Below are 112570 nucleotides of genomic sequence, written 5' to 3'. Positions count from 1 at the left end.
TACCGTGCTCGACAGCGGCGAAATCGGCACCCCCTTTTTCGGACGGATCTCGTTCCGCTCTGCCTATGACGTGTTTTCCGGCCAGCCTTATCTGGCGACGGGAAAGCGCTTCATCATCGAGGATCTGGGTATCCACATCCTCGATATCGCCCGCTTCCTGCTGGGCGACGTCTCGACCGTCACTGCGCGAACGGCGCGCATCAATCCCGGCATTGCCGGCGAGGACGTTGCGACGATGCTGATGGACCACACGGGCGGCGCCACTTCCGTGGTCGACTGCAGCTACGCGAGCAAGCTCGCTACCGAGCCGTTTCCGGAGACGCTGATCGAGATCGACGGCAGCGACGGCACGATCCGGCTGGCGCAGGGCTACCGGCTCACCGTCACCGGCAGGAGCGGGACAGCTGTGAGCGACGTCTCGCCACCGCTGCTGGCCTGGGCATCACGGCCGTGGCACAACATCCAGGAAAGCGTCGTCGCCATTCAAAAGCATTGGGTCGACTGCCTGACCAAGGGAACCGAGCCCGCGACCTCGGGCGCGGACAACCTCAAGACATTAGCGCTGGTCGAGGCTGCGTACGCTGGCGCCGCAAGCCGGGAGCCGGTGCAACTCGACGCCTTGCTGAAATGACAGCCGACGCCTTCCTCCTCTACGGCACACGTGCCGTTGAAGCCGAACCGGTCAGGCTGCGCGCCGGCGCGCTGACGGCGGACTTCGTCAACGGCAATCTGCGCACCATCCGGCATGGCGGCACCGAGGTTCTGCGCGCCGTCGCCTTCATCGTCAGGGATCGCGACTGGGGCACCTACGAGCCGGCGCTCACCGATTTAATCATCGACCAGGGCGATGACGCTTTCTTCGTCAGCTATTCGGCAGGTTGCTTCGGACCAGAGGGAAGCCGGCTCGACTTCCGTGCGACCATCAAGGGCTCGGCCGATGGCCAGCTGATCTTCGACGTGAGCGCTCTTCCCGACAACGATTTCGAGACCAATCGCTGCGGCTTCTGCATCCTGCATCCAATTGCCGGGCTGGCCGGCAGCCCGGTCACGGTCGAGCATACCGATGGCAGCGTTGTCGCGACGCGGCTTCCAGAGCTGATCGATCCCTGGCAGCCTTTCAAGGATCTGCGGGCGATCACCCATGAGGTCCGGCCGGGCGTCACCGCCGAATGCCGGATGCAAGGCGACATTTTCGAGATGGAGGACCAGCGCAACTGGTCGGATGCCTCCTACAAGACCTATGTCCGGCCGCTCGCGCTGCCATGGCCCTATGTGCTGCCTGCCGGCAAGACCTTCAGCCAGACCACTAGTTTGCGGATAGAGGGTCGCGGGAAAGTGCCGACCGCTGCGGCAATCGCGGACCCAGTTCGCGTCACGCTCGGCCAAGCCGGACCGGCGCTGCCGGATGTTGGCGTGATCATCTACCCGGATGAGGTCGAGGCGGCGCTGGGCAAGCTACCGATGCTGTGCGAGCTTGGTCCGCAGCAATTGATGTTCCACTACGACCCGACGCGTGGCCATGGGCTCGACGCCTTGCGATCCTACGCCCGGCTCGCCGCCGCCTATCCGGTCCGGACAACGCTCGAATGTGTCATTGCCGGCGACGGCGATCTCGACGCCGAGCTTTCAGGCGTCGCCGACAGGGTGCGCCAGGCCGGGCTCAAGCTTTCGGCCATTGCCGTCTCGCCCTCGGTCGACCGGCAGTCGACGCCGCCGGGCAGCGCATGGCCGCAATGCCCGCCGCTCGAAGACGTCTACGCCGCGACGCGGCGCGCCTTTCCCGACAGCCGCCTCGGCGGCGGCATGTTCAGCTATTTCACCGAACTCAATCGCAAGCGTGTGCCGGCCGACCCGCTCGATTTCGTCACGCATTGCACCTGCCCGATCGTGCACGCCGCCGACGATCTCAGCGTCATGCAATCGCTGGAGGCGTTACCTTTCATCACGGCGTCAGTACGAACGATCTTCGGAACAATACCTTATCGGATCGGGCCGTCGACCATTGCCATGCGCCAGAACCCTTATGGCGGCGCGACCAAGGCTAATCCCGACGGTCAGCGCATTGCCATGGCCAACCGCGACCCTCGCCATGCCGGGCTGTTCGGGGCCGCATGGACGATCGGCTATGCCGCGCGCGTTGCGCCGGCCGGGCTTGAAATGCTGACGCTCTGCAGCTTCACCGGACCATTCGGCGTGCTGGCCTCGTCGGGCGAACCTGTCAAAGAAGGTACACCCCGGCCGATTTTCCACGCGGTGAAAGGACTTTGCGATCTGGCCGGCCATGCGCATGTGGCGGCGACAACGATCGATGAGACGCGGGTGCTGGCACTGGCCGGCCACTCCCAGACAGGCAAGATCATCGTCTGGCTGGCGAACCTTACTCCGGACGACCTTCCAGTCGATGTTTCCGGGCTCGGTTCCGATCAGGGTTTTCTGAATATCTGGGATGGACGAACGTCACGCCAGATTCAGCGCGACGCGTCGGGCCGAGACCGTCTTGTCATGACGCCCTACGCAATCGTCCGGATTGGCTGAAGTTACGCCGGGGTTCATGAATCGCCGCAGTTCCGCAGCGGTTGCCCGTAGCCGCAGCACTTCCGCTGCCGACTTGTCACCGGACTTGCTTTCGAAACTCGCCAGGCGCCATTCCAGTTGTCTTGGAAAAAAGACGGCTGAACGAAGCGACGTCCTGATATCCCACCCGATAGCAGATTTCTGAGACGCTCAGTTTCGTTTCCTCAAGCATGGACCTTGCCAACTCCAGCCGCCTTTCCTGGATCCATTTTCCCGGCGTTGTCTGGAGTTCGTCGAAAAACCTGCGAGACAGGGTTCGCGAAGACATCGCCAATTCGGTTGCAAGAAATTTCAAATCGATTTCTGACATCTTGTCGTTCGAGAGCTCGCGCAGCTTGTTCTCGAATGGGCTGGCGTCGTTCGAAATTTTGTCGAGAGGAAATTCGTAGGGACTCTGGAATTTGCGCGGCGGAGGAAGAACCAGAAGTTTTCGAATGATCCGCTCTTCCTTCTCGAAGCCCAGATCGATCAGCAAAGCCCTGGCGAGTTCGAGTCCGGAAAACCCGCCTCCACATGTGTAAAGGCGGTCCTGGCGAATGAGCAGGCGGGAAGCGTCCCATCGCACTTGCGGAAACCGGCGGCTTGCCTCGTTCTTCAGCCACCAGGATATCGTTGCGCGCTTGCCGTCCAACAATCCCGAAGTGGCGAGCAGATAACACGCGCCGCAATGTGCTGCGATGATTGCGTCCTGCTGCTGCGCGAGCGCGATCAGCGGTTTTGAATGCTCACTCTCCTCGTCGAGCGAGCGCAGAAGCTCCGGAATCTCGACACCCGGCATGGCAATGAGAATCAGGACATCCATTTTCCGGGATGGTTGAGCCTTTGTCGGGAAGGAAATTCCTGTGCTCGATGCCGACGGCGCGCTCCTTGAAACGAACTCACAGGAGAGAACCTGCGAACGGCAGACGTCATTCACAAGCTGAAACATTTCCACGAGCGTCGAGACGACGGCCGAATAGAAATTCGACGGCAGCCAGATCACAACGTGGAGGCCCCTGTCAGCCATTGCGGTACTCCAGTGTCGTTCTCGGGTGGCAAGCCTAGCATAGTCTTTGCAAGAATTGCCAATCCCAGAACAAGCGCGGCGCCTCCAGGAGGGCCTATGCGGGCTTGCTGACGAAAGCGGGCCGCGGAAATCCATGGCTGGGAAGATGCAAATGCTGAAATCGTTGAATGAAAACAACGCGGCACATACACCGGATTCAGACGGCAACATAAAACTGCGTCGGTCCGGGCTCAGGCTGATCTGTGGTCAGCCAGTAGGCCGAGAAGGTCCGACCGCGACGCCGGTCGGGACCTGCACTTGATTTTCAGTTGCCGGAATTCATCACGTAGAGCGCGCGCGAGCGTTCGAGGTGCTTGATCATCGCCTTCTCGGCGCCATCCGCATCCTTGGCTTCGATGCGTCCGACGATCTCTTCGTGCTCGGTCAGCGTGAACTTTTCCTTGCCGGTCCAGATCAGCATTTCGGTGTGGTATTCCTTTAGCCAGCCTAGCATTGCCTCGCTGACGGCGACATAGATCGGGTTACCGGATATTGCCGCGATCTGTGTGTGGAATTTCATGTCGGCGGATATGAAGGCTTCCGAGTTGCCACGATGGCTGCGCTGCTCGGCGACCGTTTCCCGCAGCCGCTGCACGTCCTCGGCTGTGGCCTTTTCTGCAGCTTCCTTGACCATGCCGCGCTCGAAGAAGATGCGTGCGTTCTTGAGGTGCTCGAGCGTGTCCTTCGACGACGACAGGATGATCTTGGCGGCGCCGTCGACCTGTTTGATGATCGACTTGGCGGTCAGCTGCAGCACTTTCGCCCGCTCGCCATGCGAGATCGCGACGAGGCCCATATTGCTCAACGCCTGCATTGCCTCGCGGATCGCCGGCCTGCCGACCTCGAAGCGCTCCATCAATTCGCGCTCCGATGGCATGTCGTCACCCGGCAGCAATTCGCCGCCGGTGATCAGGCGCTTCAGTCTCAAGAATACTTCGTCGGAAAGCTTGCGCCGGACGATCGGCTCCGAACGGTTCATCGTCGCGAATCACTCCTTTGACCGGCCCCTATCTAGCATTTCCGCCGTGAATTCCGGAACGCCTGCTGCCGGCTCGCCCTTACCGCCAAGCCGGATAGGGCTTGCAATGCTTATGTACTCATTATACCAGATTTCGAGGGCCAAGGAACCTTTTTCGAAACCTCCCCGGCAGGCCGCGCGAATATGATTGTTCTTACCTATCGCATCGAAACGCCCGGCAATATCGAGGCGCTGGCGGCCAAGATTGCAAGCGACCAGTCGACCGGAACCTTCGTCGCGCTGGCCGGCGAGACCGAAGAGCTCAAGGCCAGGGTCGCAGCGCGAGTCCTGGCGATACGGCATCTGCCGGACGCGGACCGGCCGTCCCTTCCCGAAACCGGTTCCGGAGCAAGCCCCGAAGCACGCAACGGCCCGGTCAAGCGCGCCGACATCGATATCGCCTTTCCGCTGGACGCCATCGGCACCGACCTGTCGGCGCTGATGACCATCGCCATCGGCGGCACCTTTTCGATCAAGGGCCTGTCCGGCATCCGTGTCGTCGACATGAAGCTACCCGAGGAGTACCGGGGCGCGCATCCGGGCCCGCAATTCGGCGTCACGGGCAGCCGCAGGCTGACCGGTGTCGCAGATCGTCCGATCATCGGGACCATCGTCAAGCCGGCGCTGGGACTCCGCCCGTACGAGACGGCCGCAATGGTGCAAGAGCTGATTGCGGCCGGCGTCGACTTCATCAAGGACGACGAGAAGCTGATGAGCCCGGCCTATTCGCCGCTGTCGGAGCGGGTGAGGGCAATCATGCCGCTGATCCTCGACCACGAGCAGAAGACCGGTAAGAAGGTCATGTATGCCTTCGGCATTTCACATGCCGATCCCGACGAGATGATGCGAAACCACGATCTGGTGGCAAAGGCCGGCGGCAATTGCGCCGTGGTCAACATCAATTCGATCGGCTTTGGTGGCATGGCTTACCTCCGAAAACGCTCCAGCCTTGTGCTCCATGCCCACCGCAATGGCTGGGACATTCTCACCCGTCATCCCGGCCTTGGCATGGATTTCAAGGTCTGGCAGCAGTTCTGGCGCCTGCTCGGCGTCGACCAGTTCCAGATCAACGGCATCGCCTCAAAATACTGGGAACCCGACTGGTCCTTCGTCGAATCCTTCAAGGCGGTGACCACGCCGATCTTTTCGCCGGCCGATTGCGCATTGCCGGTCGCCGGCTCCGGCCAGTGGGGCGGGCAGGCGCCTGAAACCTTCCAGCGAACCGGCCGGACGGTCGATCTTCTCTATCTCTGCGGCGGTGGCATCGTCAGCCACCCGGACGGGCCGGGCGCCGGCCTGCGCGCCGTGCAGCAGGCCTGGCAGGCGGCGGTCCAGGACATTTCGTTGGCGGATTATGCCTTGAGCCATGTCGAGTTGGCGAGGTCGATCGAGAAGTTCGGCGGCGGCGAGGCGGCCTGACGCCATGCAAAACCTGCTTCTGAGTTACTATGGCGACGACCTGACCGGCTCGACCGACGTTATGGAGGCGCTCGAGCTCGGCGGCGTGCCGACCGTCCTGTTCATGCGCCAGCCGGACGAGGCGCTGCTTTCGCAATTTGCGCATTGCCGCGCCCTTGGGCTGGCCGGCACCAGCCGCAGCGAGACGCCGCAGTGGATGGACACGCATCTGCGAGATGCCTTCGCCTGGCTGAAGACCGTCAACGCCGAGATCTGCCACTACAAGGTCTGCTCGACCTTCGATTCCAGCCCGGCAATCGGCAGCATCGGCCGGGCGATCGAAATCGGCCGCTCGGTTTTCCGGCAAGAGGGCGTGCCGCTGGTGGTCGGCGCGCCGCAGCTGAAGCGCTACACCGCCTTCGGTCATCTGTTCGCGGCCTATCGCGAAAAATATTTCCGCATCGACCGCCATCCCGTGATGAGCCGCCATCCGACCACGCCGATGGACGAATCCGACCTGCTGATCCATCTGTCGCGCCAGACCAGCCTCGCCTCGGGCCTGGTCGACCTGGCGACGCTGCAGTCTGCGTCGCGGTCGAAAGCATTCGACCGGCTTGTGGAGAATGGCTCAGGTATTGTGCTTGTCGATGTCGATAGCCTGGAAACCCAGGCACTTGCCGGCAAGGAGATTTGGCGCGCTCGCAAGCCGGGCGGTTATTTCGTCGTCGGCTCTTCAGGCATCGAATATGCCTTGCTGGTCGAATGGGCAGCGAGCCGGATCGTGGATACCAAATCCGCCTTTTCGCCGCCGGGCGCTGCCGACAGGATCGCCGTGGTCTCGGGGAGCTGCTCGCCGACGACGGAACGACAGATCCGTCATGCTCTGGCCGACGGCTTCGACGGGATCGAGCTCGACCCAGTCGAACTGGTTTCTGAGGCTTCGAACGACGCGATTGCGCGCGCGGTGGCAACCGGCCGCTCCAGCCTACGGGCCGGGCGCAGCGTCATCCTCTACACCGCGCTCGGGCCTGCGGCCGACCGCGGTGCAGAAATCGATCTCCGGGAAGGCGCCCGCCATAAGCTCGGCCACGGCCTTGGCGAGGTTCTCCGCGAACTGACGCTTCAAGAGAAGCTACTGCGCGTGGTCATCGCCGGCGGCGACACGTCGAGCCATGCACTTGGCCAGATGGGCGTCGACGCGCTGACTGTGCGAATGCCGCTGCCGGCATCGCCGGGCTCGCCACTTTGTGTGGCGCATTCAAGCATTAAGGCGATCGATGGGCTGGAAATTGCCCTCAAGGGCGGGCAAGTCGGAACCGACCGCTATTTCTCCACTATTCGCGATGGGGTCGGCGGTTGACAGCGGGGAATGTCAGGTCAAATCGGTGATGCTCGATCGGGATCGAGGATACTAGCCGGCAAACCAGAAATCTCAGGCGTTCAGATCAGCGGCAATGCCACTCATCACGCTATCTGCCCATTGTCCTGCCTGGATGATACTGACGGGCGTAGGCGACACAGGCGTCTACAGTGCTGACACAGAGCGCATCGCGGTTGTTCGGCAGGTTGTTGTCGCCGGCGTAGGCAACCTTGGCAACATGACCGTCAACCATTCGAATTTGCGTGTTGCAATAGCCGCCGGGGGCGACGTTGACGGAACCCCCCAGCGCCGGGACGGGGCCAATGGCCACGGTCGGAACGACAATGTTGAGATTGCCGCGTTGAACGACGCGCTGATAGGTCCAGATCTGGCCGGATTTGCCGACATCGGCAGTGGCGGTAGGAAAGCCGGCGCACATTCGAACGTCCGCCTCGCTAAGGCCGACCATCTCCCTGCGGGCTGCCGCCGCCGTGGCGTCTTCCTTCGCAGTGCTCGACGTGTCGTCGGGCATGACGCAGGAAGACAGGATGGCGGCGCTTGCCGATAGAAGGAGAAGGGCAAGCTTTCGGGTGTGGAAAGATGTCATACCAACTTCGGATTGCACGGGAGCCCCGAATGCCAACCTAGGAAGTGGGCCAATCGAGTCAACCGGCAGAAAATTCACGAAGTCGTTGGTCCGCCATTCCGCCGCACGCATCTGCTGGAAGAGGTTAGGCTGCCGCCGTGACCCTCGCGCCCTATCTTCCGCCTGGGCATCGGATTTCCAAATCCGACCCCTTCTTGTCAGATGTACTGGCGCACGGTGCTGTGACTTTGGTTCGGCCGACGGTGTGCTAGTTTCCAGCCAAATTGCTCCCGGAGACGTCATGCCTATCAAGCTGCAAGAAATCGCCCTCGCTCTTCTGCTGTTGGTTGCCGGAACTGGGGTCGGTCATGCGGAGACGGCCCAGCGGCCGCCGCCCACAGGCGGGGTTCTCTCGCTCCTGCCACCGCCGCAGACTTCCGATCATTCGATCGTCATTGCCGGACGCACGCTCGATTACGAGGCCAAGGCCGGCACGCTGTCATTGCCGTCCGGCAAAGGCGATATCACCGCCGAGATTTTCTATGTCGCCTATGCTCTGCACGCAGGGAAAGAAACGGGACCGGATCCGCGTCGCCCGATCACCTTCGTGTTCAATGGCGGTCCGGGAGCAGCTTCCGCCTATCTCCATCTCGGCGCGCTCGGTCCGCGGGTTCTGGCGACAGCGGCCGATGGAAGTTTCCTGCCGTCGCCGCAGAGGCTGTTCGATAACCCCGACACCTGGCTCGACATGACCGACCTGGTCTTTGTGGACCCTGTCGGAACCGGTTACAGCCGTGAAGCGCCCGGCACGGAAGCACACAGCTTCTGGGGCATCAGCCAGGACGCCGCGTCGATAGGCGCGTTTATCCGGCTCTATCTGGCGCAGACGAACCGTATGGCATCGCCTGTCTTCCTGGCTGGCGAAAGCTATGGCGGCTTTCGAGCAGCATTGCTCGCCAGGAAGCTTCAGGAAGACATCGGCATCAGCCCGAGTGGCGTCGTGCTGATTTCGCCGGCGCTCGAATTCACGCTGGTGCGCCCGGACGAGTTCCAGCCGCTCCACTGGGCGCTGGAACTGCCGTCGCTGGCGGCAGTGCGCCTACACAGCGAAGGTGTTTCCGGCCCCGCCCTGCAGGAGCGGCTGGCGGAAGTCGAACGCTATGCGCTCGGCGATTATCTGGCCGCGCTGGCCGGTGGGCTGGAGCAGGGTGGACGCCTGGCGAGCCAGCGTGTCGCCGCAATCACCGGTCTGCCGCTCGATCTCGTCCAGCGGCACTTTGCACGCATTCCCATAGGGCTGTTCGCCAAGGAGTTTGCACGGGCAAAGGGCAATGTTCTCAGCGCCTATGACGGCAACATCGCGACTGCGGACGTGGCGCCAGAGAGCCTGGGAGTCGAGGGTCCCGATCCGGTGCTCGACCGAAGCGTGCCGGCGCTCACCTCCGCTTTCGTCGGCTATGTGCGTGATGAATTGAACTTCCGCACGGATATCAGCTATCGGCTTCTCAACCGTGAAGTCAGCGGCAATTGGGACTATGGGACGAGCGCGACGCGTCAGGGCTATGCGGGTGTCATGGACGACCTTCAACAAGCGCGCGTGCTAAACCCCAGCCTCGGCGTGCTGATCGTCAACGGCTACAGCGACCTGGTGACGCCGTACATGGGCTCGCGCTACCTGCTTGGTCAAATTCCTTCGCTTGCCGGCGCAAAGCCCATTCGCACCGAGGTGCTGGAGGGCGGGCACATGATGTATCTGAGGCCGGATGGACGGGCGGCACTGAAGCAGGCCGCGTCCGAGCTTTACCGAACGACGCAATGAGACGGTTTGCCCAAAAAAGCGCCGGATACGCTGTTCGCCCTCTCATCAGGCCCTAGTTCCATCGCGATTGATCGGTTACACACCTAGGATGGCGTCTTTCAGCGACGTTCGACAACGGATTAGCCGGCTCTCCAGAATCGCGCCACTGGTGCGGCGTGCTGCCGAGCGGGCCATTCGGAACACCAAGCCACACAGGCTGACAAGCCTTGTTGACCGTTGGAACGCGCTGTCGCTGGCAACGCAGTTCCTGCTCGCGGGCGGTCTATTTTCCCTGTCAGCCATGGTGGTGGTGGGGATTTCCGTCACGAACCATATAGAAACCGTGGTCACGCAGAATTCGGCTTCCGCGACGGCTCTTTACGTGGACAGCGTTATCGCGCCGCTGCTTCCGGATATGCGCAAGAGCGAAGTGCTCGACGAGAGCGTCGCCCACGCGCTCGATGAAACGCTGGGACAAGGGGCACTCGGCACAAGGCTCGAATCCTTCAAGCTCTGGCGTCGCGACGGAACCATCCTGTATTCGACCGACAAGACATTGATCGGCAAGCGCTTTGAACCCAGCGACAATCTCCGGGCGGCATTCGCAGGCCAAATGGTCTCGGAGTTCGACAAGCTGGACGATTCGGACAGCGAGGCCGAAAGGGCCAGCGGCTTGCATCTTCTCGAGATCTACAATCCGGTGCTGCAGCCATGGTCAGGGGAAGTGGTGGCCGTTTCAGAATTCTACGAGGTCGCCACTGATTTTGAAAGAAACCTGCATCAGGCACTCATTCGAACCTGGCTGGACGTTGCCGCCGTCACAGCGGCCTTCTTTCTCGGGCTGTCGGCAATCGTGTTCCGTGGCAGCCGCATGATCAGTTCGCAGAGCCGCTCGTTGAAGCAGCGCATTGCCGAGCTTTCCGATCTGCTTGCGCAAAACAGACTGTTGAGGCTGCGGGTGCAGCGTGCCTCGCAGCGTGCCACCGCACTTAACGAACGCTATCTCAGGCGCATCGGTGCGGACTTGCACGATGGCCCGGCGCAATTGGTTGCTCTCGCGGCGCTGGGGATCGACAGCCCCGTCATTGCCGATCCCGCTACGCCGCAATCGAAGCGTGCACAGGAATTGCTGGCCATCAAAGCACATCTGGACGATGCCATGCGCGAGATCAGGAGCATCAGCAAGGGCCTTGTCCTGCCGCATATCGAGCATGCCGAACTGGGTGAAATTCTCCAGCTTGCCGTACGGGCGCACGAAGAACGAACCGGCGTCAAAGTGATGCTATCGATGACCGGCGGCCATGCGCCATTGTCGCCGGCGGCCAAGATCTGCATCTTCCGCTTCGTCCAGGAGGCGCTGAACAATGGATTCCGTCATGCCGGAGGTGAAGGTCAGTCGGTCGAGAAACATTTCGACGGCGAGCGCGTTTGTATCGAAGTGGCCGACGCCGGCGCCGGCTTTGACCCGCAAATCGTGCGTCCCGAGAGGCTGGGACTCGTAGGGCTGCGCGAGCGTGTGGAAAGCCTCGGGGGCCAGTTTACCGTGACTTCCTCACAGAGTGGCACAGTCGTAAGAATGGCCCTCAACATCGTTGAAATGGGGCAGACATGACAGTAGCCATCAAGCTCGCCATCGTCGACGACCACCCGCTGTTCAGGGAAGGCGTTGTGCGCACGCTCGATCAGATCGGCGGGTTCGAGATCGTCGGTGAAGGAAGCAGCAGAGACGATGCCCTGCGGATAATCGAAGACCAGCGGCCCGACATTCTGCTGATGGACATCTCGGTTCCTGGAGGTGGCCTTGGCGTGATCGGACCGGCCCTTGAGCGGCATCCGGCACTGAAAATTGTGATGCTGACCGTTTCGGAAGAAAACCAGCACGTGATGACCGCGTTGCAGAGCGGGGCCAGGGGCTATGTTCTGAAGGGGGTCGGGTCGAGGACGTTGGCTGCGATCCTGCGCACGGTAGCGTCGGGCGAACGATATGTCTGTCCACAATTGTCGGCGCGCCTGTTGGCCGATCTGTCAGCTCAATCAAAAGAGCCGGCGAAAGCTGACGGACTTGCCGACCTCACCAGCCGTGAAAGGGAGATCCTGACGCTGGTTGCCGCGGGACTGAGCAACAAACGGATCGGGCTTCGGCTGAACCTGCATGAAAAGACGATAAAGCACCACATGACGCGAATCCTGGCCAAGCTCAACGTCAGCAACAGGACCGAAGCCGCCATGACCTTGCGCGATGCGACTGAGCACCGGCATCCGCCTGTTCGCGATCATGCTTGAGCCGAAATTGCCGCACGGCGCGGCCATGTGAACTGGCCCTCAGTCGATCATTTCAAGCAACCTGTCCCGATCGGAACGCGTCGCCAGGCGCCGAATGATGGTGCGGCCCTTGGCGTCCCGCATTTCGTATTGGCCCCTGTCGATGCGTTCGCTGAGTCCATTCGAATGCACCACGCCAATGCTCGGGCCGCTCACCTCGACCCGGTCTCCTGTGGATGCGTTGACAAAGAGTTTTGGCTTGCTATCGGGGTTTACCGTAGGGGCGGGATCAGGGGGATTGTCGTCCTGCGACTTTGCTTTGCCCTTGCCGGCACCAGCATTCGAGTTCGAATTGCCGGAGTTTCCACCCGAATTGCCCGAATTGCCGTTCCCATTCCCGTTCCCGCCATTGCCGTTGCCGTTCCCGCCATCTTTGGCCCAGACAGCCTGCGGGCCGAGCGGCTGCGATGATCCATCGAACAAGACGCGATAGGGGCTTACGACGAGAATGAAGGTCAAGACGACTACAGAAATGCCGACACGACGTCCTCGTGAAGATCCGGTCCTTCGTTTCCGGGTCGTCATCAATGAACTTGTCAGTCGCATGTCGGAACTCCCCTTAATCATACGGCTCTGTCGTACTGCCTCCTGTTCGAAATTCGTGTGATGCTTAAAACAATGGTTTGCGTCCGGAACGTCAAGACCCACCAGTCCCACGATGGTAACTGGTGGGTCTCGCTAGCGCAGGAAGGGACTATTTACTGCGCAAGTCTTTTGCCTTCCTTTGGTTGCGTCTCTCCGCGGTAGCGCAGACTTCCACCGTCAGCCAACAATAAATCCAATGGCCGCGACCCCGAAACACAGGCCAAATAACGGAAAAAGCAGCCAACGTGCCTGGTGAATGCTCGGGTCCATGGCGGCCTCCTGTAACAGTCGGCATCGCAACGGGGCTCCTCGGAACTCAGTTCCTGAAACTCTCGCATTTCGGGCTTTTGCGATAGCAGCCTCGGACCAAAGTTTGGCTGTGCGGGTCCTTGGTCGATAGGCTTACAGACTGAAGTCCCTATGCCAGGAGCCCGCCCTGCATTCGCCGACCTTTGTGTCCAACTGGCAGCTGCGATCCACCGCCCCTTCGAATGCTTTGCGTTTCTGGCTCTATGGCAGCAACGCCGTTGGTCTACTGCCGCATCGTTGAAACGCCACCAATGCAGACCCATATGCGAATTGCGTCGGATGTCTCCTCCCATTGCGTCCGGCGCGTTCCCCTCTGGAGGTTATAGACCTTCACACTTGGCCGGGCTTAACAACCCGGCCTTTTCTTTTGGCATTTGTATAATCGCCTGATGGCCCTAATTTGCGAGACATCGGTAAAATCGATTTGCAAATGCATTCAAGTGCCCATAGCCTGTCACCATGAGCACGATTTCCAAAGTTGCCACGCGAGCGGGCGTGTCGCGCACGACCGTGTCGCATGTCATCAACCATGCGGACCGGGTATCGAAATCGCTGCGTGAGCGCGTACAAGCGGCGATCGACGAACTCGGCTACACCCCGAACCCGCAGGCGCAGAGCCTGCGCACCGGCCGTACCAACATTATCGCGATGCTGATCCCGGACATCCGCAACCCGTTCTATCCGGAGCTGGTGAAAACGGCGCAGTCGACGCTCGAAGTGGTCGGCCTCGACATGCTGATCTTCAACACCGACGTGCCGGGCGGACATTCACAGGATCACGGCCGCGAGTATTTGCGCCAGATCGGGCGCAAGCGGGTCGACGGCGTCATCGTTGCCGACTTCGCGCTGCACGGCATGCACAGCGAACTGCTCAGCCTCGATCTGCCCGCCGTCTTCATCGGCCATCTGCCGAACCATGCTGTCGACAGCGTCCAGCTGGACGATTTCGGCGGCGGCTATCTGATGGGCGAGTATCTGGCGAAGAGGGGCCATCGCCGCATCGCCCATGTCACCGGGCCATCCTTTTTCAAGGAGGCGATGGCGCGTGCCGCCGGTTTCGAAAAAGGGCTCGCCGACAATGGCGTGCCAATCTCCGCCGATCTGCGGTTTGAGGGAAGCTATCTTGCCCCGTCAGGGCGGGAAGCGGTCACCTGGCTCAGGGAGAAGCACGGCGGACACCTGCCGTCGGCGATGTTCTTCGCCAATTATCTGATGGCCTCCGGTGCGCTGACCGAATTCTACGACCATGGGATCAATATCCCTCAGGATATCGCCATCGCAGTCTTCGATGACCTGCCTCAACTGGAATATGTCAGGCCGAAGCTGACCTGTGTCGGCAACAGTCCGACAATGCTTGCCAAGCGCGCCACGGAAATGCTGCTCGAACGGCTGGGTGGCAAAGTCGAGGGCGCGCCGCGCACCGAAGTGATCCCATGCGCGTTGAGCCCATTCGACAGCGCGTGACGCCAGATGCCGGCAAAGGGAACGGAGGTCCCTTCGCCAACGTTCGACCGAACAACATCCAAGGGAGGAATTGATGACTGACAAAACGACCCGCGACCGGCCATTGGCCAGCCTGAATCGCCGTCGGCTGATCCAGGGCGGCGCCACTTTCGCTGCCGCCGGCCTCACAGGCTTCCCGTTCATCAACAGGATGGCCGTGCGCGCTCAGGAAGCGCCGCTGAAATTCTGGCAGTTCTATGCGCCTCGCGGAGACGTGAAGCCGCAGGTCCAGTGGTTCGAAAAGCTGGTGGCCGACTGGAACGACGGCCACGACCAGAAGGTCGAGCTCGAATATGTCGTCAACAGCGAATACATCTCCGGTTCCAAGCTGGCAACGGCCTTCGCGTCGGGCGAGGGTCCTGACATCTTCCTCATCAGCCCCGGCGATTTCCTGCGTTATTACAATGGCGGCGTGCTTGCCGACCTGACGCCGCATATCGAGGATGGCGCCAAAGCCGATTTCCCGGAAAGCGTCATCGCCAACCGCATGGTGGACGGCAAGATCTACGGTGTGCCGATGGAAGTCGAGCCGATGGCCTTCTACTATTCGGTCAAAGCGTTCGAGGATGCAAAGCTCAACGAGAACGACGTGCCGAAGACCTGGGACGAGCTGTTGGCGGTCGCCAAAAAGCTGACGACGCCCAGCCGCTACGGCGTGCTGTTCGAAACGACTCCCGGCTATTACCAGAACTTCACCTGGTATCCGTTCCTGTGGCAGGGCGGCGGCGAATTCCAGGGCAAGGACGGCAAGAGCGCCTTCGATTCGCCGGCCACCGTCCAGGCGCTGAAACTCTGGCAGGATGCCATCAATACCGGCGTGGCGCCGCGTCAAGTGGTCGGCGGTGGTTTCGACATAGTCGCCAATCTCGGGGCAGGGCTGTGCGCCATGCAGAACTGCGGCATCTGGGGCATTTCGGCGATGGACAACAACGCCAAGGATGTGCCCTACGGCATCTTCAAATTGCCGACGCCGGCCAATGGCAAATACGTCACTGTCGGCGGCGGCTGGGCCTTCGTCGCCAATGCCGGGGGCAAGAACCCAGATGCCTCCGCCCAGTTCTGCGCCTGGGCGCTGGCCTCGATGGACCAGGCCTCGATCGACCGTGTCGTCAACTGGTGCACGGTCGCCAAGAGCGACATGCCGCCGCGCAACAGCGCGCTGAAGGCCGGCGCCGATGTCTTCAGCACGGGCAAGTTCGGCACCTTCGCCAAGGAGATCCACCCGGGAACGCGTGCCGAGCCGCGGGTTCCGCCGGAGGCGTACAAGATCATCTCCGACGCCATCCAGTCGGCACAGCTTGGCGGGGTTGATGCCCAGCAGGCGGCGACGACGGCCAGTCAGCAACTCGATGCGTTCCTCGCTTCCTATTCCGGCGCGCCGATCCTTTAGGCCCTTTCCAGCATGGATCAGTTGAAACCGCCAGCCGCGGGCGCGAATTCCGCCCGCGGCCTCACCGCCAAGCAAAGGGAGCGCTGCGCCGCATGGCTGTTCGTCCTGCCCGATGCGGTTGGCCTGCTGGTGTTCGTCGGCGTGCCGATGCTGCTGTCGCTCGCCGTCGGGTTCTTCGAGGTCAACGGCTTCGGCGGCTACAGGTTCGTCGGGTTCGGCAATTACAGGCGCATGTGGGGCGACCCGCTGTTCTGGTCGTCCGTGAAGGTGACGGTAGCCTATGCCGTCATGCTGGTGCCGGCGCTCTACGCCGCCGGACTGGGACTGGCGCTTCTGGTGCAGAAGACCAACCGCTTCAACGCGGTCATGCGCTCGATGTTCTTTGCGCCGCAGATGGTCAGCCTGGTCGTGGTGGCGCTCGTGTGGCAGCTCATGCTGGTCGAAAAGGTCGGCATCGTCAGCCGGCTGGCGCCGCTCGTCGGCCTCGGCGGAATTTCGCTGCTCGGCGATCCAAATCTGGCGCTGTTCACGCTGGTGCTGGTCAGCGTCTGGTTCCTGATGGGTTTCTACATGCTGATCTTCCTCGGCGGGCTCCAGGACATCCCGGCAGAGTACTACGAAGCCGCAAAGATCGACGGTGCCGGGCCGGTGACAAGCTTCTGGTACATTACTTTGCCCCTGCTCAAGCCGACCAGCTTCTTCGTCCTCCTGGTCTCGCTCGTCGCGGCTGTCGCCGGCGGCCAGGTCTTCGACCTGATCTATGTGATGACCAAAGGCGGTCCGGTCAATTCGACCTCGGTGCTGATCATCTACATCTACAAGCAGGCATTCCAGTTCGGCGCGTTCGGCTATGCATCGGCAATGGCATCGCTGCTGGTGCTGGCGCTGATGCTGGTCACGGTCTTCTTCTTCGTGCTGACGCGCGGCGGACGTTTCGAGCATGACTGACGGCCGAACTCATTCCGGCCGTTCGCAGATACGAGCGGCGAGGCTTGCCTGGATGCTGGCGACCGCAGCGCTTGGCCTGATGACGGTGTTCCCGCTTGTCTGGATGCTGGTCATCTCGCTCAAGCCGGCGAGCGACGTCTTCACGCCGAGCCTCATTCCGGAACGGCCGACGCTCGGCAATTTCCTCTATGTGCTGACCGAGGTGCCGTTCCTGCGCTATCTCTTCAATTCGTTCTTTGTGTCGGCCACAGTAACCGTCGCTGCGCTGTTCTTCCATTCGATGGCCGGCTATTCGCTCGCACGGCTGCGTTTTCCGGGCCGCGACACGCTGTTCCTCGCCATGTTCTCGACCTTTCTGGTGTCGCTGCCGGTAATCATCGTGCCGCTGTTCATCCTGACGCGGATGCTGCACATGCTGGACAGCTATGCCGGGCTGATCATTCCGGCGATCTTCAACGCGTTCGGCATCTTTCTGCTCAGGCAATACTACCTGTCGCTGCCCAGGGAACTGGAAGAAGCGGCGATCATGGATGGTGCCGGCTACTGGCGCATCTATTGGAGCATCATCCTGCCGCTCAGCCGGCCGATCCTGTCGGCACTGGCGATCCTGTTCTTCCTCGCCAACTGGAACGCTTTCCTGTGGCCGTTGACGATCACATCGGACCTCAACCTCTGGGTGGTGCAGGTAGCCATTGCGAACTTCAAGAGCCAGTACGCCGCCGCCTGGAATTATGTCATGGCCGCCTCGACCATCGTCGCCGTGCCGATGCTGGTCCTCTTCGTGATCTTCCAGCGCCAGATCATGGAATCCATCAAGACAAGCGGCCTGAAATAACCGCTGAAGCAAGAGGAGAAACACATGGATAATGCCGGCCTGTCGCCGCTTCGCGGGCTCGCCAAATTGCGCGACGCCAAAACCCGCCGGTTCTCAAGCTACGACCGCACCGGCGGCAATGACGACCGGCTGCACATTGAACCCGGCCAGACGGTGGTGATTGCCGAGCATGACGGTGCCGGCATCGTCACGCATATCTGGGCGACGCTCGCCTGCGAGAGCGAGGCGTTCCTGCGCAAGATCGTATTGCGCGCCTATTGGGATGGTGAGGCACATCCGAGCATCGAAACGCCGATCGGCGATTTCTTCGGCATGGGCCATGCCCGCACCCGCAATTTTGCCAGCCTGCCGGTGCAGGCAAGTCCAGAGGATGGCAAGGCCTTCAACTGCTACTTTCCGATGCCGTTTGCCAGCCACATGCGCTTCACCGTCACCAATGAGGCTGAGGACGACCTGCTTTTCTATTACTATGTCGATCTCGAACTGCATGAGGAACTCGAGGAAGGCCTGGGCCGCTTCCACGTCCAATACAGGCAGCAGCGACCTGACGGCATAGACGAGACGGGGCTGGCCAACGAGCAGGTCCTGTTTGGCGGGGAAAACACCGACGGGAACGGCAACTACACCATCCTGGAGGCGGAAGGTCATGGCCACTATGTCGGCGTACTCTATTCCGTCTATTCGCGGCGGCGTTCCGCACTATGGGACTGGTATGGCGAGGGCGACGACATGATCTTCGTCGATGGCGAGCCGGGCATTTCCGTGCCGGATACAGTGCGCAAGCCCGATCCGCGCATCGGACCGAAGGCCGAACTGATCGACGATCGCGGCGAGACCGGCCCCGGCGCCAACGATGCCTGGCCGCCGACGCTGCACGGCACCGGCACGGAAGATTATTTCAATACGGCATGGTGCCCGACACAGGACTACAGCGCGCCCTATCACGGCATCATCGCCGCCGGCGGGCCGAACTGGACCGAGCCGGTTACGCTCTATCGCTGGCACATAGAGGACCCGGTCATCTTCCACAAACGCATCCGGGTGACCATCGAGCACGGTCACGCCAATCGCCGCTCGGACGACATTTCGTCGGTCGCCTTCTGGTATCAGGCCGAACCGCACAAACCGTTCGAAGCGCTTGTCGATGTCGAGGACCGCATCCCCACCTATCGCGCGCCTTATCACAATTGGAATGCCGCCTTCGACGAGAAGAGGCGTTAGGCCGGGATGCGTTCGAATTGAACCGTGCATCCCGCGCTATCTGTGTCGGGGCACGACCCTGCCGCAGCGTGCCGTCTCAGCTGCGAGGTGGAAGTTGCTGGACAGACCAGGTGTTGCCGTCGGGATCCTCAAAGAAGACAAATCTGCCCCAGGGAAAATCCTTGATATCGCTGACCTCGATACCTTGAGCGGCCAGGTACCGGTGAGCCTCATCGATATCGGGCACGACGAGTTGCAGGCCCCTTATGGATCCCGGGGGGCTGTCGACGAGGCCCTTGCCCATGGCAATCGAACAGGCCGAACCGGGCGGCGTCAATTGCACGAAACGTATCTCGTCGCTTACGGTGTGGTCGTGATCGAGATGAAAGCCGACCTTCCCAACATAAAAGGCAATTGCTCTATCGACGTCCGATACGGGGACCGGGACCAGCTCCAGCTTCCAATCCATGACAGCCCTTTCGCAGCTTGATCGCCAAGTGGTGCCGAACACCGTGGGCGCCATCCCGCCATCTTCCCAATGCCATTGTCGGCGCGGGCCGCTCAGTCAGTCAAGAGATACCCGGGCTCGGGCAACGTGAGGACTGGTCTCATTGCTGAGACGGCGTTCGGAACCGATGAGCACAAGCTCAGTTAGGCGGAGGACAACCACCTTTCGGATCAGCAAGGCCGACTTTAATGATCGGAACGCAGGCGCCGAATACAACTGTGGGAAGGTTGAACGGGCGTCGTTGACGCGCGAAGGGATTGCTTGGAAGCGACGCTCGCCGAAGCTGGCGAGATCGTCGGACGGCGAAGCCGAAGCGCAATTATGCCGTGAATGCCTACGATTCGGCCTGCCTTCTCCTTGCCGCGATCAAAGACGCCAGCACTGTATCCAAGGGGACATCCGAGCCGGCGCGACGTTCTGGCGGCGGTGCACAATATCCGTTTCAAGGGAATCGCTTATCGCGAGCCCGTTCGGTGGGATGAAAAGGGTGACAATCTGGCCGCTGTGACTGCACTCAACGGGGTGGAAAACGGCCGCTTCCGACAGACCGCCGAAATCCAGCAGATGCAGAGTGTCGAGCAGACCTGACGCCGACAGGCTCTCCGACCGAACCGGTTTCCGCCGCTTTGCCAGGACGATTTTCACAGGACCACGAAACAATAATCTCCGGTCGCCGTTTCGCCCGCAGAACCTTTCGAGGAGGCGACGATGAGCGCAACCGGCTTGGACGTTTTCGACAAAACGCTGCAAATAACAAACATCTGGCTTGACGAGATCATGGCGGATCTTGGTCCGGATCGACACGTCGCCTGGCATACATTGGGCGCCGTTCTGCGAACCCTTCGCGACAGGCTGCAGATCGGACTGGCGGCCAAATTGGGAGCGGAACTGCCGCTGCTCGTGCGCGGCGCCTACTATGATCGCTATCGGCCCGCCGACATGCCCGACAAGACACGCTCGCTCGAGAAATTCCTGCAACACATCGCCGATGAATTGAAATCGACCCGTCCTGTCGATCCCGAGGATGCGGCACGCTCTGTGCTGCGTGTGCTTGCACGGCATATCGACCTTGGCCAGTCGGCAAAGGTGCGGGATGCGCTGCCAAAGGAAATCCAGGTCCTCTGGCCTGAAAGCGTGGGCGTCAAATAGCGGCGATCCTGCTCATGCGGACGCGCGACGGACCAACTGCCACGAAACGCTGAAAAGGGTAGGTATTGCGCCCGGTGTTGCCGAGATCAATGAGATCAGATGATCGGCAAGATGGTCGTAGTGGGCAGTTTCGGGGCCGATTGTCGTCAATGCCGGATGACTGAATTCGCCCTCGTCGATATTGCCGCAGCCGATGACTGCAATGTCGCCGGGCACGGAGAGGCCGGCCTCCTCGAATGCGTGCAGGGCGGTCACGGCGGCAAGATCGGATTCGACGAAAAGCGCGGTCGGCCGATCCTTGCGGGCGGCCAGCGCCGTAGCATTGGCAAATGCAGCCTTGCGCGCCTCTGCACCGCCGATCACCAGGTCGTCTCGCAGCGGAAGGCCGCGTGCTTGCAGGAAGCTGCGATAGGCGGCGAGACGGCTCCCGTCCACCGCTTGCTCATGCACCATATAGGCGATGCAGCGATGGCCAGCTCGGTAGAGGTAGTCGAGTGCCTCGAAGACGGCCCTGCCGGTATGCTGGCGCACAACCGAAAAGCCTGCCGGCTCGATGGTCGGATGGAAGATCACCGCTGGCCGGCCCGCGGCCGCCAGGCGCGCGGCCAAGAGCATCACCTCGGGCTCGGAGAGATGCTGCCAGTCGGCGATAATGCCGTCTGCCAGCCCGCTCTCGATTTCCCTCACGATCCGGTCGGTTCGCTCCAAGGTGTCTCCCGCGGTGATAATTGTCGAAAATCCCCTCAGCGCCGCTGCAGATTGGATATCCTGCGCGATCCGGTCGCTGAACGGCACGCCGAGACGAGGCAGTACAAGGCAGATTCGCTCGGCCTGCTGGCGGCGCAGCTGCCGCGCGGTGCGGTTTTGCACGTAGTTGAGCTCAGCGACGGCCTCGAGGATGCGCTGCCGCGCCTCCTTGCCGACGAACTTCAGGCGCGTGCTGTCGCCGCTGAGCAGGTACGACACGGCAGCGGTCGATACATTGGCGCGCCGGGCGACATCGGCCATGGTCGGCGCCTTTCTGCGATCGGAACTTCTCTCGTGCATTGTTGGATCCGCTACGCGACGTGACATGATCAACTGTCGCTCAGCCGGATTTCATTCCAGCTTCCATGCCCGGCGGCAAGGATCTCGGGCCTTGCCTCGCCGGCCTCCTCCATCAGGGCAACGATGCGGCCTCGCAGCCATGCACGCGTCTCTGCGTGATCGGGCGAAGCTATGAGATTGGTTAGTTCGTTTGGATCGGCATCGAGGTCGTAGAGCCTCGCCTCGACATAGAAATCGCTGCCGGAATCCCGCCAGCCGTCTTTTCCCGGCGCCTCGACCTCATATTTCCACCGTCTGGTGCGCAACGCGCGGCCGACATGGTGCTCGCTGATTTGAATGAATATCTCGTCGCGCGGCGGCCGTTCGCCCTGCAGTGCGTCGAGCAGCGAGACGCCCTGCATTGAATTGGGCACTTTCAGGCCGGCCGCGGCGAGCAGGGTCGGCGCGAGATCGACGAGGCTGACCAGGCCTTCATATGTGCCGATGCGCTGGAAGCCGGGGCCGTGGAATAGCGTCGGCACGCGGATCGACGCCTCATGACAGGAACGCTTGTATTCGTTGTTGCGAGTCTTGAAGTGACATCCGTGGTCGGAGGTGAAGAGGATGATCGTGTCGTCAAGCCGGCCAAGGCTGTAGAGCGCCTCGATCAGCCGTCCAAACGCCTCGTCGAGGCGTGCGACCATGCCCAGATAGCCGGGGAAATGTTCCGCTGTCGTGCCGCCAAGTGCGGCGAGATCGCCGGGAATGGCGAGCTTCTTGCGGATCCTGTCCTCGTATCCGAGCGGGGCAGGGTAGTTGTCCGTCTGGTTCTGGTGATGCGGCTCGAGGAAGGACAGGAATAGAAAGAACGGCTCGTCTTCCCTCGATGCGACATAGCGGATTGCAGCGTCGGTTAGGGCATCGACGCGGTATCCCGGCAGCTTCACCGCCTTGCCGTCATTGTCGTGGACGACGGTGTCGAAGGGGCCGGAAGTGAACTCCAGGATGTTGGAGGCCAGCCAGTAGCGATAGCCGCCGCGTTGTTCCTGGGTGACCGGCTCGGCGGAGCCCAGGTGCCACTTGCCGATGTAGGCGGTGTCATAACCTGCCGCGGTGAAATGATGCGCGAGCGTGCGCTCGCTCTTCGGCAGTGGGATGTCGTTGCGGTAGCAGCCGGTGATGGTCGGGTACCGCCCCGTCTGGAATACGGAGCGGGCGGGTCCGCAAACGGGCTGGCAGGTAAACGAATTCGCCACGAACGTGCCGGTCCCGGCGAGGCGGTCGAAATTTGGCGTAAGCTCGAGCGGATTGCCATGGACGCCAACGGTGTCCCAACGCTGCTGGTCGGTGAAGAAGACGATTACGTTCGGTCGGCGGGACGTCATAGGGTGCAATGGCTCCGAATGGTCATTTCATGCCTGCCAGCATCACGCTGCGGACGAAGTAGCGCTGCGTGAAGAGGAACAGCAGCAGGCTCGGGATGAAGAGAATGATCCCGCCCGTCGCCGTCAGGTTCCACTGGGTGAAGAATTCCTGGTTGAAAAGCGTCAGTCCCGTCGTGATCGGCCGCATTTCGGTGGTGTTGACGGCGACCAGCGGCCAGAGGAATTCGTTCCACTGGAACACGAAGGTGAGGAGGGCCAGCGTCGCCAGTGCCGGACGGACCTGCGGCAGCACGATGCGCCAGTAAAGGCCGAGTTCCGAGCAGCCGTCCATCCGTGCAGCGTCAAGCAACTCGTCGGGAATTGGACGGATGAACTGCCGCATCAGGAAGATTCCGTAGGCGCTCATGGCGAATGGAAGGATAAGGCCCTGATAGGTGTTGAGCCATCCCATCCGCGCGGTGAGCACATAGAGCGGGATCATGCGGATGAAGAATGGGATCATCAGCGTCGACAGCACCGCGACAAACATGACGCGCTTACCGGCGAATTCCATCTTGGCGAAGACGTAGCCGATCAACGGATCGAAGATCAGATGGAGGAAGGTAATCCCGCCGGCGATGATGAAGCTGTTGAGCGTGAAACGCGCGAACGGCGCCTTCTGCCAGATGTCGATGTAATTCGTGAATTGCCACGTCTCGGGGATCAGAATCGGAATGCCGCTGAAGACGTCGGCATCGCTCTGCAGCGACAGCGAAAGCATGTAGAGGAACGGAAAGATCGACAGCGCCACGCAGAAGAGCAGCAGTAGGTAGGACGGGAGCGTTTTTGCCAATGTCATGCCAACCTCAATAGGTGGTTTCGCGGTTGAGCAGGCGGAACTGAACGAAGGTGATGGCCAGGATCAGCAGGAACATCAGGAAAGACAGCGCCGAGGCGTAGCCGATGTTGAGCTCGAAGAAGGCTGCCTCGAACACGTGCAGGCTGAAGAACCGCGTCGCGTCGGCCGGTCCGCCCTTGGTTATCAGGTAGGCCGGCGCCAGCTCCTGCAGTTGGCTGATCGTGCTGACGACCGCGATGAACAGCGTGGTCGGCGTCAACAACGGCCAGGTCAGATAGCGGAATTGCTGCGTCGGCGTGGCGCCGTCGATGGATGCGGCATCATAGAAGTCGGACGGGATCGACTGCAACGCGGAGAGGTAGATCAGCATGGCATAGCCGACATCCTTCCAGACCGTGATGGCGATGAGGGTCGGCAGCGCGGTCGAGGTGTCGCCGAGCCAATTCTGGGTCGGCAGCCCAAGCTCGGCAAGGAAGCTGTTCAAGATGCCAGTGTAGGGATCGAGAATTGCCTGCCACATCAACGCGACGATCACGAAGGAGGTGATGTAGGGAAAGAAGATGATTGCGCGGATCAGAGTGCGCCCCGGGATCGGCCGGTTGAGCACGACTGCCAGTCCGAGGCCAATGGCGATGCTGGCCGCGGTGACGCCTATCGCGAAGGCCAGCGTCACGAAGAGCGACTGCCGAACGCGCGCGTCGCCGAGCGCAGCAACGTAGTTGTCCAATCCGGCGAATCGGCTCTCGCCGATCAGCGGCTGGCCGCTGTACAGGCTCGCCCAAAACTCTAGTCCGATCGGATAGAAGAAATAGACCGAGAAATAGAGGATTGCTGGCGACAGCAGCAGGTAAGCGAGAAGCGTTTGCCGGGTGCGCCGGCTGAAGCGGCCAGTTCGCCGGGTCGGCATCGCGCCGACGCGAATGTCCGTATCGGCCGTATCGGTGCTGCCGCTGATAAACATCGGCCTAGTTGTTGGCCAGGATGACGTTGGCCTCGGCCGCGAATTTCGGCATGATCTCGGCTGCTGGCTTCTGATTGTAGATGATATCCTCGAGCGCGCTTTGCAGGAGCTTCTCGATTCGCGCGTGCTTGCCGGTGAGGCGCAGCTCGGCGGTGACGTCTTGCGCGTAAGGCAGGCATTTGCTGAAGCTGCCGATGACCGGATCGGCCTGAACCTCGGCGTTGTTGGCCCAGGATTTGCGCGGCATCGTCATGCCCGCTTCCTTGGTAGCCGCCAGTTCCGTGTCGAGCGCGACGAGCCGCTTCAACAACTCCCAGGCCTCTTTCGGGTGCTTGGCGTCCTTAGGGATCATCACGCTGACGCCGCCCGCGAACGTCGCCTGCACCTTGTGCTTGAGTGATGGCGCAACCGCCCAGTTGAGCTTCGGGCTGCCCGAGCGGATCGGCTTCACGTCCCACGGACCGGTTATGATCATGGCGACCCGGTTGGCCGTGAACAGCTTTTGCGGACCCTCATAGTCAGCACCCGCCGCCGGCTTGGTCGCTGCTTTTTCCTTGTGGATCAGGTCGGCGAGGAACTGGATCGCTTCGATCGCCTCAGGACTGTCGAGATTGACCTTGTTTGTCTTGGGATCGTAATAGCTTACGCCGTTCTGCAGCAGCCACGACGAATAATATCCGATGCTCGGGTTGGGAGCGAAGCCGAAGCGGGCGCCGGTCGTCGTCGCCTTGGCAACCTTCAGGAACTCCTCCCAGGTCGCAGGCGGCGCGTCGAAGCCCGCCTGCTTCAGCATATCGACGTTGTAGACGAGGGTGGCGCAGGTGAGGTGGATCTGGATGCCATAGTACTGGCCGCCGAGTTTGTTGCGCTCCACGGAATAGGCTTGCCAGTCGTCGGGATAGCCGATCGCCTTGCCGTCTTGTTCGATGAAGTCGTTCAGCGGCCGCAGCAGATTCCGCTGGCCGAATTCCTGCACCCAGCCGCCGGGTTCGGCGACGAGATCGGGCGGGCTCTTCGCAGCAAAATCCGCCACCAGCTTGGTGCGCATATCCGGCCACTGGAATTTCTCCCACTGCACCGACCATCCGGGATGATCGGCCTCGAACTTTGCTATTGCGTCGGCATAAGCTTGATACGCGTGGCCGGCGTTCCAATAGAGCGTCAGGGTCTCGGCATGGGCTGCACTCGCGGTCGTCAGGGCCACGCCTAAAACCACACCGTGCAGGAACCCGACTGACTTGTAGCGGCGCATCTTGGTCTCCTCCAGGTTTGCCACCGCCTTCCTCACAATGGATGGCGACATATTATTCGATTAATATACCCGCTATACCGCCGTTTTTGTCAAGCTCCGACTGTAATGCAGTGCATAGTTCTGGCCGAACTCGGGCGGAGCTATCTACAGCGCGCGATGCCGAAGTTGCTGGTCTGGACGATCGCGGCCTAACCTGGAAAGATCGTGAAACCGCCATCGACGCGGATTACCTGCCCGTTGATGAAGCGCGCGCGCGGACCGGCGAGGATGGCAACCGCTTCGGCGATCTCTTCAGGCTCCGCATACCGGTTCAGCGATTTCTTGCTCGAATCCATGCGCTGTGGATCGACCACGCGGCTCGCCTGGAACCGTGCGGTCTTGGTGGCGCCGGGGCTCACCGCATTGACGCGTACGCCATCGTCGATCAGTTCCTTGGCGAGGCAGCGCGTATAATGGACGACAGCCGCCTTGAGCGTCGAGTAGACCACCTCGGGCGAGCAGCCGATATGCGCTGCCGCCGAGGCGATGTTGATCACCGAGCCCGAGCCACGCTTGACCATCGGCGGAACGAACGCCTGGCAGACCAGCATCGTGCCGATGAGGTTGTTCTCGGTTAGAACCTTGATGTCTTCGTAGTCGATGTCCAGTGCGTTGTTGGGATTGGGCTTTACGCCCTTGGCGCCGATGTCGCCGCCGGCGCAGTTTACCAAGACGTGCACGTCGCCGAGCTCCGCCTCGATCTTCCTCTTCATTTCCGCGACAGCTTGCTTGTCGCCGATGTTGCCGGTGACCGCGGTGATGCGCGTCCCGTGCTTCTCCAAGCCCCTGGCAGAGTCGCCGAGGTCCGCGAATTCGCCATATTGAGATGGCCGGGCCCAATCGAGGTCGTGGACCGCGACGTTTGCGCCAAGTTCGGCCAAGCGGTCGGCCATCACGCGGCCGAGGCCGCGTCCCGAGCCGGTGACGAAGGCGGTCAGGCCGCTGAGTTCTCGGGCAGTCATGCTGATTTCTCCATTGCAATGAAACCGAATTTCATCATGTTGGCGGCGCTGCGCCGGATCATGTCGAGCTCGTACGAAACGAGCGCACCGTCATCATTGCGCTCCCATGGCGTGCGGTAGTCGGCGTCGTCCGCAAGGCGGTTCAGGCGCGCGGCACTCAGGCAGGCCGCGAATTCGCGGGCGGTCTTCGGCGCATATCCGTTCCACCAGTCGTCGGTGAGACAGCGAACGTGACGAGCCTCCAGCGCGCCGGGCTCAAGCACCGCCGTCAGCGTGTCGTGGTGCCCGCCAAGGATGGCTGCCAGTTCGGCGAAAGGCACGGCGCCGTCGCCGATCGCGCAGCGGACCAGGCGATAGCCCTCATCCGTGAACTGGACGCGATAGTCCTTGAGGTGAACGTGGCGGACATGGGGCGCGATCCGGCGCGTGAAGGCAAGCGGCGCCTCGCCGACAGGAAAGGTGTTGCCGGTGTCGTAGGTGATGCCGACACCCGGCCCGCCAAGTTCGCAGAACGCAGCCAGTTCGTCGCTGCCGAAGTCCTGATGGTTCTCGATGCCGAGCACGCGTCCCTCGGCCGCCGCACGCGGCCCCCATTCCGTCAAGGCAGCGCGAATCGTTGCGTTGAACTCGCTCCATTTCGGACCCCACGCATTGCGGTCGCCGCACAGGACAGGCGTCAGTGCGATACGGATCGTCGTCGCCTCGAGCAGGCGCGCAGCCCGGAAGGCGTTGTCCAGCGGACCTGCCACCAGCAGTCCGCCGCTCACCACCGGGACGATGTCTAGCGCGGCAAGACGCCTGCGCAGGGCGACGATTTCGGCGTCAGTCAAGTCGGTCAACCAGGGTTCGTAGATCTCGAGCGTGCGTGCGCCCAGTTCCTGCGCCAGCGTGATGAAGCCTTCCAGCCCCACGCCGTCCGGATTGTGCCGCGGCGTGCCGCGGCCCTGCAGGCCGAGATAGTAGGTCAGTCCGTAGGGGTTGAGGCCGAGACGAAGCATCAGCTTGGCGATTCCAATGGAGAGCGGAGAGGCGTCACTAGCGCAGACCGGCATCGACGGTTATGGACTGTTTGGTGATCATGCGACTGTCGTCGGCCGCCAGGAAGAGCACGGTGCGTGCAATCTCCTCGCCCAGCAGGACGCGGCGGATCAATTGCCGCTGCACCGTCTGGTCGACTGCCTCCTGCGTCTTGAACCACAGCTCGCGCTGCCGCTCGGTCATGACGGCGCCGGGTTCGATCGCATTGACGCGGATGTTATCCGGTCCGAACGACCGCGCCAACGCACGCGTCAGCGCCACCACGGCCCCCTTGGCGGTGGCATAGGCCACCATCTGGTCCGCTCCGAACCGCCAGGCAATGGAGGAGAAGTTTATGATCGAGCCGAAGCCGAGTTCCTTCATATGCGGATGCACTGCCTGCGCGGCGAAGAAGTGATGCCTCAGATTGACATCGAAGCTGCGGTCCCAATAGTCGGCCGTTACCGCGTCGATGGGATGGCGCTGATCATTGGCTGCGTTATTCACCAGGACGGCGACCGGACCAAGCCGCGCGCGCACGCCTGCTACCGACGCCTTTAGCGCATCGACGTCGGTCACATCGCAATGGAGATATAACGGAGCCTGCCCGGCGGCACCAGCGAGCTCGCGCACCAACGCCTCCGCTGGTTCGTCCTGCACATCGAGAAAGGCTATCCGGGCGCCGTTCGCCACGAAGGCGCGGACCATATCGGCGCCAATGCCGGAGGCGCCGCCGGAGATCAGCACGACCCGACCGGTCAAGCTCGGATAAGTCGCGAATTGTACGGACATCAAACTACAGAAGCGCCTTGGTTGTTGGATCGAACAGACAGGCGCGCGACATGTCGATGCCGAGCGTTATCGTCTCGCCCATGACGGGAGCGTCATCCGGCTCGAAACGGCCGGTGATCTCCAGGTCACCCAGCCTGAGCACGGCAAGCGTCTCGGCCCCGGTAGGCTCGACCAATTCGACCGGCGCCTGCATGGACGCCACAGCAGGTTTGCGCGACTTCAGATCGGTCGTGAAACGGTAGATGTGTTCCGGCCGGATACCGAGCACGACGTCCTTTGGCGCACCGGCGGGCATCGGCGCGGCAAGGGCGAGGCTGGCGTCGCTGCCGTCAGCGGCGCGTACCGAGATGCTGGTCGAGCCCGTAAGCCGGGCGGGAATGAAATTCATCGCCGGCGATCCCATGAAACCGGCAACGAACATGTTGGTCGGCCGGTCGTAGATCCGTTTCGGCGTGTCGAACTGCTGTACCGAGCCCTGGTTCATCACCGCAATGCGGGATGCAAGCGTCATCGCCTCGACCTGATCGTGGGTGACATACACCGTGGTCTTGCCGACGCGATGGTGAAGCTTCTTGATTTCGGTACGCATGTCGACGCGCAGCTTGGCGTCGAGGTTGGACAAGGGCTCGTCGAACAGAAACAGCTTCGGGTCGCGCACGAGGGCACGCCCCATCGCAACGCGCTGCCGCTGGCCTCCCGAGAGCTGGCCGGGCTTGCGTTTAAGCAGTTGTTCGATCTGCAGGAGTGCGGCAACCCGCTGGACAGCTTCCGCCTGCGCTGCTTTTGGCACGCCGCGGCTCTCCATGCCGAAGGTGATGTTCTGGCGCACCGTCATGGTGGGATAGAGGGCGTATGACTGGAACACCATCGCAATATCGCGGTCCTTGGGTTGCACCGAGTTCACCAGCCGGTCGCCGATCCATATCTCGCCCGACGTGACGGTTTCCAGTCCGGCGATCATGGCGAGCAAGGTTGACTTGCCGCAACCCGACGGGCCGACAAGGGCGACGAATTCTCCGGTCTTAGCCTCGAGATCGATGCCGGCAAGAATCTCGAGCGAGCCGTAGCTCTTGTGAAGGTTGCGGATCATCAACGCGGACATGGGCGACGCCTCATTTGATGGCGCCCTGGGTGAGGCCGCGCACGAAGTATTTTCCACCGAACAGATAGATGAGCAGCGGAGGCAACGCGCCGATCAGCACGGCTGCGCTCATCACATCGTAAGCACGCGCGGTCGTGCCGCCGGCCGTGAGCGCGACCAGTGCCGCTGTGATCGGCTGCTGCTGGCCCGATGTGAAGACGACGCCGAACAGATACTCGTTCCAGATGCCGGTGAACTGCCAGATGACGGTGACGATCAGGATGGGCGGCGACAGGGGCAGGATGATCTTGCGGAAGATCCGCCAGAACCCGGCGCCGTCGATGCGTGCCGCCTTGATCAGGTCGTCCGGTATGCTGACGTAGAAATTGCGGCAGAACAGGGTGGTGAACGAGATGCCCTGGACGACATGGATCAGCACCAGCCCATATGTGGAATTGGTCAGGCCGAGCTTGCCGAGCAGGAACGCCCACGGCATCAGCGAAATCTGGCCGGGCATGAATACGCCGAGCAGCATCAGATTGAAAATCAGTTCAGAGCCCCTGAAGCGCCATTTGGAGAGGATGTAGCCGTTCATGGCGCCGAGAATGGTCGAGATGATGGTGGCGGGGATCGTCATCGCCAGGGAGTTGAAGAAATTGCGCTTCATTCCCTCGCAGGTACCGCTGACGCAGTAGGATCCCCAGGCCTGCGCCCACGCATCGAACCGGAAGCTGCGCGGTACGGAGATGAGGCCGTTGCGGGCAATCTCCGACTGCTCGCGCAATGAGTTGAAGATCACCACCAGCAGCGGCACGAGATAGACGACCGCGAAAAGCGTCAGCACGGCATAGACAAGGAAGCGGCTCCAGAAATGCCGGCGCGTGGCAGCGGCTTCTTCCGGATCAAAACGGGCATTAGGGGCAATTTCAGCCATTGCGGCCCTCCGCTCGCCGGCGCCAGACGATCCACAAGGAATACGGCACCAGCACAACCGCGACCGCAGCGAGCATCATCATCGCCGCGGCGGCACCTTCGCCGATTTGGCCGCGCTGGAACATCAGGTCGTAGACATAGATGGCGGGGAAGGTGGTGGACACACCTGGGCCGCCTCGCGTCAACGCCGCCACCAGGTCGAAGGTCTTGATGGCGAATTGTATCTGAATGACCGCCACCGCCAGGAATATCGGGGCGATGGTTGGCAGGATGACCCTCCGATAGGTCCGGAAAACCGACGCGCCGTCGATTTGCGCGGCCTTGACGAGATCTGGATCGACCGACCGCAGACCGGCCAGGAAAAGTGCCATTGCGAAGCCGGACGACTGCCAGATACCGGTTATGATCACCGCATAGATCGCAGTGTTGCGGTTGGCCGTCAGGGCGAAGCTGAAGTCGGTCCAGCCAAGCCCGCGAACGAAGGCCTGGATACCGTCGACAGGATTATAGAGCCAACTCCACACCGTACCGGTGACGATGAAGGACACCGCCAACGGATAGAGGAAGATGGTGCGCCAAACCGCCTCGCCGCGGACGCGCTGGTCGATCGCGATCGCGAGCAGCAGGCCAACGGCCATCGAGCCAACGATATAGAAGCCGCTGAACAGGAAGAGATTGGTATAGGCGATGTTCCAGCGCCGGTTTGCCCAGAGCGAAGCGTAATTGTCCAGGCCGACGAACCCATAGGTCGGCAACAGCGACGAATTGGACAGCGAGATGTAGAGCGTCCAGAGCGTGAAGACGAAAACATAGATGAAACTCGCCGCTATCGACGGCGCCAGCACCAGAATGGGCACCATCGTGCCCAGGCGCTCGCGCCACGGACGGGCCGCGGCAGCTGCGGCTGGTACAATCAGATCATGGGTGGACATCGGGCTGCTCCGGCGAGGTCTGGCCGGGAGCTTCACCCCCGGCCATCATCGGCAGCGTCACTTCTGCGCTTCGGCCGCATCCGCCATCGCATTGGCCGCGTCCTGCGCACTCATATCCGGCGTTGCTACAAACTCCGTGATGCTATCCATTATTGCGCCGCGGACCTTTTGCGGAACCGTCATGTTGTGCGCCATCGAACGCACGAGCGTGCCGGCGGCGATCGAGGCTTGCAAATCCTTTTGCGAGAGTTGCTGGCAGGGATTGAAGCCGTTCGAAAGATCGACATCGAGGCGCGCCGGAATGGACCCTTTGGTCTGATTGAAAATGGTCTGGAATTCGGGCGACAGGATGATGCTGGCAAGCAGCTTCTGTCCCTCGATATAGTCCGGGTCCTTCTGCTTGAAGAACACGACCGAATCTGAATTCAGGATGAAGCCCGGCTTGCCCCAATCGGTCGGCGCCTGGGCGCAGACATAGTCGGTGCCCTCCTTGAAGCCGCCGGCCGTCAGCAGGCCGATCGTCCAGTCGCCCATGATGTGAAAGGCGGCCTCGCCGCGGCCGACCAGATGCGACATGGTATCCCAGTCACGCCCGTTCATGCCGGGATCCATGTACTTCGAGGTCATGGTGCGGAACTGCTCGAAGGCCTTGACCATGCCGTCACTGCGCATGGCGTCGACGTCGCCCTCGACGAAGGCTTTCTTGTAGAGATCGAGGTCCTGACCGTACACGACCACTTCGAAGACGGTCGAGTCGGTCCAGTCGGCGGTCGAGTGCGAAATGCAGATCTTGCCGCTGGCCACGATCTTGTCGCAGGCGGCATTGAATTCCGCCCATGTCTTCGGCATCTCGGTGACGCCCGCGTCCTTCATGACCTTCGGCGATGCCCACAGCCAGTTGATGCGGTGGATGTTCATCGGCGCGGCCACCCAATTCCCGGTCGGCTTCATCACCGGCAGCAATTCGGGAGCGACGACCTTCTCCCAATTTTCCGCTTTCGCCAGGTCGTCGAGATTGGCTGTCATGCCCGTCTCGTTCCATTCGGCGATCTCGGGGCCCTTTAGCTGCACAGCGGGAGGGGCGTTGCCGGCGATCACATCGGCACGCAGTTTGGCCAGGGTATTGGCCGTATGGCCCGCGATGGAGGTCTGCTGCCAGGTGCCACCCTTGGCGGTAAACATCTCGCCGAGCTTGGCGATAGCCTGGGCGTCCGATCCGGTGGCCCATTGATGCAAGAGGTTGGTCTTCGGCTCCGCGAGGGCTGTTCCGGTAATCAAGGTGAGGGCGGTAGCGGCCGCAAAGGCCGTCCTCAGGTATTTCATCGTTTCACTCCCATATATGATGCACGGTTCGTATCGACCGCTTGTGGCCCGCGATTTGAAGTCGTGGCCGGCGAGATGCAGTAATCTCCGTTCTTTCCAAGATGACATATCTGGGCTATCAGTCAACGTGCTTTGTGCCCATCATGAACAAACCTTCGCTTAGAAATTGGCTAATCGACAGGCCGTCCGCGTCGCCGGAGAGCCTGATCGTCCGATGCCTGCGCGAGCGCGGCGTGCTTTCTGCGTCGCAAATTACCCGCATTACCGGTTTGGCGCGGTCGACGGTTTCAACCGCGCTCAATGGCTTGAGAAAGTCGGGGATGGTAATCGAATCCCCGGCCCATCATGACGCGGCGAGGGGTATTGGCAGGCCTGCCACGACATTGACGCTCAATCCCGCTGCGGGCACCTGCGTCGGCATCCATCTGGGCCTCGACGAGATGCGGTGTGTCGTCGCTGACGTCTCGCATTCTTTCGTTGCCGAACAAACCATCCCCATGGGTCTGGACTACCAGCCGCAACAAGCGGCCCAGCTCGCCAAGTCAGTAATTGCCCGATGCTATGAAGAGAACGGTCTGCCGATGGCGGGGCTCCTGGGGGTTGGGGTCTCCGTCTCGGGCCCAGTCAGCCGCGAAGGAGTGGTGCTGCGCGCGAGTATCGTTCCGACCTGGGCCGGGGTCAACATCCGCGATGTGTTCGGGCCGGTCCTCGAACAGCCGATCTTCGCCGACAATGAGAGCAACTGCTCGGCCATTGCGGAGCTGATGTGGGGTGCGGCCGTCGGCCAGGACGACTTCGTGCTGTTCAAGGTCGATCTGGGCGTCGGCGGGGCCATTGTCCAGCACGGTCGGCTGGTGAGCGGCATCGCCGGCGGCGCCGGCGAATTCGGGCACATCAGCATCGATCCCAGCGGCGACCTTTGCCGGTGCGGTAATCGAGGATGCCTGGAGCTCTATGCCAGCTTTGCCCGACCGCTCGAGCAGATTTCGCGCATCCTGCGGCGGCCGGTCACGATGGACGACGTGATCATGATGGCCGAGCAGGGCGACGTGAGGGCGCTGCGGATGATCGAGGACACCGCCGAGTTCGCCGGCCGTGGCCTTGGCCTGATCGGTTCGGTTCTCAATCCGCCGCTCATCATCATCGGCGGCCGCATGGCCTTGGCGGGCGACATTCTCCTGGCGCCACTGATCGCATCATATGAACGCCACACGCTCATCAAGTCCCGCGATGTGGCGCCTGCGCTGCGCACGCGGATAATCGTTGGCAAGCACACGGAGAACGACGCATTGCTCGGCGCGGTCGGCCTCGTGCTGCGTCACAACAGCCGACTTCAGTGACCCGGCTTGCTTCGGGTGGCGCTCTGATTTTGCGAGCTGCTCGCCGAAGCAGCGGAACTGATGTTTGCCTACGCGACACGCACCGTGCGCTGTCTCGGCTTGATCGCGGTGGCGAGCAGCAGGCCGGCGATGATGAAGGCGGCGCCGGCGAGATCGTAGTCGTGCAAGCTTTCGCCAAGGACCAGATAAGCGAGAACGGCGACGAAGGCGGTCTGGAGATAGAGCAGCATGCTGGCGCGCCCCGCACCAAGCGTCTCGACGCTACGGTTGTAGAGATAGTACATCAGAGCACCGCCGGGGCCGGCAACATAGGCGAGAGCCAGAAGGCCGTTCGCATGCAGCGCCGAACGATCCCCGGAAAACAGTTCCCAGAGATAGAAGGGCAGTGCGGCCAGCGCGCCGGCTCCCAGCAGCAGGACCACCATCGGCAGAAGCTCGATAGCGAATTTGGCGCGACGCAGCAGCACGGTGTAGAGGCCCCAACAAAACGCGCTGCCGACGATCCACAACTCGCCGGAATTGAACTGCAGCTGCATCAGCGCGGCAAGGTCGCCGCGCGCCACGATCACCACCATCCCAGCCAGAGCGACCAGCGCTCCAAGCGCTTTCCAGACACCAAGGGGCTCGCCGAGCGCGAAGCGGGCAAGCACCATGGTCATGATCGGCGACAGCGCCATGATGATGCCGGCGGTCGTCGCGTTGGTGTAGTTGAGGCCCGTGTAGATCATGCCCTGACACAAGGTTAGCCCGATAGTGCCGATGACCAGCACCTCGATCACCCGGGATTGGATCAGCACGAGCATCGCCCCGTGATGACGATGGACGATCGGCAGCAGGATCGCGCACGCGAGCGTCAGCCGCCAGAAGCAGAGCGCCCAAGGCGGCATCTCGGGGGCAACCCACTTGGCGGCGATATAGACGCCGGCCGACAGGAGCCAGCAGAGCGTCGCGAGGGAATAGGCGAGCGAAAGTGATGCTCCGGGTGTCGCCTTCGCTACACTTGGATGTGCTATCGGCAGCGATTGGATATCCGTCTCCTCCCACCGCAGACTTTAGCAGATTGGCAGCGTCTTGCTAAGCAGCAACAACAGCTGTTTCACCAGATGGCGCAATCGGTGGGTCATTGTGGGTCCCGCCGTTCACGGTCTCCTTCCATTCGAACGCATGTTGGCCCATGAGCAACTCGATACCGAACAGCGCAAGCCGTATCGATTTCGCGCGACACGAATGTGAGATTCATATCGCGCGACAGATATTCGCGCGGTTGCCACAATCTTCTCGCGCCATATTTCTACCGAGAGCAGATCTGTCGCGAATTCCTGGTTCCTAGGATCACGAGCGCCGCTGTTTCGAAGCAATTGGAAGAATAAGCCACTGACTTCCGTTTACACAAAGAGCGCGACACAGATCCATGCGGAGGACGTCCGATGCATGCCGGCTTCCGAGGAAGCGTACTCGTAGCGGTGTTGGGCACCGTCATGGCAAGCTGCGCTGGCATTCCGGCGCAAAAAACCAGGGCAATAACCGGCTATGGCCCCAACCCCACTTTACCGAAACCAAGACCGACGCTGATCCCGACTGTTAACATCGCCGAGGCGAAAGGCTGGCAGAAAGAAGGTATGCCGACCCCGGCGAAGGGGCTGACGGTGAACGCCTTCGCCATCGGCCTCGACCATCCGCGCTGGCTACATGTGCTTCCGAACGGCGACGTGCTGGTTGCTGAAACCAATGCCCCTGCCAAGCATGATGAAGGCTTCAGTCTTAGAAAGGTCTTCATGGACCTGGCTATGAAGCGGGCTGGCGCCGCGACCAAAAGCGCCAACCGCATCACGCTCCTGCGCGACACCGATGGCGACGGCATTGCGGATGTGCGCACGACGTTCGCGGAAGGCCTCAATTCGCCCTTCGGCATGACGCTGTCCAAAGGCAAACTCTTTGTCGCGAATACCGACGCGCTCGTCGCTTTCCCCTACTCCAATGGCCAGACCCGAGTCAGCACGTCGCCGGAAAAGATCATCGACTTGCCGGCCGGGGACCTCAACCATCATTGGACCAAGGACGTGATCGCAACTCCGGATGGACGCAAGCTCTATGTCACCGTTGGTTCCAACAGCAACGTTGGAGAAAACGGCATAGCCGCCGAGAAGAACCGCGCCGCTGTCCTTGAAGTGGATCGGTCTACCCGCCGCACTCGGGTCTTCGCCTCGGGCCTGCGCAACCCGAACGGGCTCTCCTGGAATCCTGAGACTGGCCAGCTTTGGGTCGCCGTGAACGAGCGTGACGAGATCGGCGACGACCTTGTGCCGGATTACATGACCTCGGTTCGTGACGGCGCTTTCTACGGTTGGCCCTACAGCTACTACGGACAGAACGTCGACGAACGCGTCAAGCCGCAGCCCCCCGATCTCGTGGCGGCAGCGATCAAGCCCGATTACGCCCTGGGCTCTCATACCGCCTCGCTGGGACTGACCTTCTCCAAAGGCGCGCGGCTCGGTCCGGCCTACGGCAACGGCGCCTTCGTCGGCCAGCACGGCTCGTGGAATAGAAGCGTGCATAGCGGCTACAAGGTCATCTTCGTGCCGTTCCATGGTGGCAAACCGAGCGGTCCTCCGGAAGATGTGCTCACTGGCTTCATCGGGCGTAATGACGAGGCGATGGGCAGGCCGGTCGGCGTCGCTATCGATCAGACTGGCGCACTGCTCGTCGCCGACGACGTCGGTAATGTCATCTGGCGGGTCCGCCGGGCGAATGGCCGTTGAGCGCAGGTGGCCTTTCTGATTCCGATCTCACCAGCCTTCGGCTACATTCGGCGGAGGCGGATATCCTAAACAATTAGCTAGCAGCACGCCCGAAGATAGTCGTGTCAAACATGCTTGCGCCCGCCTGCCTCGCGGAACCAGCTGTCAGGATAGGGATACCACCAGCCCTGAATCTCCGGTCTGTGGTCGATGATGACCATCTTCGAGCGGCGGAATGCATCCAGACCCTGGCGGCCGAGCTCGCGGCCGAGGCCCGAAGCCTTCCAGCCCCCGAACGGCAACGCGTCATTGTCTATCAGCGGATTGTTGACCCAGACCATGCCGGCCTCGAGCCGCTCCGCGGCCTCATGCGCTTCGGCTAGATCGGTGGTGAAGACCGAGGCGCCGAGACCGAAGGGGCTGTCGTTGGCAAGCTCTATCGCCTGGTTGAAATCCTTGACCCGGCAGATTGCGGCGACCGGCCCGAAACACTCTTCGCGCACGATTGCCATATCGGCGGTGATGCCGGTCAGGATGGTCGGCTCGTAGAACCAGCCTACATTATGTGCCGGCGGAATGCGTCCGCCGGTGATCGCTTTGGCACCGCTGCGGATTGCATCGTCGACCAGCCGGATGACCTTCGCACGCGCGGCCTCGCTGACCAGCGGTCCGATCTCGGTTTTGTCGAGGCCGTTGCCGATACGCAGCGCGCGCGTTTTCTCGGCAAACAGATCGACGAAGCGGTCGTGAACGGCATCAACCACGAAGAACCGTTCGGCCGAAGTGCAGACCTGGCCAGTGAGATGGAAGGCAGCCGTGACGCTGCCGGCAGCCGCCACGTCCAGTGGGGCGTGTTGGCTGATGATCAGGGGATCGCTGCCGCCGGCCTCGATAACGCAAGGCTTCATGCGCTCTGCACATGCGACGGCGACAGCCTTGCCGGCGGCGACCGAACCGGTGAAAGCAACCGCATGCGTGCGGTCCGAGGCGATCAGCGCCTGCGCCGTTGCTGCTCCGCCTGGCATGCAGGAAACCAGGCCCTTCGGCAGGGAGCGGAACACGGTCATGTAATCCAGCGTCGACAATGTTGTCGCTTCGGCGGGCTTGATCACGCAGGCATTGCCGGCGGCAAGCGAGGCGGCGACGGTCCAGCACATCAACAGGATCGGAAAATTGTAAGGCATGATGTGCACCGACGTGCCGTAGGGCTCGTAGCGGGCATACTGGAACGAACCGGCCTGCGTCGTGCCGGCGATCTTGCCGGCGTCGTCACGCGCCATTTCGGCGTAATAGCGGAAGATCGGCGCGCAATTGGCGATCTCGCCGATCGCCTCCGGATAGGGTTTGCCCATCTCGCGCACCATCAGCTCGGCGCAGTGCGTGAAGTCGGCCGCCTCGATGGCGTTGGCGACGGCGTGCAGATGCCGGGCACGGCTCTTGGCGTCGAGCTTTTTCCAGGCCGTTTGCGCCTTGGTCGCTGCGGTGAGCACGGCGTCGATCTCGCCGTCGCTGGCTGCGGTGATCGCGCCGACGGTTTCGAGCGTCGCCGGATCGATCACCGGTTTTGCCGCACCGGTCATTGGCCGATAATCCGGATTGACGAAGAAGGTCGGCCGGTCAGGTGAAAAGTCCATTCTGTCCTCCCGTGTGCACGGAACCTTTTTGAGAATTCACCCTGCCGAGACAGGCGGCGTGGTTTTCGAGAACCGAAGCGGAGCGGAGATTAAAGTCCATGAGCATCGGAAGCGGAGAAAACGGCGTCACGTGTCCGGTAGGGTAGAATTATCGTGAAGGTTCAGCGGATCATGTAGACTTTCTTGATGGTCTCGTGGACGGTGCAGACGCCTTTCCAGTCCTGCGGAAAGAACGCTGCGGTGTCCGGTTCGATCTCGATCACCTCGCCGGATTCGTGGACATAGGTGCAGCGTCCCTCGAGGAAATGGCAGAACTCATCGCGGGTGACGTGGCAGTGCCATTTGCCCGGCGTGCAGACCCACAGTCCGCATTCGGAGCGGCCCTCCGGCCCCTTGTGCAGCAGCTTGCCGGAACTGCGGGATTCGCCGTCGATCAGGGTGGGGATGACGCCCCAGTCGACCAGGTCGGTGAGGGCGAGCGGCGATTTCATGATCGGTGTCGGCATGTCGGGAGCTCCAGTGGCCGGCTTTAGGCCAGCATGTAAACGTTGCGGATGGTCTCGTGGACGGTGCATTCGCCGGTCCAACCGGCCGGGAACATGACAACCGTGGCGGCGGATACCTCGATCACCTCGCCGTCGACCGATCTGTAGGTCGCACGGCCGGCAACGAAATGGCACAATTCGTCGCGCGGAATCGCCAGCCGCCAGCGACCGGGCGTGCAGACCCAGATGCCGGATTCCGGCTGGTTGTTCGGCCCTTTGTGCACCAGCCTGCCGGTGGAGTGCGAAGCGCCTTCCAGCGCGTCGGGCTGGGTGCCCCAGTCGACGAGGTCGGTGCGGGTCGAGGCTTGGTGGAGGTGTGGGGCAGAGATCACAGCAATTTCTCCAGCAAAGCAGCCGCTTTCTCCGGGCCGTTCTGCGACTGCATCTGGGCCGACGTCTTGGCCAGCTTGGCCCTGATTGCCGGGTCGGTCAGGCAGGTTTCGATCCTGGCGATGAGCTCGGCGTCGCTCCAGTCGTAGCGCGGCATGCCGAAGCCGTGGCCGGTCTCCTCGACCCGCGTCGCATTGTCGTGGCCGTCCCAGACGTAGGGCATGATGATCGCCGGCTTGCCGAAATACAGGCACTCGGTGAACGAATTGTTGCCGCCATGATGGATCATCGCATCGACCTGCGGGATGACCGATGGCTGCGGGAACCAGCTCTCGACGATGACGTTTTCGGGCACTTGCGCGTACTGCTCCTTGTAGCCGCCGACATTGACCAGCGCCCGGTAGCGCGTCTTGCCCAACGTTGCGACGATGCGCTTCAGCAGATCGACATCGCCGGCGCCAAGGCTGCCGAAGGAAACATAGAGCAGCGGCCCGTCATTATTCTTCGCAAAAACCGGCACGATGTAGGGCTTCTCCTGCCGCACGCAGCCTTCCAGATATTGGAATTTTGCCGGGTCGAGCGGATAGCGGCGCTTGAACTTCGCCGCCTCGGGATAGAGCAGCAGATTGAGGTACGGCGAGGCCTCGAAGAACTGGCCGATCGGATACGGCGCTTCGTTGTTCGCTTTCAAAAACGCATTGAAGTCGTCATGGATCGGCTTGATGACGGCGTTGAAATGGTCGCGGTAACGCCGATGGCAGGCGTGGTCGTTCTCGCCGCAGCCGGACAGATGTGGCGGGATGTCCTCGTCCTCGATCTCGTTTTCCGAGCAGGAGATGACGCGCACCCAGGGCTTGCCATACTGCTTGATTGCCGGGAACAGGATGACGTTGTCGACGCAGATGACATCAGGCTTGATCGTCGCAAGCACGCCAGGCAGATCCTTCTCAGCCCATTTGGCGCTGTCGACGATCGCCGTCCAGCAATCCTTCACGTAATTGTCGACCTGGTCGTAGGGCGATTTGCGGAAGTTCGGGATGTGGCCGTTGATGAAGTCTTCCCAGAACTTGGCCATCTGTTCCGGCGGCATCGGCTCGGACAGGTTCACCGGATGAGCCTCGAAGCCGTAGCCCTTGTAGACGTCGACGAAACCGGGGTCCGACAGGAACACCGCTCTGTGGCCGCGCGCCTCGATCGCCTGGGCTATGCCGACGGAATTGAGCGCGGGGCCATAGGCGGCCTCCGGAAAGAACGCGATCGTCTTCTGCGCCATGAGAGGTTCTCCTTCGATCAATCCGCGAAAATTCTGACGTCAGCCGCATCCCAGCCGAGCTCGACTGTATCGCCCGACGAGACCGGGCGGCGGTCGGCGGCGTCGGCGGTGACGCGCACCAGGAACGGCTTTGGCGACAGGGCGGTGCGGACGTGCAGCTGCAGATCGAGTCCCTGATAGGCCAGCGCCTCGACCGCGCCGAAGATACGGTTGGCCGTTTCTGCCGACGGGAACAGCCGGATGCGTTCGGGCCGCACTGAAGCTACCGCCGCAGCGCCGGGCGAAATTGTTGCGGGAACATCGCCGGCGATCCGCACGCCGTTGCTTGCCAGCACGCCGTCGCCGGCGGCTTTGCCCGGTACGAAATTCATGACGCCGATGAAGTCGGCGACGAAACGGTCCCCCGGGTGCTCGTAGACCGCATGGGGTGTATCGCATTGCAGCAGCTTGCCGTCCCTGAGCACTGCCATACGGTCGGCCATGACGAGCGATTCCTCCTGATCGTGGGTGACGATGACGAAGGTGATGCCGACCTCGTGCTGCAGCCGCTTCAGCTCCAGTTGCATGGCCCCGCGCAATTTCTTGTCGAGCGCGCCAAGAGGTTCGTCGAGCAGAAGCAGCCGTGGTCGCTTGACCAGCGCTCGGGCAAGCGCGACGCGCTGCTTCTGCCCGCCGGACAATTGCTCCGGCTTGCGGTCGGCGAAGGCAACGAGTTCGGTCGTCGCCAAAATGGCGTCGACAAGGGAGCGGATTTCCTTTGCAGGCAAGCGTTCCATTTCGAGGCCGTAGGAAACATTGGCCCTGACGCTCATATGCGGAAACAGCGCATAGGACTGGAACATCAGATTGACCGGCCGCTTATTGGGCGGGGTCCTGCCGATGTCGCGGCCGTCGAGCAGGATGCGCCCGTCATTGGGCGTCTCAAAGCCGGCCAGCATGCGCAGCAGCGTTGTCTTGCCGCAGCCCGAAGGTCCAAGCAAGGCGAAGAATTCGTTCTCGCGGATATCCAGCGAAATGCCGTCGACCGCCGTCACCCGGCCGAACTTCTTCGACACGTTGTCGATCGCCAGCAGCGTGCGGGGCTCGTTCATTGGCCGATCACCCCACGGTTGAGCCGCTGCGACAGGGTCAGCGCGGTGATTGAGACCGCCATGACGATAGTCGCCAAGGCATTGATCTCCGGCGTGATGCCGAAGCGAATCATCGAATAGATCTGCATCGGCAGCGTGGTCGAGGCGCGGCCGGCGCCGGCGGTGAAGAAGGCGATGATGAATTCGTCGACCGAAAGGGTGAAGGCGAGCAGCGCGCCGGCGACGACGGCAGGCAGGATCACCGGCAACGTCACCCGCCGAAATGTCGTGAGCGCGGAAGCACCGAGATCGGCAGAGGCCTCGACGATCGACCAGTCGAAGCTTTTCAGCCGCGCGCGCACCACGGAGCAGACGAAGGCGAGATTGAAGACGACATGGGCCAGGATGATGGTGTGCAGGCCCAAGGTGAGATCAAGCATCGAGAAGAAGCTGAGCAGCGCGATCGCCAGCACGATGTCGGGAATGATCATCGGCGCAAAGATCAGCGCCTCGAGACCTTTGCCGTATTGCCGGCGTATTTCGACGCCGATCGCCAGCAGCGTGCCGAGCAGCGTGGCGATGGCGGTCGAGACAAGCGCCACGATCAATGTGTTGAGCGCGGCAGAAAGGATTGCGGCGTTTCCGATTAGCGAGACATACCATTTCAGCGAAAAGCCCGACCAGACGGTCGGCAGCCCGCCTTGGTTGAAGGACAGCGCCACCAGCACGGCGATCGGGATGTAGAGGAAGGCCAGGACCAGTGAAAGCACGAGCCAGAGCGCGCGCCTCGTGGCGAGGGAGCGCTCAGCCATCGGCGCCTCCTCTCGCTTCGGCGGTACGGCCCGAGGCGCGATCAGCAGCCAGGGCCTGCGCCGTCAGCACCAGCAGCATGATGGCGATCAGCACCATTGCCAGTGCCGCACCGAAGGGCCAGTCATTGGCGGTCAGGAACTGCTCGTAGACGACATTGCCGATCATCTGGAAGCGCCCACCGCCGAGCAGAGCAGGGGTCACGAAATTGCCGATCGACAGCACGAAGACGAAAACAGCACCGGCGGCGATACCCGGCACGGTCACTGGCAGGATGACCCGGCGAAATGTGGTCACGGCCGACGCGCCGAGATCGCGCGAGGCCTCTGCGAGCTCCGGATTGAGCCGCGACAGCGGCGCGTAGCAGGCCAGGATGACGAAGGGCAGATAGTTGTAGACCAGACCGGCGATGACGGCGCCTTCGGTATAAAGCATCGACGGCGGCTCGCCGGTGTAGCCGAACCAGCGCAGCAGTTGTGTGATCAGCCCTTCGCGGTTGAGCAGCACGATCCAGGCATAGGTACGGATCAGGTAGTTGGACCAGAAGGGCAAGACGGCAAAGAACAGAAACACCGGCTGCCGTTGCCGGGGTGCTGCCGCGATCGCATAGGCGGCGGCATAACCGATCACCACCGCGACCAGGGTTGCCGTGCCGGCAATGCGCGCCGAATTGAGGAAGATGCCGGCATAGAGCGGGTCGAACACCAGCCCGAAATTCTCCAGCGTGAAAGTGTAATCGATGCCGCCATAGATGCCGCGCCGAAAGAAGGCGAGCGCCAGCACCAGCGCGCATGGCACGACCATCAAGGCGGTGAGCCAGGCCAGCGCCGGCGTCATCAGCAAGAATGAGCGAAGTCTTGTTTGGGACAAGATTGCGGTACCGCATTCAACGGTCGGCGGCGAAAACCCCGCCGTCGACCGGGATTTCTGATTTTGATGTCGGTTATTGCGCGGCCTTGATTTCGCTGACGATCTTCGAGTAGTCGCGTTGGGCATCGCCGACATCGCGCAACTGCTCGAACTTGACCAACGCTGCCACCGGCATGCTCATATTGGGAAATTTGGCGAGAAAATCCGCCGGCAGGCTTTCCATGGCCGGCTTGTTCGGTACCTTGTAGTCGATGTTCTGGGCCGCCCAGGCGTGGTTCTTGGCGTCCAGCATGAAGTTGATGAACTGGAAGGCGGCGTCCTTGTTGGCCGATGCCTTCATCACGACCATCGTATCGACCCAGAGATCCGAGCCTTCTTTCGGTATGGTGTATTTAATTTGTGGATTCTCGGCGATCCCGTAATTGCACCAGCCATCCCAGGCCTGAACCATCAGCGCCTCGCCCGAGACCAGCTTTGAATAAAAGGTCGTGTCGTCATAGGCCAGCAAGGTCTTCTTGGCCGAGATCAGCAAGTCCTTGACTTCGCCGAGCTTTGCCGGATCGGTCTCGTTCACCGAATAGCCCTTGGCGAGTTGGCCGGCGGCAAGCAGCCAGCGGTCGGTCGCCAGCATCGTCGTCTTGCCCTTGAGCGCATCGGACGGGGCGAGAAGGTCGTTCCAGCTGACCGGCTCCGCCTTCACCAGATCCGAACGGTAGCAAAGGCCGGTGGTGCCCCAAGTGTAGGGCACGGAAAAATTGTTGCCGGCGTCGTGCGGCAGCTTCGCCGCCTCGGGATAGAGATTAGCGAGGTTAGGGATCTTGGCATGGTCGATCGCCTCGATCAGGCCGAGCTTGTTCAGCACTTCGGCGAAGGGCGAGGAGACGAAGACCACGTCATAGCCCTTGCCGCCGGACGCGACGAGCTTGCCCATGATCTCCTCGTTAGTGGCGTGAACCACGACTTCACCGGAGACACCGGTCGCCGCCTTGAAAGCTTTCATGGCATCCGGCGCCATGTAGCCGTCCCAGTTGGAGATAACGAGGTCGGAGGCAGCCGCCGGCGCTGACAGCGCCAGGCCAAGGCCAAGTGCGATCAAGGACTTCCTTAACGGACGGTGCCGCAGGTGGGTGGTGGTCATGACAGACTCCCATTCTGGTTGATCATCGAACTAGTCGTCGGACCAGCGCCTGCAGCCGTAGCCGCTTTGATCCTGTTCCCCGGTCTTTTATTGCCGATTGATCTCACAGTACTATTGCAGAAAAAAGTACGTCAATCCATAATTTGTCAAACTACGGTGAATCCCGGCCGATCGCATCCGCAAGGGCAATCGGCCAAATCTCAGCCGCCAAATCCTTCACGAGAATTGCCATGCAAGTTGCAGCTCGACGTCCCCGTACCAACCATCTCGACCTTGCACAGCGCATTCTCGATGTGGCCCGGAAACGCGGCTTTGAACCCGGCGCTCATCTCCCGGAGCAGCAGATCGCTTCGCTCTGCAACGTATCCCGAACTCCGGTGCGGGCCGCGCTGCGTCTGCTCACTGAAAAAGGCGTGGTTCGATGGGAGGCTGAGTCCGGCTATCGCTTGGCGGTAGACCTCACGAGCCAGGCGACCGTCGCCGCCGACCTGCCGAGCGCCGAGGAGGATGAACTTGCCGACATGATCCTGCGAGACCGCTCGGCGCGCCGACTGGACCAGACGGTCACCGTCGGCGCGCTGATGCGACGGTATAATGCCGAGCGCAGGACGGTACTAAAATCGCTGAAGAAACTGGCCGAGGAAAATCTTCTGGACCGCGCGCCGGGGCAGTCCTGGCTTTTCAGGAGAGCGCCGGACGATCTTGGCGCACAAGGGGAGAGCTATGAATTCCGGCTGTTGCTGGAACCCGCCGCCCTTCTGGCGCCTGGATTCCGGCTGGATGGGACGCGCGCGGCAGCCTTGCGACAGGGCATGGAAATGCTGCTGGCTCTGCCCGACGCGGCATTCGATTCCAGAGAGTTCCAACGGCTGGACATCGATTTTCACGGGATGATCGCCGGTGGCTCCGCCAACCGCTTCGTCGCCGAGGCGTTGGCCGATCATCTCAGGCTGCGCCGGCTGCCGGGAACGTATGCCGGCGTCAATGTCTTCCGGCTGAAGCAATCATTGCGCGAGCATCTGACCATACTCGACCATCTGGAGAGCCAGCAGTACGAGGTTGCAGCCGATCTGCTTCGGGTCCATCTGCGGCTTTCACGCAGCCAGCGACCGCAGGCGGCTAGTCGCGGGGCGCCCGCGCTGTTCGGCATGATCAGCCGGCCGGAATAACGAGGATCATGCGCAAAGGCAGCCCGACCATCGCACTGTTTCCGGAAGCGAGCTTCGGCGCTGCGCTGAATTGCGTTGGCATAGCGCAGGCCCTGCGCGCTCGTGGCGCCCGTCCGGTGTTCATCTGCCATGCCGGCTTTTCTGGCGTGTTCGCCGACTATGGGTTTCAGGAATACCAGTTGCCGACTGACGATCCGTTGACCGACAGCGAACGCCAGAGCTACTGGCAGGCCTTCGTGCGCCGTCATCTGCCGCATTTCAGGCTGAGCCCCATCGATCAGCTCGAAACCTACGTTGCCCCGACCTGGCAAGCAATCGTAGACACTGCGGTCAACGCCGAGGCGCCGCTGCGCCAATTGCTGGCGCGGCTGAAGCCGGACGCCGTGGTGCTCGACAACGTCGTCATGTTCCCGGCATTGGCGACAGCCGGCTGCCCGTGGGTGCGCGTCGTCTCCTGCGCCGAAACCGAGCTTCCCGATGCCAATGTGCCACCCTATCTGTCCGGTCTCGCCGCCGACGACCCGAGCCGCGCGGCGTTCGAGGCGCGCTACCTGGCAGCGGTCGCTCCGGCCCATGACCGCTTCAATCGGCTTCGGACCGACGCCGGTCTTGCGCCCTTGCCGACGGGTCTTTTTCTGGAACCTTCGCCCGCCCTCAATCTGCTGCTGACCCCAACGATTGTGCGAAGGCAGCGCGCCGAGCCGCTCGACCCTGCCAGCTTCGTCTATCTCGAAGGCTGCGTTCGCTCGGAAGGGCCGTTCGACGTGCCGGTTTTTCCGCGCGATGGCGGACCGCTGGTTTATGTCAGTTTCGGTAGTCTTGGCGCCATGGATGTCGGCCTGATCCAGCGGATGCTCGCCGTTTTCGACAGGCTGCCGGCCCGCTTCATTGTCAATGCCGGAGGTCTGCGCGACAGCTATCGCGCCGTTCCGGACAATGTCTATCTCGATGCCTGGTTTCCACAGCCTTCGGTCGTGGCGAAATGCGACCTCTTCATTCATCATGGTGGCAACAACAGCTTTTGCGAAGCACTGCGTTTCGGTGTGCCGTCGCTGGTCATGCCCTATTGCTGGGACGGGCATGACAATGCGCAACGTGCCGAGGAAACCGGCGTCGGGCGCCACATCAGCCGCGATGGCTGGACGGAAGACGAATTGGAGCGAAGCATTCTTGGCCTGATGGCCGATGCTGCAATGCGCGCACGCCTCCGGGAGAATGCAGTGCATATGGCGCTGACACCCGGAACGGACGTGGCTGCCGAAGCCATTCTCGCTCTTGCAAGGACCCGACCTGATGCTTGACACCACAACAACGGATGCCTCGACCATGAACGGCACCAACGACCCGAAAGACTGGTTGGCCGCTCACGCTGTCAGCGAGGTCGAGTGCCTGGTGCCCGACATGAACGGCGTGCTGCGCGGCAAGGCCCTGCCAGCGGCCAAGTTCCTCAAGGCGATCGAGGACCGAGCACTCTATCTGCCGAGCAGCGCGTTCCTGGTCAGCATCGACGGCCGCTATTCCGGTTCCGTCGACGAGGGGTTCGCCTACCAGGACCCCGACATGCGGATGGTGCCGGATGTCGCAACACTCTGTCTGGCGCCCGGTGGCGGGCCAGGCAAGGCCTATGTCTTCGCCGATGCGTTCCACATGGACGACCGGCCGTGGATGGCTTCGCCGCGGCACGTGTTGCGGGCCGTGCTCGATCTATATCGCCAGCGCGGCTGGCGGGCGGTGGTGGCGCCGGAGCTTGAATTTTATCTCACCGCGCCCAATCCCGATCCCGACAGGCCGGTGACGGCGCCGGTCGGGCGCAATGGCCGCTCCGAAAGCGTGCAGCATCCCTATGACATGGCGGCACTGGAGCAATTCGAGCCGGTGATCCGGCGCCTCTATGACTATGCTGCGGCAGCCGGACTGCCGCTCGACACGCTCATCCATGAATCGGGCACGGCCCAACTGGAGATCAATTTCCTGCATGGCGACGCGCTGCCGCTGGCAGACAAGGTGTTGCTGTTCAAGCGAATGACGCGCCAGGCCGCGCAGGAATGTGGCATGCAGGCGACCTTCATGGCCAAACCGATAGCTGCACAAGCCGGCAGCTCAATGCATCTCCACATGTCTGTCGTCGACGAGGCCGCCAACACGCTGTTTGCCGGGCGTGACGGCGCCGACACCGAGATGTTCCGGCATTTCATCGGCGGCCTGCAGAAATACATTCCCAAGGTGATGCCGCTGTTTGCGCCGAACGTGAATTCGTTCCGCCGCATCCGGCCGAACCACAGTGCACCCGCCAACATCGAGTGGTCGCACGACAACCGCTCCTGCGGCCTGCGTGTGCCGGCCGGCGGGCGCACCGCGCGGCGCGTGGAAAATCGGCTGCCCGGCGCCGATGCCAATCCCTATCTGGCGATAGCCGGCTCGCTGCTTTGCGGTTATCTCGGCGTCGAGGAGAAGATCGCTCGTTCGACGGAAGCGTCGGGCAATGCCTATCGCAGCAGGAGCACGCTGCCCAAAACCATGGAAGAGGCGCTCGACCGCTTCGCTGCGTGCGATCCGGTTCGGGCGGTGCTCGGCGAGGATTTCTTCCAGACCTATTTGCGCGTCAAGAGCGTTGAGCTCGACCTGTTCCAGAGCGTCGTCACCTCTTGGGAACGCGACCATCTGCTGCTCAAGGTGTGATGATGGGCTTCAATTCTGGGGGCTTCAACTCCGGCCTGGATATCGGCAAATCCTACTATGTCGCGACGGCCAATCCGGCTCCGGACCATCCGGCGCTGCAGGGCGACGTCGACGCCGATCTGGTGGTGGTCGGCGGCGGTTGTACCGGCCTCTCCGCAGCCTTTCATGCAGCCGAACGCGGCCTGAAGGTGGTGCTGCTCGAAGGCGGCAAGATCGGCTGGGGGGCGTCGGGGCGCAATGGCGGCCAGATGATCCCCGGCCTGCGCAAGGGCGCCAAGGGGCTGGTCAAGCTATATGGGCCGGAACGGGGGAGGGCGCTGTTCGATCTCGCCTTCGAGGCGCGGGCCCTCGTGCTCGGTCTGATCGAGCGCCATGCCATCGATTGCGACCTCAGGCTCACCGGCCATCTGGCTGGTGCGGTCAACGGTTCCGACCTGCGCGACCTCGAAGAAGAGGCCGAGTGCCTTTCTACGGTGATGAACTTTCATGATGTCGAGATGCTGTCGGCAGCGCAGGCGCGCGGAATGGTGAACACACCTTATCACGGCGCGATGTACGAGAAGCTCGGTGGCCATATGCATCCGCTGAACTACACGCTCGGTCTTGCTCGCGCCGCGGCTGCGGCGGGCGTCACCATCCACGAGAATTCGGTGGCGCTGCGGCTGGAGCGGGAAGCTTCCCCCCGGGTTTCGACGGCCAAAGGCTCGGTCCGGGCCAGGCATGTCGTACTGGCCGGCGATGCGCTGCTCCACGGGCTTGAGCCGCGCGTCAACAGCCGCATCATGCCGGTCGGCAACTACATCATCGCCACCGAGCCGCTGGGCGACACGAGCGACGTCATCCCAAGCAATGTGGCCGTCTCCGACACGCGCTTCGTCGTCAATTACTACCGGCTGTCGGCGGATGGACGCCTGCTGTTCGGCGGCGGCGAGCGCTATACGCCGTCGCCGCCCGCCGACATTGCCGGCTTCGTGCGGCCGCACATGGAAAACACCTTTCCGCAATTGCGCGGCCGCCGCATCGATCACGCCTGGGGCGGGCTGGTCTCGGTGACGACATCGCGCCTGCCGCATGTCGGTCGCTATGGCGACGTCTATTTTGCGCATGGCTATTCGGGCAAGGGGGTGATCCTGTCGACGCTGTCGGGCAAGCTGCTCGCTGAGGCGATCACCGGTGATGCTTCGCGGCTCGATCTGTTTTCGACCCTAAGCCCGCTGCCGTTCCCCGGCGGCACGGCGCTGCGCGGCCCGCTCTATGTGCTCGGCATGCTTTGGTACGCAATGCGTGACCGCATCAAACATTGAGCGCAGGCATGCGCAATGAGGCCGAGCGCCGCCACCAAGCGATTAACGGCTGATTTCGCGGCGGCGTCCGACTTGATCGATGCTTGAACATGGTCCGCAGGCAATGGTCGCGAGTCGGTTCGTGCCCTGCTCCCGAAGCCTGAGCGCCGATAGACCTGCCTGCTATTTCCTCAGCTAATAGATCGATATGATTGCAGGATTAACTGTTTCATAGCCCAGGCGCGGCTCCGATTTGTCTTTCGAAATCGCGCTGGAGACAGTTCCGGTTGAACTGCAATCCAATTTTGTTTCCCTGTTTTTCTTGATCGTGCTGCCCGACAGGTCGGCGCCGGCCGACGTTACTTCTGTACTGACCACTCTCTTTTTCTCGTGCGCAATGGCGGCGGTGGATACGGCCATCACAATTGCCGCGCAAACAATCGTCAATCTCATTGTTTCCCCCTTAGAGCACCGCAAAAATGTGGTCGACTGCCTTGAGACGCCGGCGAAGACGGTACTCGCGCTTAGCCGGCCCATGCAGCTTCCGACTGCACAAGATTGTAACTACATTAGCTGCAGCGCAAGTAACCATTTCGGACTAGGGAACGGGTTCCCTTCAATCGAAAGCGTTGGGCTGCCGGCGAAAAAGCAGGCGTTTTAGCCGTTCTCGCCGCCGAGCGCCTTCCAATTTTGGGACAGAGGTTGGCTGATGCCCCTAAACTCACGGCTACGCATTGGTTGGATCTATGCAGCGACAAGGCCAACCTTGGCAAAGCCTCTACATGGTCACCTTCGGGCAGCACCAGTCTTGGAATTCACGCCCTCAAGCAAGGCGAGCAGGCCTTTCAGAATTTCGATTGGCGGCGGCGGACAACCTGGAATGTGCAGATCGACAGGCAAGGCCTCGGACACTCCGCACACCACCGCATAGCTGCTGGAGAAACAGCCGCCATTGCCTGCGCAATCTCCCAGTGCGACCACCCATTTTGGGTTGGGGGTTGCGTCGTAGGTCAGCTTCAATGCCTCGCGCATGTTTTTTGTGACCGGCCCGGTGACGAGCAGTACATCGGCATGGCGCGGTGATGCGACGAACCGGATCCCAAAACGCTCGATGTCATAGAAGGCGTTGTTCAGCGCGTGCATCTCAAGTTCGCAGCCGTTGCAGGAACCGGCATCGACCGCCCGGATCGACAGGCTTCGCCCCAATCGTTTGTGAGCAGCCCCATCGAGCGCGCGTGCGAGTTCGTCGACTGCCGCGCTGCTTGCCAACGGCGGACGCTCGGTGAGAGGGGGGCGTATCAGGCTTTCAAAAAGAAGCTTGCGCATGACAGCGTGCCTTCAGAGATCATGGCCCGAATAAGAGCAGTTGAACGATTTGTTGCACAGCGGAAAGTCGGCAACGATGTTTCCTTCGATCGCCGCTTCAAGGAGCGGCCACTGAAACCATGACGGATCACGGAGGTGACAGCGCTCGACCAAGCCGCCCTTGCCAATGCGCAGCCAGGCCAGAATGTCGCCGCGAAAACCTTCGACGAGCGCCATGCCTTCATGCGATCGGTTTGTCTGCGCGAAATCGACGCGGATCGGTCCGTCTGGCAGTTGTCGCAGGACTTGTTCGATCAGGGACAGGCTCTGTTCGACCTCGTGGATACGAATCCATACACGGGCGTTCACATCGCCTTCCTGGAGGAGAGGTACATCGAAGGCGAGTTCGCCATAGGGTGGATAAGCGAGATTGCGTCGGGCATCGAAGTCCCGACCGGAGGCCCGGCCAACGTAGCCTCCGGCGCGATATTGACGAGCGAGTTCCACCTTCAGCCGGCCAGTTGCGACAGTCCGATCCTGCAGCGACGCCGTGTTGTCGTAGAGCTCGACCAGCGCGGGAAACCGCTGCCTGATCTCTGCGATCAGGGACCTGAGCGCTGTCGTGCCCTCATCGCTCAGGAAGCTTGCCACGCCTCCGGGCACGATGCAGTCGCGCATCAAACGGTGACCGAAGGCAGCATCGCTTGCCCGCAATACGCGCTCACGCAGCACCCCACAGTGGGCATGCATGAGCGCGAAGGCGGCATCATTGCAGATTGCGCCGATGTCGCCCAGATGATTGGCCAGGCGCTCCAACTCGGCCATGAGCGCTCGCAGCCAGACCGCGCGTGGGGGAACCTGGACACCCAGCGCCGCCTCGACCGCGCGGGCAAAAGCGAGGGAGTATGCCACGGTACTGTCGCCAGAGGTTCTGCCCGCCAATTTGGCTGCACGGTCGATGTCGGACCCCGCCATCAGGCCTTCTATACCCTTGTGCGCGTATCCGAGGCGCTGCTCCAGCCGGACGACCGTTTCACCGCTCGCCGTGAACCGGAAATGGCCCGGCTCGATGATGCCGGCATGCACGGGCCCGACTGGGATCTGATGCAGGCTCTCCCCCTCGGCAGGCAGGAAACTGTACGGGAAGGCAGTCGCAGCAGACGTCCGGACGCGGGTACTCAACGGATAGCTGACACCCCAGTGGCCATGATCAAGCCACCGTCTCATATCAGGCGCGCCTTGTGGCAGGAGCCCGAACAGGTCAGCAGCCGCACGTTCGAGCCGCAATGCGGGCGGATGCAGCCGGCCGACCGATGGGTAGCGGCCACTGGGGCATTCCAGGCTGACGACGCCGATGTCCCCGGCGCTTTCATCGAGAAGTGCCATGTGGACGGCGCCTGGCTCACCCCATAGGCCGAGCAAGCTCCAGTGGCCCTCGGCCAGTTGCTCGACGGCAAAGCCCCATTTTTTCGGAGTCACCACGGCGCGCGACCACGGGAAATGATTTTCGACACGTTGGCCAGCAAGGATGAGGTCGATCAGCGCGGGCATGCTCTTTCTCTCCTCTGCTCACCCCAGGATACTTGCGACGTGCTGGAACCATGTGACCAGCGGTGGCGGCAGATAGATGCCGGCGGCAAACACCAACGCCAAGTGGGAATACATCGGAATGTAGGACGCCTCGGCGGGTGCAGTGCTGCCGCGCGGTTCGCCGAAAGCGACGCCGGTCAGTCGAAGCAGCAGGGCGCCGAAAGCGAGCAGAATCCCGAAAACCAAGGGCATCGCCAAAAGAGGGTGTCTTGCAAATGTCGAACTCACGACCAGGAATTCGCTCATGAAGATACCGAGCGGAGGGAGGCCGGCAATGGCAACGACGCCGATGACGAGCGCCCAGCCAAGGGCAGGATGTGTTTCCGTCAGTCCCCGGATTTCGGCGATGTTCTGTGTCCCCTTGACCTGGGCAATGTGGCCGACCGTGAAAAAGATCGCCGACTTGGTCAGGCTGTGCATGACCATGTGCAGCAGCCCGGCAAAATTGGCGAGCGGGCCTCCTATGCCGAAGGCGAACACGATGATGCCCATGTGCTCGATCGAGGAGTACGCGAACAGGCGTTTGATGTCGCGGCGGCGGTAGAGCATGAAGGCCGCGAAGACAAGCGACGTCAGTCCCATCGTGATCATCAATGGCCCAGGTGCGATCGCTTCCGGGCTTGCCGCGAGCAATAGCTTGAAGCGCAGCACGGCATAGAGTGCGACGTTTAACAGCAAGCCCGACAGCACTGCGGAAATCGGCGTTGGACCCTCAGCATGCGCGTCTGGCAGCCAGGCATGTAAGGGCGCAAGGCCGACCTTCGTCCCGTAGCCGAGCAGCAGAAAGATGAAGGCGACATTGAGCAGAGCCGGATCGAAGCGCGCGGCGTGAGCGATGAGCACCGTCCAGACCATCGCATTCGTCCCCTCGCCAACAACCGGCTGTGCAGCCATGTAGACGAGGATGGTGCCGAACAGTGCGAGCGCGATGCCGACGCTGCCCAGAATGAAATATTTCCAGGCTGCCTCCAGCGCTTCGTGCGTGCGGTAGATGCCGACCATGAGCACGGTGGTCAGCGTGGCAAGCTCCACCGCCACCCACATCAAGCCAATATTGTTGGACACGAACGCCAGGTTCATGCCGAACATCATGACCTGGTACATTGCGTGATAAAACCGCAAGTTCGGGACTGTCAGCCGCCCGGTCTCCAGTTCGTGGGCAATGTAGGAAGCGCTGAAGACGCTGGTGGTGAAGCCGACGAATGTGTTGAGCACGATGAAGACGATATTGAGATCGTCGACGAGCAGATACTGCCCAGGCTGCGGGCGGTCGGTGACAAGAAGCGACAGTGCGGCGAGCAAGGTCAGCAAGCTCGCAGCGACATTGACGCCCGCCGATATCCGGTATTTCGGCAGCGCCGCCAGAAGTGCGGCCGCGAAGACCGGTATCAGCAAAATGGCGGCCACCGCATCGAGGGAAAACGCGGTCAACGGTGTTCTCCCCTGTAGTCGTCGAGCGCGCCGACATCCACCGAGTCGAACCTCTCGCGGATGCGGAACAGGAAGACTCCGATGACGATGAAGGCGATAAGGATCGAGAAGGCGACACTGATCTCGACGACCAGAGGCATGCCCTTGGCCCCCGTGGCGGCGAGGACCAGACCGTTCTCGAGCGACATGAATCCGACAACTTGGCTGACGGCGTTGCGGCGGGTGACCATCACCAGCAGCCCCAGCAAAATGATGGACAGCGCGAAAGCCAGGTCCTCGCGGGCGAGGGGATCAGCCTCGGGAGTGACGCGCAGCATCAGGACCATGGACAGGGTCACCAGGCCTATCCCCGCAAGCATCGTCGTACCGATGCCGACGGCGGTCTCGACGTCACGATGGATGCCGAGCCGCTGAATGATGCGATGAAGCCCGACAGGAATGACGATCGCCTTGAAGACGAGGGCGATTGCCGCCGTGACGTAGAGATGATGCGCGTCCTGAATGTATGCCTGCCAAGCTACGGACAGGGCCAGCACGATTGCATGAAGCGCAAAAACGTTGATCAGAGCAAAGAGGCGATCCTGATACAGCATCATGAAACTGACCAGCACCAGGCCGCCGGCGAGCAGGTGAGCGATGTCGAAGGTGAGGCCGTTCATCAGAGGCTCCGTGAGACGAACAGCAGGAGCGTGCCGAGCAGGGCCAGCATCAGCGCTGCCCCGAGGAAATCCGGGACGCGGAAGACGCGCATCTTGGCGATGGCAGTCTCAAACACGGCGAGGAGAACGCCACAGACGGCAAGCTTGCCGACATAGGCGACGACACCCGGAGCAAGGGATTCCAGTCCTGCACCGGCGCTCGCCAGTCCCCAAGGTAGGAAGACGCAGGAAATCAGCGACACATAGAGCAGAAGCTTGAGGAAGGCGGCAAACTCGATCATCGCCAGATGGCGACCGGAATATTCCAGCACCATCGCCTCATGAACCATGGTGAGTTCCAGATGGGTCGATGGGTTGTCCACGGGTATGCGGGCGTTTTCGGCGATCGCCACCATCACGAGGGCGATGAGCGACATCCCGAGCGACACCCGCAAGCCAACCTCCGGTGACCCCATGAAGGCGGCGACCGTTGAGAGTTGCGTAGCACCCGCGACGAGCGCCAGGCTGAACACGATGAGCAGCATGGCGGGTTCGGCCAGCGAAGCGATCATCACCTCGCGGCTCGAGCCGATGCCGCCGAAGCTCGTGCCGACGTCCATGCCTGCCAGCGCCAGGAAGAACCGGGCGCTTCCCAGCAGTGCGACAATGGCTATGAGATCGGCGGTCCAACTGAATGTGAGGCCGGCGGCGAATGTCGGGATGAGCGCCGCGCCGACCCAGGTGGTGGCAAAGATCAGATAGGGCGTCACGCGAAACAGCCAGGATGCGTTGTCCGCCAGAACGACTTCCTTGCGCATCAGCCGCAAGAGATCGCGGTAAGGTTGGATCAGGGAAGGACCCTGGCGGCGCAAGAGCCGTGCCTTCACCTTGCGCACGAATCCGGTCAGGAGCGGCGCCAGCAAAAGCACCAGCGCCATCTGCGCGCCTTGAACGGCCAACTCGAGAATCACGGCCATAGTGCGAGCACCAGGAGCAGGACAATGAGAAAGAGAAAGACGAGGGTCAGGTAGCGCCTGATCGTCAGGAACTGCAGATGGTTGAGGTGGTCGGTCGCAAAGTCGAGGGCCCGGCCGATAGGCAGGTACAGCGTCTCCCAGATCACATCATGCATTTCGACATTCAGACGAGCCGGACCGGTCTCGCCAGGTGCCGGCATTTCGACGGTTTCCCTTGCACGGAATACGAACGTGCCGAAGACGCGGCGGATAGGCTGCGCGAAGCTGACGGCCGTGTACTGCGAGCTCGGGACCACATCCGGGAAGCCACAACCCCAGGCGGGACCCCGACGGAGTGCATGTGATGCAAAGCGATGGATCACATATGCCGCAGCGGATGCGGAAAAGGCGATGAACAGGAACACCAACAGGCCGTTGTAGGAACTGCGGCTCGCTGCAATCGGCACGATAGACAGCCAGGGCTGGGCCACCTGCACAGGCATCCGACTGCCGATCAGTGGCAGTGTCACCGATGAGAGGCCGTCTATCACAAGACCGGGCAGAATGCCGGCCAGGAGACAAAGGGCAGCGAGAATGAACATTGCCGCCAGCGAGTAGCGGTCGACCTCATGCGCCAGTTCCACCGCGGCCGAGCGTGGCCGGCCGAGGAATGCAATCCCGAACGCCTTTACAAAGCAGGCCGCGGCCAGTGCCGCTGACAGCGCCAGCAGACCGCCAACGGCGGGCACCATGACCTTCAGTCCCCATTGTGGCAGATCGGGGCTCTGCAATATGGCCTGAAAGGCCAGCCATTCGGAGACGAAGCCGTTGAAGGGTGGAAGTGCCGAGATCGCGACGCAACCGACGAGAAAGGCAAAACTTGTAAAGGGCATGCGGTGGATGAGACCGCCCAGCTTCTCCATATCCCGCTCTCCGGTTGCCGTCAGCACGGCGCCCGCGCCGAAAAACAGCAGGCTCTTGAAAAAGGAATGGTTGAGGACGTGGAACAGCGCGGCGGTGAGCGCCAGCGCTGCAGCCGATGGCATGGCGTTCGCCTTGAAAGCGAGCGCGAGACCAAGGCTTACGAAGATGACGCCGATGTTTTCAATGGTGCTATAGGCAAGCAGTCGCTTCAGGTCCTTTTCCATCAGCGCGTAGAGGATGCCGAGAACCGCCGTCAGCCCGCCAAGGAAAAGCACGGCAACGCCCGACCACCATGCCGGCTCACCGAGCAGATCGAAAATAACGCGTATGAAGCCATAGACTGCGACCTTGGTCATCACGCCGCTCATGAGAGCCGAGACGTGGCTTGGCGCGGCCGGATGGGCGAGTGGCAGCCAGACGTGCAGCGGGACGAGTCCGGCCTTGGAGCCGGCGCCCAGCAGCATGAGAACCAGGACGAAAGCAGCGGCGAACGGGGTGGGATCGGCGGCTCGCATCGCGTCGAATGTGTAGGTTCCATCGGATCCGGCGAGCAGGCCGAACGCAAGCAGCAGCGCGAGTGTGCCGAAGCTCGCCATCACGAGATAGATGTAGCCCGCCCGCGCATTGTCCTGCTTGCGATGGTGCGCCATGACGAGCGCCCAGGAGGCGAGCGACATGAATTCCCAGGAAAGCAGGAAAGTGAAGGCGTCGTCGGCCACCACGACAAGGTTCATTCCGGCTAGGAAAGCCGGGAAGAACGGCAGCACCCGATGCGGCGCAGACTCATGCCTGCCGTAGCCGAGGCCATAAAGACTGGCCATGGAGCCGCCGAAGTTGACGACGATGAGGAAGAAAGTCGACAGCGCATCCAAACGGAAATGAGCGCCAATCCATGGCAATCCAAGAGGCAACGCCACAGTCGACGGGGTGACGGGATTGTCGGCGATGCGGCTCGCGAGAACCATGAGCACGGCCGCCGATATACCTAGCGTCAAGCCGTAGATCAGGCGTGTTCCCAAGTCGGATCTGCGGCTTTCCGCAATCGCAAGCACCGCAGTCCCCAGGAGCGCAGCGACGCCCCACAGGAGGACCGCGGCCCCCGAAATCACGCCACGCTCCTCACGGGGAGTTTGGCATCCGTATCGACTCCGCCAAGGATTTTGGCGGGGTCAAAATCCGCTTTCAGTCGCACGCCGCGCCCGCCGATTTGGCTGGAGGCGCCTTCAGCGATCAATTCCACGCCGGCGAGGTCAAGTGCCCCGATCAGCTTCATGAGAGAATCGACGTTACCCCGAATAATCGACTCGCTGGCTTCCATGCGTTGAATTGTCGGCACGGAAAGACCGGACAATTCGGCAAGCCTGCGCTGGTCGATGCCAAGGAGCGCCCTCGCGGCACGCAACTGTGGAGCAGTTATCACGGTCGCATCCCCCTTTTTGATCAGCTTTGAGATATTATCTCTACGTCTTGCAGCATATATTAAAATGCGGCGCATTCAATTAGTGATGCGTGACGCATCTGTATTGAGGCTGTAGAAAACCGGGCGATACGCCCTGCCTCGAACCAAAGCCATGCGGCCATTCCCGTCACGGCCAGTCTTGTCGCCAGCCATCTCGGATTTGCGCGTGATGGGGCTGGCAATGGGCCCTTATCTCGGCCGGCCACTCGATTGGAGCCGCCGCGGGCGCGTCGGCTATCTCTTCGACCTCACTCTACGCTATGAGTGGGTATGGCTGAGTTCGCTTGCTCTTGTCGTTGGGCCGATCTCATCGTGTTCGTGCTTCAGGATCGGCCAAAACAGATAGCTGCCGAAATCCAGGAACAGCGCCTTCGCGAATGTGCTGCCAAATCTGGCATGCGGCAAAGCTCTGCAGCGCTACTGCCAAAGCCGCCTCATGCGAACGGAGACGTCCTCCAGGACTGGCATGGAGGCCAGCACGAGGAGAATGGCCGCCAGAAACAACGTCGCCGCGAAGCCGACATGCTTGAAACCCACAGCGCCGACGACGCCGCCGAGAAAGAACAATGCTGGTCGTCACGCTCTCGCTTTATGCCATCCAGAACGCGCTGCTCAGCCGCAGCGGCGCCGGTCTGCGCTAGGAGGCCCGGATGTCCTCCCCGCGATCAACCACCACCAGCCGGCTTGGCCGCTTCGGCCTCGGGCTGACGGCCATGATGGTGCTGGCTTTCCTCATGGCGCCGCTGATCATCATCGTGCTGTTCTCGTTCAAGAGCAGCGGCGATTTCACCTTTCCCATCACCGGCTGGTCGCTGAAATGGTACCGCGAGTTCTTCTCGATGCAGACCTGGATGGATGCCCTGCGCAACAGCCTGGTTCTGGCTGTCTCGACGACACTTTTGGCGACGCCGCTAGGCACCATGGCCGCGCTCGGCCTCGCGGCGCCTAATCTGCCAGGTCGGCGCACGATCTCCGCCTTGCTGCTGGTGCCGATGATCGCGCCGGTGGTCATCGTCGGCGTCGGCATGTATTTCGTCTTCTCGATGGCCGGCCTGACCGCGACCCTTCCCGGCCTCATCCTCGGCCATACCTCGCTCGCCGTTCCCTTCGTCGTGGTGACCGTCTCGGCCGTTCTCACCGGTCTCGACAGGCGGCTGCTCTGGGCGGCCGCCAGCATGGGGGCGCCACCCTTCCTCACCTTCCGCAAAGTCACGCTTCCGGTCATTCTGCCGGGCATCGCGTCGGGCGCGCTGTTTGCCTTCGCCACCTCGCTCGACGAAGTCGTGGTGACGATGTTCCTCGCCGGTCCCGGACAACGCACCTTGCCGCGCGAGATGTTCACCATCGCGCGCGACACGCTGACGCCGACCATCGCGGCTGCTGCCACAGTGCTGATCGCCGCCTCGATCGTTTTGCTGATTGCGTCCACAGCGCTCGGCCGCTCGAATCGATAGCGCCGGCCGTCCCGACAAGGAACCCCTCGGCTTCTGGCCACGGGTTTGTCGATCAAACGCATGTTGCCCAAAACTGCACAGCGGCTCGGGACAGCGGCTCGGATTGAAACAGGAGCGCAAAAGCGCGTCAGCGGATCGTGGTCTATCGCGTAATAAAGCCTTTCAGGAACGCGGCCAGCGATGGAAGTCGAGTTAATCCTGATCGTCCAGCAAAGCGATGGCATCGAACGGTTGTTCGCGCGGCACCCGGATTTCGGCGCCGATACTTTGAAGGCTGGCAAGGAGTGCCGACACCCTTTCGGGCTCTTCCGGGTTCTGTTTCAGCACGCCGCCGGCAAGTCGGGTCAGCGGGCTATGGAGGAATTGCCGCTAGCGGGCAAAGGTGATGCGGATCGCTCCATAGGGTCCGAAATCGGCAGCGATAGTGTCACTGTGGCGACACTCCACGGGCCGGATGAACGAGCCCGACAGCACGACCTGTCCGGCGGATATCTGCATGCCGTACTGATGCAGCCGGTTGGCCAGCCAGGCGATGCCCTTCGCCGGATGATCGAGCACCCCGGCGCCGAGCCCGGTCTCTTCGACCTCGCCATTGCGCGACAGGATGGCGCCGATCCAGCGCAGGTCGGCCTCGCGCGGTCCGGCACGACGGCCGCCGACGACGACGCCGGCATTGGCGGCATTGTCGGAGATGGTGTCGAAGAAGGTCCGTATCCTGCCGCTCTCCTTGTTGACGCGCTCGATACGGGTGTCGAGGATCTCCAGCGCCGGCGTGATGTAGTCGGTGGCGTCGAGCACGTCGTCGATCGACACGTCCGGACCGGCCAGCGACGCCTTCATGACGAAGGCGATCTCGGCCTCGATGCGCGGCTGGATGAAGCGGCCGGCTGGAACGGTGCCGCCGTCATCGAAGAACATGTCGTCGAACAGCACACCGGAATCCGGAATGTCGATGGCGAGCGCCGACTGCATCGCCTTGGAGGTCAGGCCGATCTTCCAGCCTTTGATCGTCAGGCCCGAGGCCACTTTTCGTTTCACCAGCGCCGCCTGGACGAGATAGGCGTCATCCATCGTCGCCCCGGGGAAATCGAGGCTGAGCAGCCTGATCTGGCGGCGGTCGCGCTCGGCCTCGAACAGCCTCGCGGCCGCGTCGTCGACCTGTTCCGGCGTCATCATCGACCGGTCCCTTCGTCGACGACGCCGTTGCTGAGCAAGCCAATGCCGTCGGCCTCGACCTCGATCACATCGCCCGGCTTCAGCCAGATTGGCGGGTCGAACCGGGCGCCGGCGCCGGTCGGCGTGCCGGTGACGATGATGTCGCCCGGCGCCAGCGTGGTGAAGGTCGAGATGTAGTTGATGATCTTGCGGAAGGAAAAGATCATGCGGCCGGTGCGGTCCTGCTGGCGAACCTCGCCATTGACGCGCGTGGTCAGCGCGATGTCGGCGATCTGTGCCTCGTCGGTGAACGGCACCAGCCAGGGGCCGATAGAGCCGGTCAGGTCGAAGTTCTTGCCCTGGGTGACATTGAACTTGGCGTGGCGCACCCAGTCGCGGATGGTGCCCTCGTTGCAGAGCGAAAGTGCTGCGATATGGCCCAGCGCATCCGCCTCGGCGATCCTGCGGCCGCCCTTGCCGATGACGATGACGATCTCGCCCTCATAATCGAGCTGCGGCGATTCCGACGGCCGCACGAGGGGCCTGCCATGGCCGACGAAGGAGCGCGGGAAGCGGATGAACAGCGACGGGTTCGAGGGTGCGGCCTGTCCGTCCTTGTACTCCTCGTTGCGGTCCGGATAGTTGACGCCGACGCAGATGATCTTTTCGGGCGAGGGGACGGGTATCTCGTAGGCGATGGCGTCGAGCGGGAAATCGGCGGCGAAAGCGTCCGCCTCTTCCGTCAGCCGTCGCAGTGCGCCGGCCTCTATCACCTCGCGCAAACTCGGCCACTGTGCGTGTCGCGCCGACAGGTCGACGCCGCCCTTGTCGGTGATTGCGCCGTAGCGCGTTTTGCCGCCAACGGTGAAGGTGGCGAGACGTGCCGCGCTCATTTGTTTCCCCTGCAGTTAGCCGACGTCACGGCGCGACGATCGGCGAGGCCGCCAGATCGGACTTGCGCGGCTCGACGCCGGCAAAAGTGCTGCCTTCCTCGAACCAGCTCTTCGGCGCCGGTGCGCCCCACAGCGTCTGGCGCTGCGGGTCCTTGAGGTCCCATTTGATCGGCTCTAGGTCGGGATCTACCGTCTGGTAGTCCGAGCAATAGATCTCGATGCGGTGATTGTCGGGATCACGGATATAGAGGAAGAAGGCGTTGGAGATGCCGTGCCGGCCGGGGCCGCGCTCGATGTTCGGCAGCCAGCCGGTGGTGGCCATCAGGTCGAGCAGATCGATGATGTTGAGCGGTGTCGGCACCCAGAAGGCGACGTGGTGCAGGCGTGGGCCAATGCCGTTGGTGAAGGCGATGTCGTGGACACCGCCCTTGCGGTGCGTCCATGCCGCCCAAAGTCTTCCGGTCGCGGCATCCTCCGTGTACTCGGTCACGCGGAAGCCGAGCTCGTTGTAGAACGCCACCGATTCATCGACATTGGGCGAGAAGCAGTTGAAGTGGTCGATGCGCAGCGGCTTGACGCCTTTGTACAGCGCATACTTCTGATGGATCGGCGGCAGCCGCTCCATTCTGGAATAGAATTCGAGCGGAATGCCGTGCGGGTCGCGGGTGCGGAAGGTACGCGACTGGTAGGGCCGCTCGACCCATTTCACAGGCAGACCCCTGGCTTTGAAGAAGTGCTCGGCCTTGTCGAGATCGTCGTCGGAAAACAGCTTGAAGCCGAGGTCGCGGGCTTCCGGCGCGGCACCTTTCCTGAGCACGATGCAATGGTGGCCGCGCTCTTCCATGGCGCGCAGATAGATGGCGTCCTTGGTCTCGTCGGTCACCTGCAGGCCGAGCGTGTCGACATAGAACGCGCGCGACTTACCGAGGTCCGTAACAGCCAGCTCGACGTGGCTGAGCCGCACGATGTTGAATGCCGGGTAGAGATTGGGTGTGGGCAAGGGCATCGTTGGGGTCTCCGGTCAGCCGCCGAGCTTCTGGATGGAATGCGGCGCCGTGGCGAACGCGATGTTCTTGGTTTCCATGTAGAAATCGAACGACCAGTCGCCGCCGTCGCGGCCGATGCCTGAGTTCTTGGCGCCGCCGAACGGCGTCGGCAGGTGGCGCACATTCTCCGAATTGACCCAGATCATGCCGGCGTCGAGCGCGTCGGTGAAGCGGAAGGCGCGGGTGACGTCCGAGGTCCAGAGATAGCCGGTCAGGCCGTATTGCGTGTCGTTGGCCAGCGCCAGCGCCTCGGCCTCGTCCTTGAACGAGATGGCGGTCAGCACGGGTCCGAATATCTCTTCCTGGGCGATGCGCATCTTGTTGGTGGCGCCGACGAACAGCGTCGGGCTGACATAGCAGCCGCCGCCCGGACCGGCGAACTTGCCGCCGCCGGCGGTGACGACAGCGCCTTCCGACTTGCCGATCTCGATATAGGACAGCACCTTTTCCTCATGCACCGGATGGATCAGTGGGCCAACCACGGTTTCGGGGTCGAGCGGATGGCCTATCCTGATGCGCTTGGCCTTCTCCGCCACCAGCGCGGTGAACTTGTCGTAGATGCTTTCCTCGACCAGCAGGCGTGAGGACGAGGTGCAGCGCTCGCCGTTCAGCGAATAGATCATGAAGACGGCAGCGTCGGCCGCCCGCTCCAGATCGGCATCGGCAAAGACGATGACCGGGTTCTTGCCGCCGAGTTCGAAATGCACGCGCTTCAGCGTGTCGGCACCCTGCTTCATGATCATCGAGCCGGTGCGGCTTTCGCCGACGAAGCCGATCGCCTTGATGTCGGGGTGTTCGGTCAGCGCTCTGCCGGCGTCCTCGCCAAAGCCGTTGACGAGGTTCCACACGCCCTTCGGCAGGCCGGCCTCCTCGGCGATCTCGACCAAAAGCCGCGCGGTCAGCGGCGAGAACTCGGCTGGCTTGTGGACGATCGTACAGCCGGCGGCGAGCGCCGGCGCGATCTTCCAGGTCGACAGCATGAAAGGTGTGTTCCACGGCGTGATCACGCCGACCGGGCCGACCGGCACGCGCGTCGTCATGTTGACCTGGTTCGGTGCGCGGATCGTGTGGCCGTCGCGGGCCTCCGGCGCGCGGTCGGCGTAGAAGCGGAAGTTCTCCGCGCCGCGCAGCGCTGCTTTGGCCATGAACTTCAATGACTGGCCGGTGTCCATGCATTCGACGAAAGCGATTTCCTCGGCCCGCGCGACGATGGCGTCGGCTATTTTGTGCAACTGCTTCTTGCGGGCGTCGCCTGATATCGCCGCCCAGTCGCGGAAGGCAGCCTTCGCCGCCTTGGCGGCGCGGTCGATGTCGGCGGCCTTGCCGCGTGCCACCTTGGCGATCGGCTTCAGGTCGATTGGCGACAGCGTCTCGTATGTCGAGCCGTCGGCGGCCGGCACGGTTTCGCCGCCGATCTGGTTGAGCACGCCAGCGCTTCTGAAGCGCTCGAGATAGGCCTCGGCCTTTCTCAGATTGTCGTCCAATGCCGCCATGATATGGGTTCCTGTCACTTGCCGCGCAGGCGCGGGTGGATGGCATTCTTCTTCCAGCTTAGTTCGGCATCGATCTCGCGGATCTCCAGCGACAGCGCGAAATGCGGCGTCGTGAACAGAGATGCGAGATGATCCGAAACAGTAGTGAAGATCGCCTCGCCGGTGCGTTTCTTTTCCTCGGCGCTGCGGCCCTTGCCGATGCGGAAGTTCATGTCGATGAACCCGTTCTCCGGGAGGCGATCGGCGATCGCGTATGCCTCGGCGCGAAAAGCGCGTACCCTCACCGCGCCATGTTCGAACAGGCCGGTTTCGAGGATGGTGCGAGCGACCAGCGTGCAAAGCGCGCTGATGTCGACCTTGGCGTCGAGATTCGCCGAATATTCGATCGCCATATGTGGCAAGGTTTCCTCCACCTTGTAATTAACATGTGAATTACATCTTGACGGCGGAATGTCAAGTGTCGTTCTCTATGCAGATACAGCTCTCGATGGTGGGATTGCCGCCCCCGGCGAAATCGCGGATATAGCTGCGATCCGAGTCTCATTGTGTGGTGCGAGTCGTACCGGAATTGGAATTTTTTGGAGACCTGACCTTGCTACCGCCCAGCACCCGCCGCTCCCTGCCCATGGCTCTGCTTCGCGCCCGCGAAGTGATCATGGCGCATTTCCGGCCGATGCTTGCCCGCCACGACATCACTGAGCAGCAGTGGCGCGTGCTGCGTGTGCTTGCCGAAGCCGGGCCGCTCGAGGCAACCGAACTTGCCCATCGCGCCTCGATCCTTCCGCCCAGCCTGACCCGCATCATCAAGGCGATGGAGGAACGGCAGTTCATCACCCGCAACAAGGTCAAGGATGACGGTCGCCGGGCGCTGCTCGCAATCAGCCCGGCCGGGCTGGCGCTGATCGAGGATTTGTCGCCCGAGCGCATCGCCATCTACGATGCGATCGAGCAGCGCTACGGCGCCGAACAGCATGAGCACCTGCTCGACCTGCTCGAAAACCTGATCCAGTCGGAATCATCCGAAAACCAGACTTGACAGCCTCTACCCGCCAAAACTGCCGAGTGCACTCGGCTGCGTGTAGTTGCGGCCGACATAGAGCAGCGCCGCCTCGTCGCTGCCGTGGCGGATGTCGACGACGCGGCCGAACATCACATTGTGCGTGCCAACCTTGTTCACGTCGCCGATCTCGCAATCGAAGCTGACGATGGCGTCGAGCAGCGCCGGCATGCCGGACGGCATGGTCTGCCATCTTGCCGCATTGTAGCGCTCGCCCATGTCGCGGATCGTACCGGCGAACTTTGCCGCCAGATGGGTGTGTAACTGCGTCAGCACGTTGACGCAGAAACGCTGGTTGGCGAGGAACAGGCCGGTCTGCGCCGAGCGCTCGTTCATGCACACAAGCAGCGTCGGCGGATCGTCGGAAACGCTGCACATGGCGGTCGCAGTGAAGCCGCCGCGGCCGGCCGGACCATCAGTCGTGACGATGTTGACCGGCGCACAGACCCGCGCCATCGCCTCACGGAACTCCAGCCTTGCAACTTGTGGCTCCATGGCCGGGACCTCAGCTTGCGCCAGCCGGCAGCGGCGGCAGCCAGGTGTCGCCGGTCCAGCCCTTTTCGTCGTAGTCGGCCATGCAGGTGTCGACCAGTTCCTCCATCGCCCTCAGGCGCCCGCCGCGCTCAGCACCCTTCAGCACCTGCAGCCGCACCTCTTCCGGCGCACCGGCATAGTTGAGCTCATAGAGCGCGTGGCGGCCGCCGAACTCGGTGCCGGTCGCATCCCACAGCAGCTTCATGATCTTGATGCGTTCGACATGGCCCATGTCATTGGAGCCGCGCACGTACTGGGCAAGGTACTTGTCGATCTCCGGATTGTCGAAATCCTTTGCCGAGGACGGCAGGTAGATCAGCCCCGAAGCGATGACTCGGCGCACCGTATCGATAACGCGCGGATAGGCCTCCGACATGAAAGTGCGATAGGCGAGCGCCGCTTCGAGATTGGGCAGCACGGCGCCGTTCGCCCATGGGATCGGGTTGTGCGCCATGGCGTTGGAAAAGCTCCAGAACATGTGGCGCAGCGCAATTACTTCGCCGAGGGCCGCCTGGTTGCCGCGGAAGGCATCCCCGCCCGTCGCGCGCAGCGCCTTCGCCAGCAGGCCTGCGAGGAAGTCGAGCTTGACGGCGAAGCGCGTGCAGCCCTGAAAACAATAGCCGTGCATGAAGCCCGACGCCGGGTGGAAGGAGAGGATCTTCTGCGCATCGCGCAGCACCAGCACGTCCTCCCAGGGGATGAAGACATTGTCCAGCACCAGGATCGCATCGTTCTCGTCGAAACGAGACGACAGCGGATAGTCGAAGGGATGGCCGACCGTGTTGGCCGTCTGCTCGTAAGAGACGCGGCAGAACATCTTTATCCCCGGCGCGTTCATAGGCACGATGAACATCACCGACAATGACGGGTCCTCGGTGACCGTCGCCGAGCTCTGCGCCAGGAAATTGTAATGGGTGAGCGCTGACGACGTCGCCACCACCTTGGCGCCGGACACCCAGATGCCGGCGTCGTTCTCCTTCGTGATGTGCACGAACACGTCCTTCACCTGCTCGGCCGGCTTGTGGCGGTCGATCGGCGGGTTGACGATGGCATGGTTCATGAACAGGGCCGCTTCCTGGGCGCGTTTGTGCCAGGCGAGTGCATTGTCCCTGAACGGGCCGTACCACTCGGCATTGGCGCCGAGCGTGTTCATAAGTGCTGCCTTGTAATCGGGCGTGCGCCCCATCCAGCCGTAGGACATGCGCGACCAGTCGGCGATGGCGGTCTGCTGTGCGGCGAGATCCGCGGCGGAATGGGCGACGCGGAAATATTTGTGCGTGTAGCCGCCAGAACCGGTGTCGGTCGGCGAGGTCAGCACCGCCTGCCGCGCCGGATCGTGCAAGGCATCGTAGAGGCGGGCCAGCGAGCGCGCCGAGTTGCGCATCGCCGGATGGGTGGTGACGTCGGCAATCCGCTCGCCATTGATATAGACCTCGCGCCCGTCGCGCAGGCTCTGCAAATATTCGGCACCGGTAAACGGCCGTTTCGTGTCGGCCCGGAAATCTTCCGATCGCATCATGATCCTCCTTTAACGCGTCAACTGTAGCGATCGTCGTGACAAAGGTTTATGGACGAAAGTATAGAACCACTTGGATTTTTTCGCCGTGATGAGCCAGACTGCCATTCCCGAATTCTTCGTCTACGGCGAACCGGCGCGTGCGCTCGACGTCGGATTCCTGCATGTCGAGACTGTTCTTGCGCGTGCCTCCGTGCATCGCGGCCAGGTTCTCGCGCACAAGCACCCGCAAATGGCGCAGATCACCTTCTGGACCGGCGGCAGCGGCATTTATCGGATCGAAGACGAGACCTGGAGTTTTTCGGCGCCGACGGTGAGCTTCATGCCGAGCGGCGTGGTCCACGGATTCAGCATCGAGACGGGCGCCGACGCCATCGTTGTCTCGGTCGCCGATGCTGCCCTTGCGGCGATCGCTGAGCAGTCCGCGCTGCCGCTCGACCAGCCGGTCTTCGTCACCGGACGCGGTGAAACGGCCCTCTGGGAAAGGTTGGGTGATACGGTTACGATGATCCAGGCGGAATATGCCGACAGGTTGCCCGGTATGGAGAAAATCCTGCCGCCGCTGATCGCCGTGGCATTGTCGGGCATCGCCCGCCTCGATGCGCAGTCGCATGCTGTCGCGGTGCCGGCGACGGTGGCGCTGGGCGGCCGGCTGCGGCGTCTGATCGACCGACACTTTCGCGACGACTGGCCGGTCGAGCGCTATGCCGCCGCGCTCGGCACCACGCGCCATCTGCTCGACAAGGCAGCGCGGCAGGTGCTCGGCGCGGGCGTACGCCAGGCGGTTGGTGAGCGGCGGCTGGTCGAGGCCAAGCGCCTGCTGCTGTTCACCGTGCGCCCGGTCGAGGACATCGCCTATGAGACCGGGTTCAACGACCCGGCTTATTTCTCGCGCTTCTTCCGCGCCGCCGTCGGCCTCTCGCCGGCGGCGTGGCGACGCCTGCGGCTCGGTCAGGACTGAGCGTCACCGTCGCTCAGGCGGCTGCCGTCAGTCCGGCGTCGAGAGCCTCGGCGATCTTTGCCACATCGGCGGACGAGATCACCAGCGGCGGCGACAGGATGATGGTGTTGCCGGAGACGCGCAGCATGACGCCGGCCTTGTAGGCGGCCTCTGCGGCGGCATTCATCGTCTTCTTGTCGGCCGGCTTCTTGGCGGCACGGTCGGAAACCAGTTCGAGCGCCGCCATCAGCCCTTGGTAGCGCACATCGCCAACCAAAGCGTGCTTCGCCTTCAGCGCCTCCAGCGCCTTGCCGAGCTCGACACCGCGCGCCGCCGCATTCTCGTTGACGGCAAGCCGCTTGGTCTCGGCGAGTGTGGCCAGCCCCGCCGCGCAGCCGACCGGATGGCCGGAATAGGTGTAGCCGTGCCCGATCGAGCCGAAGCTGGTCTTGTCGGCCTCGAAGACGTCGGCAACCTTGGCGCTGATCAGCGTGGCGCCGAGCGGGAAGTAGCCTGAGGTGATCGCCTTGGCGATGGTCATGAAATCCGGCTTCACTCCGGAGAGCCGCGAGCCCGACCAGGCGCCGGTGCGACCGAAGCCGGTCACCACCTCGTCGGCGATGAGCAGGATGTCGTGACGGTCGCAGATCGCCCGCACCATCGGCATGAAGCTCTCATGCGGAACGATCACACCGCCGGCGCCGAGCACTGGCTCCATGATGAAGGCGGCGATCGTGTCGGCGCCCTGGAAGGCGATCTCGTCTTCGATCGCCCGCGCGCAGAGTTTCGCCAGCTTCGCCGGATCGGTCTCGTCGAACGGATTGCGGTAGGTCCATGGCGCCGGTGTGTGGAAGACGCCGGGCAAAAGCGGCTCGTAGTTGCGCCGGAAATTGGCATTGCCGTTGACCGAGGCGCCGCCGAAATGCGTTCCGTGATAGCCCTTCTTCAGCGCCAGGAACTTCGTCCGGTCGCCCTGGCCCCTGATCTTCCAGTATTGCCGCGACAGCCGCAGTGCCGTCTCGACCGAGTCCGAGCCGCCGGAGGTGAAGAAGGTCCGTACCATGCCCTCGGGAGCGAACCAGTCGCACAGCTCATAGGCAAGCTCGATCGACGGTCCGGTCGAGGTGCCGCGAAAGCCGGAATAATAGGGCAGGGCGTCGAGTTGTGCTGCGATCGCCTTCTTGATCGGATCGCAGCTGTAGCCGAGGTTGACGTTCCACAGGCCCCCGACTGCATCGAGGATGGTGCGGCCTTCGGCATCGGTGACCGAGACGCCTTCGCCCTTCATGATGATCTTTGGCGGCGTCGCGCGCATCTCGGCCGGATGCGCCATCGGATGCCAGATCGGCTTGGCGTTGTTCTCGGTGAGGAAGTTGATGTCGCGCATCGGTGGGAACTCCGTTTCTTGAATTCTTAGGCCGCAACGCCGAAATGGCCGAGCGCCTCTGCATAGCCTTGCCCCGGTTGGGCGACGTCGAAATGCACGGCCAGCATGCCGGCGGCGACCGCGCCGTCGACGTTACGCTTCTGGTCGTCGACGAAGACGCAAGCCGCGGGCGGCAAGTGCAGTGCTTCGCTCACCATCGCATAAGCGCGCGGATCGGGTTTCAGGATGTGCGTGTAGGTGGCGTCGATGATGGTCTCGAACAGCGACAGCAGCGGCAGGCGCTCGCGAAAGCTGTTGCCGTAGAACAAGTCGAGCTCGTTGGAGAGGATGGCGAGCCGGATGCCAGCTTCATGCGCCGCACGGATCGCTCGTTCCGCCTCTGGCCGCACCACCGCTTGCGGGTCGGCGCCGCGCGCCCGCTGCACGAAAGTCGACATGTCGTCCCAGTCCTCGCCGACGAGACGGCCGACTTCACGCGTGCGCGTCTTCCAGTAGTCGCGCTCGCTGATCTCGTCGGCTTGCATGGAACGCCACAGCGGGTCGGATGCCGGATCGAACGGCCCGCGCCAGCCGAGCATGCCGGGCGTCAAGTCCAATGCGCGTTCGGTCAACGCGTGCGTTTCGAACAGCGTGCGGGTGACGACGCCGCCGAAATCAAGCACCAGCGCCTTTGGCGATGGCCCGCTCATGCAGCTTGAGTTCCTTCCGGCGCGCCCAGCGGCACAATGCCTTCGGCGACCCAGCGGTCGAAGATCTCCAGTGCCTTGGCGCTGAAGGCGGCGTCGTTGATGTGCCCTGATATCTCGTGCAACTCGGCATTGCCGGGCACGCTCGAGCGCATCTCCTCGACAAAGGCCGACAGCGCCTCCGGTTCGTGCAGCGGCTCGCCCTCCTGGTCCCATTGCTGGATGCCGCCTGCCGGCAGGATGAAGGCGGTCGGCCCGGTTGCGGCGGCGAGCTTCTCGCCGATGGCGCGCGCGATCTCCTTGCGGGTTTCGCCGTCTGATGTCACCGAGGCGAGCAGGCGGTTGTGCGCATGGTACGGCCGTTCGAAGAAACGGGCAGGCACTGCTTGCCAGGTCGGAAAATCCACCATGTCGACGGCGCCAGGTGCCACGATCTGAGGGATGCCTTGCCGACCAGCATTTTCCAGCCGGTCGGAGCCCGAATTCACCACCGAGCCGGTCAGCTGGTTGGCGAGTTCCTGAAGGCTGAAATCCATCACCGCGACGAAGCCGCGTTGCGCGGCGATCGCCTCAAGCGCCCGGCCGCCCATGCCGGTGGTGTGGAAGACGATGACTTCATAGCCGCGCTTCTCCAGCTCCGGCTTCAGCGTCACCATATAGTGCAGGCAGCTTTTTCCCAGCGAACTCATGCCTATCCTGGGCCGCGTCGCGTCCGGCTTAACGACGGCGCGCGCGGCACCCACCACCGCTCCGCAGGCCTGCGACAGCACCGCCTTGCAGGCACTGTTGAGGCCATAGAGACCGCCCGCCCACAGGATCATCATCAGGTCTGTGGCGATCCGTTCTGGTGGCAGCAGATGTGAATAGGCAATGGTCGAGATGACGAATTTCGGCACGCCGAGCGGCAGCGCCAGCGCGACGTCAAGCGCAAGGTCGGTGCCCATCGAGCCACCGAGCGCGATGAAACCGTGGATTTCGCCCTTGTCGCAGAGTGCGCGGGCAAGCCGCGAGGCGCCGAGCGCCATCAGCGTCATCGCCGAATTCTCGTCGCCGCTGGCGATGATCGCCTCGATGGTCGTGTCGGCAGCTTGAGCCACCGCATGCTTGTCATGCGCCGGCTGGTAGGGCGGATCGCCGAGCACGCTCACATCCATCATCACGGCGACACCGCCGACCGCCTCGATGCGCTCGCGCATGAAGAGCAATTCGTCGGCCTTGGTGTCACCGGTGCCTATAACCAGGATTCGGCGTGTCTCCTCCACAGTCAATCTCCTTGCAGGGGTATTTGTTGTCATGCTCGCTTGAGGCCCGGCTGGCCCTGCCGTCCGAAAAGCCGCTCGCTGATAACGCGCGCAGCCGCCGCCACACTGGCGCCATAGCGCTCGATCTCGCCCTTCTGGACCCGCACCTTAGGCGCCGCGACGGCGATGATGCCAATGGCAAAACCGTCGGCGCCGAGGATCGGCGCCGCGACGCTGAGCACGCCCTCCTCGAAGCCTTGCGAGCCGGTCGAGTGCCCGCGCGCGCGGGCGGCGGCGACATGCTCGGCAAGTGTTTTCGCGTCGCTTATTGTGTGGGGCGTGAAGGCCGGCAGCGGTCCGGCCAGAACAGCGTCTCGGATACGCTCTTCCGTGAACGCCAGGAACGCAATGCCAGAAGCCGTCGCATGCATCGGCAGCACCTCGCCGAGTTGCACGCTGACGCGATTGGCCCTGGTCGATTCGACGACATGGACTGTGATCAGGCCGCGCTTCGAATATTCCGACAGGTGCACCGTCTCATCGGTTTCCGCCGCCAGCGCCTCGACCACCGGCACCGCCGTGCGCAGGAAGGGAAACTGGGCTTCGCGCATCAGCGCCAGCCGCGCGACACCGGCGCCCAGCCGGTAAAGACGCGTGGCTTCATCCTGCTCGACCAGCCCATGCGCTATCAGGGAGACCAGCAGCCGGCGCGTTGTTGCCTTGTCATGGCCGGCGCGCCGGGCGAGGTCAGCCAACGCCGTCTCGGGCTCGCCGCGACCGAGCATTTCCAGCAGCGTGATGGCCTTGCTCACCGTACCCATGCGTATCTGATCCTCCATCTGATACTTAACGTGCGAATTAACTTGACAGGAAGCCGGTTCCTTTGCAAGTCTATATTCGAAATGTCGTTGCAAATAATGAAACGACAAGGCGGCCCGAAACAGGGCCTCGACATTTCAGGGACACTTGGCTTCCGCAGCGCGGAATTGGAGGGAAAGATGACGACAATTGAAGCCGGCGAAGCGAACCGGCTGAGGAAGAACAGCCTTGGCGTTGGCGCCATCACCTTCATGGTGATCTCGGCAGCGGCGCCTCTGACGGCTGTGGCTGGCGGCACGCCGCTCGGCATGCTGATGGGCAATGGCGCGGGCTTTGCCGGCACCTATCTGATCGTGACGCTGCTGCTGCTGTTGTTCGCGGTCGGCTATGTCGCCATGTCGCGCCATGTCGGCAATGCAGGCGCCTTCTATGCGTATGCGGCGCGCGGGCTCGGCGGTCTCGCCGGCGGCGCCACGGCGCTGATCGCAATCCTGTCCTACAATGCCATGCAGATCGGCGTCATGGGCCTTCTCGGTGCCGCGACCGCCGGGCTGTTCGCCGGCTGGGGCATCAACTTGCCCTGGTGGGCGTGGAGTTTCATCGCCATCGCCATCGTCGCCGTGCTCGGCTACAGGCAGGTCGACCTGTCGGCCAAGATCCTGACCGTTCTGGTGCTTGCCGAATACGTCGTGGTGCTGATCCTCGACATGGCGATCGTCAAGACCGGAGGCGATAGTGGACTGTCAGCGGCGCCGTTCAGTTGGAGCCAGATCACCAGCGGCGCGCCGGCGATCGCCATCCTGTTCTGCTTTGCCGCGTTCATCGGCTTCGAGGCAACGACGATCTATGCCGAGGAGGCGCGCGACCCCAAGGTCACCATTCCGCGGGCGACATATTTCTCCGTCATCCTGATCGGCGTCTTCTACATGGTCACCGCATGGCTGATGGCGGTCGGTGCCGGCGTTGATAAGCTGCTGCCGGCGCTGCAGGGGCTTCAGGATCCGACCACGTTCCTGTTCGGCCTGTCCGACCGCTACGCCGGAACGATGCTCTCGCACGCCATGAGCATCCTGTTCGTGTCGAGCCTGTTTGCCGGCGTACTGGCGTTCCACAATGCGGTCGCCCGCTACATCTATGTTTCCGGCCGCGAGAAGCTCCTGCCGCGGACCATCGGCGTGACCCATTCGACGCACCAGAGCCCGCATGTCGCCTCGGTCATCCAGAGCGTGCTTGCCGCTGTCGTCGTCGGGCTCTTCGCCGTGCTTGGCCTTGACCCGGTGCTGGCGCTGTTTTCGTGGCTGACCAACGTTGCCACTCTCGGCGTCATCGTGATGATGGCGGTGGCCTCGCTCGCCGTCGTGATGTTCTTCCGTGCCAACCCGTCCAGTCAGGAGAACGCGGTGAAGACCACAATCCTGCCGGGGCTGACCTTCATCGCCTTCGTCATCATCATCTATCTGATCGTCATCAATTTCGGCGGCCTGTCCGGTGCTGGCGGGTTCCTCGGCGTGTTCCTGCCGGCGCTGGTGCTGATCGCGGCCGTGGTTGGCCTTGTGCTGGCGAGCGCGTTGAAGAGCCGGGATCCGGTGGCCTTCGCCGAGCTTGGACAGCCTTTGAAGGACTGAGATCAAGAGGGGCGGCGCATGACGCCGCCCCCTTCTTCACCCTAGGGGAGTAGCGGCGTTGAGCTTTGCCGAGAGCATCACCGTTGAGGCGCTGGAAGCCGATCCGTATCCGATCTATGCTGAACTGAGGCGCAACGCGCCGGTCGCTTTCGTGCCGGCGGTCAACCTCTGGTTCGTCACCCGCTGGAAGGATGTCGAAACGGTCGCGAAGTCGCCCGACATCTTCTCCGCGGTTGTCGGGACATCCCCGGTCGAACGCTCCTTCGGCAAGCCGACCATCCTGACCACCGACGGAGACGTCCACAAGGATCTGCGCCAGGGCGTCGACCCGAAATACCGGCCGCGCACCGTCGCTTCCTATGCCGGGGATCTCGTGCGCTCGATCGCCGGACCCTATCTCGACCGGATCGCCGAGCAGGGTGCGGCGGAACTGATGGCCGAGTATTTCGAGCCGGTGTCGACGCTCAGCCTGGCGCGCTCGCTCGGGCTGGCCGACATCGACATGCCGACCTTGCGGCGCTGGTTCTATGGCCTTGCCCAGGGCGCCATCAATTTCGAGAACGATCCGAAGCGCCAGGAAATCGCCGATGCGATCAGCGCCGAGGTTGGCGCCGCCATCCTGCCGACGCTGGAGAGGCTTGTCCACGCGCCTGACGACTCCGCCCTGTCGCACATACTGCATGACGGCATGCCGCAGGGTGCGACCCGCGCCATCGACTTCGTGATGCCGAGCATCAAGGTCATCCTGCTCGGCGGCATGCAGGAGCCCGGCCATGGCGCCGGCTCCATACTTGCCGGCCTGCTTTCGCATCCCGAGCAGATGCGGCAGGTGCTGGACGATCTGGAAACCTTGGTGCCGAAGGCGGTCGACGAGGGTCTGCGATGGGTCGCGCCGATCGGCACGCAGACGCGCCAGACGACGCGCGCGGTCGAGCTCGGCGGCGTGACCATCCCGGCGGGCGCGCCAGTCGCCGCGCTCGTCTCCTCGGCCAGCCGCGACGAAATCCGGTTCTCCGATCCCGACCGTTTCGACATCCTTCGTGATGAAGGCAACCACGCTGCCTTCGGCTTTGGCCATCACTTCTGTTCGGGTCGGTTTTTTGCGCGCGAGCAGATGTGCCTCGCGGTAAGGCTTCTGCTGGAACGGTTTCCGGATCTGCGGCTGGTGCCAGGCAAGGAACCGGTGTTCCGGGGCTGGGAATTTCGCGCGCCAACCACCCTGCATGTCGCCTTCGGAGCCGGTACGCAATGATCAACCAGAACACCATCGACACGTTGCGCAAGGCCGAGGTCGGCGTGCGAAACCTCTTCATCGATGGTGCGCAGACCGCAGGTGCAAGTGGCGCCACGCTGCCCGTGATCTCGCCGATCGATGGCCGCCCGTTCGCCAGCATCGCCGACGCCAACGCCGTCGATGTCGATCGCGCCGTGGCGTCGGCGCGCAAGGCGTTTGAGAAGGGCTCGTGGTCGCGCGCCGCCCCCGCCTTCCGCAAGAAGATTCTGACGAAGTTAGCCGAGCTGGTCGAAAAGCATGTCGATGAACTGGCGGTGCTTGGCGTCCGCGACAACGGCACCGAGATCGGCATGGCCTACAAGGCCGAGCCGTTATCGGCCGCGGGCACCATCCGCTACTACGCGGAGGCTATCGACAAGGTCTATGGCGAGATCGCGCCGACGGCCGAGAATGTGCTCGGGCTGATCCACAAGGAGCCGCTCGGCGTTGTCGGCGTCATCGTACCCTGGAATTTCCCATTGATGATCGGCGCCTGGAAGATCGCGCCGGCGCTGGCTGCCGGCAATTCCATCGTCGTCAAGCCGCCCGAGGTCGCTTCGCTGACGCTTCTGCGGCTGGCTGAGCTCGCTGCCGAAGCCGGGCTTCACGCCGGTGTGTTTAACGTCGTTACCGGCCGTGGCGCGGTTGCCGGCGAGGCGCTCGGCCTGCACATGGATGTCGACGCCATAGCCTTCACCGGCTCGGGGCCGGTCGGCCGGCATCTGCTTGAGTATGCGGCGCGTTCCAATCTGAAGCGCGTCTTCCTCGAACTCGGCGGCAAGTCGCCCAACATCGTCTTTGCCGACGCCCCGGACCTGAAACAGGCCGCAATCGTCTCGGCCAACGGCATTTTTCGCAATTCCGGCCAGGTCTGCGTTGCCGGCTCGCGCCTGCTCGTCCAGGCGTCGGTCTACGACCGCTTCATGGACGAGCTCCTCGCAGCGACCACGCGGCTGAAGGTCGGCGATCCGCTCAATCTGACGAGCGACGTCGGTGCGGTATCAAGCGCCGAGCAGCTGGACAAGAATCTCGGCTTCGTCGAACGGGCGACAGCTGAAGGCGCCCGTCTGGTCACCGGCGGCGGACGGATCCTGGCCGAAACCGGCGGCAGCTACATGGCGCCGACGATCTTCGAGAACGTGACGCAAGAGATGCAACTCGCCCGCGAGGAGGTGTTTGGGCCGGTGCTCGGCGTGATGCGCTTCGAGACCGAGGAAGAGGCGGTGCGGCTTGCCAATTCGACGGTTTATGGCCTTGCCTCGGCGGTGTGGACCGCCAACCTCTCCACGGCGCATCGTATGGTGCGCAACATCAATGCCGGCGTCGTCCACGTCAACACCTATGGCGGCGCCGACATCACCGTGCCGCTCGGCGGCGTCAAGCAGTCCGGCTTCGGTCGCGACAAGTCGATGCATGCGCTGGACAAATACACCGATCTCAAAACGGCCTGGATTTCTCTCGGCTGACCGTTTCTCGCTAAGCGCTGCCGAGGATGAAATCGGCACAGCGGTCGGCGATCATGATCACCGGCGCGTTGGTGTTGCCACTGATGAGCCTGGGCATGACCGAGGCATCGCAGATCCGCAGGCGCGGCACGCCGCGGACGCGCAACCGCGGATCGACCACGGCACTGTCGTCATTGCCCATCCGGCAGGTTCCCGATGGGTGGTAGACCGTCTTGGCGTGTTCGAGGATGTGGCCGACGATCGCCTGGTCAGGAAGATCCGCGGCCGCGCCCGGCGAAAGCTCCTCCGCCACCATGGCCTGCAGCGCCGGCTGGCGCAGGATGGTGCGGGCGATCTTCATGCCGGCCAGCAGCAAGGCGAGATCGTCCGGATCGGACAGGAAGCCGGTGGTGAAGCGGATCGGATCGGCCGCATCGCGCGAGCGCAGCCTGACCGTGCCGCGCGACTTCGGCCTGAGCACACAAGGATTGATCTCCATGCCGTGCCGCTCGATCGAGCCGTGTTCGGCGCTCTCGATCATCACCGGCAGGACGTGGAACTGGATATCGGGACGGCCATCGCCATCGGCGTCGAAGAAGCCGCCGCTCTCGACCACATTCGAGGTGAGCAGGCCGGTGCGGAACATGAGGTACTGCAGGCCGTGGCGCAGCGCCCGCAGGCCACGGTCCTCACCAAGCAGCGAGATCGGCTGGCGCGTCAGCGCATAGACGGGAGCCGCGACGTGATCCTGCAGGTCGCGGCCGACCGCGGGCATGTCGCGGATGACGGGAATGCCCAGCGCGGTCAGATGTTCGGCTGGCCCCAGTCCCGACAGCATCATCAGCTTCGGCGTCGCCAGCGCGCCTGATGTGAGGATCACTTCGGCTTCCGCCGTCGCTGTATGGGTCTGTCCGTCCGATGTGGTGTAGGCGAGGCCGCTTGCCGCACCGTTTTCCAATGTCACGCCGGTGACAAGCGCATCGGTGATGACGGTGAGGTTGGCATTGCCTGCCAACGGCTTCAGGAACACCTTTGCCGCCGATTGTCTTTCGCCATTCGCGGTCGTCGTCTGGTAAAAGCCGACGCCTTCCTGCCTGTCCCCGTTGAAGTCGTCATTGAAGGGATAGCCGGCCTGTTGCGCGGCCCTGACATAGGCCAGAGACAGCGGATGGCGATGGCGGGGATCGGAGACGGGCAGCGGTCCGGTGGTGCCGTGGCGATTGCCGGCCAGCCGCTCGTTGCGCTCCAGCCGCCTGAACACCGGCAGCACCTCGTCCCAGCCCCAGCCGGGACAGCCAAGGTCGCGCCAGTCATCATAGTCCTGCGGCTGGCCCCTGACATAGAGCATGGCATTGATCGACGACCCGCCGCCCAGCGTGCGGCCCTGCGGCACCGGTAGCCGGCGGCCGCCGACGCTGGGTTCGGGATCGGATTCGTAGATCCAGCTGCGCGCCGTGCCGATCACCTTGGCGAAGGTGGCGGGCATGTCGATGAAGCGCGAATTGTCGGCCGGCCCGGCTTCGACGATCAACACGCGCTGGCCGGTATTGACCAAGCGGTTGGCCAGCGTGCAGCCGGCCGAGCCGGCGCCGGCGATGATGTAGTCGTACGCAGCGTTCATGGCGTCAGGCGTAGCGCATGATGACGGTCTTGGTCTCGAGATAGCCGTCGATCGCCGCGCGGCCGTGTTCGCGGCCGATGCCGGACTGCTTGAAGCCGCCGAAGGGTGCCGCAGGGTCCAGCGTGTTATGCGAATTGACCCACACCGTGCCGGCCTTGAGGCCGTGGACGGCGGTCATCGCCTTGCCCATGTCGCGGGTCCAGATCGAGGCCGACAGGCCATAGCGCGTGTCGTTGGCGATATGGATCGCCTCGTCGAGATCGGCGACCGGCATCGCCGCTACCACCGGACCGAACACCTCCTCACGCGCGATCTCCATGTCGGGCCTGATATTGTGCAGGATGGTCGGCGCGACATAATGGCCCCTGGCCGGTACCGACCGCGCGCCGCTGACGCGTTCGCCGCCGGCCGCCAGGCTGCGCTCGACAAAGCCCTCGACGCTCCTTCGATGCTTGGCCGAGACCAGTGGGTTGATCTGGGCTTCGGCATCGCGGCCGGCGCCCAGTGTCATGCCATCGGCGATCTCGGCCAGCCGCGTCAGCGTGCGGTCATAGATAGACTTTTCGATCAGCAGCCGCGAGGCCGAGGTGCAGACCTGGCCCTGGTTGAAAAACATGCCGAGCCCGGCGACCAGGGGCTCAATGCCCTCTTCCATGTCGGCAAGCAGGATCATCGGCGATTTCGACCCGAGCTCCAGCGTGAAGCGGGCGACATGGTCGACGGCCGCGTGGCCGACGCGTTTTCCCACTTCCGTCGAACCGGTGAAGGTCAATTTGTCGATGCCGGGATGACGGATCAGCGCCTCGCCGGTGACGCTGCCGCTGCCGGTCACGATGTTGATGACGCCGGGCGGGAAGCCTGACGCCTTGATCAGTTCTGCGAGCCTGAGCAGGCCGAGCGGCGTCTCCTGCGGCGGCTTCAACACCACGGTGCAGCCGCAGGCGAGCGCCGGCGCGATCTTCCACATGCCGATCAGCAACGGGAAATTCCACGGCACGATGGCGCCGACGACGCCGACCGGTTCCATTATGGTCATCGCTTGATGCCTGGCGCCAGGCGGCACCGGAATGGACACCTGGAAGGTCGAGCCCTCGATCTTGGTCGCCCACCCGGCATAATAGCGCAGCCAGTCGACGCTGCCGCCGGCGCTAAGCATGCGGGCGACACCTAGCGACTTGCCGTTCTCGATGCTTTCGATCTCGGCCAAGAGATCGGCATCGGCCTCGATGGCGTCGGCGAGCTTCAGCATCAGGTTCTGGCGGTCGACCGGCCGCATTGAGGCCCACGGGCCTTCAAGGGCTGCACGCGCAGCACGCACCGCCTGGTCGACCAGTTCGGGACCGCTCTCGGGCACATGCGCGACGATCTCGCCGGAGGCGGAATCATCGACAGCGAGGCCATTTCCCGCCAAGCCGTCAACAAAGCGTCCATTGATGAAGGGCCGGTGCGGACGCGCCAGGAAAGCGGCGGCAGCAGTGCTGATCGGCGGCACGGTTCTCTCGTTCACGCCATCCTCCTCGATTGCTGGTGAACACGTTGCATCAGGGTTATGGAGCGTGTCGGCTGGCTTCAAGCGGCTGATGGTGCCAGTGCACGCTCAGTCAAAACAAAGTTCCCGCTTGGACAAGACGCCCCGCAGTCGACTGGCCTAGACCAAAGTCGCATCGAGCAGCGTGTTTTGCGCAGGCTTCCCGGTTGTCAAAGAGGTGTCGACGATTGAGTGCGTTGCTGGGCAATCCGATGGTCACCACTGCTGCGCTGCCACTCGCGCTCGGCACGGTGATGGCGCTGTTGGCAAGGGTCGCACTGCCGGGATCAGTGCTTTCTCTGCTGTGGGCCGCTTTGATTTTGTTCTTCTATTGGGACACGCTCGGGCCGCCTGTGGTGCCGCCGGTCGCCGCCAGCCAGAAGTTGATCTATCTCGCCTCTGGCGGCATCGTCGTTGGCCTGTTGCCCGAACGCCTGTTGGGCGCTGCCGTTGCGGGCAAGCTTGTCGCCGCCGCGCTTGCGGTAGCCTTGCTGTGGCTTGGCTGGCGCCGCCTGGCCGGCGGTTCACTCGACCTGCAGATGGTCGCCGCCCTCATCGCCGGCCTGTTGGCGATCGTCGGCGCCGCGATGCTGCTGTCGGCGCGGTCCTCGCCATCGTCGTCCGCCGAAGCGCCGTTCCTGGTGCCGGCGGCGATGCTCGCTTTTTGCCTGGCCGGCGCCATCATCTCGGTGCTTGGCGCCTCGATCGTCACCGGGCAATTGCTGGGATCGCTTGCCGCGCTCGCCGGCGGCTGGTGTCTTGTCCAGTACATCACAGTGCTGCGCGGAGGCTCCGCCGTTGCCTGGAGCAAGGGCACTGAACTGCTGCTTATCTACGCCGCAGCCACCGTGCAGATCCAGGTCGCGCTGCTGGCGCCGAAGGCTAATCCGGTCGCGCTGGTGCTTTCATCCTTGCCGCTGATCGTGGCCATGCTGATGCCCGGTCCGCTGCGGGGCCTTGTTCCCGGCGTCCGGCCGTTGCGGCCGCCGATTGCCGGTCTGCTGATCGCCACACCGGCGATATTGGCCATCCTGACGGCGATCCTATGGGCGCCGCATGGAGCCGCCCTCGGCTTTTCCTGAGCCAAAGAACGACAACCAACAATGGGGAGAGTTACGTGACGATGAGAAAACTGACGGCCGCGTTGGCCTTTGCCTCGGTGTGCGCATTCGCATCGGCAGCACATGCCGACACTTACGAGATCGACGGCCAGCACGCCTGGATCACCTTCACCATAAAGCACGGCATCTACGGCATCGCGCATGGCCAGTTCGATGCGGTGAAGGGCGCCATCGTGATGGACAAGGCCGATCCATCGAAAAGCAGCGTCAAGGCCGAGATCGATGTCGGCTCGGTGCACACCGCCTATGACCAGCGCGACAGCGATTTGAAAGGCCCCGACTTCTTCAACGCCGCCGAATTCCCGGCGATCTCCTTCGAAAGCACCAAGGTAGAGAAGGTCAGCGACAAGACCGGCAAGGTCACCGGCAATCTCACCATCAGCGGTGTGTCCAAAGAGATCACCCTCGACGTGACGCTGATCAACGAGGCGCCGGCGCCGTGGGATGCGACGCTGACCAAGGCGGCGTTCAGCGCCACAGGCAAGGTCAGTACGGCCGACTTCCCGATGGCCAAGGCCGCGGCCGGCTTCGGCCTTGGATCGGATGTCGACATCGTCATGGATTTGGAAGCGGTGAAAAAGTAATCCGGCGAGCGAGTGCCGCGCGCAAGGTCGCGCGGCACTTCATCGGACAGGGCGCAAAGTGCGCACTCAGTCAAAACAAAGTTCTCGCTCGGACAAGACGCAGATTGGCCGGTGCCGCATTATTCCCAGCGAAGATCGGCACATAGCCGGCGCGCTTACCAATCGGGATGGAACAATGCGATTTTCGGGAAAGACGGCTTTCATTACCGGCGGCGGCACCGGGATCGGCGCGGCGGTGGCCAGGCGCATGGCGGCCGACGGCGCCAAGGTGGTCCTGATGGGCCGGCGGCGCGAGCCGCTGGAAGCTGTGACCAAGGATATTGGCGGTCTGGTGGTGCAGGGCGATGCCGCCGATCCGAAGGCGGTGCGTGCGGCGCTTGCCGAAGTGCATGAAAAAATCGGACCGGTCGACATCCTCGTCGCCAATGCCGGCGGCCATGGTGTCGGCCCGACGATTTCGATGAGCGACGAAACCTGGAGCCTGGCGACGCGCACCAATCTCGACACCGCTTTCGTCTGCGCCCGCGAATGCCTGCCGGACCTGATCGCGCGGAAGGGCAACATCGTCGTCGTTGCCTCGATCGCCGGCCTGTTTGCCGGCCCGGACGCCGCCGGCTACGTCACCATGAAGCATGCCTGCATCGGCTTCGGCAAATCGCTGGCGCGCGACTATGGCCGCAAGGGCGTGCGCACCAACATCATCTGCCCGGGTTGGGTCTCGACCGACATGGCCGACGAACAGATGGCGGTGATCGTCGAGAAGCACGGACTTGGCTCGATCGACGATGCCTACCGGCTGGTGACCAGGGACGTCCCGCTCGGCCGGCCGGCGACACCGGAAGAGGTTTCCAACGTCGTCTGCTTCGTCGCTTCGAGCGAGGCGGCCATGATGAACGGTTCGATCCTGACCGTCGATGGCGGCGCCACCGTCGTCGACCTGCCGACATTAGCTTTTGTCGATTGATTGGGAGAGTGCGATGAACGACCAGAACAGGCCGGCGGACTGGAAGCATTTCGACGATTTCGCCGCCGGCATCGCCACCAACCGGCTGGCGACGACATCAGCGTTGCGCGGCCAGACCTTCAAGATCACGCTCGACACGGGGCGCACAATCGACCTTGCCTTCACGTCGCCCGACACGGTGGCGTGGAGCGAGGGCAGCGAGGCCGGCGCGGACTGGTACGAGGCGCTCGAAGTCGCCGCCAACGTGTTCTTCATCAACATGACTTTCGCCGCCCGGCCGACCGAGGATGAGGCCTACATCGTCAACACCAGCACGCGCCGCGTGCTGTCGGTGCGCGAACGGGTGCGTGAAGCAGGCGAAGCGCCCGGCGAGCCGCGCGTCGCGCAGACCTGGTCGGCCGGCGTGCTCGGGGATCCCAGCAACGCGCCGACCGGTATCAAGCCGGCGCCGACCCGGGACCTGATCGGGCTCACCGCGCACTACACATACAGCCCCAACCACGTCTACGAGCACATCTATCTGAGCTCCGAGCGCTATGCCTGGCAGAACCTCGTCGGCATCCAGCGTGGCCATGGCGACGTCGACCTGGCGACCACCTGGAAGTTTGCCGACAACCAATATGTGTTCGGCTTCCGCGAGTTCATCATCCCGGTCGCCTCGCTGTTCTTCTACAATTGGGACGTCATGCGCTCGACCGGGAAATTCCTCGGCGTGACCAGCCTGGGCAAGGTCGAGAACAAGCCGGCCGGCGCTCACATCGAGAAGAAATCCAGAACCGTCTACGACGAAGGCAAGGCGCCGGTCTGACCGCGCGGGAGAACGCGATGAACAAGAACTACGAAGCGATCAAGGCCCATTACGCCGGTTCCGATGCCAAGGACCTATCTGCGATGATGGCGCCAATCACCAGCCGCACCGCCTGGACCGAAATGGCGGGCTTCCCCTATGCCGGCACCTATGTCGGCCCCGACGCCATCATAGCGGGGGTCTTCAAGCGCATCGGCGAGGAGTGGGACGGCTACACGCTGAAGCTCGAAAGACTGGTCGACGGCGGCGCCACCATCGTCGGCATCGGCACCTATTCGGGCACCTACAGGAAGACCGGCAAGCAAATGTCGGCGCGCGTCGTCCATGTCTGGGAGATGGACGACGGTAAAGCCGTGAGTTTCGAGCAGTTCACCGATACCAGGCTGGTCGCGGCAGCGACGGTCTGAGGCATGCGGGCGGGCGCCGATGCGTCCGGCCGATGAAACAACCTGGGAGGATGCAATGGGAAACAATCTGAAGGCAATGCTGGCGGGCCTGGTGCTGTCGACCGCACTTGCGGCCGGCGGCACAGGGGTCGCGAATGCCGCCGGCGACGAGATCGTCATCGGCGCTCCGATCTCCTTGACCGGGCCGCTGGCCGGCGACGGCAAGGAGCAGAAATGGGCCTATGAGCAAGCGGTGGCCGACATCAACAAGGCCGGCGGCATCATGCTCAAGTCGGCCGGCAAGAAGCTGCCGGTGCGCCTCGTCGTCGCCGACGACGAAAGCTCGGAAGGCAAGGTCGCCTCGGCGCTGGAAAACCTCATCAAGGTGCAGAAGGTCGACGCGCTGCTATCGACCCATTCCGGGCCGATGAACATCGCCGGTGCCATCGTCGCCGAGAAATACAAGAAGTTCTACATGATCACGACGGCGTTCCCGTTCGAGTGGCAGCCGTTGAAGCTCAAATACTCGGCCCTCTTCTTCTTCCACCCGGGGCCGGGCGCCGAGGTGCCATTCGAGATCTGGAACAAGCTGCCGGCCAATGAGAAGCCGAAGAACCCGGCACTTGTCACCGAGGATTCGCCCGACGGCAAGGGCTTTGGCGGCGCCTTCGAGGCGGCGGCCAAGAAATATGGCTACACTTTCGCGGTCGATGATCCCTGGGCGATCGGGGCCACCGACTATTCGGCGCTGATCACCAAGCTCAAGGCCGCCAATGTCGACGCCATGCTGGTGTTCGGCTCGCCGGCCGACACGGTGACGCTGCTGCGCCAGATGAAGGAGCTCGGCTTCTCCGTGCCTTATCTGCATGGCTGGAAAGGCACCTGGACGGGCGAGTTCCACGAAGCGCTCGGAGCGGATTCGGACTACATCATGACCGACGGTTTCTGGTCGTCGAGCTATCCCTATCGCGGCGCCAAGGAACTCGGCGATCGCTACGAGGCCGAATTCAACAAGGACTCCGTCACAGTCGGCGCCTTCTACGCTAATGCGCAGGTGCTGGCGCAGGCGATCGAAAAGGCGGGAACCACCGATGCCGCCGCGCTGCATGACGCGGTCTTCAACCAGGAATTCAAGGACACCGTCGTCGGCGATCTCAAATTCGACCAGACCGGCTTTGCGCTGATCCCCAGCGTTGCCACGCAATGGTGGCAAGGCAAGCACCAGCTGATCTTCCCGAATGGCAACTGGACCTACAAGCCGGCGCCGGCCTGGGACAAGCGCTGAGCGGCGAGGGCACGGGCTCCGACGTTGCCGCCTGCCCTTCTCCCCGTCCTACTCGGGGAGAAGGCCGGCAGGGCGATGAGGGCGGCGCTGACCTCGATAGATTGCGCGGATAGCTTCCCCTCGAGAAACGGAAACACACGATGCAGCCTGACGAAACCTTGCTTCGCCTCGAGGCGATCCAGAAGCGGTTCGGCGGGCTTGTCGTGCTCAACAACATCGACATCGCCGTCGGAGCCAATGAGCTGATCGGGCTGATCGGTCCCAACGGCGCCGGCAAGTCGACACTGTTCAACGTAATTACCGCGCTCTACACCCCAACCCAGGGCCGTATCCGCTTCCGTGGCGAGGACATCACCGGCACGGCCCCGCATCGCATCTGCCGGCTCGGCATTGCCCGCACCTTCCAGCTGGTGCGCACGTTCCTGACCATGACGGCCTTCGAGAACATCATGGTAGGTGCCGTCTATGGCTCGGGCGGCCGCGTCAAGCATGCGACGGCAGCCGCCGAGGAGGCACTTGAACTGGTCGGGTTGACCGCCAAGCGCGATGTCCGCACCGCGCATATGACGTTGTCCGACCGGCGGCTGCTGGAGATCGCGCGAGCCGTTGCCTCCAGCCCGGGGCTGCTGTTGCTGGACGAACCGATGGCGGGGCTGAACCCGACCGAGATCCAGCGCACGGTCGATGTCATTCGCCGCGTGCGCACAGACAAGGGGGTCTCGATCCTGTGGGTAGAGCACAAGGTCGATGCCATCATGAAGGTATGCAGCCGGGTGATCGTGCTGGACCATGGCGAGAAGATCGCCGACGGCACGCCGCGCGAGATCGTCGCCAACCGCAAAGTGATAGAGGCCTATCTTGGCGAACCGGCTGCTTGACGTCACCAATCTGGAAGTCGCCTATGGCGACGTCGGAGCGCTGTGGGGCGTGTCGATCCACGTCGACGCCGGCAGCATCGTCGCCATTGTCGGCGCCAACGGCGCGGGCAAGACGACGCTGCTGAAGACCATCTCCGGTCTGCTGAAGCCGAAGCGCGGCGAGATCTTCCTCTCCGGCGCGCCGCTGGCCGGCAAGGCGCCGGAGGAGATCGCGGCGATGGGCATCGCGCATGTACCGGAAGGGCGCGGCCTGTTCCGGCAGATGACCGTGCTGGAAAACCTCGAGCTCGGCGCCTTCCAACCCAAGGTGCGGAAGCGCTTCAAGCAGTCGCTGGAGAAAGCCTACACGCTGTTTCCGCGGCTAAAGGAGCGGGCAGGGCAGAAGGCCGGTTCGCTCTCCGGCGGCGAGCAGCAGATGCTGGCGATCGCGCGCGCCACCATGTCGGACCCGTCGCTGCTCATCCTCGATGAGCCGTCGCTGGGGCTCAGCCCGATCGTGGTGCAGCAGATGTTCGCGCTGATCGAGACCTTGCACAAGCAGGGCGTCACCATCCTCCTGGTCGAGCAGAACATCCATCAGGCACTGAAGGTCGCCGACTATGCCTTCGTGCTGAAAACCGGCGAGCTTGCCATGCAAGGCACTGGTGCCGAGCTCATCGCCGATCCCGAAATCCAGAAGGCCTATATGGGCGTCTTGGAGGTGCAATGATGCAGAACATTCCGCCTCCCGAAATCCTGCTGCAGCTGTCGCTCAACGGCGCGCTGGGCGGCGCCATGTACGGCGTTGCGGCGGTGGGCCTCAGCCTCATCTTCGGCACCATGCGGCTGATCTTTCTGGCGCAGGGCGCGATGATCATCCTGTCCGCCTATTTCGTACGGGCGCTGTTCTACGGCGTCGGCATCGACCCTTTCGCGTCGCTGCTGATCGTCGTGCCCGTCGGGCTCGTCGTCGGCTGGCTGGTCTACCAAGGCCTGTTTCGCCGCGCGGCGGCAGCGGAGGACCGCAACATCTCACTCTTGATCGCGGTCGGTCTGATGTTCCTGATCCAGAACCTGATGACGGTTATCTGGGGCGGCAACACCGCGGCCATCGTCACCTCCTACACGGCGAGCGGCATCGAGATTTTGGGCGTGCGCACCTCCTTCACCCGCTCGATGGGCTTCGTGATTGCGCTCGCCGGTACCGGCCTGGTGGTGCTATTCCTGCGCAAGACATTGGTTGGTAAGGCGGTGCGCGCGGCCTCCGAGGACATGGAGGCGGCGACGCTGATGGGCATCAGCCCGCACCGCGTCAACGCCGTCGCCTTCGCGATCGGCATCGGACTCGCCGGAGCGGCCGGCGTCGCGGTGGCGACGACTTTCCCGTTCAACCCGTTCGCCGGCTTCATCTTCAGCCTCAAGGCGCTGGTGGCGCTGGCGCTGGGCGGGATCGGCAATGTCGCGGGCGCACTTGCCGGCGGCATCATCCTCGGCCTGATCGAAGCCTATGTGCAGTATTTCATCTCGGGCGGCTGGACCAACGCTATCGCCTACGGCGTGTTCCTGGCGGTGCTGATGTTCAAGCCGGAAGGCCTGTTCAGCCGGCCCTACAAGAAGGCTTGAGCGTCATGATGATGAAAGCCTTGCCGGAACAATTCTGGATTGGGATCGCAATTGCCGTGGTCGCTGCCCTCGCGCTGGTGCCGCTCCTGCCCGGCGCGATCGATTCTTACGCCTTCTCGTTCCTGTTCTTCGTTTTCATCTACGCCACTATGGCGCAAGGCTGGAACCTCGTTGCCGGCTTCGGCGGCCAGATCAGCCTCGGCAACCATGCCTTCTTCGGGCTCGGCGCCTACACCACCGCCATTCTGTGGAGCGGCAATTATCTCTGGGGCACGTTCTATGACGCCTATCCGCGGATCTACTATTTCGACCCGGTGACGATGATGCTGGGCGGGCTGGTCGCGGCCGTCGCCGCCATCATCATCGGCCTGCCGCTGCTGTCAAAGCTGCGCGGCGACTATTTCGCGCTCGGCACGCTCGGCTTCGGCGAGATCATCAAGGTGATGTTCATCAATGGCGGTGATTTCACCGGCGGCGCCTTCGGCGTCGTGGCGCCCGCCGGCACCTTCGATACGCTCTTGCCGCACTATCTGGTCGGGCTCGGCCTGATGGTGGGCACGGCGCTTGCCATCCGCTTGCTGATGCGCTCGCGCTACGGCCTGGCGCTGATCGCCGTGCGCGACGACGAGATGGCGGCTTCGGCCAACGGCATCGATACGCTGAGGATCAAGGTCGCCGCCTTTGCTGGCAGCGCCTTCATCGCCGGCGTCGCCGGCAGCCTCTATACCTACTACATCTTCCATGTCGGCCCGGACTCCGTCTTCGACCTCGACTGGATGCTTTTGCCGCTGATGATGACGGTGGTCGGCGGCACCGGCACCCTGCTCGGCCCGATCCTCGGCGCCTTCGTCATGTACGCGGTGTTCGACCTGGCGCGCATCGTGGTGCCGGATTACCACCCGGTGATTTCGGGGCTGACCATCATCTTGGCGATGCTGTTCTTGCCGAAGGGGCTGATGCGGAGTTTTGCGGGCAGGGCGCGGACGGCTTGAGGTCTGGGTACAGCCCTGTTGAAGCGTCAGCGCTGCAAGTCGGGAGTGAGAGCCCTCGAAAAATTATGGAAGGTGAGGATACAATGTGCCTCATACGGGCGCAAAACAATTTGCTGTATCCGATAAAGGTACGGCTAACAGCACCTTCCTAATGCACCACCATACGCACTCGCTCCCGCAAATCTCTCGGCGCCACGTCATACTTGCTTCTGAACGCCCGCGAAAAATGTGCGCTCGAATTGAACCCGCAGGCAAACGCGATTTCCGAGATGGAGGCTGAGGCGCGGGCGGGCGACAGCAGCTCCTGCTTGCTGCGCTCCAGCCGCCTATCCCACACGAACCGCTCCAGTGTGGTGCCTTCGCCTTCGAAGGCGCGGTGCAGATAGCGGCGGGAGCAGCCCATGTGGCGGGCTATGTCCTCGGCCGACAGGTTTGAGCGCGCCAGGTTGGCGTCGATATAGGCGACGATGCGTTCGCGCAGCGCTTCCAGCGGCGAGCGGCGGAAGTCCGGCGCCGTCGGCTTTGCCTGGATCAGTCCGTTGACGAGTTGTATCAAGCTTTCTCCGACACGGCGGCAGCCGGCCTCGTCGAGCTTGTGAGCGGTGCCGATCGCCATCTGCATCAGACCGGAAACGATATGGGTGAGGCTGTCGTCGTTGCCGGGCAACGGCACCGGCGCCGAGAGCCGCGCCAGCGTCCCGTCGCCGAAGGTCGAGCGCGGCACCTGCAGGATGAGCTGGTCAACATCCGACAGGTTTTGCAGCGAATAGCTGCGCATTGGATCATAGATGATCGCAGCGCGTGGGCCGAGATCGACCGCGACCTCCTGCTGCTCGAAGCGGCTGTGACCGCTGAGCTGCATCAGGATCTTGATCGCGTCGGGATCGAAGCTGCGCCAGAAGGTACGGTCGCTGACGACCAGATGCGACTTGGCCTTGATCTCGGAAAGCCGGCAGGAGCCGAGATGCACGGAAACGAGCTTCGGCAGCGACGGCGCCTCGCCGCGTGAGAAACGCTGGGTGATCGGGCCGAACAGCATCCGCGACGCAGATAGGAAAGCCTCGCCGTCGGCGACGCTCACGTGGTGGGCGATCATAGTCTCCTCCACATTCTCGTTGTTCCCGTCTTGTCGCGGGATTGTGACGCAGCGGCAGCGCCACGTCATCCTTAACATGATAAGCATCTTTGCCGCAACGGCGGAGGTGCTTCACGCCGCGCCGGACGAAGTCGGCCGGCATCCTGGTGTCCGCGTTACTGAAGGGCCCCATGCCGCTGCCGTGCGGAAAGGCCCGATCTTGCGGTCGAGCCGTTTCAAAGGCCGGTACCCGGTCGCCGTCGGCGAGATAGCCGTGCACGTCGGCGCGATAGCCGGTCCGCTCGGTGGCCAAGCACTGGAAGACACATTCATCAGGGCGTCCATGCCGGCACAGGGAAGGCGTTCCGCCTCGGTCTATTCGACTTCGGACGCGCGAGCACGGCGAGCAGATCGCCGCCGTTCTCCTCGGAGGACCTTCATAGGTCCTCCGGATCAGATCGAATTGGCGCTCATCTCAGCCCCACTTCATCTCGCCCTTCGCGACCTTCGAGCCGATGTCGAGGGCGACGCCCATGCCGAGGCCTGGGAAGCGGGCCTCCATCGCGCTCTTCAGCGCCGCGGCGTCCGCGGCCTTGGCGAGTTCCTGCTCGAAGGCCAGAAGATAGGTCTTGGTGTATTCGACAGCGGAGATGTCGACCGGCGACTCAGGCGTCATGTGCCCCGGCACGACGACGGTCGGCTTGCGCGCTGCGATCTTGTCGAGATTGGCAATCCAGGCCGCGCGTGATTCCCTGGTCGGGGTGTCGGCGGTCCAAACATGAACGCCGGCGAAGACCAGGACGCCGCCAAACACCGCGTTCAGCGAGGGCGCCCAGAGATAGCGGCGATTAGCGAGGCCCTCGGCGGCGACGAACTCCACCGTCTCACCATCCACAGTCAGTGACGGACCGTCAAACGCATCGGGCAGGACGATGTCGGCCAGCGTCTGCGGACCGTTCTCCTTCAGTTGGGGTCCCCATACATCGAGCTTCTTCTTGACCGACGCCTTGATCGCGGCAACCGTGTCCGAGGCGGCGACGACCTTGGCCTCGGGGAATGCCTCACGCACCGGCTTCAGGCCGAAATAGTAGTCCGGGTCCGACTGGCTGACATAGATCGTGGTCAGTTTCTTGCCGCTGGCCTTGATCTCTCCGGCCAGCGCGCGGCCGTCCGGATAGGTGAAGCCGCCGTCGATCAGCAGCGCCTCGGTGGCACCGGAAAGCAGGACGGGGGCGCGGAAAAAACCGTTTGGGCCGGCCGGGAAATGCTTCCAGGCAAGTCCGGTTCCAGCCGCACGGCCGATATCGTCAGGGGCGAAGACGGCAGCGGCGCTGATGGCAAATGTGGTTTTCATGACTTGTCTCCTCGTAAGCATGTGGGTGTCCTCTCGGATTGGATGGCGCTGAAGAAATCGGGCTGCGCGCGATATTGAGATCGAGTCGGCCGGGTCCAGCCGCCGGATAAATTCAGGAAGCTCAGATAGGGCCGAGTGATCGTGGTGTGGACGATACCGTTCTCGCAGTCCCCGACATGGACCCACGGTCGTACCGGCAACCTCGGTCCAGACCATGAACATCCCTGGCCGAACTTCCAGCGCCCGGTCGCGGACGGCCTTTACCTTGGCGAATTTGACCGCCTCCGCGGGGGCAAGCGCATGAAGGCACCTCGGTATCGAACTGCAGATGGAAGGCGAGGTCGCCGAAGCGAGCCTCGTAGACGTGGCCCATTGCGGGAAAAGCCTCGATCGTCACTCTGCTTTTCCTCCTGCGCGGACCCGGTTGCCCGACGCACAGAAGGATGGACCGTTTCGATTGGACGATAAATATCGATGAATTGGATTCAATGTGAGGTATAAGCGCACAATCGGAGCAGGCGAGCATGGAAGCAATCAACCTCAACAGACTGGCGTACTTCGCGGCCGTGGTGGACATGGGCTCGTTCACTCGCGCGGCCGATCGGCTAGGCGTCAACAAGACAGTCGTCAGTCAACAGGTTGCGCGGCTTGAAGCGGAATTGAAGACAAGCCTGCTGCTGCGCACGACGCGCAGGGTCGAGCCGACCGAGGCAGGCCGGCAGCTTCACGCGCGATGCGTGATGATCCTGAGCGAGGCAGAAGAGGCCTTCGCCGAACTTGCCCAGACCAATGCTCAGCCGTTGGGCGTACTGCGGATCACCGCGTCCAACGATTACGGCGCGATCACCGTCGCGCCACTGGCAGCCGAGTTCTGTCGAATCTATCCGGCATGCCGGGTCGATCTCATCCTCTCGGACGCCAGGATGGATCTGGTCGCCAACCAGATCGACCTTTCGATTCGCGTAGGTTGGCTTACCGACTCCAGCCTGCAGGCGCGCCGGATCAGCTCATTCCGGCAATTTCTGGTCGCCGCGCCCGACATAGCCGGAGACTTGTCCCCGAGCGAGCCCGAGGAACTGTCCGGCCTCCCCTTTGTCGCGAATGTCGCGCTGAAGGAGCCGCTGGTGTGGCGGTTTACCCGGGGGGATCATGAACTGCGGACAGTCCGCATGAAGCCCGGCATGACGATCAACAGCACCCCGGCCGTGCTGGAGGCAACCCTAGCGGGCGCCGGTATGTCGATCCTTCCCGATTTTCTTGTCGGCGATCATATGGCGGCTGGCCGGCTGGTGCCGATTCTGCCTGCCTGGACGCTGCCTACCGGCGGCATCCACGCCGTGTATCCGGCCGGCCGATTCCGCCCGCCCAAGGTTGCACGGTTCGTCGAGATGCTTTCTCAGAACGGCAGGCAGCGGCCTCGAAACCTCTTCCGCAACGGCTGATGTCTGCTCGCGGGCGTCGTCTCGCCACCGTGTACAGCGAAGTCGCCCCGAGTTCCTCTTTCGAGAAAGTCCGTCCAACGCCCTGAGCGTGTTCCGACCAGCCGGTCGAACCGATCGGAAACTGATCTTTGGGCAGCAGAAATCTGACCGCCGGCTATATGAGCCGCTCGCGGCATTGCGCGAGCGTCTTCGCTCTGCGGATATCCGGGCGGAGGGCAGCCGCTCGTTCCGCCCGATTTTGCGAGATTATGGCGCAAGGGCATGCCCGATGCATCCGTCGCGGAGATGCAAGGCTAAGGTTCGCCGGTGAGACGCGCCGTGATCAACCGTGCTGCCTTGATTGCTGCCCTGCCCTGTGTGGCTGCGGTCGCGTCGTCGACGCGTGAGACGGGCGAAGCCACCGCCAAGGTGCCGATCGGCTGGCCGTCAGCGCCGAGGATCGCCGCGGCGATGCTGTGCACGCCTTCCTCATAGCCCTGTGCGCTGCGAGAGTAACCGCGCGTGGCGGCAAGCCGTATCGCCTCCACAACCTTGTCCGGCCGCGTCACCGTATGCCGGGTGAACACCTGCAGCGGCTTTTTGAAATAGGCGCCGACCACATCCGGGCTTGAAGCGGCCAGGAAGGCGACGCCGGACGCTGTGCCGTGCAGCGGCAGCACCTGGCCAACATCGACATTGACGCGGTTGGCCTTGGTGGAAAGCTCAACATGGACGGTCAGCAGCGCCCCGGCGCTGAATTCCGACAGATGCACGGTCTCGCCGGTTTCGAGCGAAAGCTCTCGCGCCACAGGCGCCGCGACGCGGACGAAGGGGAAATGTGCGTCGCGAATGCGGGCCAGCCGCGACAGGCCGGCGCCCAGCCGGTAGCGGCGACCCTTCGGCTCCTGCTCGATCAGCCGGTGGTTGGAAAGCGCTAGCAGCAGGCGCCTTGCGGCGGCTTTGTCGAGACCGGCCTTGCGGGCGAGGTCGGAGAGGCCGATCTCCGGTTCACCCACCGTGAACAGCTCCAGCAGCGAAACCGCCTTGCCGACTGTGCTCATTATCGATTCTCCGAGATACTTCGCGTGTGAATTAACTTGACAGCAGCCGACCCGCCTTGCAGTCTATAACATACAAAATGCTGGTTCAAATAGTGAACCAGATTGGAACGCGCGCGCCCCAAAATAATCGCGCGGCAGGGAGAGTTAAGCGCTGTGATGGCTGCCAGCAGAAGCGATTCGCATTCAACGACCATTGGTGAGCTGCTCGACCGCGAGCAGGCGCGCTTCAGTGACACGCATCCGCGCTCAGCGGCGGCCTGGGAAGAGGGCAAGCAGCGTTTCCTCTATGGCGGACCCTCGCACTGGATGCGGCGCTGGGCCGGCGGCTTCCCGGTTTATGCCGCGTCGGCCAGCGGCGCCCATATAAGAGACATCGACGGTCACGACTATGTCGACTTCGCCCTTGGCGACACTGGCGGCATGTGCGGCCACGCGCCGGAGGCGGTGACTTGCGCCGCACTGCGCCAGTTGCAGAACGGCACAACGATGATGCTGCCCACGGAGGACAGCCTGTGGGTTGGCACTGAGCTGCATCGTCGCTTCGGACTGCCCTACTGGACGCTGACCACCTCGGCCACCGACGCCAATCGCGGCGCCATCCGCATCGCCCGCATGATCACCGGCCGCGACAAGGTGCTGGTTTTTTCCGGCTGCTATCACGGCAGCGTCGAGGAAGCGCATGTCGAGATCCGCGACGGCCGTGTCGGCCTGCGTAACATGATCCATCCCAACGGTGTCGACCATTCGGCCGTATCGAGGGTGGTCGAGTTCAACGATGTCGCTGCGCTCGAAACGGCACTCTCGGCTGGCGACGTCGCCTGCGTGCTGACCGAGCCGCTGATGACCAATTTCGGCATGATCCCGGTCGCCGACGGCTTTCATGACGCCCTGCGCGAGATCACCCGCCGCACCGGCACGGTCTTGATCATTGACGAGACGCATACGATCTCCAGCGGACCCGGCGGTTATTCGTCCGAGCATGGGCTGGAGCCGGACATTCTGGTCGCCGGGAAGGCCATCGCCGGCGGCATTCCGGCCGGCATCTTCGGCGTCTCGCAGGCGATCGCCGAGCGGTTGTGGGCCATCGTGCCGATGGTCAATCCGCGCGTGCGCCAGTCGGCGCATCTCGGCATCGGCGGCACGCTGGCCGGCAACGCACTCACCGTAGCCACGATGCGCGCTGTGCTGGAAGAGGTGCTCACGCCCGCCAACTTCGAAATCATGATCGGCAGAGCCTCGCGGCTGGCGGAGATGGCACGTGGCATCATAAACGCCAATAAGTTGCCGTGGCATGTGACGCAGATCGGCGCCCGCGCCGAGATCATGTTCATGCCCGATCCGCCGCGGAACGGCGCCGACGTCATCGCCGGCCGGCGCGGCGATCTCGAGACGCTGCTGCACGCCTTCTACATGAACGAGGGCATATTGGTGACGCCCTTCCACACCATGTTCCTGATGTGTCCGGCGACGACCGAGGCCGATGTCGACCGCCACGCCGAGGTCTTCACCCGTTTCATTGATCTCGTGCGTGGCGCCGGAGTCGTCTGAGCGATGGCGAAACCATTCGATCTCAGCGGCAAGGTGGCGCTGGTGACCGGCGGCGGACGCGGCATCGGTGCTGCGATCGTGACCCGCTTCGCCGAGGCCGGTGCTAGTGTCGTCATCGCCAATCGAACGTTCGATATGGCAAAAGCGCTGACCGCCGAATTGTCCGCCCGCAAGCTGGATGTTCGTGCGGTTCCGCTTGCTGGGCTCGACCGCGCCAGGCTGCACGCACTGGTCGGCGACATTGTACGTCAGGCGAGCCGGCTCGACATCGTCGTCCACAATGCCGGCGGCTGTCCCTGGGCCTCGATTGAGGATCTTGACGAGGACAAGCTCGATGAAGCGCTGGCGCTTAACCTCAAGCCTTGCTTCTGGCTGGCGCAGGCAGCAGTTCCGGTGATGCGCAAGAACGGCTTCGGCCGCATCCTTGTCACCTCTTCAGTGTCGGCGCGCTTGGCGATGGCCGGCGGCGCGCATTACTCGGCCGCCAAGGCCGGCGTCAACGCCTTCATTCGGGGTGCCGCCTTCGAATTCGCGCGCGACGGCATTACCGTCAACGGTGTCGAGCCGGGCTTCATAGCCAAGCCGGGTAGGGGCACGATGAGCGCGCCGGAAGTTGCCGGGCGCCTCGGCCAACACATCCCCGTTGGCCATCTCGGCGAGGCGGACGACATTGCCTATGCCATGCTCTACCTCGCCTCGGAGCAGGCCAAATACACCACCGGCCAGACGATCGTCGTCGACGGCGGCTCAACGCTGCCGGAAACCGGCTTCGCCGTCGAGCGCCATTGGGGGCTGACATGAGCCGATGCCTCGAAGGCCGCAAGGCGCTGATCACCGGTGCTGCCACCGGAATGGGCCGCGCCACTGCCGAATTGTTCGGCCGGCACGGCGCCGAAGTCATCGCCTTCGGCCTCGGCGGTGAGGGACTGGACGGCGCCGTCAAGGCGAGCGGCGGTGCCGCCGTGCTCGGCGACATCACTAGCGCAGACGATGTCGCACGTGCTATCGACGCCTGCGGCGGGTGTCTTGATATCGTCGTTAACGCCGCCGGAGTGATGATCCTCGACGAGCCGGAGAGCCTGAGCGATGAGACCTGGGCGCGCAGCTTTGCGGTCAATGTGACGGGCGCCATGATGGTCTGCCGCGCCGCACTGCCGCTCATGAAAAAGCGCGGCGGCGCGATCGTCAACATCGCCTCCGTCGGCGCCTTCAACGCCAGCGGCCAAAATGCCGCCTATTCGGCTAGCAAGGCAGCACTCGTCTCCTACACCCGCTCGCTCGCCTTTGCACATGGCCCCGACGGCATCCGCGCCAACGCGTTGGCGCCTGGCTGGGTGCGCACGCCGATGAGCGTCTACGAAATGGAAGTGGCGGCAGCGGCCAACGGCTCGACGCCCGACGAGGAGTTCACCGCGCTCACCGGCCGTATTGCGCTCAGGCGTGTTGCCGAGCCGTCCGAGATCGCCAACTGCTGTCTGTTCCTGGCTTCCGATGCCGCCTCCTTCGTCACCGGCGCTGTGCTCGTCGCCGACGGCGGCGGCCGTGCACCAACGCAAAACAGGGCAGTGTGATGCGACCTGACCAGTGAGGCTCGTCACAGGCGAATGGCCAGGATACTGGCGCTCTGATAAGCGGCGCCACTTGTCTCACGCTGCTGCCTCTACCGACATTCAGATAGGGAAGACCGCGTTGATTTGCCCCGCCGCGCTTTTGGCTGCAATTCAGGCAGCCACGATGGCGCCAACGGTCGAACAGGCCAGGACTTGCTTTACACCCGCGTTCATAAACACTCAGAACGCGCGGCGATGGCAGGAATGGTCGATATGGTCGCGCGGATTGCCGTGCGAATACATGCACAACGCGCGTTTCGCTTTGCCTTCCGCGGTAATCGAGGCATCTGAACAGAAAGCATATCCGACAATATTGCCGCGGACTGCCTTCCGGACGCCCACATAGGTGAACAAGTACGCTCCCGTGGTGAACCCGACCCAAAGCGCTTCTCCCACTGGCGAAGAGACTGCACCATCAAGGTCCGGTGTCAAACACCCAGTTTCGAACCGGCTCTCAGACCGCCTGCTGCTTGAGCCGCATGTTCTCGCGGTACAGGCTGATGTGGTCCTTGAAAATACCGCCTACATAATCCTGGAAGGTCGGCAGCGTCGCGATGTCGATGGCGGCGCCCTTGGCAAACCAGGCGATGATCTCGTCGGATTCCGTCATATACTGTCCCGGCGTTAGCTCGACAGTTGGAAAGCCGACCTTGGGCAGGTGCGCGGCGAGCTTCTCTGTGATCTGGCACTTCTCTTTGCTGCCCTGTTCGACCAGCCGGATGTCGACCTGGTCGAGCAGTCTCGCCTCAAGCAGGAACACGCGAACCTTCATGCAGAACGGGCAGCCATGGAGCAGGTAGACGATGGGCTTGAACACGGTATTGGTCATGGCAAATGCCTTTTGCCGGATGCACTGCGGGTTGGCCGTGGGGCGGCTATGCGCGCTCGAATATGCCGCCGCATGACCCCGTTCGGCCGCCGGCGTTGCAAGCGCACCGGCAGGCCGATATTCAGACATGCGGAATGATCAAGCCAAAACAGCGATTTCCGCTGCGAAGTCGCGATAGGAGCGCAGCGGGCGACCCAGCATGCCGGTCAATCGATCAACATCCCCTGCCTCAGGGACCATGCCAACCACAAGGAAGCGCTCGGCCATGAGACGCATGTCGAGCGCCATCCAGCTCGGTGCGTAATTTCGGAGGTTTTGCTCGAACCCAGCGGTATCGTCGCCGCCATAGTGGATCGTCCGCCCAAGAACATTCGACCAGATGGCGGCGACATCGGCACCGGTCAGCGTGTCGGGACCAACGACATTGATCCGCTTGAGAGGAAGCGGCTCGCTTGCCTGCTCACGGCGAACCAGCTCGATGGCTGCGATCTCACCGAGATCGCGCGCGTCGACCATCGCGATGCCTTTGTCACCGATCGGCATCGGATAGACACCGTGACCGAGCACCACGTCCTTCACCGAATAGTCGTTGTTGATGAAGTATGCAGGCCGCAGGATGGTGGCGTTGAAGCCCAGCTGCTCCAGCATGCGTTCGACACTGAACTTACCGGCGAAATGCGGCACGTTCACGTAGATGTCGCTGTGAAGCACGGACAGATAGACGATCCGCTTGATCCCGGCCTCATGGGCCAGATTGAGGGCGATCAGCGCCTGGGTAAACTCGTCGGGCACCACGGCGTTGAGCAAGAACAGGGTGGACACGCCCGAGAAGGCCGTGCGCAGCGCATCGACGTCAAGCAGATCGCCTTCGGCGAGGGCAACGGCGGCTGGTAAATTGGCCTTCGAGGGATCGCGGACGAGCGCGCGCACATTAGCGCCGCGCTTGATGAGCTGATCGACGACATTGCGGCCGACGGTTCCGGTTGCACCGGTGACGAGGATAGTCATGTGGTCACTCCTGCTTTTATCAGATCGTTAGCGCTATTTAGGAGTCCACAAACGCACCGGAAGCTGCCATTTGTAGACACCCTGTCTCACTGGTGGAACACATGGACCTGCTCGCCCTAGCCGACTTCAATCTGGTTGCACGTCATGGTGGATTCGGGCGAGCCGCGCGCGCCACAGGGCGCCCCAAGGCGACGCTCTCGCGGCGCGCCGCAGAACTGGAGAATAGCTTGGGCCTACGCTTGTTCGAGCGCGGGGCGCGTGCCCTGAAGCTCACGCAGGAGGGAAAGGACCTGCATGAGCGAACCAGTCGCTTGCTGACGGAAGTGGAGGAGACGGCCGCAGCGATTGCGTCGGGAGACCGGGAACCGCGTGGAAATTTGCGGATCAGTGCACCGTTGCTCTTCTCTCAACTTGCGATGGGTAAGCTGGCGGCAGGCTTCTCGCTCAAATATCCCGACGTTATCCTTGAAGTCACGACCGAAGACCGTGCAGTCGACATGGTCGAAGAAGGGTATGACCTGGCCATTCGCGTCAATCCGCGTTCCGATGAAAGCCTGGTGGGACGGGTCTTCATGCGTGATCGGCTTGTGATCGTGGCGAGCCCGCAAGTGGCGAGACCGCGAGACGGAGACGCCGCTCCCGCTGTCGTGCGGAGCTCGGACAGAGGACTCTCGTTGTGGAATATCAAACCGGACACGGGGCCGACGACGATCGCGTTCACCCCGGTGCTCAGCCTGTCGTCGCTCATCATGGTTCGCGATGCGGTCGTCATGGGCGTGGGTGCGGCACGGTTGCCGGTATCGCTCGTGAGTCATGATCTGGCCGCCGGCACATTGGTGCATTGGGGGGACGTGGATGGTCCGGATACGGCCCTGTGGACGCTCTACCCGTCGCGGCGCCTGTTGAATGCCCGCGTTTCCGCCTTTCTCGACCATCTGAGAGGAGCGTTCCCAAAAGGAACTCCCGACGAATTGGCAGCGTTCATTCGGATTTGAAGCCGCCACGGTTACCTTCTGTCGGCCAACGCCATCACCCACGTCGCGGGCCAGCTTGATCCAATAACGCAAGCGACGACCGCCAGAAGGTGGCTGCTGCAGTCCGATGAACTACAGCAGCCGACGCATCAGCCCGCAAGCCGCGGATAGTCCGTGTAGCCGGCCGCGCCACCGCCATAGAAGGTGGATGGATCGGGCTCGTTGACGGGCGCGCCCAACCGTAGACGCTCGACGAAGTCGGGATTGGCCAAAGCCCAACGGCCGATCGAGGTCATGTCTGCCTGGCCCGAGACGATGTCCTGGTCCAGGGCTTCGCGTGTGCGGCCAAGCCGCAGCACCATCAGGGTCGTGGGCCACGCACGGCGGATGTCGGCGAGGAACTCGTCGCCCCCGCCATACATCAGATGGAGATAGGCCAGTTTCAGTGGTGCCAGCGCGGCGACCAGTTCGCGATAGAGCGCAGGACTCTCCGGACCTTCATCAAGCCCGCCCAAAGGCAGGCCTGGCGAAAGGCGGATAGCGGTGCGATCGGCGCCGATCTCATCGGCGACAGCCTGCGCCACTTCGACGGCGAACCGAATGCGGTTAGCGATCGGCCCGCCATAGGCGTCGGTCCGGTGATTGGCGTTCGGCGCAAAGAACTGATGGACGATATAGCCGTTGGCGCCGTGAATCTCGACGCCGTCGGCGCCGGCATCGATAGCCAGCCGCGCGGCCCGCCGGAAGTCCTGCACCGTGGCGGCGACTTCCTCGGTCGTCAGCGCGCGCGGCTCGGGGATGGGCTGCATGCCGCTCGCAGTGAACATCTGCTCACCGGGCGCGACGGCCGATGGGGCGACGGGCTGACGGTGATGCGGCGTGTTGTCCGGGTGCGACATGCGGCCGACATGCATGAGCTGCAGGAAGATCTTCGCGCCTTTTGCGTGAACCGCATCGGTGACCTTGCGCCAGCCGGCGACATGTTCGGGTGCGTGGATCCCCGGCGTCGCGAAATAGCCCTGGCCATCGGCCGAGGGTTGCACACCCTCGGTTATCAGCAGGCCAAGGGAGGCGCGCTGGGCGTAGTATTCAGCGGCGTGCTCGCCCGGTACGCCGTTGAACTCGGCACGGCTGCGAGTCATCGGGGCCAAGGCCAGGCGGTGAGGCAGGTCCATTTGGCCCACGCGGACCGGACTCCAGATAGTCGTCATGATAAACTCCTTGAAAGTTGAAAACTTGGTGATCAGCGGGTGAAGTCAGCGACGATCTTGCCGGGTGCGTGGCCGGTGCGATTGCGCTCGATTGCGGAAGCCAAATCATCGAAGCCCGCCACGTCGGCGATCGTCGATCGCAGGGCGCCGATCGCGACCTGCTGGGCGATCGCGGTCAGGCGCGCTGTGTCGGGCCTGTTCGATAAAAAGACGCCGCGGCGGCCTGGCGGCGTACGTGATGCGAGGTCCGTGGCGGCGATGCTTACGAGAAGGCCATCGGGCGACAGGACTGCCCAGGAGCGGTTCACGACCTCACCGCCGACGAGGTCGACGACGAAATCGATGTCGCGCGCAAGCAGCTCGAAGTTCTGCTGCCGATAGTCGATCACCTCGTCCGCGCCGAGCGCCCGGACATGTGGCAGGCTATTGGTCGAGGCCGTGGCAAAGACCGTCGCTCCGGCCGCCTTGGCGAACTGGACGGCAAAGCCGCCCACGCCGCCGGCTGCGCCATGGATCAGCACCCGCCGTCCGGAGAGGTCGAAATCCGCCGCCTGAATGACATGCCAGGCTGTTATCGCCGCGACCGGAATGGCCGCCGCCTCCACGTCGGACAGTGATGCCGGCGTCAGGACGAGCTTCTCGGCGTTGATGACCAGATGGTCGGCGTAGGCTCCGACGCCACCGAGGGCGGCCATAACCCGATCCCCGGGCTTCACGCCTGTGACGCCGGGGCCGGTCCGAAGCACGACGCCGGCCATTTCGATGCCAAGCGTCGCGGGCAGGGTCAGCTTGAAGCGCTCGCGGAGGTAGCCTTCACGGATTTTCCAGTCGATACGGTTTACCGCGGCGGCCTTGACCGACACCAAGACCTCGCCCGGACCCGGCTCGGGCGCGGATACGCTATCGACTGTCAGCGATTCGGGGCCGCCATAGGCTTGAAGACGTAAGGCTCGGCCGTGGGCAAGCGGTTCGGATGTGGAGGCCCCGCGCTTGAGATCAGCGGATTGGATCATGTAGGTTCTCCTTCTTGGCAGAAGGTATGCGTCCGAAATCCGCACCATAAGTCATCGAAATAAGACAGTCTGTCTCGCTGGAGAGACACCTAATGGCCTTCCGGCGTCTCCAATTTCGTATTTGTGGCCTTATCCGTACGGTGCTTTTCGGCCAGGCGGAAAAGCGGTCGACCGACGGCGACCTTGTAGCGGCGCGTGATCGGGCTCGTCGATCATCAGCGCCAGGATCAGATGGGCCATGAGCCAGCTTCGGGCGAGCCGCTCATCGCGTGCTGGAAGCTTATGGGTGCCCATTCCGCTCTTGAGCCGCTTGAAGGCGAGTTCTGCCAGTGTCTCGATCGAATACTAACCATAGCCTTCGCGCCGGGTCCGCAGAGTGCACAGCCGCCGGTCTCCATGGTCCGTCGGGCGCCCGTCCTCAGCCGGCGTGATATTCGAGCATGATGTCGATCAGCGCTCTGACTTTGCGTGGCGGGAAGTCGCCGGGAGGACGCACCACATAAAGCCCTGCCGCGACCACCGTGTGGTCGGCAAGCAGGGGGATGAGCGCACCGGAGGCGATGTGGGGCTCGATCAGGAAATCCGGCAGGGCCGCCACGCCGAGTCCGGCCAGCGCCGCCGAAAGGAGCGCTTCGCCGTTATCCGCCTTGAAACGACCGTGAGGATGGACCGCGATCGTTTTGCCTCCCTCGACGAACCGCCATGCTTCGGTCCCCTGCAACAGGCACTCGTGATCCGCGAGTTGGCCAAGCGTTTGCGGTGCCCCATGCCCGGCGACATAGGCGGGGCTGGCGACAAGCATGCCGGATATGGGCCGAATGCGTCTGGCGATCAGGCTCGAGTCAGGCAGAAATCCCGCCCTGATTCCCGCGTCGAAGCCCTCGGAAATCAGATCCACGAAACGATCGCTGTAGGCTGCATGAACATGCAGCAAGGGATGGCGTCGAGCGAGTTCGGCAAGAACCGGGGCGACAAGCCTCGGCCCGCCAGACAGGGGCGCGGCGATACGCAGCAGCCCGCGCACCGCGCCATCGGGTGCTATTGCATCCTGTGCCGCCTCGAACTCGCCGAGGATGCGAGTGGCGTGGTCGCGGAACGTCGCGCCGGCCTCCGTCAAGGCGGCGCCGCGAGTCGTGCGAGAGAGCAACTGGCTTCCGAGCGTTTCCTCCAGCCGAGCCAGTCGGCGGCTGACGACGGATTTTGCGACGCCCAGCCGCCGCGCGGCAGGCGATATGCCTCGCCCCTCCGCGATCTCCACGAAAGTCCTGACGTCCTCAATCTCCATAGCGTTCCGCTTTCAGCAACAATCAATCGCAAAACCGGAGGCTATCTTAAGCCGACAAGGAACGCCATCCTTTGTGGGTCAGTTCATCCGGCATAGCCGCGCCGGACCAACCCCATGGAGAAATAGATGAGCGTGCAAGACGTGTGGAAATACGAAGAATCTGCGCTGGTGCTGATCGACTACCAGCCGGAAATGTTCAGCCAGATCCGATCCGAAACGCCGGCCAACCTGGTCGAGCTCAACGTGCGGCTACTGATCAGGGCTGCACGGGCTTTCGACATGCCCATTATTCTCTCGACGGTCGGTGCAAACATGGGTGTCAACGGCCCCACGGTTCCGGCGATCCTCGCCGAACTGCCCGGCATCGAGGTGATCGATCGCTCGACAATGAACTCGTGGGAAGATCCGGCCTTTCGCGCCGCGGTCGAGAAGACCGGCCGCAAACGGCTGATCATCGGCGCCCTCTGGACCGAGATCTGTCTTGCTTTCCCGGTCATCGATGCGCTCAAGGACGGCCATGACGTGGCTTTCCCGGTCGACGCCGTCGGCGGTCGGTCGCAGCTTGCCCACAGCACGGCGATCCAGCGGCTCACTCATGCCGGGGCGGTCCCCAGTACGGCCTTGGCTGTCGTTACCGAACTCTTCCGCGACTGGGCGGGGCCGGTGGCCGACAAGGCCCGCACGCTGGTGTACTGGTATTACGAGGAGCTTGCGAAGCTGCAGGGTCCGGCCGCAAAGGCCGCCTGAAGCGCCAGGCCGAGCACGGTTGGAGCGGCGGGGAAGCCTCTGACAGGGCCGATTTTTCCCGCCTGTTCTACCGGCAGCACCGGCGAGCCCCGCATAGTCGGCTCTCCCGCCGCCAATTTCCCTATTTTCGAAAAGGACGATCAAAATGAAAACTCAAACCGGCGCCGTTCGCGGCCCCATCAATCGTTGGAGCCTGGCGCTGTGGATCGCACAGGCGCTCCTGGCTCTCCTCTATCTGGCAGCCGGTGGCGCGAAACTGACACAGCCCATCGACGCGCTCGCCGCGAGCATGAGCTTCGTCACCCATGTACCGGAAGCCGTCACACGGCTGATCGGCACTCTCGAAGTGCTGGGCGCTGTCGGTCTCATCCTGCCGGCCGCGACGCGGATCAAGCCTTGGCTGACGCCGCTGGCGGCTGTCGGGCTTTCACTCGTACAGGTGGGGGCGATCATCACGCATGCGCTGCTCGGCGAGACGGCCAAGATGCTGCCCATCAACCTGACGCTGCTCGCCTTGTCCTTGTTCATTGCCTGGGCCCGGCTGCGGAAAGCCAAGATCCCGGCTCGCTGAGCATGGCGAGTCACCAAGAGGGTAGGCCGGCCCGCCACTCGCGGATCACGACCCCTTGACGCAGACATCTACCGACATCGAGCCCCTGGAGCTTCAAAATGCAATTCGGAATCTTCTCTGTCAGCGACGTAACGCGCAACCCGATCACAGGCGTCACGCCGAGCGAGGCGCAGCGGATCGATGCGATCGTCAAGATCGCGAAGCGGGCGGACGAGGTCGGGCTCGATGTCTTCGCCATCGGCGAGCACCACAACCCACCCTTTTTCTCGTCCTCGCCGACGACTCTGCTCGCCCATATCGCCGCGCAGACGCAGCGCATCATCCTCAGCACCGCCGTGACGCTCATCACGACCAATGACCCGGTGAAGATCGCGGAAGACTACGCGATGCTGCAGCATCTCTCGAAGGGGCGGACGGACCTGATGCTCGGCCGCGGGAATACAGTGCCGGTCTATCCCTGGTTTGGGCAGGACATGCGTGACGGCGTCGCACTGGCGCTCGAGAACTACAATCTGCTCCACAAGCTGTGGCGCGAGGACGTTGTCGATTGGCAAGGCAAATTCCGGACCCCGCTGCAAGGCTTCACGTCGATCCCGCGCCCGCTCGACGATGTTCCTCCCTTTGTCTGGCACGGCTCGATCCGCACTCCGGAGATCGCCGAGCAGGCGGCTTTTTACGGGAACGGCTATTTCGCCAACAACATCCTTGCGCCCAACCTGCACTTCCTGCCGCTGGTGAACTTCTACCGCGAGCGGTTCGAGCATTACGGACACGGCACCAAGGAGCAGGCCGTCGTCGGGCTTGGTGGCTATGCCTTCATCGCGAAGCGCTCGCAGGACGCATACGACCGATTCCGGCCCTATTTCGAAGGCAGCCCCATCTACGGAAAGACCTATCGGCTGGAAGAATATTCGCGCGATACGCCGCTCAGTGTTGGCAGCCCGCAGGAGGTCATCGACAGGACGCTGAGCTTCCGGGAAGCCTTCGGCGACTACCAGCGGCAGCTGTGGGTTCTCGACGCCATGGGGCTGCCGCTGGAGATGGCTCTCGAGCAGGTCGAGCTGCTGGGCACTGAGGTGGTGCCCGTGCTCCGCAAGGAGATGGCGGCGCGACGCTCGCCGGGCGCCGCCCTAGCCCCGACGCACCGGAGCCTGGTGGAGGTCAAGTATGGAGACCAGCCGCCGCGCCAGCCGCGCCCAAATGCCAATCGCGGAGACAACCTGACGGACGTCCAGCCGTATCGCGATACTGACGAAAACGTTACAGCGCGCGCCCCGCTGGTCGCGGGGCAGGCTGCGCGGTCCGGCAATGTCGCGAAGCGATAGGCCCCGGTGGTGTCTTCAGGGAAAGGATTAGAGAGATGACGAAGACCATCGAGAACAGGGGGAAGCCCATGCGGCTCGTCGTCGTGAACGCAGGCGTAAACGATCCCTCGACAACGCGGATGCTGGCCGACCGCATCGCACAGAAGAGTATCGAACGTATCACTGGTACGGGAAAGACCGCCGTCCTTAGCGTCATCGACCTGGCTCCGCTTGCAGTCGATATTGCGCGTGCCGTGGTGGCCGGATTTCCCGAGGCCAAGGTGCAGTCCGTAATCGAAACGCTTGCCGGCGCGGATGCCGTCGTTGCCGCCACGCCAGTCTACAAGGCCGGTGTCAGCGGGCTGTTCAAGTCGTTCATCGATATCCTCGACAACGACTTGCTCATTGCCAAACCGGTGATCCTCGCCGCGACGGCCGGCACCGCTCGCCATGCGATGGTCGCGGACGCGCAGATGCGCCCGCTTTTCGCGTTTCTGCGCACTTTTCCCGTGCCGACGTCGATCTTTGCTGCCCCGGAAGATTGGGGGTCGCCGGAGCTCGGCGGTCGCATCGATCGAGCTGCTACCGAGCTCACCCAGTTCCTGTTGAGTGGCACCAGCCGATCCATCGCGGACGCGGCATGGAAAGGCTATCAACACCAGTTCGCAGGCAATGCGGCGCGCGCGGAGCGCAGCGCTGCCGATGTCAATTTCGACACCGATCTGATGAAGCTGGCCGCAGGAGGGACGGCTGTAGAGCGGATGATCGTCAGAGGCTGAGGGAGCTGAATTTCCTTGCCCAATCCTTTGGCCTAGTTACCGCTTGCGGCCGCATCTGCATGCACAGGAAGAAGATCAACGTCTCGACCGTGCTCGCCGGTCAGAGGCTGGGAATCAAGGAGGTCGACGACGGCATTTGGCTCGTCAGCTTCATGCATTACGATCTCGGGTATATCGACTTGGAACAGAGGACCTTGCAGACCATCGACAACCCGTTCGGCACGAGGTTGTCACCCATGTCTTAGGTACAATCTGTTACCTATGTCTCCGGGTTGGACAAAGGTAGTTATGGTAGCGGGAGAGGGATACCGCCAATACAGTGCTGCTACTGAATTCACTTGCTAAATTGAGTCCCTGCGCCTGTTGGCGGTTCGAATCGCGTGCTGTGCGCCACTTTACGATTTTGCGCGATTTCATACCCTGCCGCGGACGGATGCCGCATCACGCCGCCGACAGCCGCACGTGGAACTTGCTGTCGGTTGCCGAAGATTGTGGCAATCCGGACAGACCCGTCGAAACAGGGTGTAGGCTTCCGCCTCCTGGGTCACAACCGCTGTTTGCAGGGTGGCCATGATCTTCTTGCCGTCGTCGATCGACAGGCCCAGGTCTCCTTCACGCAGACGCTCATCGCTTTTGTCGATCCGGACCTCTCGGCGACAGATGTCGCCGAATTCGTTCGTCCCTTCGATCGAAATCGTCCACTCCATTCCCATCACTACCTCCGAAACCAAAGAGATGGTGATGGCCCAGTCGACGCTAACAAATCGTGGCCGCGCTCACCCCAGAGAAGTTACCGGTCTCCACTGCACTAATGGGCGGTGTAAGCTCCGTCCACCAGATGGTAGCTCCCAGTGATAAAGCTGGCCTGGTCGGACAACAGGAAGCACACAAGAGCCGCTACCTCTTCCGGTTTCCCGCGCCTGCCCATCGGCTGAAGACCCGCCATGCGCCGGCTGGCTAATGCCTCCATTTGCTCCGATAAAAGAGGCGTTTCGATCCAGCCGGGGCCGACGACATTGATCCGGATGCCCATCCTAGCATATTCAATCGCCGCAACCTTGGTTAATCCAACGACCCCGTGTTTCGCTGCCGTGTAAGCGGACGCAGTTGGCAAGCCGACGGAACCGAGAACAGAGGACATGTTCACGATGGCACCTCCGCCTCGATCCAGCATCGCGGCGATTTCGTACTTCATGCTGTAGAAAACGCCATTGAGATTAACGTTTATCAGTTTGTGCCAGTTGTCGAGCGGATAGTCTGCCGTTGCTTTTCGAATGCCGTCGATACCTGCATTGTTTACCGCCATATCCAGTCCGCCGCATTTCTGGACAGTGAACTCGATCAGCTTTTCCACTGCTGCCGCATGCGTGACATCTACCGCAAAGTCGTAGGCCCTGCCTCCTTGCGAGCTTATTTCGGCGGCTGTGCAGCGCGCGGCCTCGGCATCAAGGTCGGCGACAACAATCTCGGCTCCTTCTTGCGCGAGTTGCCGTGAAACAGCCGCACCTATTCCGGAGCCTGCGCCGGTCACAATCGCGACTTTACCATGGAAGTCAGGCTTCATCGGCTCTGTCCTATGCCATTTCTGACATAACCGAACAGAGGCAGACGGTCATCGCAAGAAGTTTCGCTCCAATTCGCTTGTTTAATCCTGTGAATTCATTTTTGCCACCACACAGCGAGACTTGGCCCGCAGGCCTCGGAATGGTAGAGACGAGGGCGGCGGTAGATGACCAGTTTCCTAGCAGGTACAAATGGAAGAACACCACATTGCGCGCCGGGGGCTCGTGCTGGGTAGTCTGGCTCTGATGATCTCCGGATGCACGTCGATTTCATCCGCGTTCGGACCAAGGCGTGGCCTGAATCCTCGTTACCGACGGCAGCATGTGCGGTACGACGGAAACGAGCCGGCCGGAACGATCGTCGTCGATACTTCGCACCGTTTTCTCTATGCCGTCGAGTCTGACGGGTGGGCGACGCGCTACGGCGTTGGCGTCGGCGAGCAGGGACTTTCCTTCAAGGGTACAGCGACCGTCGGCCGCAAGGCGGACTGGCCGTCGTGGACACCCACCGCCAGCATGATGCAGCGCAAGCCGCGCCTGGTGCAGTATGCAGCGGGGGTCCCTGGCGGACCAAACAACCCGCTTGGTGCGCGTGCCCTTTATCTCTATCGAGACGGGCGCGACACCCACTTCCGGATACATGGTACAAACGAGCCATGGACGATAGGCACAGCGGTATCGAACGGGTGCATCCGTATGATAAATGACGACGTCATTGACCTCTACGACCGTACTCCTTTGGGCACGACGGTGGTGGTTGTTTGATGGTGGGCAGGCCTGATCTTCGTTGGATGGTGAACCCTGCCAGCACGTCACCGCAAAGGTGCCGCCGGCAACCGGGTGCCAACTGTGTCATTTCTGCACTAGGCGTTGGTGTAGATCGCAGCTAACTTCGTGGGGCTGCATATCGTTTTAGTTGTGGCGATTCCATAGGCTATTCCGCCCCCGGGGAAAGGATTGCTTGATGAACAGGATATTGATTGCAATGGTTGCTGTGCTCGCCGTTGCCAGCCTGAGCGGCTGCGCGAACGACTGGATCGGCAAAGGAAAGGGTAAGGCTCCGGCACCCGCTCCGGTAGAGCAACCAGTGATTAAGTAAGGACCGGCTTGTATGGGGAAGGGGTGCCAAGCCCTTCCCCATACATACGCAGCCGGGGCTTTGGCCGGCTTCATAGCGGTTGGCGAGCATAGGCCGTTATTAGGTCTGTGCTTTGTGAAGTTCGGGAATGGACGCGGCGATGACGCTTCTAAGTAGCCGTCTCTTGCTTGTGGCGTTGGTGGCCCTCCCGGCAGCGGCATGTCAGACGAAAGACCTGCCGCCCCAGCCGAATTTCGTATCTTATGCCGATGGCGGAGCTGCGCCTCAAAAAAACGACGAGCGGTACTTCATCGAGTTCCGCTCCCGCTACGCCCTAAGCTACGGCCACACCTACGCAGTTTTTGGGCGCCTGGACCGGGCCGGGAGAATGATCGATCCCCAAGTCGCGGGCCTTCACCCGGCTTCGAACAGTGCGGTTCCCTATGTTCTGGGCCATATCGTGCCGGTGCCAGCCGAAACCGGGTGGAGCGACGGTGATCTGGAAGAACCATACAGATCCGCAAGCTGGCAAATCATATTGACCCGGGCCGAATACGACAAAGTCGTTGCCTACATCCGCAAGCTGCAGGCGAGCTCGCATGTCTGGCAGGCGACGGTCTTGAACTGCAACGGCTTCGTGGCGGACATCGCTCATTCCATGGGATATAAGACTCCCGCCATTCAGCTCCGGCCGCAACAATTCATAACCGAGCTTCGGGAGATGAATACATAACCAAGATTCGAGGGATGAATGGGACCGAATGCGATCGGTACTGCCCCTCCGGCTTTCGCGTCTGCGGACTAACTCGGAGAGGATCGCTGCGCCTGAAGGTCGGCCGGTGACGAAATCGAGACGATGGGTGAAGTGGCCATACTCAGGGGCAGCTGCTACAGTCGCGATCGCAGAAAGGGCGCTGGTGACCTGAAGTGAGCATTGCGGCAGCCTCACTTGGCGAGGTCATTTGGGTGATCGGCATCGTTGCTTGGTACGTGATTCGGTATCCCTTCGAGCGCCGGGCAAGGCGCGTGCGAATTGTAACTGGCTACCGCTCACGTTCCGACATCGTCGGGCTTGCATCTGCTCTGTTTGGCCTCGCAATCCTGCCTGCCTTCTATGTTGTCACCGGCATGCCCGCAGCGGCTGACCACCCGGCCAGCGTTTGGGCCGTGGCTCTCGGCACAATCATCTTCTGCTCCGCGCTATGGGTTTTTCGCAGATCCCATAAGGAACTTGGCCGGAACTGGTCGATTACGCTGGAGATTCGCGAACGGCATGAACTCATCTGCGCCGGACCATACGCTTTGGTCCGCCACCCGATGTATACCTCGTTCCTGCTCATGGGCCTCGGCCAGGTCTTTTTGCTGGCGAACTGGATTGCGGGCATATCGGGTTTGATTGGGTTCGCAGTCCTTTTCCTGCTGAGAGTGGACGAGGAAGAGCGTATGATGCTGGAGAATTTCGGCCCGCAATACCGTGCCTATATGGAAAAGACCAAGCGAATAGTCCCTTATCTTTATTAGAGGTACGTTTTATGCGAGGCCGAGCCCTCAAGCTTTCCGCGCCCCGGCGCCTTGTTGGCGATCTGATGAGGTTTTCGATCGGCGTGCCACGGGTCGCGGTGCAGCGTCAGATGAACCTCAGCCCACTCGTAAGGGCTAGAATGGCGCAGCAGACCAGGCCCTCCTGGACCGCGATCTTCCTGAAAGGATATGCGCTTCTTGCCCTAGAGATGCCGGAGCTGCGGCGCGCCTATGTCAAGTTGCCCTGGCCGCAGCTTTATGAGTATCCGGCAAGCGTAGCCTCGATTGCCCACGAGCGCGAATATGATGGCGAGCCGGCCGTTCTGCTGAGCTGCATCAAGTGCCCGGAGCGCTACTCCATCACGGAACTTGAGGGATCCATCCATGCGGCTCGATCACGGCCGATCCTGGAGGTCCCGGAGTTTCGGCGTGCCTTGCGGGTGGCAGGTGCGCCCGCGCCAGTCAGGTGGCTGCTTATGTGGCTAGGGTTGAACATCGCCCGGCAAAGGGCAAATTACTTCGGTACCTTCCAACTGTCGGTCTATTCTGGTCTCGGTGCGGAATCACTCAACCCGCTGACACCACTGACCACGCTTCTGAACTACGGTCCGATCGGCAAAGACGGATCGGTGAATGTCCGCATCCACTACGATCACCGGGTCATGGATGGAGCGAACGTCGCACGAGCACTGGAGAGATTCGAAAAGATCCTGAACGGCACTGTCGCCAATGAAGTGATGCTGCTCGGTCAAGGAGTTTCCGCTCCTGCAAGACAGAGGAACGCGACGTGATTTCGCACTGTGAATACCGGCCAGCTATCGTCGTGATTGGCGGCTCGGGTGGAATTGGCCGGGCGATTGCGAGCGTCGCGGCAAGGGAGCGCGGTGCGGTTGTGCTGGTTGCCCGCTCGCCCGAGGGTTTGGCCGCCGCGGCGTCTGAGGTTAGGGAGGCGGGCGGCGAGGCATTCACGCTCGAGTTGGATCTCGTGGCAGGCGATGCGCCGACGCGCATGGAGGGCTTTCTGTCCACACACGGCCTGGTCTGTGATGTCCTGGTCAACAGCGCCGGCTATGGCCTGCGGGGCGCGACGACGGCGCTGCCTATTGATGATCAACTGGGCATCATCGATCTCAACATACATTCCCTCACAGAACTGACCCTCCATTTTCTGCCGGGAATGGTGGCGCGCCGACGGGGCGGGGTGCTCAATCTCAGTTCCGTGGCCGGGTTCGTTCCCGGGCCTTATATGGCTCTGTACTTCGCCAGCAAAGCTTTCGTGCGCTTCTTCTCAGAGGCGCTTCACCAGGAATTGCGCCGAACCGGTGTGACGGTCACATGCGTTGCACCAGGCCCGGTGTCGACGGAGTTTCTCGCAAGATCAGGCGCCAATCAGACGGCGCTCTTCAACATCTTGCCCAAGGTGGATCCGGAGTATGTGGCCGAACGGGCGTGGCGAGGGTTCAAATCCGGTCGTCGCCTCGTCGTACCGGGAATCTCGGGCAAGTTGGCTGCCCTTGCGGCAGCGCTCCTGCCTTCAGCAGCGCTGCTGCCCCTGGTCGGCCGGCTGCAACGCGGCGGCAATGATCAATGTCCTTGCGGTTCAGGTATGAAGTTCAAGAAATGCTGCGGTACCCGCCAGATTCAGCTACGCCGGGGCCCTCGGGGAATTATCCCCTGAAGGACCAGCACGCCCGCTCGCTATTTCAGAAGTCGCCGATGGTCTTGGCAACGACCAAACGCTTTCCACCTGAACCGTTGCTGCGCTCGTGCATGAAGTCCCTCTCGGCCAGCGAGACAAAAGCCAAACCTTCCAGACCTACCGCCCTCCAAGCGACCGCCTCTCGGCGTGGCCAGCGCTCGTTCATCTACTCGACTCTTCGAGTCACAGTACGCATCCGGTGAAGACCGCAGACGTGCGCATCCGGCAGCCAGGAGAACCTGAGCACCGGAGTGCTGGGGTCAAGCTTTCTTTGGGGAGACGCGATGATATTCTTCGAGGAGGAGTTTGACCTCCTCGATGCCTTCATCGGTGAAG

Annotated in this window: 109 protein-coding genes and 1 pseudogene (1 of these 110 cut by a window edge); 51 read left to right on the top strand and 59 right to left on the bottom strand. The window is 62.6% G+C overall.

The window, feature by feature from the left end; genetic code table 11:
* Both NKH60_RS05225 and apnL read left to right on the top strand, forming a co-directional pair.
* Positions 1-631: the 3' portion of a Gfo/Idh/MocA family protein gene (locus NKH60_RS05225; RefSeq protein ID WP_352682593.1), read on the top strand. It extends 404 nt beyond the left edge of the window; the window shows 631 of its 1035 coding nt (coding positions 405-1035); its start codon lies off the left edge, out of view; its stop codon occupies positions 629-631.
* Positions 628-2535 carry a D-apionate lactonase gene (apnL, locus tag NKH60_RS05220; protein WP_352871391.1) on the top strand — a complete coding sequence of 636 codons (1908 nt, stop codon included), beginning with the start codon at positions 628-630 and terminating at the stop codon, positions 2533-2535. The genes NKH60_RS05225 and apnL overlap by 4 nt, the downstream gene beginning before the upstream one ends.
* Before the next feature lie 76 nt (positions 2536-2611).
* Here the strand turns inward: apnL and NKH60_RS05215 are convergent, their stop codons facing one another.
* Together NKH60_RS05215 and NKH60_RS05210 are read right to left on the bottom strand one after the other, a co-directional pair.
* Positions 2612-3580: a GlxA family transcriptional regulator gene (locus tag NKH60_RS05215; protein ID WP_352814269.1), complete on the bottom strand. Its 969-nt coding sequence runs from the start codon at positions 3578-3580 to the stop codon at positions 2612-2614.
* Between the two features lie 304 nt (positions 3581-3884).
* Positions 3885-4598: a transcriptional regulator NanR gene (locus NKH60_RS05210; protein ID WP_352577753.1), complete on the bottom strand. Its 714-nt coding sequence runs from the start codon at positions 4596-4598 to the stop codon at positions 3885-3887.
* Between the two features lie 183 nt (positions 4599-4781).
* On the opposite strand from NKH60_RS05210, the gene oiaX reads away from it, so the two are divergent.
* The gene (gene oiaX, locus NKH60_RS05205) at positions 4782-6056 is read left to right on the top strand and encodes a 3-oxo-isoapionate-4-phosphate decarboxylase OiaX (RefSeq protein ID WP_352833831.1); all 1275 of its coding nucleotides are present in this window, start codon (positions 4782-4784) and stop codon (positions 6054-6056) included.
* 4 nt (positions 6057-6060) lie between these two features.
* Positions 6061-7395, top strand: coding sequence for a four-carbon acid sugar kinase family protein (locus NKH60_RS05200; protein ID WP_352833833.1), 1335 nt, complete (start codon positions 6061-6063; stop codon positions 7393-7395).
* 109 nt (positions 7396-7504) lie between these two features.
* Here the strand turns inward: NKH60_RS05200 and NKH60_RS05195 are convergent, their stop codons facing one another.
* The gene (locus NKH60_RS05195) at positions 7505-8002 is read right to left on the bottom strand and encodes a hypothetical protein (protein WP_352833836.1); all 498 of its coding nucleotides are present in this window, start codon (positions 8000-8002) and stop codon (positions 7505-7507) included.
* A gap of 280 nt (positions 8003-8282) precedes the next feature.
* On the opposite strand from NKH60_RS05195, the gene NKH60_RS05190 reads away from it, so the two are divergent.
* From NKH60_RS05190 to NKH60_RS05180, 3 genes are all read left to right on the top strand, one after another.
* Positions 8283-9800 carry a S10 family peptidase gene (locus NKH60_RS05190; protein WP_352833839.1) on the top strand — a complete coding sequence of 506 codons (1518 nt, stop codon included), beginning with the start codon at positions 8283-8285 and terminating at the stop codon, positions 9798-9800.
* 88 nt (positions 9801-9888) lie between these two features.
* Complete coding sequence (locus tag NKH60_RS05185; protein ID WP_352871387.1) at positions 9889-11391, top strand: sensor histidine kinase; 1503 nt, start codon at positions 9889-9891, stop codon at positions 11389-11391.
* Positions 11388-12062 carry a LuxR C-terminal-related transcriptional regulator gene (locus NKH60_RS05180; protein WP_352682605.1) on the top strand — a complete coding sequence of 225 codons (675 nt, stop codon included), beginning with the start codon at positions 11388-11390 and terminating at the stop codon, positions 12060-12062. The genes NKH60_RS05185 and NKH60_RS05180 overlap by 4 nt, the downstream gene beginning before the upstream one ends.
* A 39-nt stretch (positions 12063-12101) precedes the next feature.
* Here NKH60_RS05180 and NKH60_RS05175 read toward each other — a convergent pair whose 3' ends face one another.
* Entirely contained in the window at positions 12102-12647 is a 546-nt protein-coding gene (locus tag NKH60_RS05175) for a hypothetical protein (protein ID WP_352849951.1), read from the bottom strand.
* Between the two features lie 807 nt (positions 12648-13454).
* Here NKH60_RS05175 and NKH60_RS05170 point away from each other — a divergent pair.
* From NKH60_RS05170 to NKH60_RS05150, 5 genes are all read left to right on the top strand, one after another.
* Positions 13455-14459, top strand: coding sequence for a LacI family DNA-binding transcriptional regulator (locus NKH60_RS05170; protein ID WP_352469815.1), 1005 nt, complete (start codon positions 13455-13457; stop codon positions 14457-14459).
* Between the two features lie 73 nt (positions 14460-14532).
* Positions 14533-15888 carry an ABC transporter substrate-binding protein gene (locus NKH60_RS05165; protein WP_352833846.1) on the top strand — a complete coding sequence of 452 codons (1356 nt, stop codon included), beginning with the start codon at positions 14533-14535 and terminating at the stop codon, positions 15886-15888.
* A 12-nt stretch (positions 15889-15900) separates the two neighbouring features.
* Positions 15901-16836: a carbohydrate ABC transporter permease gene (locus NKH60_RS05160; protein WP_352871384.1), complete on the top strand. Its 936-nt coding sequence runs from the start codon at positions 15901-15903 to the stop codon at positions 16834-16836.
* Positions 16829-17671 (top strand): carbohydrate ABC transporter permease, encoded by an 843-nt coding sequence (locus NKH60_RS05155; protein ID WP_352833848.1) that lies wholly within the window; start codon positions 16829-16831, stop codon positions 17669-17671. Before NKH60_RS05160 ends, NKH60_RS05155 begins: the two co-directional genes overlap by 8 nt.
* Positions 17672-17695: 24 nt before the next feature.
* Positions 17696-18892 (top strand): glycoside hydrolase family 172 protein, encoded by a 1197-nt coding sequence (locus NKH60_RS05150; RefSeq protein WP_352871382.1) that lies wholly within the window; start codon positions 17696-17698, stop codon positions 18890-18892.
* 76 nt (positions 18893-18968) lie between these two features.
* Here NKH60_RS05150 and NKH60_RS05145 read toward each other — a convergent pair whose 3' ends face one another.
* Complete coding sequence (locus NKH60_RS05145; protein ID WP_352469607.1) at positions 18969-19394, bottom strand: VOC family protein; 426 nt, start codon at positions 19392-19394, stop codon at positions 18969-18971.
* 693 nt (positions 19395-20087) lie between these two features.
* On the opposite strand from NKH60_RS05145, the gene NKH60_RS05140 reads away from it, so the two are divergent.
* Complete coding sequence (locus NKH60_RS05140; protein ID WP_352448133.1) at positions 20088-20528, top strand: DUF2267 domain-containing protein; 441 nt, start codon at positions 20088-20090, stop codon at positions 20526-20528.
* A gap of 12 nt (positions 20529-20540) precedes the next feature.
* Here the strand turns inward: NKH60_RS05140 and NKH60_RS05135 are convergent, their stop codons facing one another.
* From NKH60_RS05135 to NKH60_RS05080, 12 genes are all read right to left on the bottom strand, one after another.
* Complete coding sequence (locus tag NKH60_RS05135) at positions 20541-21536, bottom strand: LacI family DNA-binding transcriptional regulator (RefSeq protein ID WP_352833853.1); 996 nt, start codon at positions 21534-21536, stop codon at positions 20541-20543.
* A 68-nt stretch (positions 21537-21604) separates the two neighbouring features.
* Positions 21605-22939: a sulfatase family protein gene (locus NKH60_RS05130; RefSeq protein ID WP_352833856.1), complete on the bottom strand. Its 1335-nt coding sequence runs from the start codon at positions 22937-22939 to the stop codon at positions 21605-21607.
* 22 nt (positions 22940-22961) lie between these two features.
* Complete coding sequence (locus tag NKH60_RS05125) at positions 22962-23777, bottom strand: carbohydrate ABC transporter permease (protein ID WP_352539303.1); 816 nt, start codon at positions 23775-23777, stop codon at positions 22962-22964.
* 7 nt (positions 23778-23784) lie between these two features.
* Positions 23785-24738: a carbohydrate ABC transporter permease gene (locus NKH60_RS05120; RefSeq protein WP_352833859.1), complete on the bottom strand. Its 954-nt coding sequence runs from the start codon at positions 24736-24738 to the stop codon at positions 23785-23787.
* Between the two features lie 4 nt (positions 24739-24742).
* A complete protein-coding gene (locus tag NKH60_RS05115) occupies positions 24743-25990 on the bottom strand; it encodes an ABC transporter substrate-binding protein (RefSeq protein WP_352833862.1) in 1248 nt (415 codons plus the stop codon).
* A gap of 188 nt (positions 25991-26178) precedes the next feature.
* The gene (locus NKH60_RS05110) at positions 26179-26991 is read right to left on the bottom strand and encodes an SDR family NAD(P)-dependent oxidoreductase (protein ID WP_352818015.1); all 813 of its coding nucleotides are present in this window, start codon (positions 26989-26991) and stop codon (positions 26179-26181) included.
* Positions 26988-27989 (bottom strand): sugar phosphate isomerase/epimerase family protein, encoded by a 1002-nt coding sequence (locus NKH60_RS05105; protein ID WP_352871377.1) that lies wholly within the window; start codon positions 27987-27989, stop codon positions 26988-26990. Before NKH60_RS05105 ends, NKH60_RS05110 begins: the two co-directional genes overlap by 4 nt.
* Before the next feature lie 37 nt (positions 27990-28026).
* Positions 28027-28800, bottom strand: coding sequence for an SDR family NAD(P)-dependent oxidoreductase (locus NKH60_RS05100; protein ID WP_352814241.1), 774 nt, complete (start codon positions 28798-28800; stop codon positions 28027-28029).
* Between the two features lie 4 nt (positions 28801-28804).
* On the bottom strand, positions 28805-29902 hold the full coding sequence (locus tag NKH60_RS05095; RefSeq protein ID WP_023675506.1) for an ABC transporter ATP-binding protein: 1098 nt from the start codon (positions 29900-29902) through the stop codon (positions 28805-28807).
* A gap of 10 nt (positions 29903-29912) precedes the next feature.
* Complete coding sequence (locus tag NKH60_RS05090) at positions 29913-30815, bottom strand: carbohydrate ABC transporter permease (RefSeq protein WP_292660005.1); 903 nt, start codon at positions 30813-30815, stop codon at positions 29913-29915.
* Positions 30808-31746 carry a carbohydrate ABC transporter permease gene (locus NKH60_RS05085; RefSeq protein ID WP_352466746.1) on the bottom strand — a complete coding sequence of 313 codons (939 nt, stop codon included), beginning with the start codon at positions 31744-31746 and terminating at the stop codon, positions 30808-30810. Before NKH60_RS05085 ends, NKH60_RS05090 begins: the two co-directional genes overlap by 8 nt.
* A gap of 57 nt (positions 31747-31803) precedes the next feature.
* Positions 31804-33069 carry an ABC transporter substrate-binding protein gene (locus NKH60_RS05080; protein ID WP_352539298.1) on the bottom strand — a complete coding sequence of 422 codons (1266 nt, stop codon included), beginning with the start codon at positions 33067-33069 and terminating at the stop codon, positions 31804-31806.
* A gap of 101 nt (positions 33070-33170) precedes the next feature.
* On the opposite strand from NKH60_RS05080, the gene NKH60_RS05075 reads away from it, so the two are divergent.
* The gene (locus NKH60_RS05075; protein ID WP_352833864.1) at positions 33171-34409 is read left to right on the top strand and encodes an ROK family transcriptional regulator; all 1239 of its coding nucleotides are present in this window, start codon (positions 33171-33173) and stop codon (positions 34407-34409) included.
* 68 nt (positions 34410-34477) lie between these two features.
* On the opposite strand, the gene NKH60_RS05070 is transcribed toward NKH60_RS05075, so the two are convergent.
* Entirely contained in the window at positions 34478-35437 is a 960-nt protein-coding gene (locus NKH60_RS05070; RefSeq protein WP_352818438.1) for a DMT family transporter, read from the bottom strand.
* 399 nt (positions 35438-35836) lie between these two features.
* Between NKH60_RS05070 and NKH60_RS05065 the strand changes: the two genes are divergently transcribed.
* Complete coding sequence (locus tag NKH60_RS05065) at positions 35837-37168, top strand: PQQ-dependent sugar dehydrogenase (protein ID WP_352818006.1); 1332 nt, start codon at positions 35837-35839, stop codon at positions 37166-37168.
* Positions 37169-37272: 104 nt separating this feature from the next.
* On the opposite strand, the gene NKH60_RS05060 is transcribed toward NKH60_RS05065, so the two are convergent.
* The 8 genes from NKH60_RS05060 to NKH60_RS05025 all read right to left on the bottom strand — a co-directional run bounded on the left by NKH60_RS05060 (position 37273) and on the right by NKH60_RS05025 (position 44817).
* On the bottom strand, positions 37273-38781 hold the full coding sequence (locus tag NKH60_RS05060) for an aldehyde dehydrogenase family protein (RefSeq protein ID WP_352767556.1): 1509 nt from the start codon (positions 38779-38781) through the stop codon (positions 37273-37275).
* 161 nt (positions 38782-38942) lie between these two features.
* Positions 38943-39287: a cupin domain-containing protein gene (locus tag NKH60_RS05055; RefSeq protein ID WP_352767554.1), complete on the bottom strand. Its 345-nt coding sequence runs from the start codon at positions 39285-39287 to the stop codon at positions 38943-38945.
* 23 nt (positions 39288-39310) lie between these two features.
* Positions 39311-39658, bottom strand: coding sequence for a cupin domain-containing protein (locus tag NKH60_RS05050; protein WP_352767552.1), 348 nt, complete (start codon positions 39656-39658; stop codon positions 39311-39313).
* Entirely contained in the window at positions 39655-40929 is a 1275-nt protein-coding gene (locus tag NKH60_RS05045) for a glycosyltransferase (RefSeq protein ID WP_352818003.1), read from the bottom strand. Before NKH60_RS05045 ends, NKH60_RS05050 begins: the two co-directional genes overlap by 4 nt.
* Before the next feature lie 17 nt (positions 40930-40946).
* Positions 40947-42020 (bottom strand): ABC transporter ATP-binding protein, encoded by a 1074-nt coding sequence (locus NKH60_RS05040; protein WP_352833869.1) that lies wholly within the window; start codon positions 42018-42020, stop codon positions 40947-40949.
* Positions 42017-42811, bottom strand: coding sequence for an ABC transporter permease (locus NKH60_RS05035; protein WP_352454154.1), 795 nt, complete (start codon positions 42809-42811; stop codon positions 42017-42019). The genes NKH60_RS05040 and NKH60_RS05035 overlap by 4 nt, the downstream gene beginning before the upstream one ends.
* On the bottom strand, positions 42804-43646 hold the full coding sequence (locus NKH60_RS05030) for an ABC transporter permease (protein ID WP_352818434.1): 843 nt from the start codon (positions 43644-43646) through the stop codon (positions 42804-42806). Before NKH60_RS05030 ends, NKH60_RS05035 begins: the two co-directional genes overlap by 8 nt.
* Positions 43647-43752: 106 nt before the next feature.
* Positions 43753-44817, bottom strand: a complete 1065-nt coding sequence (locus NKH60_RS05025; protein ID WP_352817998.1) for a polyamine ABC transporter substrate-binding protein — start codon at positions 44815-44817, stop codon at positions 43753-43755.
* A 230-nt stretch (positions 44818-45047) separates the two neighbouring features.
* Here NKH60_RS05025 and NKH60_RS05020 point away from each other — a divergent pair, with 230 nt between their 5' ends.
* Genes NKH60_RS05020 through NKH60_RS05005 form a run of 4 tightly spaced genes read left to right on the top strand, consistent with a single transcriptional unit; the run spans position 45048 to position 49969 of the window.
* The gene (locus tag NKH60_RS05020; protein WP_352817994.1) at positions 45048-45986 is read left to right on the top strand and encodes a GntR family transcriptional regulator; all 939 of its coding nucleotides are present in this window, start codon (positions 45048-45050) and stop codon (positions 45984-45986) included.
* Between the two features lie 5 nt (positions 45987-45991).
* A complete protein-coding gene (locus NKH60_RS05015; RefSeq protein ID WP_352767900.1) occupies positions 45992-47287 on the top strand; it encodes a nucleotide disphospho-sugar-binding domain-containing protein in 1296 nt (431 codons plus the stop codon).
* Complete coding sequence (locus tag NKH60_RS05010; protein WP_352833877.1) at positions 47280-48665, top strand: glutamine synthetase family protein; 1386 nt, start codon at positions 47280-47282, stop codon at positions 48663-48665. Before NKH60_RS05015 ends, NKH60_RS05010 begins: the two co-directional genes overlap by 8 nt.
* Positions 48665-49969, top strand: coding sequence for an NAD(P)/FAD-dependent oxidoreductase (locus NKH60_RS05005; protein ID WP_352833880.1), 1305 nt, complete (start codon positions 48665-48667; stop codon positions 49967-49969). Before NKH60_RS05010 ends, NKH60_RS05005 begins: the two co-directional genes overlap by 1 nt.
* 174 nt (positions 49970-50143) lie before the next feature.
* On the opposite strand, the gene NKH60_RS05000 is transcribed toward NKH60_RS05005, so the two are convergent.
* From NKH60_RS05000 to NKH60_RS04960, 9 genes are all read right to left on the bottom strand, one after another.
* Positions 50144-50401, bottom strand: coding sequence for a hypothetical protein (locus tag NKH60_RS05000; protein WP_352849950.1), 258 nt, complete (start codon positions 50399-50401; stop codon positions 50144-50146).
* A 333-nt stretch (positions 50402-50734) separates the two neighbouring features.
* Entirely contained in the window at positions 50735-51274 is a 540-nt protein-coding gene (locus NKH60_RS04995; protein ID WP_352836791.1) for an NADH-quinone oxidoreductase subunit B family protein, read from the bottom strand.
* A gap of 12 nt (positions 51275-51286) precedes the next feature.
* Complete coding sequence (locus tag NKH60_RS04990) at positions 51287-52804, bottom strand: hydrogenase large subunit (protein WP_352682058.1); 1518 nt, start codon at positions 52802-52804, stop codon at positions 51287-51289.
* Positions 52805-52822: 18 nt separating this feature from the next.
* The gene (locus NKH60_RS04985; protein WP_352685371.1) at positions 52823-54274 is read right to left on the bottom strand and encodes a hydrogenase 4 subunit F; all 1452 of its coding nucleotides are present in this window, start codon (positions 54272-54274) and stop codon (positions 52823-52825) included.
* Positions 54271-54933, bottom strand: coding sequence for a hydrogenase-4 component E (locus NKH60_RS04980; RefSeq protein ID WP_023675519.1), 663 nt, complete (start codon positions 54931-54933; stop codon positions 54271-54273). The genes NKH60_RS04985 and NKH60_RS04980 overlap by 4 nt, the downstream gene beginning before the upstream one ends.
* Positions 54933-55889 carry a respiratory chain complex I subunit 1 family protein gene (locus NKH60_RS04975; RefSeq protein ID WP_023675520.1) on the bottom strand — a complete coding sequence of 319 codons (957 nt, stop codon included), beginning with the start codon at positions 55887-55889 and terminating at the stop codon, positions 54933-54935. The genes NKH60_RS04980 and NKH60_RS04975 overlap by 1 nt, the downstream gene beginning before the upstream one ends.
* Positions 55880-57901 carry a hydrogenase 4 subunit B gene (gene hyfB / locus NKH60_RS04970; RefSeq protein ID WP_502898642.1) on the bottom strand — a complete coding sequence of 674 codons (2022 nt, stop codon included), beginning with the start codon at positions 57899-57901 and terminating at the stop codon, positions 55880-55882. The genes NKH60_RS04975 and hyfB overlap by 10 nt, the downstream gene beginning before the upstream one ends.
* Positions 57898-58212, bottom strand: a complete 315-nt coding sequence (locus tag NKH60_RS04965; protein WP_023675522.1) for a helix-turn-helix domain-containing protein — start codon at positions 58210-58212, stop codon at positions 57898-57900. Before NKH60_RS04965 ends, hyfB begins: the two co-directional genes overlap by 4 nt.
* Positions 58213-58668: 456 nt before the next feature.
* Positions 58669-58818: a hypothetical protein gene (locus NKH60_RS04960; RefSeq protein ID WP_352469632.1), complete on the bottom strand. Its 150-nt coding sequence runs from the start codon at positions 58816-58818 to the stop codon at positions 58669-58671.
* A gap of 83 nt (positions 58819-58901) precedes the next feature.
* Between NKH60_RS04960 and NKH60_RS04955 the strand changes: the two genes are divergently transcribed.
* Positions 58902-59705 carry an ABC transporter permease gene (locus tag NKH60_RS04955; RefSeq protein WP_352612811.1) on the top strand — a complete coding sequence of 268 codons (804 nt, stop codon included), beginning with the start codon at positions 58902-58904 and terminating at the stop codon, positions 59703-59705.
* 369 nt (positions 59706-60074) lie between these two features.
* On the opposite strand, the gene hpaH is transcribed toward NKH60_RS04955, so the two are convergent.
* The 5 genes from hpaH to NKH60_RS04930 are packed head-to-tail and all read right to left on the bottom strand — an operon-like array spanning position 60075 to position 64693.
* Positions 60075-60881, bottom strand: coding sequence for a 2-oxo-hept-4-ene-1,7-dioate hydratase (gene hpaH, locus NKH60_RS04950; protein WP_352836788.1), 807 nt, complete (start codon positions 60879-60881; stop codon positions 60075-60077).
* A complete protein-coding gene (locus NKH60_RS04945) occupies positions 60878-61753 on the bottom strand; it encodes a fumarylacetoacetate hydrolase family protein (RefSeq protein ID WP_352836785.1) in 876 nt (291 codons plus the stop codon). Before NKH60_RS04945 ends, hpaH begins: the two co-directional genes overlap by 4 nt.
* 25 nt (positions 61754-61778) lie before the next feature.
* Positions 61779-62759 carry a 3,4-dihydroxyphenylacetate 2,3-dioxygenase gene (gene hpaD, locus NKH60_RS04940; protein WP_352469637.1) on the bottom strand — a complete coding sequence of 327 codons (981 nt, stop codon included), beginning with the start codon at positions 62757-62759 and terminating at the stop codon, positions 61779-61781.
* 15 nt (positions 62760-62774) lie between these two features.
* Positions 62775-64292 carry a 5-carboxymethyl-2-hydroxymuconate semialdehyde dehydrogenase gene (hpaE, locus tag NKH60_RS04935; protein ID WP_352836783.1) on the bottom strand — a complete coding sequence of 506 codons (1518 nt, stop codon included), beginning with the start codon at positions 64290-64292 and terminating at the stop codon, positions 62775-62777.
* 14 nt (positions 64293-64306) lie between these two features.
* Positions 64307-64693, bottom strand: coding sequence for a 5-carboxymethyl-2-hydroxymuconate Delta-isomerase (locus tag NKH60_RS04930; RefSeq protein WP_352503132.1), 387 nt, complete (start codon positions 64691-64693; stop codon positions 64307-64309).
* A 224-nt stretch (positions 64694-64917) separates the two neighbouring features.
* On the opposite strand from NKH60_RS04930, the gene hpaR reads away from it, so the two are divergent.
* A complete protein-coding gene (gene hpaR, locus NKH60_RS04925; protein ID WP_352685406.1) occupies positions 64918-65328 on the top strand; it encodes a homoprotocatechuate degradation operon regulator HpaR in 411 nt (136 codons plus the stop codon).
* Between the two features lie 6 nt (positions 65329-65334).
* Here hpaR and NKH60_RS04920 read toward each other — a convergent pair whose 3' ends face one another.
* Both NKH60_RS04920 and NKH60_RS04915 read right to left on the bottom strand, forming a co-directional pair.
* On the bottom strand, positions 65335-65844 hold the full coding sequence (locus tag NKH60_RS04920; protein ID WP_352836781.1) for a flavin reductase: 510 nt from the start codon (positions 65842-65844) through the stop codon (positions 65335-65337).
* 10 nt (positions 65845-65854) lie between these two features.
* Positions 65855-67399, bottom strand: a complete 1545-nt coding sequence (locus NKH60_RS04915) for a 4-hydroxyphenylacetate 3-hydroxylase N-terminal domain-containing protein (RefSeq protein ID WP_352814583.1) — start codon at positions 67397-67399, stop codon at positions 65855-65857.
* A 91-nt stretch (positions 67400-67490) separates the two neighbouring features.
* Between NKH60_RS04915 and NKH60_RS04910 the strand changes: the two genes are divergently transcribed.
* Positions 67491-68360 carry a helix-turn-helix domain-containing protein gene (locus tag NKH60_RS04910; protein WP_352469641.1) on the top strand — a complete coding sequence of 290 codons (870 nt, stop codon included), beginning with the start codon at positions 67491-67493 and terminating at the stop codon, positions 68358-68360.
* Positions 68361-68373: 13 nt separating this feature from the next.
* On the opposite strand, the gene NKH60_RS04905 is transcribed toward NKH60_RS04910, so the two are convergent.
* From NKH60_RS04905 to NKH60_RS04890, 4 genes are read right to left on the bottom strand one after another with little or no spacing between them, the layout of a single operon-like run.
* Positions 68374-69726, bottom strand: a complete 1353-nt coding sequence (locus NKH60_RS04905; protein WP_352871365.1) for an aspartate aminotransferase family protein — start codon at positions 69724-69726, stop codon at positions 68374-68376.
* Positions 69727-69752: 26 nt separating this feature from the next.
* Positions 69753-70415, bottom strand: coding sequence for an HAD family hydrolase (locus tag NKH60_RS04900; RefSeq protein WP_352685374.1), 663 nt, complete (start codon positions 70413-70415; stop codon positions 69753-69755).
* Positions 70412-71707, bottom strand: coding sequence for a Tm-1-like ATP-binding domain-containing protein (locus NKH60_RS04895; protein ID WP_352685375.1), 1296 nt, complete (start codon positions 71705-71707; stop codon positions 70412-70414). Before NKH60_RS04895 ends, NKH60_RS04900 begins: the two co-directional genes overlap by 4 nt.
* Positions 71704-72474 (bottom strand): IclR family transcriptional regulator, encoded by a 771-nt coding sequence (locus NKH60_RS04890; RefSeq protein ID WP_352836775.1) that lies wholly within the window; start codon positions 72472-72474, stop codon positions 71704-71706. Before NKH60_RS04890 ends, NKH60_RS04895 begins: the two co-directional genes overlap by 4 nt.
* Positions 72475-72651: 177 nt before the next feature.
* Here NKH60_RS04890 and NKH60_RS04885 point away from each other — a divergent pair, with 177 nt between their 5' ends.
* The 3 genes from NKH60_RS04885 to NKH60_RS04875 are packed head-to-tail and all read left to right on the top strand — an operon-like array spanning position 72652 to position 76836.
* Positions 72652-74097, top strand: a complete 1446-nt coding sequence (locus tag NKH60_RS04885; RefSeq protein ID WP_352685377.1) for an APC family permease — start codon at positions 72652-72654, stop codon at positions 74095-74097.
* 58 nt (positions 74098-74155) lie between these two features.
* Positions 74156-75349, top strand: a complete 1194-nt coding sequence (locus NKH60_RS04880; protein ID WP_352469647.1) for a cytochrome P450 — start codon at positions 74156-74158, stop codon at positions 75347-75349.
* Entirely contained in the window at positions 75346-76836 is a 1491-nt protein-coding gene (locus tag NKH60_RS04875; RefSeq protein WP_352836767.1) for an aldehyde dehydrogenase, read from the top strand. The genes NKH60_RS04880 and NKH60_RS04875 overlap by 4 nt, the downstream gene beginning before the upstream one ends.
* Positions 76837-76846: 10 nt before the next feature.
* Here NKH60_RS04875 and NKH60_RS04870 read toward each other — a convergent pair whose 3' ends face one another.
* Together NKH60_RS04870 and NKH60_RS04865 are read right to left on the bottom strand one after the other, a co-directional pair.
* The gene (locus NKH60_RS04870; protein ID WP_352849942.1) at positions 76847-78436 is read right to left on the bottom strand and encodes a GMC family oxidoreductase; all 1590 of its coding nucleotides are present in this window, start codon (positions 78434-78436) and stop codon (positions 76847-76849) included.
* A 4-nt stretch (positions 78437-78440) separates the two neighbouring features.
* A complete protein-coding gene (locus NKH60_RS04865) occupies positions 78441-79943 on the bottom strand; it encodes an aldehyde dehydrogenase family protein (RefSeq protein WP_352814195.1) in 1503 nt (500 codons plus the stop codon).
* A gap of 209 nt (positions 79944-80152) precedes the next feature.
* Here NKH60_RS04865 and NKH60_RS04860 point away from each other — a divergent pair, with 209 nt between their 5' ends.
* The 10 genes from NKH60_RS04860 (at position 80153) to NKH60_RS04815 (ending at position 88584) form a co-directional block, all read left to right on the top strand.
* The gene (locus tag NKH60_RS04860; RefSeq protein ID WP_352767504.1) at positions 80153-81046 is read left to right on the top strand and encodes a hypothetical protein; all 894 of its coding nucleotides are present in this window, start codon (positions 80153-80155) and stop codon (positions 81044-81046) included.
* A 41-nt stretch (positions 81047-81087) separates the two neighbouring features.
* Entirely contained in the window at positions 81088-81669 is a 582-nt protein-coding gene (locus NKH60_RS04855; RefSeq protein WP_352835037.1) for a YceI family protein, read from the top strand.
* Between the two features lie 175 nt (positions 81670-81844).
* Complete coding sequence (locus NKH60_RS04850) at positions 81845-82633, top strand: SDR family NAD(P)-dependent oxidoreductase (RefSeq protein ID WP_352469653.1); 789 nt, start codon at positions 81845-81847, stop codon at positions 82631-82633.
* Between the two features lie 13 nt (positions 82634-82646).
* A complete protein-coding gene (locus NKH60_RS04845; protein ID WP_352469654.1) occupies positions 82647-83441 on the top strand; it encodes a MoaF C-terminal domain-containing protein in 795 nt (264 codons plus the stop codon).
* A 17-nt stretch (positions 83442-83458) separates the two neighbouring features.
* The gene (locus NKH60_RS04840; RefSeq protein WP_352469655.1) at positions 83459-83848 is read left to right on the top strand and encodes a nuclear transport factor 2 family protein; all 390 of its coding nucleotides are present in this window, start codon (positions 83459-83461) and stop codon (positions 83846-83848) included.
* A gap of 55 nt (positions 83849-83903) precedes the next feature.
* A complete protein-coding gene (locus NKH60_RS04835) occupies positions 83904-85112 on the top strand; it encodes an amino acid ABC transporter substrate-binding protein (RefSeq protein WP_352834965.1) in 1209 nt (402 codons plus the stop codon).
* A 140-nt stretch (positions 85113-85252) separates the two neighbouring features.
* Complete coding sequence (locus NKH60_RS04830) at positions 85253-85990, top strand: ABC transporter ATP-binding protein (protein WP_027027454.1); 738 nt, start codon at positions 85253-85255, stop codon at positions 85988-85990.
* The gene (locus NKH60_RS04825) at positions 85971-86699 is read left to right on the top strand and encodes an ABC transporter ATP-binding protein (protein WP_502893727.1); all 729 of its coding nucleotides are present in this window, start codon (positions 85971-85973) and stop codon (positions 86697-86699) included. The genes NKH60_RS04830 and NKH60_RS04825 overlap by 20 nt, the downstream gene beginning before the upstream one ends.
* Positions 86696-87592 carry a branched-chain amino acid ABC transporter permease gene (locus NKH60_RS04820; RefSeq protein ID WP_352469658.1) on the top strand — a complete coding sequence of 299 codons (897 nt, stop codon included), beginning with the start codon at positions 86696-86698 and terminating at the stop codon, positions 87590-87592. Before NKH60_RS04825 ends, NKH60_RS04820 begins: the two co-directional genes overlap by 4 nt.
* Before the next feature lie 5 nt (positions 87593-87597).
* The gene (locus NKH60_RS04815; RefSeq protein ID WP_352834968.1) at positions 87598-88584 is read left to right on the top strand and encodes a branched-chain amino acid ABC transporter permease; all 987 of its coding nucleotides are present in this window, start codon (positions 87598-87600) and stop codon (positions 88582-88584) included.
* Between the two features lie 148 nt (positions 88585-88732).
* Here NKH60_RS04815 and NKH60_RS04810 read toward each other — a convergent pair whose 3' ends face one another.
* Together NKH60_RS04810 and NKH60_RS04805 are read right to left on the bottom strand one after the other, a co-directional pair.
* Positions 88733-89680: a helix-turn-helix domain-containing protein gene (locus tag NKH60_RS04810; protein WP_352539270.1), complete on the bottom strand. Its 948-nt coding sequence runs from the start codon at positions 89678-89680 to the stop codon at positions 88733-88735.
* Positions 89681-90134: 454 nt separating this feature from the next.
* Positions 90135-91034 carry an MBL fold metallo-hydrolase gene (locus NKH60_RS04805; RefSeq protein ID WP_352834971.1) on the bottom strand — a complete coding sequence of 300 codons (900 nt, stop codon included), beginning with the start codon at positions 91032-91034 and terminating at the stop codon, positions 90135-90137.
* Positions 91035-91537: 503 nt separating this feature from the next.
* Between NKH60_RS04805 and NKH60_RS04800 the strand changes: the two genes are divergently transcribed.
* Positions 91538-92455, top strand: a complete 918-nt coding sequence (locus NKH60_RS04800) for a LysR family transcriptional regulator (RefSeq protein ID WP_352469662.1) — start codon at positions 91538-91540, stop codon at positions 92453-92455.
* 293 nt (positions 92456-92748) lie between these two features.
* Here NKH60_RS04800 and NKH60_RS04795 read toward each other — a convergent pair whose 3' ends face one another.
* On the bottom strand, positions 92749-93495 hold the full coding sequence (locus tag NKH60_RS04795) for an IclR family transcriptional regulator (protein ID WP_352871357.1): 747 nt from the start codon (positions 93493-93495) through the stop codon (positions 92749-92751).
* A 156-nt stretch (positions 93496-93651) separates the two neighbouring features.
* Here NKH60_RS04795 and NKH60_RS04790 point away from each other — a divergent pair, with 156 nt between their 5' ends.
* The 3 genes from NKH60_RS04790 to NKH60_RS04780 are packed head-to-tail and all read left to right on the top strand — an operon-like array spanning position 93652 to position 96614.
* The gene (locus NKH60_RS04790) at positions 93652-95043 is read left to right on the top strand and encodes a transaminase (RefSeq protein ID WP_352767491.1); all 1392 of its coding nucleotides are present in this window, start codon (positions 93652-93654) and stop codon (positions 95041-95043) included.
* Between the two features lie 3 nt (positions 95044-95046).
* Complete coding sequence (locus tag NKH60_RS04785; RefSeq protein WP_352767489.1) at positions 95047-95844, top strand: SDR family oxidoreductase; 798 nt, start codon at positions 95047-95049, stop codon at positions 95842-95844.
* On the top strand, positions 95841-96614 hold the full coding sequence (locus NKH60_RS04780) for an SDR family NAD(P)-dependent oxidoreductase (RefSeq protein WP_352767268.1): 774 nt from the start codon (positions 95841-95843) through the stop codon (positions 96612-96614). The genes NKH60_RS04785 and NKH60_RS04780 overlap by 4 nt, the downstream gene beginning before the upstream one ends.
* A 493-nt stretch (positions 96615-97107) precedes the next feature.
* Here the strand turns inward: NKH60_RS04780 and NKH60_RS04775 are convergent, their stop codons facing one another.
* Positions 97108-97482, bottom strand: a complete 375-nt coding sequence (locus NKH60_RS04775) for a glutathione S-transferase N-terminal domain-containing protein (RefSeq protein WP_352767487.1) — start codon at positions 97480-97482, stop codon at positions 97108-97110.
* Positions 97483-97620: 138 nt separating this feature from the next.
* The gene (locus tag NKH60_RS04770; RefSeq protein WP_352469670.1) at positions 97621-98490 is read right to left on the bottom strand and encodes an NmrA/HSCARG family protein; all 870 of its coding nucleotides are present in this window, start codon (positions 98488-98490) and stop codon (positions 97621-97623) included.
* 101 nt (positions 98491-98591) lie between these two features.
* On the opposite strand from NKH60_RS04770, the gene NKH60_RS04765 reads away from it, so the two are divergent.
* Entirely contained in the window at positions 98592-99485 is an 894-nt protein-coding gene (locus NKH60_RS04765) for a LysR family transcriptional regulator (RefSeq protein ID WP_352767274.1), read from the top strand.
* A 128-nt stretch (positions 99486-99613) separates the two neighbouring features.
* Here the strand turns inward: NKH60_RS04765 and NKH60_RS04760 are convergent, their stop codons facing one another.
* From NKH60_RS04760 to NKH60_RS04750, 3 genes are all read right to left on the bottom strand, one after another.
* A complete protein-coding gene (locus NKH60_RS04760; RefSeq protein ID WP_352469672.1) occupies positions 99614-100675 on the bottom strand; it encodes an alkene reductase in 1062 nt (353 codons plus the stop codon).
* Positions 100676-100707: 32 nt separating this feature from the next.
* Positions 100708-101688, bottom strand: a complete 981-nt coding sequence (locus NKH60_RS04755; protein ID WP_352818417.1) for an NADP-dependent oxidoreductase — start codon at positions 101686-101688, stop codon at positions 100708-100710.
* Positions 101689-102106: 418 nt separating this feature from the next.
* Entirely contained in the window at positions 102107-102973 is an 867-nt protein-coding gene (locus NKH60_RS04750) for a LysR family transcriptional regulator (protein ID WP_352539260.1), read from the bottom strand.
* Between the two features lie 126 nt (positions 102974-103099).
* Here NKH60_RS04750 and NKH60_RS04745 point away from each other — a divergent pair, with 126 nt between their 5' ends.
* The 5 genes and pseudogenes from NKH60_RS04745 to NKH60_RS04725 form a co-directional block, all read left to right on the top strand.
* On the top strand, positions 103100-103720 hold the full coding sequence (locus tag NKH60_RS04745; protein WP_352767278.1) for an isochorismatase family protein: 621 nt from the start codon (positions 103100-103102) through the stop codon (positions 103718-103720).
* 145 nt (positions 103721-103865) lie between these two features.
* A complete protein-coding gene (locus NKH60_RS04740) occupies positions 103866-104291 on the top strand; it encodes a DoxX family protein (RefSeq protein ID WP_352834978.1) in 426 nt (141 codons plus the stop codon).
* 98 nt (positions 104292-104389) lie between these two features.
* Positions 104390-105616: a CE1758 family FMN-dependent luciferase-like monooxygenase gene (locus NKH60_RS04735; protein ID WP_352834981.1), complete on the top strand. Its 1227-nt coding sequence runs from the start codon at positions 104390-104392 to the stop codon at positions 105614-105616.
* Positions 105617-105651: 35 nt separating this feature from the next.
* Positions 105652-106374: a CE1759 family FMN reductase gene (locus tag NKH60_RS04730; protein WP_352834983.1), complete on the top strand. Its 723-nt coding sequence runs from the start codon at positions 105652-105654 to the stop codon at positions 106372-106374.
* A gap of 32 nt (positions 106375-106406) precedes the next feature.
* A pseudogene (locus NKH60_RS04725) lies at positions 106407-106619 on the top strand (transposase); the annotation flags it as partial.
* Between the two features lie 168 nt (positions 106620-106787).
* Here the strand turns inward: NKH60_RS04725 and NKH60_RS04720 are convergent.
* Positions 106788-107087 (bottom strand): hypothetical protein, encoded by a 300-nt coding sequence (locus tag NKH60_RS04720; RefSeq protein ID WP_352503878.1) that lies wholly within the window; start codon positions 107085-107087, stop codon positions 106788-106790.
* A 95-nt stretch (positions 107088-107182) separates the two neighbouring features.
* Complete coding sequence (locus NKH60_RS04715) at positions 107183-107938, bottom strand: SDR family NAD(P)-dependent oxidoreductase (protein ID WP_352871350.1); 756 nt, start codon at positions 107936-107938, stop codon at positions 107183-107185.
* 190 nt (positions 107939-108128) lie between these two features.
* On the opposite strand from NKH60_RS04715, the gene NKH60_RS04710 reads away from it, so the two are divergent.
* The 6 genes from NKH60_RS04710 to NKH60_RS04685 all read left to right on the top strand — a co-directional run bounded on the left by NKH60_RS04710 (position 108129) and on the right by NKH60_RS04685 (position 112213).
* On the top strand, positions 108129-108701 hold the full coding sequence (locus NKH60_RS04710) for a L,D-transpeptidase (RefSeq protein ID WP_352871348.1): 573 nt from the start codon (positions 108129-108131) through the stop codon (positions 108699-108701).
* A gap of 199 nt (positions 108702-108900) precedes the next feature.
* Entirely contained in the window at positions 108901-109035 is a 135-nt protein-coding gene (locus NKH60_RS04705; protein ID WP_352503875.1) for an ABC transporter, read from the top strand.
* A gap of 139 nt (positions 109036-109174) precedes the next feature.
* A complete protein-coding gene (locus NKH60_RS04700; protein ID WP_352503882.1) occupies positions 109175-109747 on the top strand; it encodes a hypothetical protein in 573 nt (190 codons plus the stop codon).
* 200 nt (positions 109748-109947) lie between these two features.
* Positions 109948-110535, top strand: coding sequence for a protein-S-isoprenylcysteine O-methyltransferase (locus tag NKH60_RS04695; protein WP_352503881.1), 588 nt, complete (start codon positions 109948-109950; stop codon positions 110533-110535).
* 11 nt (positions 110536-110546) lie between these two features.
* Entirely contained in the window at positions 110547-111326 is a 780-nt protein-coding gene (locus NKH60_RS04690; protein ID WP_352539231.1) for a hypothetical protein, read from the top strand.
* Entirely contained in the window at positions 111326-112213 is an 888-nt protein-coding gene (locus NKH60_RS04685; protein ID WP_502893803.1) for an SDR family NAD(P)-dependent oxidoreductase, read from the top strand. The genes NKH60_RS04690 and NKH60_RS04685 overlap by 1 nt, the downstream gene beginning before the upstream one ends.
* A 25-nt stretch (positions 112214-112238) precedes the next feature.
* Here the strand turns inward: NKH60_RS04685 and NKH60_RS04680 are convergent, their stop codons facing one another.
* A complete protein-coding gene (locus tag NKH60_RS04680) occupies positions 112239-112400 on the bottom strand; it encodes a hypothetical protein (RefSeq protein WP_352539229.1) in 162 nt (53 codons plus the stop codon).
* Positions 112401-112570 lie beyond the last annotated feature (170 nt).

Origin of the sequence: Mesorhizobium sp. M1006 (assembly GCF_040318825.1) — a bacterium.
Taxonomy (GTDB): Bacteria; Pseudomonadota; Alphaproteobacteria; order Rhizobiales; family Rhizobiaceae; genus Mesorhizobium.
This window is presented reverse-complemented; position numbering and strand designations above follow the sequence as displayed.

Excerpts from the sequence above, each read along its gene's own strand:
- apnL (WP_352871391.1), top strand. The coding sequence starts at position 628 with ATGACAGCCGACGCCTTCCTCCTCTACGGCACACGTGCCGTTGAAGCC.
- NKH60_RS05215 (WP_352814269.1), bottom strand. The coding sequence starts at position 3,580 with ATGGCTGACAGGGGCCTCCACGTTGTGATCTGGCTGCCGTCGAATTTC.
- NKH60_RS05210 (WP_352577753.1), bottom strand. The coding sequence starts at position 4,598 with ATGAACCGTTCGGAGCCGATCGTCCGGCGCAAGCTTTCCGACGAAGTA.
- oiaX (WP_352833831.1), top strand. The coding sequence starts at position 4,782 with ATGATTGTTCTTACCTATCGCATCGAAACGCCCGGCAATATCGAGGCG.
- NKH60_RS05200 (WP_352833833.1), top strand. The coding sequence starts at position 6,061 with ATGCAAAACCTGCTTCTGAGTTACTATGGCGACGACCTGACCGGCTCG.
- NKH60_RS05195 (WP_352833836.1), bottom strand. The coding sequence starts at position 8,002 with ATGACATCTTTCCACACCCGAAAGCTTGCCCTTCTCCTTCTATCGGCA.
- NKH60_RS05190 (WP_352833839.1), top strand. The coding sequence starts at position 8,283 with ATGCCTATCAAGCTGCAAGAAATCGCCCTCGCTCTTCTGCTGTTGGTT.
- NKH60_RS05185 (WP_352871387.1), top strand. The coding sequence starts at position 9,889 with ATGGCGTCTTTCAGCGACGTTCGACAACGGATTAGCCGGCTCTCCAGA.
- NKH60_RS05180 (WP_352682605.1), top strand. The coding sequence starts at position 11,388 with ATGACAGTAGCCATCAAGCTCGCCATCGTCGACGACCACCCGCTGTTC.
- NKH60_RS05175 (WP_352849951.1), bottom strand. The coding sequence starts at position 12,647 with ATGCGACTGACAAGTTCATTGATGACGACCCGGAAACGAAGGACCGGA.
- NKH60_RS05170 (WP_352469815.1), top strand. The coding sequence starts at position 13,455 with ATGAGCACGATTTCCAAAGTTGCCACGCGAGCGGGCGTGTCGCGCACG.
- NKH60_RS05165 (WP_352833846.1), top strand. The coding sequence starts at position 14,533 with ATGACTGACAAAACGACCCGCGACCGGCCATTGGCCAGCCTGAATCGC.
- NKH60_RS05160 (WP_352871384.1), top strand. The coding sequence starts at position 15,901 with ATGGATCAGTTGAAACCGCCAGCCGCGGGCGCGAATTCCGCCCGCGGC.
- NKH60_RS05155 (WP_352833848.1), top strand. The coding sequence starts at position 16,829 with ATGACTGACGGCCGAACTCATTCCGGCCGTTCGCAGATACGAGCGGCG.
- NKH60_RS05150 (WP_352871382.1), top strand. The coding sequence starts at position 17,696 with ATGGATAATGCCGGCCTGTCGCCGCTTCGCGGGCTCGCCAAATTGCGC.
- NKH60_RS05145 (WP_352469607.1), bottom strand. The coding sequence starts at position 19,394 with ATGGCGCCCACGGTGTTCGGCACCACTTGGCGATCAAGCTGCGAAAGG.
- NKH60_RS05140 (WP_352448133.1), top strand. The coding sequence starts at position 20,088 with ATGAGCGCAACCGGCTTGGACGTTTTCGACAAAACGCTGCAAATAACA.
- NKH60_RS05135 (WP_352833853.1), bottom strand. The coding sequence starts at position 21,536 with ATGGCCGATGTCGCCCGGCGCGCCAATGTATCGACCGCTGCCGTGTCG.
- NKH60_RS05130 (WP_352833856.1), bottom strand. The coding sequence starts at position 22,939 with ATGACGTCCCGCCGACCGAACGTAATCGTCTTCTTCACCGACCAGCAG.
- NKH60_RS05125 (WP_352539303.1), bottom strand. The coding sequence starts at position 23,777 with ATGACATTGGCAAAAACGCTCCCGTCCTACCTACTGCTGCTCTTCTGC.
- NKH60_RS05120 (WP_352833859.1), bottom strand. The coding sequence starts at position 24,738 with ATGTTTATCAGCGGCAGCACCGATACGGCCGATACGGACATTCGCGTC.
- NKH60_RS05115 (WP_352833862.1), bottom strand. The coding sequence starts at position 25,990 with ATGCGCCGCTACAAGTCAGTCGGGTTCCTGCACGGTGTGGTTTTAGGC.
- NKH60_RS05110 (WP_352818015.1), bottom strand. The coding sequence starts at position 26,991 with ATGACTGCCCGAGAACTCAGCGGCCTGACCGCCTTCGTCACCGGCTCG.
- NKH60_RS05105 (WP_352871377.1), bottom strand. The coding sequence starts at position 27,989 with ATGCTTCGTCTCGGCCTCAACCCCTACGGACTGACCTACTATCTCGGC.
- NKH60_RS05100 (WP_352814241.1), bottom strand. The coding sequence starts at position 28,800 with ATGTCCGTACAATTCGCGACTTATCCGAGCTTGACCGGTCGGGTCGTG.
- NKH60_RS05095 (WP_023675506.1), bottom strand. The coding sequence starts at position 29,902 with ATGTCCGCGTTGATGATCCGCAACCTTCACAAGAGCTACGGCTCGCTC.
- NKH60_RS05090 (WP_292660005.1), bottom strand. The coding sequence starts at position 30,815 with ATGGCTGAAATTGCCCCTAATGCCCGTTTTGATCCGGAAGAAGCCGCT.
- NKH60_RS05085 (WP_352466746.1), bottom strand. The coding sequence starts at position 31,746 with ATGTCCACCCATGATCTGATTGTACCAGCCGCAGCTGCCGCGGCCCGT.
- NKH60_RS05080 (WP_352539298.1), bottom strand. The coding sequence starts at position 33,069 with ATGAAATACCTGAGGACGGCCTTTGCGGCCGCTACCGCCCTCACCTTG.
- NKH60_RS05075 (WP_352833864.1), top strand. The coding sequence starts at position 33,171 with ATGACATATCTGGGCTATCAGTCAACGTGCTTTGTGCCCATCATGAAC.
- NKH60_RS05065 (WP_352818006.1), top strand. The coding sequence starts at position 35,837 with ATGCATGCCGGCTTCCGAGGAAGCGTACTCGTAGCGGTGTTGGGCACC.
- NKH60_RS05060 (WP_352767556.1), bottom strand. The coding sequence starts at position 38,781 with ATGGACTTTTCACCTGACCGGCCGACCTTCTTCGTCAATCCGGATTAT.
- NKH60_RS05055 (WP_352767554.1), bottom strand. The coding sequence starts at position 39,287 with ATGCCGACACCGATCATGAAATCGCCGCTCGCCCTCACCGACCTGGTC.
- NKH60_RS05045 (WP_352818003.1), bottom strand. The coding sequence starts at position 40,929 with ATGGCGCAGAAGACGATCGCGTTCTTTCCGGAGGCCGCCTATGGCCCC.
- NKH60_RS05040 (WP_352833869.1), bottom strand. The coding sequence starts at position 42,020 with ATGAACGAGCCCCGCACGCTGCTGGCGATCGACAACGTGTCGAAGAAG.
- NKH60_RS05035 (WP_352454154.1), bottom strand. The coding sequence starts at position 42,811 with ATGGCTGAGCGCTCCCTCGCCACGAGGCGCGCGCTCTGGCTCGTGCTT.
- NKH60_RS05030 (WP_352818434.1), bottom strand. The coding sequence starts at position 43,646 with ATGACGCCGGCGCTGGCCTGGCTCACCGCCTTGATGGTCGTGCCATGC.
- NKH60_RS05025 (WP_352817998.1), bottom strand. The coding sequence starts at position 44,817 with ATGACCACCACCCACCTGCGGCACCGTCCGTTAAGGAAGTCCTTGATC.
- NKH60_RS05020 (WP_352817994.1), top strand. The coding sequence starts at position 45,048 with ATGCAAGTTGCAGCTCGACGTCCCCGTACCAACCATCTCGACCTTGCA.
- NKH60_RS05010 (WP_352833877.1), top strand. The coding sequence starts at position 47,280 with ATGCTTGACACCACAACAACGGATGCCTCGACCATGAACGGCACCAAC.
- NKH60_RS05005 (WP_352833880.1), top strand. The coding sequence starts at position 48,665 with ATGATGGGCTTCAATTCTGGGGGCTTCAACTCCGGCCTGGATATCGGC.
- NKH60_RS05000 (WP_352849950.1), bottom strand. The coding sequence starts at position 50,401 with ATGAGATTGACGATTGTTTGCGCGGCAATTGTGATGGCCGTATCCACC.
- NKH60_RS04995 (WP_352836791.1), bottom strand. The coding sequence starts at position 51,274 with ATGCGCAAGCTTCTTTTTGAAAGCCTGATACGCCCCCCTCTCACCGAG.
- NKH60_RS04990 (WP_352682058.1), bottom strand. The coding sequence starts at position 52,804 with ATGCCCGCGCTGATCGACCTCATCCTTGCTGGCCAACGTGTCGAAAAT.
- NKH60_RS04980 (WP_023675519.1), bottom strand. The coding sequence starts at position 54,933 with ATGAACGGCCTCACCTTCGACATCGCTCACCTGCTCGCCGGCGGCCTG.
- NKH60_RS04975 (WP_023675520.1), bottom strand. The coding sequence starts at position 55,889 with ATGGCCGTGATTCTCGAGTTGGCCGTTCAAGGCGCGCAGATGGCGCTG.
- NKH60_RS04955 (WP_352612811.1), top strand. The coding sequence starts at position 58,902 with ATGTCCTCCCCGCGATCAACCACCACCAGCCGGCTTGGCCGCTTCGGC.
- hpaH (WP_352836788.1), bottom strand. The coding sequence starts at position 60,881 with ATGATGACGCCGGAACAGGTCGACGACGCGGCCGCGAGGCTGTTCGAG.
- NKH60_RS04945 (WP_352836785.1), bottom strand. The coding sequence starts at position 61,753 with ATGAGCGCGGCACGTCTCGCCACCTTCACCGTTGGCGGCAAAACGCGC.
- hpaD (WP_352469637.1), bottom strand. The coding sequence starts at position 62,759 with ATGCCCTTGCCCACACCCAATCTCTACCCGGCATTCAACATCGTGCGG.
- hpaE (WP_352836783.1), bottom strand. The coding sequence starts at position 64,292 with ATGGCGGCATTGGACGACAATCTGAGAAAGGCCGAGGCCTATCTCGAG.
- hpaR (WP_352685406.1), top strand. The coding sequence starts at position 64,918 with ATGGCTCTGCTTCGCGCCCGCGAAGTGATCATGGCGCATTTCCGGCCG.
- NKH60_RS04920 (WP_352836781.1), bottom strand. The coding sequence starts at position 65,844 with ATGGAGCCACAAGTTGCAAGGCTGGAGTTCCGTGAGGCGATGGCGCGG.
- NKH60_RS04915 (WP_352814583.1), bottom strand. The coding sequence starts at position 67,399 with ATGCGATCGGAAGATTTCCGGGCCGACACGAAACGGCCGTTTACCGGT.
- NKH60_RS04910 (WP_352469641.1), top strand. The coding sequence starts at position 67,491 with ATGAGCCAGACTGCCATTCCCGAATTCTTCGTCTACGGCGAACCGGCG.
- NKH60_RS04905 (WP_352871365.1), bottom strand. The coding sequence starts at position 69,726 with ATGCGCGACATCAACTTCCTCACCGAGAACAACGCCAAGCCGATCTGG.
- NKH60_RS04900 (WP_352685374.1), bottom strand. The coding sequence starts at position 70,415 with ATGAGCGGGCCATCGCCAAAGGCGCTGGTGCTTGATTTCGGCGGCGTC.
- NKH60_RS04895 (WP_352685375.1), bottom strand. The coding sequence starts at position 71,707 with ATGACAACAAATACCCCTGCAAGGAGATTGACTGTGGAGGAGACACGC.
- NKH60_RS04890 (WP_352836775.1), bottom strand. The coding sequence starts at position 72,474 with ATGGGTACGGTGAGCAAGGCCATCACGCTGCTGGAAATGCTCGGTCGC.
- NKH60_RS04885 (WP_352685377.1), top strand. The coding sequence starts at position 72,652 with ATGACGACAATTGAAGCCGGCGAAGCGAACCGGCTGAGGAAGAACAGC.
- NKH60_RS04875 (WP_352836767.1), top strand. The coding sequence starts at position 75,346 with ATGATCAACCAGAACACCATCGACACGTTGCGCAAGGCCGAGGTCGGC.
- NKH60_RS04870 (WP_352849942.1), bottom strand. The coding sequence starts at position 78,436 with ATGAACGCTGCGTACGACTACATCATCGCCGGCGCCGGCTCGGCCGGC.
- NKH60_RS04855 (WP_352835037.1), top strand. The coding sequence starts at position 81,088 with ATGAGAAAACTGACGGCCGCGTTGGCCTTTGCCTCGGTGTGCGCATTC.
- NKH60_RS04850 (WP_352469653.1), top strand. The coding sequence starts at position 81,845 with ATGCGATTTTCGGGAAAGACGGCTTTCATTACCGGCGGCGGCACCGGG.
- NKH60_RS04845 (WP_352469654.1), top strand. The coding sequence starts at position 82,647 with ATGAACGACCAGAACAGGCCGGCGGACTGGAAGCATTTCGACGATTTC.
- NKH60_RS04840 (WP_352469655.1), top strand. The coding sequence starts at position 83,459 with ATGAACAAGAACTACGAAGCGATCAAGGCCCATTACGCCGGTTCCGAT.
- NKH60_RS04835 (WP_352834965.1), top strand. The coding sequence starts at position 83,904 with ATGGGAAACAATCTGAAGGCAATGCTGGCGGGCCTGGTGCTGTCGACC.
- NKH60_RS04830 (WP_027027454.1), top strand. The coding sequence starts at position 85,253 with ATGCAGCCTGACGAAACCTTGCTTCGCCTCGAGGCGATCCAGAAGCGG.
- NKH60_RS04820 (WP_352469658.1), top strand. The coding sequence starts at position 86,696 with ATGATGCAGAACATTCCGCCTCCCGAAATCCTGCTGCAGCTGTCGCTC.
- NKH60_RS04815 (WP_352834968.1), top strand. The coding sequence starts at position 87,598 with ATGATGATGAAAGCCTTGCCGGAACAATTCTGGATTGGGATCGCAATT.
- NKH60_RS04810 (WP_352539270.1), bottom strand. The coding sequence starts at position 89,680 with ATGATCGCCCACCACGTGAGCGTCGCCGACGGCGAGGCTTTCCTATCT.
- NKH60_RS04805 (WP_352834971.1), bottom strand. The coding sequence starts at position 91,034 with ATGCTTACGAGGAGACAAGTCATGAAAACCACATTTGCCATCAGCGCC.
- NKH60_RS04800 (WP_352469662.1), top strand. The coding sequence starts at position 91,538 with ATGGAAGCAATCAACCTCAACAGACTGGCGTACTTCGCGGCCGTGGTG.
- NKH60_RS04795 (WP_352871357.1), bottom strand. The coding sequence starts at position 93,495 with ATGAGCACAGTCGGCAAGGCGGTTTCGCTGCTGGAGCTGTTCACGGTG.
- NKH60_RS04790 (WP_352767491.1), top strand. The coding sequence starts at position 93,652 with ATGGCTGCCAGCAGAAGCGATTCGCATTCAACGACCATTGGTGAGCTG.
- NKH60_RS04785 (WP_352767489.1), top strand. The coding sequence starts at position 95,047 with ATGGCGAAACCATTCGATCTCAGCGGCAAGGTGGCGCTGGTGACCGGC.
- NKH60_RS04780 (WP_352767268.1), top strand. The coding sequence starts at position 95,841 with ATGAGCCGATGCCTCGAAGGCCGCAAGGCGCTGATCACCGGTGCTGCC.
- NKH60_RS04775 (WP_352767487.1), bottom strand. The coding sequence starts at position 97,482 with ATGACCAATACCGTGTTCAAGCCCATCGTCTACCTGCTCCATGGCTGC.
- NKH60_RS04770 (WP_352469670.1), bottom strand. The coding sequence starts at position 98,490 with ATGACTATCCTCGTCACCGGTGCAACCGGAACCGTCGGCCGCAATGTC.
- NKH60_RS04765 (WP_352767274.1), top strand. The coding sequence starts at position 98,592 with ATGGACCTGCTCGCCCTAGCCGACTTCAATCTGGTTGCACGTCATGGT.
- NKH60_RS04760 (WP_352469672.1), bottom strand. The coding sequence starts at position 100,675 with ATGACGACTATCTGGAGTCCGGTCCGCGTGGGCCAAATGGACCTGCCT.
- NKH60_RS04755 (WP_352818417.1), bottom strand. The coding sequence starts at position 101,688 with ATGATCCAATCCGCTGATCTCAAGCGCGGGGCCTCCACATCCGAACCG.
- NKH60_RS04750 (WP_352539260.1), bottom strand. The coding sequence starts at position 102,973 with ATGGAGATTGAGGACGTCAGGACTTTCGTGGAGATCGCGGAGGGGCGA.
- NKH60_RS04745 (WP_352767278.1), top strand. The coding sequence starts at position 103,100 with ATGAGCGTGCAAGACGTGTGGAAATACGAAGAATCTGCGCTGGTGCTG.
- NKH60_RS04740 (WP_352834978.1), top strand. The coding sequence starts at position 103,866 with ATGAAAACTCAAACCGGCGCCGTTCGCGGCCCCATCAATCGTTGGAGC.
- NKH60_RS04735 (WP_352834981.1), top strand. The coding sequence starts at position 104,390 with ATGCAATTCGGAATCTTCTCTGTCAGCGACGTAACGCGCAACCCGATC.
- NKH60_RS04730 (WP_352834983.1), top strand. The coding sequence starts at position 105,652 with ATGACGAAGACCATCGAGAACAGGGGGAAGCCCATGCGGCTCGTCGTC.
- NKH60_RS04720 (WP_352503878.1), bottom strand. The coding sequence starts at position 107,087 with ATGGGAATGGAGTGGACGATTTCGATCGAAGGGACGAACGAATTCGGC.
- NKH60_RS04715 (WP_352871350.1), bottom strand. The coding sequence starts at position 107,938 with ATGAAGCCTGACTTCCATGGTAAAGTCGCGATTGTGACCGGCGCAGGC.
- NKH60_RS04710 (WP_352871348.1), top strand. The coding sequence starts at position 108,129 with ATGGAAGAACACCACATTGCGCGCCGGGGGCTCGTGCTGGGTAGTCTG.
- NKH60_RS04705 (WP_352503875.1), top strand. The coding sequence starts at position 108,901 with ATGAACAGGATATTGATTGCAATGGTTGCTGTGCTCGCCGTTGCCAGC.
- NKH60_RS04700 (WP_352503882.1), top strand. The coding sequence starts at position 109,175 with ATGACGCTTCTAAGTAGCCGTCTCTTGCTTGTGGCGTTGGTGGCCCTC.
- NKH60_RS04690 (WP_352539231.1), top strand. The coding sequence starts at position 110,547 with ATGCGAGGCCGAGCCCTCAAGCTTTCCGCGCCCCGGCGCCTTGTTGGC.
- NKH60_RS04680 (WP_352539229.1), bottom strand. The coding sequence starts at position 112,400 with ATGAACGAGCGCTGGCCACGCCGAGAGGCGGTCGCTTGGAGGGCGGTA.